At 57.1% G+C, this 115,343-nt stretch carries 108 protein-coding genes (1 of these 108 cut by a window edge); 60 read left to right on the top strand and 48 right to left on the bottom strand.

Annotated features, from left to right (window positions below; translation table 11 throughout):
* Window positions 1–165: 165 nt before the first annotated feature.
* Window positions 166–747, top strand: coding sequence for a DNA-3-methyladenine glycosylase I (gene tag, locus CWM53_RS23905; RefSeq protein ID WP_061153003.1), 582 nt, complete (start codon window positions 166–168; stop codon window positions 745–747).
* Window positions 725–1,165, top strand: a complete 441-nt coding sequence (locus CWM53_RS23910) for an N-acetyltransferase (protein WP_100630994.1) — start codon at window positions 725–727, stop codon at window positions 1,163–1,165. The genes tag and CWM53_RS23910 overlap by 23 nt, the downstream gene beginning before the upstream one ends.
* Here the strand turns inward: CWM53_RS23910 and CWM53_RS23915 are convergent.
* Complete coding sequence (locus CWM53_RS23915) at window positions 1,134–3,464, bottom strand: molybdopterin guanine dinucleotide-containing S/N-oxide reductase (RefSeq protein ID WP_061153001.1); 2,331 nt, start codon at window positions 3,462–3,464, stop codon at window positions 1,134–1,136. The genes CWM53_RS23910 and CWM53_RS23915 overlap by 32 nt on opposite strands.
* A gap of 167 nt (window positions 3,465–3,631) precedes the next feature.
* Between CWM53_RS23915 and CWM53_RS23920 the strand changes: the two genes are divergently transcribed.
* The 6 genes from CWM53_RS23920 to ghrB all read left to right on the top strand — a co-directional run bounded on the left by CWM53_RS23920 (window position 3,632) and on the right by ghrB (window position 9,595).
* Complete coding sequence (locus CWM53_RS23920) at window positions 3,632–4,294, top strand: OmpA family lipoprotein (protein ID WP_032415795.1); 663 nt, start codon at window positions 3,632–3,634, stop codon at window positions 4,292–4,294.
* A gap of 103 nt (window positions 4,295–4,397) precedes the next feature.
* Window positions 4,398–5,414 (top strand): LacI family DNA-binding transcriptional regulator, encoded by a 1,017-nt coding sequence (locus tag CWM53_RS23925; protein WP_061153000.1) that lies wholly within the window; start codon window positions 4,398–4,400, stop codon window positions 5,412–5,414.
* Window positions 5,415–5,525: 111 nt separating this feature from the next.
* The gene (locus CWM53_RS23930; RefSeq protein ID WP_100676320.1) at window positions 5,526–6,275 is read left to right on the top strand and encodes a sugar phosphate isomerase/epimerase family protein; all 750 of its coding nucleotides are present in this window, start codon (window positions 5,526–5,528) and stop codon (window positions 6,273–6,275) included.
* 3 nt (window positions 6,276–6,278) lie between these two features.
* Complete coding sequence (locus CWM53_RS23935; RefSeq protein WP_002921921.1) at window positions 6,279–7,214, top strand: sugar kinase; 936 nt, start codon at window positions 6,279–6,281, stop codon at window positions 7,212–7,214.
* Between the two features lie 104 nt (window positions 7,215–7,318).
* Entirely contained in the window at window positions 7,319–8,599 is a 1,281-nt protein-coding gene (locus tag CWM53_RS23940; protein WP_061152997.1) for an MFS transporter, read from the top strand.
* Window positions 8,600–8,623: 24 nt separating this feature from the next.
* Window positions 8,624–9,595: a glyoxylate/hydroxypyruvate reductase GhrB gene (gene ghrB / locus CWM53_RS23945; protein ID WP_074386982.1), complete on the top strand. Its 972-nt coding sequence runs from the start codon at window positions 8,624–8,626 to the stop codon at window positions 9,593–9,595.
* 108 nt (window positions 9,596–9,703) lie between these two features.
* Here the strand turns inward: ghrB and CWM53_RS23950 are convergent, their stop codons facing one another.
* Complete coding sequence (locus CWM53_RS23950; RefSeq protein WP_061152995.1) at window positions 9,704–10,414, bottom strand: DUF3053 domain-containing protein; 711 nt, start codon at window positions 10,412–10,414, stop codon at window positions 9,704–9,706.
* Window positions 10,415–10,855: 441 nt separating this feature from the next.
* Here CWM53_RS23950 and CWM53_RS23960 point away from each other — a divergent pair, with 441 nt between their 5' ends.
* From CWM53_RS23960 to cspA, 3 genes are all read left to right on the top strand, one after another.
* Window positions 10,856–12,211 carry an MFS transporter gene (locus tag CWM53_RS23960; protein ID WP_061152994.1) on the top strand — a complete coding sequence of 452 codons (1,356 nt, stop codon included), beginning with the start codon at window positions 10,856–10,858 and terminating at the stop codon, window positions 12,209–12,211.
* 245 nt (window positions 12,212–12,456) lie between these two features.
* Window positions 12,457–12,747 (top strand): HTH-type transcriptional regulator, encoded by a 291-nt coding sequence (locus CWM53_RS23965; RefSeq protein ID WP_061152993.1) that lies wholly within the window; start codon window positions 12,457–12,459, stop codon window positions 12,745–12,747.
* 252 nt (window positions 12,748–12,999) lie between these two features.
* Window positions 13,000–13,212: an RNA chaperone/antiterminator CspA gene (gene cspA / locus CWM53_RS23970; protein ID WP_004126446.1), complete on the top strand. Its 213-nt coding sequence runs from the start codon at window positions 13,000–13,002 to the stop codon at window positions 13,210–13,212.
* A gap of 98 nt (window positions 13,213–13,310) precedes the next feature.
* On the opposite strand, the gene CWM53_RS23975 is transcribed toward cspA, so the two are convergent.
* The 5 genes from CWM53_RS23975 to CWM53_RS24000 form a co-directional block, all read right to left on the bottom strand.
* Window positions 13,311–14,930, bottom strand: a complete 1,620-nt coding sequence (locus tag CWM53_RS23975) for an ATP-binding cassette domain-containing protein (protein ID WP_100630988.1) — start codon at window positions 14,928–14,930, stop codon at window positions 13,311–13,313.
* A 301-nt stretch (window positions 14,931–15,231) separates the two neighbouring features.
* Complete coding sequence (hokA, locus tag CWM53_RS23980) at window positions 15,232–15,384, bottom strand: type I toxin-antitoxin system toxin HokA (RefSeq protein ID WP_004205012.1); 153 nt, start codon at window positions 15,382–15,384, stop codon at window positions 15,232–15,234.
* 326 nt (window positions 15,385–15,710) lie between these two features.
* On the bottom strand, window positions 15,711–17,780 hold the full coding sequence (gene glyS / locus CWM53_RS23985) for a glycine--tRNA ligase subunit beta (RefSeq protein WP_074386978.1): 2,070 nt from the start codon (window positions 17,778–17,780) through the stop codon (window positions 15,711–15,713).
* 9 nt (window positions 17,781–17,789) lie between these two features.
* On the bottom strand, window positions 17,790–18,701 hold the full coding sequence (glyQ, locus tag CWM53_RS23990) for a glycine--tRNA ligase subunit alpha (RefSeq protein WP_004205014.1): 912 nt from the start codon (window positions 18,699–18,701) through the stop codon (window positions 17,790–17,792).
* Between the two features lie 127 nt (window positions 18,702–18,828).
* Window positions 18,829–19,128 (bottom strand): YsaB family lipoprotein, encoded by a 300-nt coding sequence (locus tag CWM53_RS24000; protein WP_165784251.1) that lies wholly within the window; start codon window positions 19,126–19,128, stop codon window positions 18,829–18,831.
* A gap of 179 nt (window positions 19,129–19,307) precedes the next feature.
* On the opposite strand from CWM53_RS24000, the gene CWM53_RS24005 reads away from it, so the two are divergent.
* Window positions 19,308–20,303, top strand: coding sequence for an acyltransferase (locus CWM53_RS24005; protein WP_100729722.1), 996 nt, complete (start codon window positions 19,308–19,310; stop codon window positions 20,301–20,303).
* A gap of 26 nt (window positions 20,304–20,329) precedes the next feature.
* On the opposite strand, the gene yiaA is transcribed toward CWM53_RS24005, so the two are convergent.
* From yiaA to xylA, 4 genes are all read right to left on the bottom strand, one after another.
* Complete coding sequence (gene yiaA / locus CWM53_RS24010) at window positions 20,330–20,773, bottom strand: inner membrane protein YiaA (RefSeq protein WP_100729721.1); 444 nt, start codon at window positions 20,771–20,773, stop codon at window positions 20,330–20,332.
* A gap of 34 nt (window positions 20,774–20,807) precedes the next feature.
* Window positions 20,808–21,179: an inner membrane protein YiaB gene (gene yiaB / locus CWM53_RS24015; RefSeq protein WP_100729720.1), complete on the bottom strand. Its 372-nt coding sequence runs from the start codon at window positions 21,177–21,179 to the stop codon at window positions 20,808–20,810.
* A gap of 168 nt (window positions 21,180–21,347) precedes the next feature.
* Window positions 21,348–22,802 (bottom strand): xylulokinase, encoded by a 1,455-nt coding sequence (xylB, locus tag CWM53_RS24020; protein ID WP_100729719.1) that lies wholly within the window; start codon window positions 22,800–22,802, stop codon window positions 21,348–21,350.
* Window positions 22,803–22,894: 92 nt separating this feature from the next.
* Entirely contained in the window at window positions 22,895–24,217 is a 1,323-nt protein-coding gene (gene xylA / locus CWM53_RS24025; RefSeq protein ID WP_008806876.1) for a xylose isomerase, read from the bottom strand.
* A gap of 506 nt (window positions 24,218–24,723) precedes the next feature.
* On the opposite strand from xylA, the gene xylF reads away from it, so the two are divergent.
* The 4 genes from xylF to xylR all read left to right on the top strand — a co-directional run bounded on the left by xylF (window position 24,724) and on the right by xylR (window position 29,884).
* The gene (gene xylF, locus CWM53_RS24035) at window positions 24,724–25,719 is read left to right on the top strand and encodes a D-xylose ABC transporter substrate-binding protein (RefSeq protein ID WP_004210164.1); all 996 of its coding nucleotides are present in this window, start codon (window positions 24,724–24,726) and stop codon (window positions 25,717–25,719) included.
* Between the two features lie 64 nt (window positions 25,720–25,783).
* Complete coding sequence (locus CWM53_RS24040) at window positions 25,784–27,325, top strand: xylose ABC transporter ATP-binding protein (protein WP_100676491.1); 1,542 nt, start codon at window positions 25,784–25,786, stop codon at window positions 27,323–27,325.
* The gene (gene xylH / locus CWM53_RS24045) at window positions 27,303–28,484 is read left to right on the top strand and encodes a xylose ABC transporter permease XylH (protein ID WP_008806873.1); all 1,182 of its coding nucleotides are present in this window, start codon (window positions 27,303–27,305) and stop codon (window positions 28,482–28,484) included. The genes CWM53_RS24040 and xylH overlap by 23 nt, the downstream gene beginning before the upstream one ends.
* A gap of 221 nt (window positions 28,485–28,705) precedes the next feature.
* Window positions 28,706–29,884, top strand: coding sequence for a D-xylose utilization transcriptional activator XylR (xylR, locus tag CWM53_RS24050; protein WP_004145231.1), 1,179 nt, complete (start codon window positions 28,706–28,708; stop codon window positions 29,882–29,884).
* Between the two features lie 38 nt (window positions 29,885–29,922).
* Here the strand turns inward: xylR and CWM53_RS24055 are convergent, their stop codons facing one another.
* On the bottom strand, window positions 29,923–30,741 hold the full coding sequence (locus CWM53_RS24055; RefSeq protein WP_008806871.1) for a protein bax: 819 nt from the start codon (window positions 30,739–30,741) through the stop codon (window positions 29,923–29,925).
* Window positions 30,742–31,055: 314 nt separating this feature from the next.
* Between CWM53_RS24055 and CWM53_RS24065 the strand changes: the two genes are divergently transcribed.
* Entirely contained in the window at window positions 31,056–33,089 is a 2,034-nt protein-coding gene (locus tag CWM53_RS24065) for an alpha-amylase (protein WP_100630985.1), read from the top strand.
* Between the two features lie 168 nt (window positions 33,090–33,257).
* Window positions 33,258–34,514 carry a valine--pyruvate transaminase gene (gene avtA, locus CWM53_RS24070; RefSeq protein ID WP_008806869.1) on the top strand — a complete coding sequence of 419 codons (1,257 nt, stop codon included), beginning with the start codon at window positions 33,258–33,260 and terminating at the stop codon, window positions 34,512–34,514.
* A 42-nt stretch (window positions 34,515–34,556) separates the two neighbouring features.
* Here avtA and CWM53_RS24075 read toward each other — a convergent pair whose 3' ends face one another.
* A complete protein-coding gene (locus CWM53_RS24075) occupies window positions 34,557–35,042 on the bottom strand; it encodes a 4Fe-4S dicluster domain-containing protein (RefSeq protein ID WP_100729718.1) in 486 nt (161 codons plus the stop codon).
* Between the two features lie 110 nt (window positions 35,043–35,152).
* Complete coding sequence (locus CWM53_RS24080; RefSeq protein ID WP_100676488.1) at window positions 35,153–35,968, bottom strand: helix-turn-helix domain-containing protein; 816 nt, start codon at window positions 35,966–35,968, stop codon at window positions 35,153–35,155.
* A gap of 251 nt (window positions 35,969–36,219) precedes the next feature.
* Between CWM53_RS24080 and CWM53_RS24085 the strand changes: the two genes are divergently transcribed.
* Together CWM53_RS24085 and CWM53_RS24090 are read left to right on the top strand one after the other, a co-directional pair.
* Window positions 36,220–37,620: an MFS transporter gene (locus CWM53_RS24085; RefSeq protein ID WP_100676487.1), complete on the top strand. Its 1,401-nt coding sequence runs from the start codon at window positions 36,220–36,222 to the stop codon at window positions 37,618–37,620.
* A gap of 9 nt (window positions 37,621–37,629) precedes the next feature.
* A complete protein-coding gene (locus CWM53_RS24090; RefSeq protein ID WP_100729717.1) occupies window positions 37,630–39,579 on the top strand; it encodes a glycoside hydrolase family 127 protein in 1,950 nt (649 codons plus the stop codon).
* A 74-nt stretch (window positions 39,580–39,653) separates the two neighbouring features.
* Here CWM53_RS24090 and selB read toward each other — a convergent pair whose 3' ends face one another.
* From selB to CWM53_RS24115, 5 genes are all read right to left on the bottom strand, one after another.
* A complete protein-coding gene (gene selB / locus CWM53_RS24095) occupies window positions 39,654–41,495 on the bottom strand; it encodes a selenocysteine-specific translation elongation factor (protein WP_100630979.1) in 1,842 nt (613 codons plus the stop codon).
* Window positions 41,492–42,880: an L-seryl-tRNA(Sec) selenium transferase gene (selA, locus tag CWM53_RS24100; protein WP_100630978.1), complete on the bottom strand. Its 1,389-nt coding sequence runs from the start codon at window positions 42,878–42,880 to the stop codon at window positions 41,492–41,494. Before selA ends, selB begins: the two co-directional genes overlap by 4 nt.
* Window positions 42,881–42,985: 105 nt before the next feature.
* Window positions 42,986–43,594, bottom strand: a complete 609-nt coding sequence (locus tag CWM53_RS24105) for a glutathione S-transferase (protein WP_004145238.1) — start codon at window positions 43,592–43,594, stop codon at window positions 42,986–42,988.
* Between the two features lie 106 nt (window positions 43,595–43,700).
* Entirely contained in the window at window positions 43,701–44,837 is a 1,137-nt protein-coding gene (locus CWM53_RS24110) for an HlyD family secretion protein (protein WP_061152976.1), read from the bottom strand.
* Between the two features lie 3 nt (window positions 44,838–44,840).
* On the bottom strand, window positions 44,841–45,209 hold the full coding sequence (locus tag CWM53_RS24115; RefSeq protein WP_074386963.1) for a DUF3302 domain-containing protein: 369 nt from the start codon (window positions 45,207–45,209) through the stop codon (window positions 44,841–44,843).
* A gap of 538 nt (window positions 45,210–45,747) precedes the next feature.
* Here CWM53_RS24115 and mtlA point away from each other — a divergent pair.
* The 3 genes from mtlA (at window position 45,748) to mtlR (ending at window position 49,502) form a co-directional block, all read left to right on the top strand.
* The gene (gene mtlA / locus CWM53_RS24120) at window positions 45,748–47,655 is read left to right on the top strand and encodes a PTS mannitol transporter subunit IICBA (RefSeq protein WP_061152975.1); all 1,908 of its coding nucleotides are present in this window, start codon (window positions 45,748–45,750) and stop codon (window positions 47,653–47,655) included.
* 102 nt (window positions 47,656–47,757) lie between these two features.
* Complete coding sequence (gene mtlD / locus CWM53_RS24125) at window positions 47,758–48,906, top strand: mannitol-1-phosphate 5-dehydrogenase (protein WP_100630975.1); 1,149 nt, start codon at window positions 47,758–47,760, stop codon at window positions 48,904–48,906.
* On the top strand, window positions 48,906–49,502 hold the full coding sequence (gene mtlR / locus CWM53_RS24130) for a mannitol operon repressor MtlR (RefSeq protein WP_002922401.1): 597 nt from the start codon (window positions 48,906–48,908) through the stop codon (window positions 49,500–49,502). Before mtlD ends, mtlR begins: the two co-directional genes overlap by 1 nt.
* Here mtlR and CWM53_RS24135 read toward each other — a convergent pair.
* On the bottom strand, window positions 49,491–49,715 hold the full coding sequence (locus CWM53_RS24135; protein ID WP_012540317.1) for a hypothetical protein: 225 nt from the start codon (window positions 49,713–49,715) through the stop codon (window positions 49,491–49,493). The genes mtlR and CWM53_RS24135 overlap by 12 nt on opposite strands.
* A 272-nt stretch (window positions 49,716–49,987) precedes the next feature.
* Here CWM53_RS24135 and CWM53_RS24140 point away from each other — a divergent pair, with 272 nt between their 5' ends.
* The 5 genes from CWM53_RS24140 to trmL all read left to right on the top strand — a co-directional run bounded on the left by CWM53_RS24140 (window position 49,988) and on the right by trmL (window position 54,810).
* Window positions 49,988–50,350 (top strand): YibL family ribosome-associated protein, encoded by a 363-nt coding sequence (locus CWM53_RS24140; protein WP_061152973.1) that lies wholly within the window; start codon window positions 49,988–49,990, stop codon window positions 50,348–50,350.
* Window positions 50,351–50,634: 284 nt separating this feature from the next.
* A complete protein-coding gene (lldP, locus tag CWM53_RS24145; RefSeq protein WP_061152972.1) occupies window positions 50,635–52,290 on the top strand; it encodes an L-lactate permease in 1,656 nt (551 codons plus the stop codon).
* Window positions 52,287–53,060: a transcriptional regulator LldR gene (gene lldR / locus CWM53_RS24150; protein ID WP_008806859.1), complete on the top strand. Its 774-nt coding sequence runs from the start codon at window positions 52,287–52,289 to the stop codon at window positions 53,058–53,060. Before lldP ends, lldR begins: the two co-directional genes overlap by 4 nt.
* Window positions 53,060–54,244 carry an FMN-dependent L-lactate dehydrogenase LldD gene (gene lldD, locus CWM53_RS24155; protein WP_008806858.1) on the top strand — a complete coding sequence of 395 codons (1,185 nt, stop codon included), beginning with the start codon at window positions 53,060–53,062 and terminating at the stop codon, window positions 54,242–54,244. Before lldR ends, lldD begins: the two co-directional genes overlap by 1 nt.
* A 92-nt stretch (window positions 54,245–54,336) precedes the next feature.
* A complete protein-coding gene (trmL, locus tag CWM53_RS24160; protein ID WP_074386960.1) occupies window positions 54,337–54,810 on the top strand; it encodes a tRNA (uridine(34)/cytosine(34)/5-carboxymethylaminomethyluridine(34)-2'-O)-methyltransferase TrmL in 474 nt (157 codons plus the stop codon).
* A gap of 81 nt (window positions 54,811–54,891) precedes the next feature.
* Here trmL and cysE read toward each other — a convergent pair whose 3' ends face one another.
* The 5 genes from cysE to CWM53_RS24185 form a co-directional block, all read right to left on the bottom strand.
* A complete protein-coding gene (cysE, locus tag CWM53_RS24165; protein WP_061152969.1) occupies window positions 54,892–55,713 on the bottom strand; it encodes a serine O-acetyltransferase in 822 nt (273 codons plus the stop codon).
* 73 nt (window positions 55,714–55,786) lie between these two features.
* A complete protein-coding gene (gene gpsA, locus CWM53_RS24170) occupies window positions 55,787–56,806 on the bottom strand; it encodes an NAD(P)H-dependent glycerol-3-phosphate dehydrogenase (RefSeq protein WP_008806857.1) in 1,020 nt (339 codons plus the stop codon).
* The gene (secB, locus tag CWM53_RS24175; protein WP_002922428.1) at window positions 56,806–57,273 is read right to left on the bottom strand and encodes a protein-export chaperone SecB; all 468 of its coding nucleotides are present in this window, start codon (window positions 57,271–57,273) and stop codon (window positions 56,806–56,808) included. Before secB ends, gpsA begins: the two co-directional genes overlap by 1 nt.
* 60 nt (window positions 57,274–57,333) lie before the next feature.
* Window positions 57,334–57,585 carry a glutaredoxin 3 gene (gene grxC, locus CWM53_RS24180; protein WP_008806856.1) on the bottom strand — a complete coding sequence of 84 codons (252 nt, stop codon included), beginning with the start codon at window positions 57,583–57,585 and terminating at the stop codon, window positions 57,334–57,336.
* Window positions 57,586–57,691: 106 nt separating this feature from the next.
* Window positions 57,692–58,123: a rhodanese-like domain-containing protein gene (locus CWM53_RS24185; RefSeq protein ID WP_008806855.1), complete on the bottom strand. Its 432-nt coding sequence runs from the start codon at window positions 58,121–58,123 to the stop codon at window positions 57,692–57,694.
* A gap of 245 nt (window positions 58,124–58,368) precedes the next feature.
* Here CWM53_RS24185 and gpmM point away from each other — a divergent pair, with 245 nt between their 5' ends.
* The 3 genes from gpmM to CWM53_RS24200 are packed head-to-tail and all read left to right on the top strand — an operon-like array spanning window position 58,369 to window position 62,154.
* Window positions 58,369–59,913 carry a 2,3-bisphosphoglycerate-independent phosphoglycerate mutase gene (gene gpmM / locus CWM53_RS24190; RefSeq protein ID WP_100729716.1) on the top strand — a complete coding sequence of 515 codons (1,545 nt, stop codon included), beginning with the start codon at window positions 58,369–58,371 and terminating at the stop codon, window positions 59,911–59,913.
* Between the two features lie 9 nt (window positions 59,914–59,922).
* Window positions 59,923–61,194, top strand: a complete 1,272-nt coding sequence (gene envC / locus CWM53_RS24195; RefSeq protein WP_061152967.1) for a murein hydrolase activator EnvC — start codon at window positions 59,923–59,925, stop codon at window positions 61,192–61,194.
* A 3-nt stretch (window positions 61,195–61,197) separates the two neighbouring features.
* Window positions 61,198–62,154 carry a divergent polysaccharide deacetylase family protein gene (locus CWM53_RS24200; RefSeq protein WP_023323385.1) on the top strand — a complete coding sequence of 319 codons (957 nt, stop codon included), beginning with the start codon at window positions 61,198–61,200 and terminating at the stop codon, window positions 62,152–62,154.
* 5 nt (window positions 62,155–62,159) lie between these two features.
* On the opposite strand, the gene CWM53_RS24205 is transcribed toward CWM53_RS24200, so the two are convergent.
* The 3 genes from CWM53_RS24205 to kbl form a co-directional block, all read right to left on the bottom strand.
* Entirely contained in the window at window positions 62,160–62,948 is a 789-nt protein-coding gene (locus CWM53_RS24205) for a glycosyltransferase family 2 protein (protein ID WP_100729715.1), read from the bottom strand.
* Between the two features lie 169 nt (window positions 62,949–63,117).
* The gene (tdh, locus tag CWM53_RS24210; RefSeq protein ID WP_004205051.1) at window positions 63,118–64,143 is read right to left on the bottom strand and encodes an L-threonine 3-dehydrogenase; all 1,026 of its coding nucleotides are present in this window, start codon (window positions 64,141–64,143) and stop codon (window positions 63,118–63,120) included.
* Window positions 64,144–64,155: 12 nt separating this feature from the next.
* Window positions 64,156–65,349 (bottom strand): glycine C-acetyltransferase, encoded by a 1,194-nt coding sequence (gene kbl, locus CWM53_RS24215; protein ID WP_012967063.1) that lies wholly within the window; start codon window positions 65,347–65,349, stop codon window positions 64,156–64,158.
* A gap of 213 nt (window positions 65,350–65,562) precedes the next feature.
* Here kbl and rfaD point away from each other — a divergent pair, with 213 nt between their 5' ends.
* From rfaD to CWM53_RS24240, 5 genes are read left to right on the top strand one after another with little or no spacing between them, the layout of a single operon-like run.
* On the top strand, window positions 65,563–66,495 hold the full coding sequence (gene rfaD / locus CWM53_RS24220; protein WP_074386958.1) for an ADP-glyceromanno-heptose 6-epimerase: 933 nt from the start codon (window positions 65,563–65,565) through the stop codon (window positions 66,493–66,495).
* A 9-nt stretch (window positions 66,496–66,504) separates the two neighbouring features.
* Window positions 66,505–67,563, top strand: a complete 1,059-nt coding sequence (gene rfaF, locus CWM53_RS24225) for an ADP-heptose--LPS heptosyltransferase RfaF (protein ID WP_074386957.1) — start codon at window positions 66,505–66,507, stop codon at window positions 67,561–67,563.
* Between the two features lie 3 nt (window positions 67,564–67,566).
* On the top strand, window positions 67,567–68,538 hold the full coding sequence (gene rfaC, locus CWM53_RS24230; protein ID WP_100729714.1) for a lipopolysaccharide heptosyltransferase RfaC: 972 nt from the start codon (window positions 67,567–67,569) through the stop codon (window positions 68,536–68,538).
* On the top strand, window positions 68,538–69,446 hold the full coding sequence (locus CWM53_RS24235; protein ID WP_088717452.1) for a sugar glycosyltransferase: 909 nt from the start codon (window positions 68,538–68,540) through the stop codon (window positions 69,444–69,446). The genes rfaC and CWM53_RS24235 overlap by 1 nt, the downstream gene beginning before the upstream one ends.
* On the top strand, window positions 69,424–70,593 hold the full coding sequence (locus tag CWM53_RS24240; RefSeq protein ID WP_165784250.1) for an O-antigen ligase family protein: 1,170 nt from the start codon (window positions 69,424–69,426) through the stop codon (window positions 70,591–70,593). The genes CWM53_RS24235 and CWM53_RS24240 overlap by 23 nt, the downstream gene beginning before the upstream one ends.
* A 43-nt stretch (window positions 70,594–70,636) precedes the next feature.
* On the opposite strand, the gene CWM53_RS24245 is transcribed toward CWM53_RS24240, so the two are convergent.
* Window positions 70,637–71,716, bottom strand: a complete 1,080-nt coding sequence (locus CWM53_RS24245; RefSeq protein WP_165784249.1) for a glycosyltransferase family 9 protein — start codon at window positions 71,714–71,716, stop codon at window positions 70,637–70,639.
* Between the two features lie 18 nt (window positions 71,717–71,734).
* Window positions 71,735–72,697, bottom strand: a complete 963-nt coding sequence (locus CWM53_RS24250) for a polysaccharide deacetylase family protein (protein WP_012540311.1) — start codon at window positions 72,695–72,697, stop codon at window positions 71,735–71,737.
* A 111-nt stretch (window positions 72,698–72,808) separates the two neighbouring features.
* On the opposite strand from CWM53_RS24250, the gene rfaQ reads away from it, so the two are divergent.
* From rfaQ to coaD, 7 genes are all read left to right on the top strand, one after another.
* Window positions 72,809–73,885, top strand: a complete 1,077-nt coding sequence (gene rfaQ, locus CWM53_RS24255; protein WP_074386954.1) for a putative lipopolysaccharide heptosyltransferase III — start codon at window positions 72,809–72,811, stop codon at window positions 73,883–73,885.
* Window positions 73,882–75,009, top strand: a complete 1,128-nt coding sequence (locus tag CWM53_RS24260) for a glycosyltransferase family 4 protein (RefSeq protein WP_100729713.1) — start codon at window positions 73,882–73,884, stop codon at window positions 75,007–75,009. The genes rfaQ and CWM53_RS24260 overlap by 4 nt, the downstream gene beginning before the upstream one ends.
* A 2-nt stretch (window positions 75,010–75,011) precedes the next feature.
* Window positions 75,012–76,106 carry a glycosyltransferase gene (locus tag CWM53_RS24265; RefSeq protein ID WP_074386952.1) on the top strand — a complete coding sequence of 365 codons (1,095 nt, stop codon included), beginning with the start codon at window positions 75,012–75,014 and terminating at the stop codon, window positions 76,104–76,106.
* Between the two features lie 29 nt (window positions 76,107–76,135).
* Window positions 76,136–77,125 (top strand): glycosyltransferase, encoded by a 990-nt coding sequence (locus CWM53_RS24270; RefSeq protein ID WP_100676479.1) that lies wholly within the window; start codon window positions 76,136–76,138, stop codon window positions 77,123–77,125.
* A 91-nt stretch (window positions 77,126–77,216) separates the two neighbouring features.
* On the top strand, window positions 77,217–78,491 hold the full coding sequence (gene waaA / locus CWM53_RS24275; protein ID WP_008806838.1) for a lipid IV(A) 3-deoxy-D-manno-octulosonic acid transferase: 1,275 nt from the start codon (window positions 77,217–77,219) through the stop codon (window positions 78,489–78,491).
* On the top strand, window positions 78,491–79,261 hold the full coding sequence (locus tag CWM53_RS24280) for a glycosyltransferase family 2 protein (RefSeq protein WP_008806837.1): 771 nt from the start codon (window positions 78,491–78,493) through the stop codon (window positions 79,259–79,261). Before waaA ends, CWM53_RS24280 begins: the two co-directional genes overlap by 1 nt.
* A 2-nt stretch (window positions 79,262–79,263) precedes the next feature.
* Window positions 79,264–79,743: a pantetheine-phosphate adenylyltransferase gene (gene coaD / locus CWM53_RS24285; RefSeq protein ID WP_008806836.1), complete on the top strand. Its 480-nt coding sequence runs from the start codon at window positions 79,264–79,266 to the stop codon at window positions 79,741–79,743.
* A gap of 192 nt (window positions 79,744–79,935) precedes the next feature.
* Here the strand turns inward: coaD and mutM are convergent, their stop codons facing one another.
* The 4 genes from mutM to radC form a co-directional block, all read right to left on the bottom strand.
* Entirely contained in the window at window positions 79,936–80,745 is an 810-nt protein-coding gene (mutM, locus tag CWM53_RS24290; RefSeq protein WP_061152954.1) for a bifunctional DNA-formamidopyrimidine glycosylase/DNA-(apurinic or apyrimidinic site) lyase, read from the bottom strand.
* A gap of 135 nt (window positions 80,746–80,880) precedes the next feature.
* Window positions 80,881–81,048 carry a 50S ribosomal protein L33 gene (rpmG, locus tag CWM53_RS24295; RefSeq protein WP_002922510.1) on the bottom strand — a complete coding sequence of 56 codons (168 nt, stop codon included), beginning with the start codon at window positions 81,046–81,048 and terminating at the stop codon, window positions 80,881–80,883.
* A gap of 20 nt (window positions 81,049–81,068) precedes the next feature.
* Window positions 81,069–81,305 (bottom strand): 50S ribosomal protein L28, encoded by a 237-nt coding sequence (gene rpmB, locus CWM53_RS24300; protein WP_002436699.1) that lies wholly within the window; start codon window positions 81,303–81,305, stop codon window positions 81,069–81,071.
* 216 nt (window positions 81,306–81,521) lie between these two features.
* On the bottom strand, window positions 81,522–82,187 hold the full coding sequence (gene radC / locus CWM53_RS24305; protein WP_061152949.1) for a RadC family protein: 666 nt from the start codon (window positions 82,185–82,187) through the stop codon (window positions 81,522–81,524).
* Window positions 82,188–82,359: 172 nt separating this feature from the next.
* Between radC and coaBC the strand changes: the two genes are divergently transcribed.
* The 4 genes from coaBC (at window position 82,360) to CWM53_RS24325 (ending at window position 85,923) form a co-directional block, all read left to right on the top strand.
* Entirely contained in the window at window positions 82,360–83,574 is a 1,215-nt protein-coding gene (gene coaBC / locus CWM53_RS24310) for a bifunctional phosphopantothenoylcysteine decarboxylase/phosphopantothenate--cysteine ligase CoaBC (RefSeq protein WP_074387093.1), read from the top strand.
* Window positions 83,552–84,010, top strand: a complete 459-nt coding sequence (gene dut, locus CWM53_RS24315) for a dUTP diphosphatase (protein ID WP_012540306.1) — start codon at window positions 83,552–83,554, stop codon at window positions 84,008–84,010. The genes coaBC and dut overlap by 23 nt, the downstream gene beginning before the upstream one ends.
* A 124-nt stretch (window positions 84,011–84,134) precedes the next feature.
* Window positions 84,135–84,731: a nucleoid occlusion factor SlmA gene (slmA, locus tag CWM53_RS24320; RefSeq protein ID WP_008806831.1), complete on the top strand. Its 597-nt coding sequence runs from the start codon at window positions 84,135–84,137 to the stop codon at window positions 84,729–84,731.
* Between the two features lie 175 nt (window positions 84,732–84,906).
* Complete coding sequence (locus CWM53_RS24325; protein ID WP_077268425.1) at window positions 84,907–85,923, top strand: SMP-30/gluconolactonase/LRE family protein; 1,017 nt, start codon at window positions 84,907–84,909, stop codon at window positions 85,921–85,923.
* A 37-nt stretch (window positions 85,924–85,960) separates the two neighbouring features.
* Here the strand turns inward: CWM53_RS24325 and pyrE are convergent, their stop codons facing one another.
* From pyrE to CWM53_RS24355, 6 genes are all read right to left on the bottom strand, one after another.
* On the bottom strand, window positions 85,961–86,602 hold the full coding sequence (gene pyrE, locus CWM53_RS24330; RefSeq protein ID WP_008806829.1) for an orotate phosphoribosyltransferase: 642 nt from the start codon (window positions 86,600–86,602) through the stop codon (window positions 85,961–85,963).
* 112 nt (window positions 86,603–86,714) lie between these two features.
* Window positions 86,715–87,431: a ribonuclease PH gene (gene rph / locus CWM53_RS24335; RefSeq protein WP_002922602.1), complete on the bottom strand. Its 717-nt coding sequence runs from the start codon at window positions 87,429–87,431 to the stop codon at window positions 86,715–86,717.
* A gap of 95 nt (window positions 87,432–87,526) precedes the next feature.
* Entirely contained in the window at window positions 87,527–88,666 is a 1,140-nt protein-coding gene (locus CWM53_RS24340; protein ID WP_100676478.1) for an ABC transporter permease, read from the bottom strand.
* Window positions 88,653–89,570, bottom strand: coding sequence for an ABC transporter ATP-binding protein (locus tag CWM53_RS24345; RefSeq protein WP_074386950.1), 918 nt, complete (start codon window positions 89,568–89,570; stop codon window positions 88,653–88,655). The genes CWM53_RS24340 and CWM53_RS24345 overlap by 14 nt, the downstream gene beginning before the upstream one ends.
* A complete protein-coding gene (locus tag CWM53_RS24350) occupies window positions 89,563–90,528 on the bottom strand; it encodes an HlyD family secretion protein (RefSeq protein ID WP_012967055.1) in 966 nt (321 codons plus the stop codon). Before CWM53_RS24350 ends, CWM53_RS24345 begins: the two co-directional genes overlap by 8 nt.
* An 86-nt stretch (window positions 90,529–90,614) precedes the next feature.
* Complete coding sequence (locus CWM53_RS24355; RefSeq protein ID WP_100729712.1) at window positions 90,615–92,315, bottom strand: lysophospholipid acyltransferase family protein; 1,701 nt, start codon at window positions 92,313–92,315, stop codon at window positions 90,615–90,617.
* 637 nt (window positions 92,316–92,952) lie between these two features.
* Between CWM53_RS24355 and CWM53_RS24360 the strand changes: the two genes are divergently transcribed.
* The gene (locus CWM53_RS24360) at window positions 92,953–93,816 is read left to right on the top strand and encodes a YicC/YloC family endoribonuclease (RefSeq protein ID WP_100630963.1); all 864 of its coding nucleotides are present in this window, start codon (window positions 92,953–92,955) and stop codon (window positions 93,814–93,816) included.
* A gap of 50 nt (window positions 93,817–93,866) precedes the next feature.
* Here CWM53_RS24360 and CWM53_RS24365 read toward each other — a convergent pair whose 3' ends face one another.
* A complete protein-coding gene (locus CWM53_RS24365) occupies window positions 93,867–95,126 on the bottom strand; it encodes a chloride channel protein (RefSeq protein ID WP_100630962.1) in 1,260 nt (419 codons plus the stop codon).
* Window positions 95,127–95,400: 274 nt separating this feature from the next.
* On the opposite strand from CWM53_RS24365, the gene CWM53_RS24370 reads away from it, so the two are divergent.
* Window positions 95,401–96,018: a trimeric intracellular cation channel family protein gene (locus CWM53_RS24370; RefSeq protein ID WP_074386946.1), complete on the top strand. Its 618-nt coding sequence runs from the start codon at window positions 95,401–95,403 to the stop codon at window positions 96,016–96,018.
* Between the two features lie 5 nt (window positions 96,019–96,023).
* Here CWM53_RS24370 and ligB read toward each other — a convergent pair whose 3' ends face one another.
* The gene (gene ligB / locus CWM53_RS24375; RefSeq protein ID WP_100729711.1) at window positions 96,024–97,700 is read right to left on the bottom strand and encodes an NAD-dependent DNA ligase LigB; all 1,677 of its coding nucleotides are present in this window, start codon (window positions 97,698–97,700) and stop codon (window positions 96,024–96,026) included.
* 258 nt (window positions 97,701–97,958) lie between these two features.
* Between ligB and gmk the strand changes: the two genes are divergently transcribed.
* The 7 genes from gmk (at window position 97,959) to fpr (ending at window position 105,790) form a co-directional block, all read left to right on the top strand.
* A complete protein-coding gene (gene gmk / locus CWM53_RS24380) occupies window positions 97,959–98,582 on the top strand; it encodes a guanylate kinase (protein ID WP_002922664.1) in 624 nt (207 codons plus the stop codon).
* A gap of 54 nt (window positions 98,583–98,636) precedes the next feature.
* The gene (rpoZ, locus tag CWM53_RS24385) at window positions 98,637–98,912 is read left to right on the top strand and encodes a DNA-directed RNA polymerase subunit omega (protein ID WP_000135058.1); all 276 of its coding nucleotides are present in this window, start codon (window positions 98,637–98,639) and stop codon (window positions 98,910–98,912) included.
* A gap of 18 nt (window positions 98,913–98,930) precedes the next feature.
* Entirely contained in the window at window positions 98,931–101,051 is a 2,121-nt protein-coding gene (spoT, locus tag CWM53_RS24390) for a bifunctional GTP diphosphokinase/guanosine-3',5'-bis pyrophosphate 3'-pyrophosphohydrolase (protein ID WP_074386944.1), read from the top strand.
* Window positions 101,052–101,055: 4 nt separating this feature from the next.
* Complete coding sequence (gene trmH, locus CWM53_RS24395; RefSeq protein ID WP_074386943.1) at window positions 101,056–101,745, top strand: tRNA (guanosine(18)-2'-O)-methyltransferase TrmH; 690 nt, start codon at window positions 101,056–101,058, stop codon at window positions 101,743–101,745.
* Between the two features lie 5 nt (window positions 101,746–101,750).
* Window positions 101,751–103,832 carry an ATP-dependent DNA helicase RecG gene (gene recG / locus CWM53_RS24400; RefSeq protein ID WP_008806816.1) on the top strand — a complete coding sequence of 694 codons (2,082 nt, stop codon included), beginning with the start codon at window positions 101,751–101,753 and terminating at the stop codon, window positions 103,830–103,832.
* A 50-nt stretch (window positions 103,833–103,882) separates the two neighbouring features.
* Window positions 103,883–104,893, top strand: a complete 1,011-nt coding sequence (glpX, locus tag CWM53_RS24405; RefSeq protein ID WP_002922903.1) for a class II fructose-bisphosphatase — start codon at window positions 103,883–103,885, stop codon at window positions 104,891–104,893.
* A gap of 150 nt (window positions 104,894–105,043) precedes the next feature.
* Window positions 105,044–105,790, top strand: a complete 747-nt coding sequence (fpr, locus tag CWM53_RS24410) for a ferredoxin--NADP(+) reductase (RefSeq protein WP_023298349.1) — start codon at window positions 105,044–105,046, stop codon at window positions 105,788–105,790.
* On the opposite strand, the gene CWM53_RS24415 is transcribed toward fpr, so the two are convergent.
* A complete protein-coding gene (locus CWM53_RS24415) occupies window positions 105,791–106,219 on the bottom strand; it encodes a DUF805 domain-containing protein (RefSeq protein ID WP_004173894.1) in 429 nt (142 codons plus the stop codon). It lies immediately after the preceding gene.
* Between the two features lie 112 nt (window positions 106,220–106,331).
* On the opposite strand from CWM53_RS24415, the gene CWM53_RS24420 reads away from it, so the two are divergent.
* Entirely contained in the window at window positions 106,332–106,931 is a 600-nt protein-coding gene (locus tag CWM53_RS24420) for a YiiQ family protein (protein WP_100729710.1), read from the top strand.
* A 109-nt stretch (window positions 106,932–107,040) separates the two neighbouring features.
* Window positions 107,041–107,808: a triose-phosphate isomerase gene (gene tpiA, locus CWM53_RS24425; RefSeq protein WP_002922909.1), complete on the top strand. Its 768-nt coding sequence runs from the start codon at window positions 107,041–107,043 to the stop codon at window positions 107,806–107,808.
* Between the two features lie 92 nt (window positions 107,809–107,900).
* Here tpiA and CWM53_RS24430 read toward each other — a convergent pair whose 3' ends face one another.
* The 4 genes from CWM53_RS24430 to zapB all read right to left on the bottom strand — a co-directional run bounded on the left by CWM53_RS24430 (window position 107,901) and on the right by zapB (window position 111,589).
* On the bottom strand, window positions 107,901–109,205 hold the full coding sequence (locus CWM53_RS24430) for an SLC13 family permease (RefSeq protein WP_012540294.1): 1,305 nt from the start codon (window positions 109,203–109,205) through the stop codon (window positions 107,901–107,903).
* A gap of 64 nt (window positions 109,206–109,269) precedes the next feature.
* A complete protein-coding gene (locus CWM53_RS24435; RefSeq protein WP_074386942.1) occupies window positions 109,270–110,034 on the bottom strand; it encodes a CDP-diacylglycerol diphosphatase in 765 nt (254 codons plus the stop codon).
* A 168-nt stretch (window positions 110,035–110,202) separates the two neighbouring features.
* The gene (locus CWM53_RS24440; RefSeq protein WP_061152934.1) at window positions 110,203–111,192 is read right to left on the bottom strand and encodes a sulfate ABC transporter substrate-binding protein; all 990 of its coding nucleotides are present in this window, start codon (window positions 111,190–111,192) and stop codon (window positions 110,203–110,205) included.
* Between the two features lie 151 nt (window positions 111,193–111,343).
* Entirely contained in the window at window positions 111,344–111,589 is a 246-nt protein-coding gene (zapB, locus tag CWM53_RS24445) for a septal ring assembly protein ZapB (RefSeq protein ID WP_008806812.1), read from the bottom strand.
* Window positions 111,590–112,031: 442 nt separating this feature from the next.
* Here zapB and CWM53_RS24450 point away from each other — a divergent pair, with 442 nt between their 5' ends.
* On the top strand, window positions 112,032–112,883 hold the full coding sequence (locus CWM53_RS24450; protein WP_012967047.1) for an MIP/aquaporin family protein: 852 nt from the start codon (window positions 112,032–112,034) through the stop codon (window positions 112,881–112,883).
* Between the two features lie 21 nt (window positions 112,884–112,904).
* Entirely contained in the window at window positions 112,905–114,416 is a 1,512-nt protein-coding gene (gene glpK, locus CWM53_RS24455) for a glycerol kinase GlpK (RefSeq protein WP_061152933.1), read from the top strand.
* Between the two features lie 114 nt (window positions 114,417–114,530).
* Here glpK and gltS read toward each other — a convergent pair whose 3' ends face one another.
* Window positions 114,531–115,343 carry the 3' portion of a sodium/glutamate symporter gene (gltS, locus tag CWM53_RS24460; protein WP_074386941.1) on the bottom strand. 390 nt of this gene lie beyond the right edge of the window, so 813 of the gene's 1,203 nt are visible here — the last part of the coding sequence; its start codon lies off the right edge, out of view — the gene reads right to left on this strand; its stop codon occupies window positions 114,531–114,533.

Here is a 115,343-nt window from a genome sequence, read left to right on the forward strand (position 1 = left end):
CCATTGCATTTCTTTATTATCATTAATGCGACTCCAGAAAAGAGCCGAATCGGCAATATTGCTGTGTTTTTTTTGGGGATACGATTTCCCTGTATTAACTATTATCTTTATCTTTCAGCCGTCAAGCCGGGCGTTCACTTTTTTAGCGTAGAGGGAGAAATATCAATGCAACGTTGCGGATGGGTGAGCCAGGATCCGTTATATATCGAGTATCACGATACCGAATGGGGTGTGGCGCAAAAAGAGGGCCGCCAGCTGTTTGAAATGATCTGCCTCGAGGGCCAGCAGGCCGGTTTGTCATGGATCACCGTGTTAAAAAAACGGCAGAACTACCGCCAGGCTTTTCACCAGTTCGACCCGGTACGCGTGGCAGCGATGGGGGAAGATGATGTCGAGCAGTTGCTACAGAATGCCGGCATCATTCGCCATCGGGGAAAAATTCAGGCCATTATCGGCAACGCCCGCGCTTACCTGGCGATGGAAGAAAATGGCGAGTCGTTCACTGATTTTGTCTGGTCCTTCGTCAACAATGAGCCGCAGGTAACGTGCGCCGCGACGCTGGCGGAAATCCCCACCACGACGCCGGCCTCAGATGCGCTATCGAAGGCATTGAAAAAACGCGGCTTTAAATTTGTCGGCTCGACAATCTGTTATTCCTTTATGCAAGCCTGTGGGCTGGTCAACGACCATGTCACCGGCTGCTTCTGTCACCCTGGAGGTCAGGATGATCCGCAAGTGGGACACTGAAGATACCGCGCCGCTGCTGGCGCTGTGGCTGGACAGCACGATTCATGCTCATCCCTTTATCAGCGAAAGTTACTGGCGCGACAGCATCGCGGTGGTACGGGATGTCTATCTTCCCGCCGCCAGCACCTGGGTCTGGGAGCGCGACGGAGTATTAAAAGGCTTTGTTAGCGTGCTGGACTCCCGCTTCGTCGGCGCATTGTTTGTCGCGCCGGACGCCATCCGCCAGGGCATTGGCCGGGCGCTGCTGGATGAAGTCAAACAGCACTACGCCTGGCTTAGCCTTGAGGTTTACCAGAAGAACGAATCGGCGGTCAGTTTCTACCATGCGCAGGGCTTCCGGATTGAAGACTGCGCATGGCAGGACGATACTCAGCACCCGACGTGGATTATGCGTTGGCCGGCGGATCAAATGCTGTAAGCGGCAGCGCCGGGCCGGTATATTTCTCCAGCCACGCCAGGGCGGTGTTCCCGGCACAGCCGTTGCCGAGCCGGGATGTCGGGATATCTTTGGTTAAGACGTTCACCGCCCCGTTTTTGCAGATGCCCACCAGCGGATCCAAGTCGGGCCATGCCCCTTCATGCAGGCAAATCACCCCCGGGCGGATCCCCTCCGTCACCACCGCGCCGGCCAGCACCTGACCGCGGGCGTTCCACACCCGCACCAAATCGCCATCGGCGATCCCGCGCGCCTGGGCATCCTGCGGATGGATGGTCAACGGTTCACGTCCGGCGACGGCATAGCGTTCGCGCAGCGCGGTATAGTTCAGCTGACTGTGCAGACGGTGTGCCGGATGGGCCGACAGCAGCTGCAGCTGCCCTGCCTCGGCGTTGCCATGCCACTCGTCGGGCTCCAGCCACATCGGGTGCGGCGGGCAATCGGCGTAGCCAAAGGCGGCGATGGTTGGTGAGTGGATCTCAATTTTACCGCTCGCCGTTTTCAGCGGGTTGGCCTGCGGATCGTCGCGGAAGGCGGCGAAGCGGGCAAAACGGGCATTCTCCGGCTCCTCCGGCATCTCAATCAGCTGGTTAGCCTGCCAGAATTCGGCAAACGGCGGCAGCGTCACCTGCTGCTGGGCGCCGCGCCGGGCGGCCATCTGATAGAAGGTCTCCAGCCACTGTAAATCACTCTTCCCTTCGGTGAAGCGCTCGCGGCCGCCCGCTTCCCAGCGTTCGCTGAGGTCGGCAAAGACTGCGAAATCGTCGCGCGCTTCATCTCGCGGGGCGACCACCTGCTTCATCGGCACCAGATGCTGATTGCTGTAATCCCCGGTCATGGTCAGATCGTTGCGCTCAAACGAAGTGGTCGCCGGCAGGACGATATCGGCATGGCGCGCGGCGGCGGTCCAGAAGCATTCGGAGATGACGATCAGCTCCGGTTTCTGCCAGGCCTGGATCAATCGGTTGGTGTCTTGATGATGAGTAAAGTTGGCCCCGCCGGCCCACCAGATAAAGCGAATGTCGGGGAAGCGACGCGCCATGCCGTTGTGCTGATAGTCCGCCCCCGGATTCTCCAGCGCCTCGACGATCCGCGCGACCGGGATCTTCTCCACCGCGTCCACGCCCCCGGCGACGCTTCCCTGCATCGAGCCCAACACCGCCGCGCGGCGCGTCGGGTTGCCGCCGTTGGCGAAATGGTAGGAAAGACCAAACCCGCCTCCCGGGGTGCCAATCTGCCCCAGCATGGCGGCCAGGGTGACCAACATCCAGTGTTTCTGCTCGCCATACTGCTGGCGCTGCATGCCCCAGCCAGACATCAGCATGGTGGTGTTTTCATGGAAAAGTTTCGCCAGTTCGCGGATCTTATCCGCTTCCACGCCGCAGATCGCCGCCGCCCAGTCAGCGGTTTTCGCTACGCCGTCGCTTTCGCCGGTCAGATAGCGGGCAAAAATATCGTAGCCACTGGTGCAGCGGGTAAGAAACGCATCATCCTGCCAGCTATTCTCCACCAGCGTATGGGCGATCCCCAGCATCAGCGCGACATCGGTGCCCATATGCGGGGCGATCCATTCCATCGAATCGCCAAAGAAATCGACGGTTTCCGATCGCATCGGATCGATGCAGATCAGGCGCTTGCCGCTCTGGCGCAGCCGGTCGAACCACGGGATCCCTTGCTCGTCGGAGGCGTTCCAGGCAATTTTCAGCGTGTTCAGCGGGTTGGCGCTCCACAGCACCACCACTTCGCTGTGCTCGAGCACCAGCGGCCAGCTGGTCTGCTGCTGATACACCTCATTGCCGCCCACGACGTAAGGCATGATCGCCTGCGCCGCGCCGGTGGAGTAATCGCCAAGATGGCCGGTATAGCCGCCCGCCAGGCTCATGTAGCGCTGCAGCAGGGTGGCCGCCTTATGCAGGACGCCGTTAGAACGCCAGCCGTAGGAGCCGGCGAAAATCGACTGCGGACCGTAGCTTTCGCGGATCCGCCGATGCTGGGCATCAATCAAATCCAGCGCCTGATCCCAGCTCACCCGAACGAATTCATCCTGACCGCGGACCCCCTGCGGCGTTTCCGGTGAAGCAAGGAAGCCTTTGCGCACCATCGGATAGCGCACGCGGGTTTTGCTGTGGACCTGATCGCGCACCGCCGTTTGCAGCGAGTTGGCAAACGGTGTCGCCAGCGCGCCCCGGGAGGAGAGGACGTTTTCACCGTCCGTTTCCACCAGCATCGGTCCCCAGTGGGCGGCGGTTAAGATGGTTTTGGTTGCAGATGAGGTTGGCAAGGGTGGCTCCTGGTCAGCGAATGCAGGTGTCATGACGGCGTGATGGGCAACCGTTCAATGTTATTTACAAAATGAGATGGTATCCGGGGAATTTTCTACGTAATCACGCGTCATAATCAACCGTCACGTTCGCTGTGACAAAGAATAAAAAGGATTAAGGACATTAAATGAAAAAACGCGTACTTATGATTGCGGCGCTGGTCAGCGGCACTCTGGCCATTTCTGGCTGCACCACCAACCCCTATACCGGTGAACGTGAAGCAGGTAAATCCGGTATTGGCGCAGGTATTGGCTCCTTAGTGGGCGCTGGCGTCGGCGCGCTCTCCTCTTCCAAACATGACCGCGGCAAAGGCGCGCTGATTGGCGCAGCGGCCGGCGCGGCGCTTGGCGGCGGCATTGGTTACTACATGGACGTGCAGGAAGCGAAGCTGCGCGACAAGATGCAGGGAACCGGGGTTAGCGTGACGCGAAATGGCGACAATATCGTGCTGAACATGCCGAATAACGTCACCTTCGACAGCAACAGCGCCAACCTGAAACCGGCCGGCGCCAACACCCTGACCGGCGTGGCCATGGTGCTGAAAGAGTACGAGAAAACCGCTGTTAACGTCGTCGGCTACACCGACAGCACCGGCAGCAAGGAGCTGAATATGCGTCTGTCGCAACAGCGTGCAGACAGCGTCGCCAGCGCGCTGATCACGCAGGGCGTGGCGGCCAATCGCATTCGCACCACCGGCATGGGGCCGGCGAATCCTATCGCCAGCAACAGCACGGCGGAAGGCAAAGCGCAGAACCGTCGCGTGGAAATTACCCTCAGCCCGCTACAGTAAGCGCATCCTCATGTCGCCCGGCAGCCGCTCTGCCGGGCAAAATGCTTGATATCGCTATTTTTCGCGCTAAGGTGTTGGCAGATTTTCAGCAAAGGAAGCCACCATGGCGAAAGCGGCGCGTGCAACTATCAGCGATGTGGCGAAAGCCGCAAAGACCGGCAAAACCAGCATTTCACGTTATCTCAACGGCGAGAAGCATCTGCTTTCCGACGATCTGTTATCACGTATTGAAAAAGCCATTGCCGAACTCGACTACCGCCCCAGCCTGATGGCCCGCGGCCTCAAGCACGGCCGAACCCGCCTTATTGGCCTGATCATCGCCGATATCACCAACCCCTACTCGGTCAATGTTCTGAGCGGCATTGAAGCGGCCTGCCGGGAAAAAGGCTTCACCCTGCTGGTGTGTAATACCAATAACGAGCTGGATCAGGAGCTGCACTACCTGGACCTGCTGCGCAGCTACCAGGTGGAAGGCATCGTGGTCAACGCGGTCGGTATGCGTGAGGATGGCCTGAACCGCTTACAGCAGTCAGCCCTGCCGATGGTGCTGATTGACCGTAAAATTCCCGATTTCGCCTGCGATGTGGTCGGGCTGGATAACACTCAGGCCGCTACCACCGCCACCGAACACCTGGTGGAGAAAGGATTTGAGGCCATCCTGTTTCTCAGCGAACCGCTGGGCTCGGTGAATACCCGCCGTGAGCGTCTGAGCGCTTTTCGCGCCACCCTCACCCGCCACCACGGCGTGGTGGCTGAAAACGCCGAAGTACCGCTCAACGACGGCGCGATGATGGACAACGTCCTGCGCCAGTTCCACGCTCGCCATCGCGGGATGCGTAAAGCGGTGATTTCCGCCAACGGCGCGCTGACGCTGCAGGTGGCCCGCGCCCTGAAGCGCGTCGGCCTGATCTGGGGCAGCGATATCGGCCTGCTGGGCTTCGACGAACTGGAGTGGGCGGAGCTGGCTGGCGTCGGTATTACCACCCTCAAACAGCCGACGTGGCAGATCGGCTACGCCGCGGTCGAACAGGTGATTCGGCGCATTGCCGGCACTAACGACCCCATCCGCGAGCGGGTCTTCTCCGGCGAGCTTATCGTCCGCGGATCAACCTCCCGTTAACGATCCTTCGTGATGCCGATCATAAATTAAACATCTCGCCCTTTCTTATGGAACCGATACCATCTAGCGTATTAAGGAGATTAAGCAACAAACGCCGGGAGTAAGAGCGCGATGGCCAGAAAAATTATTGTCGTTACCGCTGCGTATGGTAATGACCATGTTAAATCCTTAGGCGGCCAGGCCGCCGTCCTGCCGTTTATCGCCGACGCCGGTGCGGACGGCGTCGAAATCCGCCGTGAGCTGTGCAGCGCGGAAGAGCTCAACGCTCTGCCGTCGCTGGCGGCCACCATTGAGCGCCACGGCCTGCTGGCCTGCTACTCCGCGCCGCAGGCGCTGTTCGCCGATAGCGGCGAGCTCAACCCGGCACTCCCGGCGCTGCTCGCGGAAGCGCAAACCCTGAATGCCCTGTGGCTGAAGCTCTCCCTTGGCCATTTCCTCCACAATCAGCAGTTGGATGAGCTGCGCGATATCCTCAGCGACAGCGGCATGGCGTTGGTGGTAGAGAATGACCAGACCGACTGCGGCCAGCTGGCGCCGATGCAGCGCTTCAAAGCCGCCTGCCGGGTCCATCAGTTGCCGGTCACCTTAACGTTTGATATGGGCAACTGGCTGTGGGTTGGCGACTCGCCGGAAGAGGCGGCACGTCACCTTGCGCCGGCGGTCAGCTATATTCATGTGAAAGCCGCGGAACCCCATCATGAGAAATTCCGCGCGGTACCGCCGGATCAGGCCGCCGACCGCTGGCTGGCCCTGCTCGATAATCTTCCCGCCGATGCGCCGCGTGGAATCGAGTTTCCGCTGACTGGCCATGACCTGACGGCCGTGACCCGCCGCTACGTCAACCTGTTACGCGAGGATTAAGCCGTGGAAAATTTAGATGTCATCACCATCGGCGAAGCTATGGCCATGTTTGTCGCCACCGAAACCGGCGATCTGGCCGAGGTGGAGCATTTCATGAAACGCGTTGCCGGCGCCGAACTGAACGTCGCCACCGGCCTGGCGCGCCTGGGTCTGAAGGTCGGCTGGGTCAGCCGCGTCGGCAACGACAGCTTTGGCCGCTTCGTACTGCAATCGCTGGCGAAAGAGGGGATCGATAGCCATGCTGTCGCCATCGACAACCGCTTCGCTACCGGTTTCCAGATGAAATCGAAAGTCGAAAATGGAACCGATCCCATTGTGGAATATTTCCGCAAAGGCTCTGCCGCCAGCCATCTGTCGCCGGACGATTTTCGCGCCGACTACTTCACCAGCGCCCGCCATCTGCACCTGAGCGGCGTGGCCGCCGCGCTCTCTGAAAGCTCATATGCGCTGCTGGAGCATGCGGCGAAGGTGATGAAAGCCGAGGGAAAAACCCTCTCTTTCGACCCCAATCTGCGCCCGGTGCTGTGGAAAAGCGAAGCCGAGATGGTGGAGAAACTCAACCGCCTCGCCTTCCAGGCTGACTGGGTTTTGCCAGGCTTAAAAGAGGGCGTGATTCTCACCGGCCAGCAGACCCCTGAAGGGATCGCCGATTTCTATCTCTCCCGCGGCGTCAAGGCGGTGGTCATTAAAACCGGCTGCGACGGCGCCTGGTTCAAGAGCGCCAGCGGCGAACAGGGAACGGTTGATGCCATTAAAGTCGATAACGTCGTCGATACCGTCGGCGCCGGCGACGGCTTTGCCGTCGGGGTGATTAGCGCCCTGCTGGAAGGCAAAACCCTGCTTCAGGCGGTGAACCGCGGCAATAAAATCGGTTCGCTGGCGATTCAGGTCCAGGGCGACAGCGAGGGGCTGCCCACCCGCGACGCGCTGGGCGAATAACATTTATACGCAACAATAACAGCCGTCCTGTACCCTACCTGCAGCGCGGCACAGCAGCGTCCGTTTCGACGGACGGATGTCACCTCATTGACAGAGGCAAGCCTATGAATAGCTCAACAAATGCAACGAAACGCTGGTGGTATATCATGCCTATCGTGTTTATCACGTATAGCCTGGCGTACCTCGACCGTGCCAACTTCAGCTTCGCCTCCGCGGCAGGCATTACCGAAGACCTGGGCATCACCAAGGGGATCTCCTCCCTGCTGGGAGCCCTGTTCTTCCTTGGCTACTTCTTCTTCCAGATCCCCGGCGCTATCTATGCGGAGCGCCGCAGCGTTCGCAAACTGATCTTTATCTGCCTGATCCTGTGGGGCGGTTGCGCCTCGCTGACCGGTATAGTGCATAATATCCCGGCGCTGGCGGCTATCCGCTTCATCCTCGGCGTCGTTGAAGCCGCGGTGATGCCGGCGATGCTGATCTATATCAGCAACTGGTTCACCAAATCAGAACGCTCTCGCGCCAACACCTTCCTGATCCTCGGTAACCCGGTGACGGTCCTGTGGATGTCGGTGGTTTCTGGCTACCTGATTCAGGCCTTCGGCTGGCGGGAAATGTTCATCATCGAAGGGGTGCCGGCGGTGATCTGGGCCTTCTGCTGGTGGGTGCTGGTGAAAGACAAACCGTCGCAGGTTAACTGGCTGGCGGAGAGTGAAAAAGCTGCGTTGCAGGAACAACTGGATCGTGAGCAGCAGGGCATCAAGGCGGTGCGTAACTATAGCGAGGCTTTCCGCTCCCGCAACGTGGTCCTGCTCTGCGCACAGTACTTTGCCTGGAGTATCGGGGTGTACGGTTTTGTACTGTGGCTGCCGTCGATTATCCGTAGCGGTGGTGAAAATATGGGGATGGTGGAAGTGGGTTGGCTCTCTTCTGTTCCCTATCTGGCGGCCACTATCGCCATGATCGTCGTCTCCTGGGCGTCCGATAAAATGCAGAACCGTAAACTGTTCGTCTGGCCGCTGCTGTTGATTGGCGGACTGGCCTTCATCGGCTCCTGGGCGGTCGGCGCCAATCATTTCTGGGTCTCTTACACCCTGCTGGTGGTGGCCGGTGCGGCAATGTATGCGCCTTACGGTCCCTTCTTCGCCATTATTCCGGAAATGCTGCCGCGTAACGTCGCCGGAGGCGCCATGGCGCTGATCAACAGCATGGGCGCTCTGGGCTCCTTCTGCGGCTCGTGGTTTGTCGGCTACCTGAACGGTGCCACCGGCAGCCCCGCAGCCTCCTATATTTTTATGGGGGTGGCGCTTTTCGCCTCAGTATTGCTGACTTTGATTGTTAAGCCTGCTAATAATCAAAACCTACCGCTTGGCGCTCATCACGCCTGAACTATTTCTACTACGGAGATTCGCATGAAGCCGTCTGTCATTCTCTATAAAACGCTTCCCGACGACCTGTTACAGCGTCTGGAGGAACACTTTTCCGTCACCCAGGTGAAAAACCTGCAGCCGGAGACCGTTTCGCAGCACGCAGAGGCCTTCGCCCAGGCTGAAGGCCTCCTGGGCTCCAGTGAAAAGGTTGACGCCGCGCTGCTGGAGAAGATGCCGAAGCTGCGTGCGACCTCCACCGTTTCCGTTGGCTATGACAACTTCGACGTCGAGGCGTTGAACGCCCGCCGGGTGCTACTGATGCATACTCCGACCGTGCTGACCGAGACCGTCGCCGATACGGTCATGGCGCTGGTGCTGAGCACCGCGCGCCGGGTGGTGGAAGTGGCGGAGCGCGTCAAAGCGGGCGAGTGGACGAAGAGCATTGGGCCAGACTGGTTCGGCAGCGATGTGCACCATAAAACCTTAGGTATCGTCGGCATGGGCCGCATCGGCATGGCGCTGGCGCAGCGCGCCCACTATGGATTCAGCATGCCGATCCTGTATAACGCACGCCGCCAGCATCCGCAGGCAGAAGAGCGCTTCAACGCCCGCTATTGCGATCTCGATACCCTGCTGCAGGAAGCCGATTTTGTCTGCTTGATCCTGCCCCTGAGCGAAGAGACCCACCATCTGTTCGGTCAGGCGCAGTTTGCCAAAATGAAATCTTCCGCCATCTTCATTAACGCCGGGCGTGGCCCGGTGGTGGACGAGCAGGCGCTGATCGCCGCCCTGCAGGCGGGTGAAATTCATGCTGCCGGTCTCGATGTGTTCGAACACGAACCGCTGGCAAAAGACTCGCCGCTGCTGAGGCTACCGAACGTCGTCGCGCTGCCGCATATCGGCTCCGCCACCCATGAGACGCGCTACAACATGGCGGCCTGCGCGGTGGACAACCTGATCGATGCCCTGAACGGTAATGTAGAGAAAAACTGCGTTAATCCGCAGGTAAAATAAGCCATAAAAAAACCCGGGTAACGGCGGCAACCGCCCTCCCCGGGTTCTTTTTGCATCTTTTCCGTCAGCCTGCTCGTTCGCCGCAGCCAACGTCAGCCAGATGAGGCATTAACGCGTGGCGTTCACCGCCGCCGTCCATGCCTGATTAAACGCCTGATGCTGCGCCGCCAGCGGCCCAATCAGCGTATTGTACTGGCTGGCCTGCTGCGAGGTTGGGAACTGAATGCCGTTGGCCACAAAGCTCACCTGAGTCCCCTGCTGAGCGACGAAATCCCCCACCTGAACCAGCTGCTGGGTAAAGATTTGCGCGGCTGGGATCAGCGGCTGCAGCGCGTCGGCTGGCGCCGTTACGACCTTGGCGTAGACCTGATCGAAGACCGGCTTGAGATCGTCAGCCTGCTTCAGAGCGCTATGCGCGGCATCGGCCTGCATTTTCGCATTCTGCAGCTGCTGGCTGAGCACGCCCAGCGCGCCGTTCGCCTGACGCAGCGGCTCACGCTGGGTCATATAGTCCTGTGGGACACGGATAGCATTGACGCTGTCCACCACCGGGCGCAGACCTGCATCCATCGCCTGGCTCACTTGCTGCGAGTAGCCGTAAATTACCGCGTAGTCAGAGACAAAAGGCCCAAACTGTTTTTTCTGATCGGCGGTCAGCGTCGGCAGACGTTCACCGCTACGCATCGCCGTATTCTGCAGGAAGTCGATAAACGCTTTGCGCTGATCGCCTTCTTTATCAAAACACCCACTCAGGCTAACCACCATCAATAAGGCCGCCATAGCCGCAAACCAGCGAGAGCAGGACTTTCCTGTCGCCATTTTTTTACTCCTTTCAGCCAAAAAAAGCGCACAACGACACACACGTGCCAGACGCTGACAAGGATAGTCCAGCTCGGCCTCGCAGGATACCCTTTACTGCTAATCTTACGCAGGAAAAACGCCATTCCGCACGCCATCGTCACGGTGTAGAGCGTCTGTTATGCACATCACAAATATGGTCTTCACATTCCGCAAGCGAATTTGAGATAACCGTTTGATTTTAATGGCACTAAGAAAGTCTCCGTACGGCGTGGCATCCTTAAACGGACGATAATCGCACGCTTTGGCGCGCGCCTGGATTGCCTGCCCCCCACTTCAATGATTTGATGAATGAGCGATTAACGGCGATGCGTTCGATTATCGCACAAATCAAACTCAACGACGCGAGGACGACGATAACAACAGACCTCTGTCCCTCGCTCAGTCTGCCAGGAAAGCCGTATGACTAAGACAACCATCGACATTCAGGCCTTTATCAACGAGCACCCCTTCACCCGCTACCAGTGGATGATCCTTGCGCTCTGCTTTATCACCGTCGCGATGGACGGATTCGACACCGCGATCATCGGATTTATCGCCTCCGACCTGGTACAAGAATGGGGCGTGGAGAAATCGGCGCTCGGCCCGGTGATGAGCGCCGCGCTGGTGGGTCTGGCGGTCGGCGCCTTAACCGCGGGACCGCTGGCTGACCGTATCGGCCGCAAAAAAGTGCTGATTATGTCGATCGTGGTGTTCGGCGGATTCAGCCTGCTTACCGCCTTCGCCACCAGCCTTAATCAGCTGACGCTGCTGCGTTTCCTGACCGGTCTCGGGCTCGGCGCGGCGATGCCGAATGCGGCCACCCTGATGAGCGAATATGCGCCGGAGCGCCGTCGGGCGCTGCTGGTGAACCTGATGTTCGTCGGCTTTCCGATGGGATCATCGCTGGGTGGCTTTTTATCCGCCTGGATGATCCCGCACTATGGCTGGCAGAGTGTGCTGGTGCTGGGCGGCGTGATGCCTCTCCTGCTGGCCGTGGCGTTAATTTTTCTGCTGCCGGAGTCTGCCCGCTATCTGGTGGTGAAGCAGCAGCCAGCGCAGCGCATTGCCGCCATCCTGAAGCGCATCGCGCCGTTACCAGACGTCGTCGACTTTGAGCTGCGCGAAGCAGGCCAGGTAAAAGAGAAATCGTCTATCGGCGTCATTTTCTCCCCTCGCTACGCGGTAGGTACCGTGATGCTGTGTCTGACCTACTTTATGGGGCTGTTGATTTTTTATCTTCTGACCAGCTGGCTGCCGCTGCTGATCCGCGAAACCGGCGCCTCGATGAGTCAGGCCTCCATTATCACCGCCCTGTTCCCGCTTGGCGGAGGAATTGGCGTGCTGATCCTCGGCGCGTTGATGGACAAGATCAATCCCAACAAGGTGGTGGCCGTTGGCTGGCTGCTGACTGGCGTTTGCGTCTGCCTGGTCGGTTTCTCCACCAGCAGCCTGGCGCTGATGGGGGTGATGGTGTTTATCGCCGGTAGTATTATGAATGGCGCGCAGTCGTCGATGCCCGCGCTGGCGGCAGGCTTCTACCCGACGCAGGGGCGCGCCACCGGCGTCGCCTGGATGCTGGGTATCGGCCGCTTCGGCGGGATCCTTGGCGCGTTCAGCGGGGCCTTCCTCATGCAGGCGCAGCTCTCCTTTGAGACCATATTCACCCTGCTGGCCATCCCGGCGTTCCTGTCAGCCATCGCGCTGTTGATCAAATACCGGTTCAGTAAACCCGCACCGGCCAACGCGGACGACGCGAGAGGCCTGCAGAAAGCCTGATCGCTAAGCCGGCGGCACTGCGCCGGCTTATCTGCTTTTTTCTTATCCGTTTACAAAAATTTTCGAAGCCATTTGATACCGTTAATAATCATTCTATTAGGCCCTACTGCCGTTTGGCTGCCGGGCCCGATTCGATTGCCTGTTGGCAAATAATCACGGACGTTACCATCGCGGGTGCCTTTTTCTGACTATTCTTAAAGAGCTTTAGAAAAATCTCTTCCGCTGTGTGATAAAAGGAGTTCTCAATGGAATATAAAGATCCTGTGTTTGAACTGCTGAGCAGCCTGGAACACATCGTTTTTAAGGATGATAATCAGATAATTACCTCAAACCGTAAGTCCACTGTGTTTAGTGAATTTGAACAACTGCGTAAAGGCACTGGACTTAAGATTGACGACTTCGCCAACGCCATGGGCGTGAGCGTCGCCATGGTAAGAGAGTGGGAGTCGAGACGGGTTAGACCGTCCCCCACCGAGCTGAAATTGATGCGCCTGATTCAGGCCAATCCACAGCTTTCACGACAGTTACTCGATTAATCCAGCGCGCAGCGGCATGGGTCAGTAAGGGGGCTTTTGCCGCTGCACCGTAAAAAAAGTTTGCTATCAGGTGCTGAACGTGCGTTAATGCTCGCAGGTTTGATGTACAGACCACAGAGCAGTCGAATAGAGCAGTCCTTCAAAGGTTATCCAAAGATACCCCCGTAGTGAACTTTCCCTTTATCGGTTTAAATCTGTAGTCCAGACCGCTACGCCGCAAGGCTCACTTATTTTTTTTAAAGGTAATTCACTATGTCCGGTAAAATGACTGGTATCGTAAAATGGTTCAACGCTGACAAAGGCTTCGGCTTCATCACTCCTGACGATGGTTCTAAAGACGTGTTCGTACACTTCTCTGCTATCCAGAACGAAGGCTACAAATCCCTGGACGAAGGTCAGAAAGTTTCCTTCACCATCGAAAGCGGCGCTAAAGGCCCGGCAGCTGGCAACGTAACTTCTCTGTAAGTTCAAGCCGCTAAGAATCGAGAATCCCTGCCTGATGGCGGGGATTTTTTTTATCTGTCGCCAACAGCCGCCAGCATACAATGGCGGCTGTTGGGCATTCAGAGCAGGGAAAAGTGCCAGCCCGTCTCCCGCCACGCCAGACTATGGGTCAGCTTCAGACCGTATAAAAATGCCTCGTCATGTGACACCACCAGCATCGCGCCGGGAAACGCCGCCAGCGCGCTTTCAATAGCCTGTGTCGACGCTAAATCGAGATGGTTGGTCGGCTCATCCAGCAAAAGCAGCTGGGCGGGATCGCGTCGCCAGAGCACGCACGCCAGGGCCGCTTTCAGACGCTCGCCGCCGCTGAGCGCCGCCAGCGGTAGAGTGACCTTATCCGCACCCAGCTGGAGCTGCGCCAGACGGGTGCGCAGAAGGCCCTCATCCAGCGGGGTAGCGTCCAGGCTCAGGTGCGCCATGACCGATAACGACAGATCCAGCTGCGTCAGATGTTGATCCAGATAAGCCGCGCTCACCGACAACCGGACATCGCCGGAGAAGGCCTGCTCCAGCCCCAGCAGCGTTTTTAGCAAGGTGGTTTTACCGCAGCCGTTCGGCCCCTTTAGCGCGACGCGCATGGGACCATCCATGCGCCAGTTCAGCGGCGCAGCCGGTGAATGGGCGAGCTGTAATGACTCCACCACCAGAACCTGCTTGCCGGCGGCCACTTCGCTACCCGGCAGCGTGAACATCACCGGATTGTCGTCTTCTACCCGCTCCCGTGCCTGCTGCACGGCGGCATTCAGAGTGCTGTTCTGTTCACGATGCTGACGGCGCAGCGTTCCCGGGCGCTCTTTTGCCGCGCCTTTGTACTTCACGCGTTCGAAAGAGGCGATATTCAGTGTATCAACGGTCCGCAGTGTCTGAGCCGATCGCCGCTGGGCGGCGTCATGCTCCTTTTGCATCCGCGCACGGGTCCGTCGTCGCTCGGTCGCCGCATGTTCCAGCGCCGCGCGCGCAGCCTGCTGCGCCGCCTCGCGCTGTTGCTGATATTCATCATAGTTGCCGCCGTAGCTGCGCAGCGCCGTCGGTGTCAGCTCAATAATCTCAGGCATCAGGGTCAGCAACTCGCGATCGTGGCTGGCGATCAGGGCTCCGCCTTGCCAGCTTTCCAGCTGGTGATAGAGCCACTCCCGCCCCTGGCGGTCCAGATGGTTAGTGGGCTCATCCAGCAGCAGGTAATCGGCACCCGAGACAAAGGCGCCGCACAGCAGGGCCTTCATCCGCTCGCCGCCGCTGAGTGAAAAAGCGGGACGATCGGCAGAGAACGGCGGGAGATGGGCTTCACGGAAAGCTAAACTCAGGCGATCGGATAGATCCCAGTGGCCATCCAACAGCTCGAAATCATCCGCCAGTCCGTTACCTCGCTCAAGGCGAGACAAGGCATCAAATATTGGCGCATAGCCCAGCAGCGCCGCGAGGGTCATCTCTGGCGTGACGTTCGGCTGCTGCGCCACCCAGGCAATAGAAGCCGCGCGCTCGATATAGCCGTCGGCGGGGGAATCCAGACCGGCCAACAGACGTAGCAGACGCGTCTTACCAACGCCGTTACGGCCGACCAGGCCGCAAAGCGACGATTCCAGCGATAAATTCAGCGGACCAAAAAGCGTATCTCCCGTCGCAAACTGACAGGTGACCTGATGTAAAACAAAAGCGGGGATGTGGGCGCAATGAGCCATAAGCACTCCTGAATGAAATCAATACTCCCCTACCCGCAACGTCTGCGAGGTAAGGCGTGAAATTCATCAGTCGTGTTTGTTCATTTGTGGGGCGCGCTCCAGTGAGACGAGGAATTCGTCGGGGCATAGGATAGCCACACTCCGGTATGCGTTGCAAGCCTGTTTTATTCAACGATCGTGTAAAAATAAAAAGGCCTCCTGATATCAGGAGGCAAATGATTTATTTGGTGAACAATGAAAGGGTGCATTGAGAATGCCAGACACCGCAAGCATGGTGGGGATAGTTCCCCACCAGATGCTCTTACTGTTTAATATCACAGGCTAAGAATGCCACCAGCTCAATATTTCCCTGCCTGATCTGTAATTCACATAGCGAATCACGAACCATCCAGGTCAATAATAAAATAGTGAAGCAAATCACTACTAAGCCAAACAACAGATACTTTTGCGGCATTCCTCGCCTCCAGTGTTGATTTTCAACAAGTAAGAGGCTACTCTTATGGTGTTGATGCATAGGGGAGCCTCACTTTGATTACTATCAGGTGGGGCTTTTCTCTGTCTGTCTCCCGCTGAATACCTGAGACACACAGTCTCAAGCACCCGCCGCCATTCTAGCGTAAATACCTCTCGGAATTATGTTTATATATTCCTAAAACATTTCTTATCGATGAATGAAAATAATGAAGATATCAATAACAGAATTATTAACGGTTCACCTATTTATATTTCACGCATAAAAAAACCTGCCCTGAGGCAGGTCTTTTATTATTTCCGATACGCTTACTGCAGCAGAGAAATATCCGCTACCTGCAGGAACAGTTCACGTAGTTTGGACAGCAGCGTCAGACGGTTGATGCGAACATCTTTGTCTTCAGCGTTAACCATCACGTTCTCGAAGAACTCATCCACCGGCTCGCGCAGCGCGGCCAGCTCGATCAGCGCATCCTGATAACGGCCTGCGGCGAAGTACGGCTGCAGCTTATCGCGCAGCACCACCAGATTGCCGGCCAGCTTGATTTCCGCGGCTTCTTTCAGCACCGAGGCATGAACGATGTCGTTCAGCGTCTCGTCGGATTTCGCCAGGATGTTGGAGACACGTTTGTTCGCCGCCGCCAGCGCGGAGGACTCTTCCAGGGTACGGAAGTGCGATACCGCCTTCATGCGTGCATCGAAATCCGCCGGGCGAGTTGGACGACGCGCCAGTACGGCCTGGATGGTGTCCACGCTATAGCCTTCATCCTGATACCAGGCGCGGAAGCGGCCCAGCATGAAGTCGATCACCTCATCAACCACGTTGGCGTTGGTCAGCTTCTCACCGTACAGACGCACCGCTTCTTCGGTCAGCGTTTGCAGATCGAGATTCAGGTTCTTCTCAACGATGATACGCAGCACGCCCAGCGCGGCACGACGCAGCGCAAACGGGTCTTTATCGCCTTTCGGATGCTGACCGATACCAAAGATACCCGCCAGGGTGTCCATCTTATCGGCAATCGCCACCGCGCAGGCCACCGGGTTAGACGGCAGCGCGTCGCCGGCAAAGCGCGGCTGATACTGCTCGTTCAGCGCCACGGCTACATCTTCCGCTTCGCCGTCATGGCGCGCGTAGTGCATCCCCATCACGCCCTGGGTGTCGGTGAACTCGAAGACCATGTTGGTCATCAGGTCGCACTTGGACAGCAGGCCCGCGCGGGTCGCGTGGTTCACATCAGCGCCAATCTGCTCGGCAATCCAACCCGCCAGGGCCTGGATGCGATCGGTCTTGTCGCGCAGGGTCCCAAGTTGCTGTTGGAACAGCACGGTTTCCAGACGCGGCAGGTTATCTTCCAGACGTTTTTTACGGTCGGTGTTGAAGAAGAATTCAGCATCGGCCAGACGCGGACGAACCACCTTCTCGTTACCGGAGATGATCTGCTGCGGATCTTTGGACTCGATGTTGGCCACGAAGATAAAGTTCGGCAGCAGTTTGCCGGCGTTGTCGTAGACCGGGAAGTACTTCTGGTCGCCCTTCATGGTGTAAACCAGCGCTTCGGACGGCACCGCGAGGAATTTTTCTTCGAACTTCGCCGTCAGCACCACCGGCCATTCCACCAGCGAGGTGACTTCTTCCAGCAGGCTTTCGCTCAGATCGGCTTGACCGCCAATCTTACGTGCCGCCTCTTCCGCATCGGCTTTGATTTTGGCTTTACGCTGTTCGTAATCGGCGATGACTTTACCGCGCTCCAGCAGGATCTGGGGATACTGGTCGGCATGGTCGATAGTGAACTCCGGCTCACCCATAAAGCGATGGCCGCGGATAATACGGTCAGAAGCGATACCCAAAATGGTCGCCGGAATAACCCGATCGCCCAACAGCAGGGTGACGGTGTGAACCGGACGCACGAAGTGGACGTCAGACGCGCCCCAGCGCATCAGTTTCGGGATCGGCAGCTTCGCCAGCGAGCTGGCAATCATGTTCGGCAGCAGCGCTTCAGTGCTTTCGCCCTTCACATGGGCGCGATACAGCAGCCACTCGCCTTTATCGGTGGTCAGACGTTCGGCCTGATCAACGGTGATGCCGCAGCCGCGCGCCCAGCCTTCGGCCGCTTTGCTTGGCTTGCCTTCGGCATCGAACGCCTGGGCAATAGCCGGGCCGCGTTTTTCTACTTCGCGATCGGCTTGCGCCGCCGCCAGGTTGGCTACCTTCAACGCCAGACGACGCGGGGCGGCAAACCATTCCACTTTACCGTGCGCGAGGCCGGCGTTATCCAGCTCCGCGGTCACGTTCGCAGCAAAAGATTCCGCCAGGCTGCGCAGCGCTTTTGGTGGCAGCTCTTCAGTGCCGATTTCCACCAGAAAAGTATTCTCAGACATGGCCGCCTCTTATTTATTCTTGTTGCACATCGGGAAGCCGAGCGCTTCACGGGAAGCGTAGTACGCTTCCGCCACTGCTTTAGTCAGGGTGCGAATGCGCAGAATATAGCGCTGACGCTCGGTGACGGAGATGGCTTTACGCGCATCCAGCAGGTTAAAGCTGTGAGCCGCTTTCAGAATACGTTCATAGGCCGGCAGCGGCAGCGGGGTCTCCAGCGCCAGCAGCTGCTGGGCCTCTTTCTCATACTGCTCGAAGCAGGAGAACAGGAAGTCGACGTCGGCGTATTCGAAGTTGTAGGTGGACTGCTCCACTTCATTCTGGTGGAACACGTCGCCGTAAGTGGTTTTACCCAGCGGGCCATCACTCCAGACCAGGTCATAAACGCTGTCCACGCCCTGGATATACATCGCCAGACGCTCCAGACCGTAGGTGATCTCGCCAGTCACCGGCTTACACTCAAGGCCGCCCACCTGCTGGAAGTAGGTGAACTGCGTCACTTCCATGCCGTTGAGCCACACTTCCCAGCCCAGACCCCAGGCACCCAGCGTCGGGTTTTCCCAGTTGTCTTCGACAAAACGAATATCGTGAATGGTCGGGTCCATACCCAGCTCTTTCAGCGATCCGAGGTACAGCTCCTGAATGTTATCCGGAGAGGGCTTAATCACCACCTGGAACTGATAGTAGTGCTGTAAACGGTTCGGGTTTTCGCCATAGCGGCCATCGGTTGGACGACGGGAAGGCTGCACGTAGGCGGTCGCCATTGGCTCCGGCCCTAACGCGCGCAGGCAGGTCATCGGGTGAGAGGTGCCGGCGCCGACTTCCATGTCCAGTGGTTGAACAATGGTGCAGCCCTGACGAGCCCAGTAATCCTGTAAGGTCAGGATCAGGCCCTGGAAGGTCCTGGTATCAAACTTTTGCATATGATTTCGTGCTGGATACGTGTGGATTTAAAGGAAGGAGTCAGTATACCCGCTGGCTGCGAGATATACAGTACGAAACGGCGTTGTTTCAGGAAAACGGACGAAATTTACGCCAGCCGGGGTCGATTCAGCGCATCGAAAGATGCATAAACTGGCCGTCCGGGTCAAAGGAACAGATGAAACGCTCATTCTTGCCGGTCCGGCCCGAAAGCTCGTAGCTCGCCTGGAATTGTTCAAAATGGTTCACGTCAACGAGCTGCGTTTGCGTGTTGTAGCGGATAGCGGCCTGATCCTTGCAAAGCTGCGCCATATTGAGCGTGGTTTGCGGCGTAATGCGCGCACGCTGCGCTTTTTGCGCCGGCGGAGATATGGTCTCGCTACAACCCGCGAGGAGTAGCGCCAGCATAACGGAAACAACACCTTTCACCACGTACTCCTCCACCGCCTTGTTAGCAAGTTGTTATCGTAAAGATTCAGTATTACAGGTATTTTGCGAATATCATGAAACCACGACAAGTCTGTGATCGAAAACTCAGACTAATCTATTGCGACACCGGGGCATAAGGCGGGTCAGACCTTATTTCGCCAGCAGACTTTGAGGGACTGATGCAAGAAAAGATACACTGGATCACCAACCTGCGCGGTATCGCCTGCATGATGGTGGTGATGATCCACAGTACCAGCTGGTATATCACTCATCCGCATGCAATTACCCTTATGGAATGGGACATCGCCAATCTGCTCAATTCCGCCTCCCGCGTCAGCGTGCCGCTGTTTTTTATGATCTCGGGATACCTGTTTTTCGGGGAACGTAGCGCCCAGCCGCGCCATTTCTGGCGGATTGGCCTGTGCATTGCGTTCTATAGCGCGCTGTCTCTGCTGTATATCGCGCTGTTTACCCATATCAACGTCGAGCTATCGTTAAAGAATTTGCTGCAGAAGCCCGTCTTCTACCACCTGTGGTTTTTCTTTGCTATCACCGTCATCTACCTGCTCTCGCCGCTGATTCAGGTTAAGTCCGTCAGCGGTAAAATGCTGCTGGCGCTGATGGCAATCCTCGGTATTCTGGCCAACCCCAATATGGTCAGCGTCAAAGCCGCCGGGATTGAGTGGCTGCCAGTCAATCTCTATATCAACGGCGACACCTTCTACTACGTGCTCTATGGCGTGCTGGGCAGAGCCATTGGCACCCTGGACACCGATAAAAAATGGCTGACCCCGCTCTGCGCCGCGCTGTTCATCGCCGCCGTGTGGGCCATTTCACGCGGAACGTTGCATGAGCTGCGCTGGCGTGGAGACTTCGGCGACACCTGGTATCTCTACTGCGGACCGGCGGTGTTCGTTTGCGCGGTCGCCCTGCTGACGCTGGCCAAAAACTGGCTTAACGCGCGTCCCCTGCCCGGTATCGCCTGCATTGCGCGACATTCGCTGGGGATCTACGGATTCCATGCCCTGATAGTGCATGCGCTGCGCGCCAGCCATCTGGAACTGACCCGCTGGCCGCTGCTGGACATTGTGTGGATTTTTAGCGCCGCTCTGCTTGGCAGCCTGATGCTGTCAGGCCTGGTGCAGCGGGTTGATAGCCGCCGGCTGGTCAGCTAACGGCCCGCCGTCCAGAGGGGCCCGACTTACGACTCTGGCCCCTCTTCCGTCACGCTGAGAGGTTCCCGTAAATGCGTCGGGTCCCAGGCATCACGCACGTTTTTCTGCACCGCAACAGCGCCAAACAGGCTCAAAAAGTACGCCAGCCCATAGAACCCTTTCTCGCTGAGCAGCAAAGTGGCATTCCACAGTCCGATAACCAGCAGGCCAACAGCGATAACGAAGACCACCAAACAGGTGGTGTAGTACAGCGCGGTGGTCGGAATGGCTTCATACTTATCGCGCACCGTCTTTTGATAAGATGCCGCGGCAAACAGCCCCAGTACCAGGACGGCAAAATAATAACCTTTCTCATTCAACTGCATATCGGCATTCCACAGTCCCACCAGATAAGTGACGATGCCGCCGATCAGGGCAATCCAGGAGATCAAATGAAACGCAGGAGAATACGTCGCGTGCTTGTTTTCCATTACTTTTTACCTTTTACGCGCCTCGGGGCGGCGCTTATTCCGTTTTTTGCATCGCGCGGGCGACGCGGGTCCGTTCGGGGGTTGCCGATGCGCCATATAAGCAGACAAACCATGCCGCGATATAGACGGCTTTTTCATACCAGTCTGCCGGTACATACCAGGCGCCGACCAGCAGCAGGCCGACCGATAGCAGCAGCACCAGCCGACATAAGGCAATAAAGCCGTCGTCCTGTTCCTGCCACTGGCTGGCGCGCTGATGGGCGAGGACGGCAAACATCCCCATCACCAGTACGCCGAGAAAATAACCTTTACCGCTAAACAACGGGCAGGTTCGCCAGATACCGAGTAGATAAACCAGCGATCCTGCGGCCATCATCACCCTGGCAATATTGCGTTTTGTGTTCATCTCACCTCCCTGGTCGACACGGGCTGATTATGACCGAGTCACCCGACGATGCCGCAGGTTATGCACGGCAAAGCGGAGATTTCGGAATAAACAAATACGCTTTTTGGGATGGATGTAGTCGGGACATTCAGGGAGGGAATCCGCCCGGCGCTGCCGGACGGACTGAGGCTAAGACATCAGCGGTTTCAGTTGCTGATAAATCTGACGGAAGGTTTCCCGCTGTGGCGCATAGTGGGCCACACGGCGATCGTCCGGGCGATGGGCTTGTTCAAGCGGTAGCGGCTTCAGCAGCCCGGCGCGGTCTGCCTCGTCGTGAACCGCCAGCTGCGCCAGCCGGGCCGCCCCCAGCGCCGGGCCGACATCGCCCCCGGTACGGTAATCGAGCTGCAGGCCGCTAATATCCGCCAGCATTTGCCGCCAGTAAGCGCTGCGCGCCCCGCCGCCGATAAGCGTGATGCTCTGCGGCTTGATGCCGCAGGCGTGTACCACGTCCATGCCATCCGCCAGCGCATAGCCCACCCCTTCCAGCACCGCCCGCGCCAGCTCTGCCGGCCCATGCTGATGTGTCAGGCCAAAAAAGACGCCCTTGGCCTGCGGGTTGTTGTGCGGCGTGCGTTCGCCCGACAGATAGGGCAGGAACCACACCGGACCGACGCTTTCATCCGCCGTCTGTGCCGCCGCGATCAGTGCCGGCACGCTGGCCAGGCCGGTTAATTTCGCCGCCCAGTCGAGACAGGAGGCCGCGCTGAGCATCACCGACATCAGATGCCAGCGGCCCGGCAGCGCGTGGCAGAAGCTGTGCACCGCGCTTTCGGGTTTGCTGAGGAACCCTTCGCTGACCGCGAAATAAACGCCTGAGGTGCCCAGCGACAGCATTGCCTGGCCGGCATCGGCCATTCCGACCCCAACCGCGCCCGCGGCATTGTCGCCACCGCCGCCCACCACCAGCGCCTGCGGCATATTCCACGCCTTCGCCACCTCAGGACGCAGTTGCCCGGTGACATCGCTGCCTTCAAACAGCGCTGGCATCGCGTCCCGACTGAGATCGCAGGCGGCGAGCATCTCATCGCTCCAGTCACGGCGGGCGACGTCCAGCCACATCGTACCAGCGGCGTCAGACATGTCGCTGGCGAGCTCGCCGGTCATGCGCAGGCGCAGATAATCCTTCGGCAGCAGCACTTTATCGACCTGGTTGAACACCGCCGCCTCGTGGCGCTGCACCCACAGTAACTTCGGCGCCGTAAAGCCCGGCATCATCAGGTTGCCGGTGATCTGCCGGGAAGCGCTGACTTTTTCCTCCAGCAGCTGGCACTCTTCGGCGCAGCGGCCGTCATTCCATAAAATGGCCGGACGCAGCACCTGTAACGATTTATCCAGCAACGTGGCGCCGTGCATCTGCCCGGCGATCCCCAGCACCTTCACGTCGCGCAGGCTATGCTGCGCGCCCAGGGCTTTCATCGCCGTGTCTGTCGCCAGCCACCACTGTTCGGGATCTTGCTCCGACCACAGCGGATGCGGACGCGAGACGGTGAGTTTTTCGGTATGCGATGCCACTACCTCACCCTGCTCATTGAGCAGAATGGCTTTGACGCCCGATGTTCCCAGATCGATGCCGATATACATACTACCTCTCCTTAAACGCGCGCCACGGCTGAGCGTGGCGCGAACAGAGCATCCTGGTTGCGACGCCGGTCACGCCGGGCGCCGCCGCATGATTACTTATCAAACAGATAATGGTTGACCAGGTTTTCCAGTTGTTCCTGCTGGCCGCTGCGATGCTGCGGCGCCAGCTGATGCTGAGTGGCATACTGGGCAATGTCGCTCAGGGTCATCTGCCCGTTAAGGATCTGCTGCCCCAGCTCACCGTTCCAGCCGGCGTAGCGTCTGGCCACGCGTTTATCCAGCTCACCGTCCTCAATCATCCGCGCCGCAACTTTCAGCGACAGCGCCATGGTATCCATCGCGCCGATATGGCCATAGAACAGATCGTATTTGTCGGTGCTCTGCCGGCGCACTTTCGCATCAAAGTTGAGACCGCCGGTGGTGAAGCCGCCCGCTTTGAGAATTTCATACATCACCAGCGCGTTCTCTTCGACGCTGTTCGGGAACTGGTCGGTATCCCAACCCAACTGCGGATCGCCGCGGTTGGCGTCGACGGAGCCGAACAGCCCCAGCGCAATGGCCGTCGCGATTTCATGATGGAACGAATGGCCGGCGAGCGTGGCATGGTTAGCTTCAATATTCAGTTTAATCTCTTTTTCCAGACCAAACTGTTTGAGGAAGCCGTAAACGGTAGAGGCATCATAGTCATACTGATGCTTGGTCGGTTCCTGCGGTTTGGGCTCAATCAGCAGCGTGCCTTTAAAACCAATTTTATGCTTATGCTCCACCACCAGTTGCATGAAGCGGCCAATCTGTTCACGCTCCTGACGCAGGTCGGTATTCAGCAGGGTTTCATAGCCCTCGCGACCGCCCCACAGCACATAGTTTTCGCCTCCCAGCTGATGAGTAGCATTCATCGCGGTGACCACCTGGGTGGCCGCCCAGCTAAACACTTCCGGATCCGGGTTGGTGGCCGCGCCGGCGCCGTAGCGCGGGTTGGTAAAGCAGTTTGCGGTCCCCCACAGAAGCTTCACGCCGCTCTGCTGCTGTTTCTCTGCCAGCACCTCGACCATCCGGGCGAAGTTATTGCTGTACTCCTGCAGCGAGGCGCCTTCCGGCGAGACATCGACATCGTGGAAGCAGTAGTAAGGCACATTGAGTTTGTGGAAGAATTCAAACGCCACATCGGCTTTACGTTTGGCCATCTCCAGGGCGTCGCCAGGCTGCTGCCATGGACGGTCAAAGGAGCCCACGCCAAACATATCGGCGCCATTCCAGCAGAAGGTATGCCAGTAACAGGCCGCAAAACGCAGATGATCTTCCATCCGTTTGCCCAGCACCAGTTCATCCGGGTTGTAGTGACGGAAAGCCAACGGGTTAGTGGATTTCGGGCCTTCGTAACGAACGCGATCGAGTTGATCGAAATAGGTCTGCATAGAGAACTCCATATTCAGAGATGCGGCGAATAACCAATCAGATACCCTAAATAATTCGAGTTGCAGGAAGGCGGCAAGAGCGTGAACCTCCAGGCGCTGGCACCAGCAAGAGGTCGGAGCAACGAATGTCACCAACCCACCTACAACTTGAAGTATGACGGGTTTAAGCCAATATAGAATTTCACTTTCCATCTCCTCAATTACGTTATTTCACACCGCCATTGAGAGAATCCACAAACGTGCGCCAGCTCGCAAAAAATAATATACTTCCTCCTTCTCCGCGCCTTGTCGGACAAGTCCAGTGCAATAATAAGAGTGTGCATGAATAAAATACGATCGCCGTCATAATTTGCACATTAAACGAAATTTCATAACGGCAAAATAAGAACCGGTAATTGCCAGCCCTGCTTTCCGCGTTAAGAATCTGTAACGTATCCGCAACCTCATGTATCAAACATTATTTTTCCGTTCGTCTTACCTACCCTTACAAAAAAGGTATCGTTATTATGAAGATAAAGAACCTTTGCCTTACACTTTGCGCCAGCTCCCTCCTCCTCGCCAGCATGGCGGGGATGGCGAAAGAAGTGAAGATTGGCATGGCCATCGACGATCTGCGTCTGGAGCGCTGGCAGAAAGACCGTGATATTTTCGTCAATAAAGCAGAATCCTTAGGCGCCAAAGTTTTTGTCCAGTCCGCCAATGGCAATGAAGAAACGCAGATGTCGCAAATTGAAAATATGATCAACCGCGGCGTCGATGTGTTAGTCATTATTCCTTATAACGGTCAGGTGCTCAGCAACGTCATTAAAGAAGCCAAGCAGGAAGGTATTAAAGTCCTGGCCTATGACCGTATGATTAATAATGCTGACATTGATTTTTATATTTCTTTCGACAATGAAAAAGTTGGTGAAATGCAGGCGCAAAGTCTGGTCGACAAAGTGCCGCAGGGTAATTATTTCCTGATGGGCGGCTCGCCGGTGGATAATAACGCCAAACTTTTCCGCGCCGGGCAAATGAAAGTCCTCAAGCCGTATGTGGATGAAGGAAAAATTAAGATTGTCGGCGATCAGTGGGTTGACGGCTGGCTGCCGGAGAACGCGCTGAAAATAATGGAAAACGCGCTGACGGCGAATAATAACAAGATCGATGCCGTGGTCGCCTCCAATGACGCTACGGCCGGCGGCGCTATCCAGGCCTTAACCGCCCAGGGGCTGGCCGGCAAAGTGGCGATCTCCGGTCAGGATGCTGATCTGGCGGGCGTGAAGCGCATTATTTCCGGTACCCAGACAATGACCGTCTATAAACCGATTACCACCCTGGCCACCAACGCCGCCGAAATCGCCGTTGAGCTGGGCAATGATAAGCAGCCGAAGGCCGATACCACGCTGAATAACGGCTTAAAAGATGTCCCTTCGCGCCTGTTAACGCCCATTGAGGTGAATAAAGAGAATATCGACGCCACGGTTATTAAAGACGGTTTCCATAAAAAGAGTGAACTGTAATGGCTGACGCCCCGCTGCGGGGCGTCATTTTCATCCCGCCGGATATCACTTTTGCGGAGTCTTTATGGCCTGGCTACTCGAAATGAAGAACATCACCAAAACCTTCGGCGCCGTTAAAGCCGTGGATAACGTCAGCCTGCGTCTGAACGCTGGCGAAGTGGTCTCGTTATGCGGTGAAAATGGGTCGGGGAAATCGACGCTGATGAAGGTGCTGTGCGGTATCTATCCGCACGGAAGCTATGAGGGCGAGATTATTTTTGCCGGCGAAACGCTGCAGGCAAACCATATTCGCGATACCGAACGCAAAGGCATCGCCATTATTCACCAGGAGCTGGCGCTGGTGAAACATCTCACCGTGCTGGAGAATATTTTCCTCGGCGCCGAGATCTCCCGCCACGGTCTGCTGGATTATGAAACCATGACGCTGCGCTGTCAGAAGCTGTTGGCGCAGGTCAATCTGCCCATTTCGCCCGACACCCGCGTCGGCGACCTCGGCCTTGGTCAGCAGCAGCTGGTGGAGATCGCCAAGGCGCTGAACAAACAGGTTCGTCTGCTGATCCTCGACGAACCGACCGCTTCCTTAACCGAACAAGAGACCGCGACGCTGCTGACGATCATTCGCGATCTGCAAAACCACGGTATCGCCTGCATTTATATTTCTCACAAGCTCAATGAGGTCAAAGCGATCTCCGACACGATCTGCGTGATCCGCGATGGCCAGCACATCGGCACCCGCGACGCCAGCGGCATGAGCGAAGACGATATCATCACCATGATGGTCGGCCGCGAGCTTACCGCACTCTATCCCAGCGAGCCGCACGCCCACGGCGAGGAGATCCTGCGGGTCGAACATTTAACCGCCTGGCACCCGGTTAACCGTCATATTAAACGCGTCAATGACGTCTCGTTTTCCCTGCGTCGCGGGGAAATCCTCGGCATCGCCGGGCTGGTCGGCGCCGGACGTACCGAGGCGGTACAGTGCCTGTTCGGCGTCTGGCCGGGGCGCTGGCAAGGGGAGATCTTTATTGATGGCCAGCCGGTGAGCATCACTCACTGCCAGCAGGCCATTGCCCACGGCATCGCCATGGTGCCGGAAGACCGCAAAAAAGACGGCATCGTGCCGGTGATGGCGGTGGGCAAAAATATTACCCTGGCGGCGCTCAACCAGTTCACCGGCGCGATGAGCAGCCTGGACGACGCCGCCGAGCAACACTGCATTCAGCAGTCCATTCAGCGTTTGAAAATTAAAACCTCCTCGCCGGAGCTGGCGATTGGCCGCCTGAGCGGCGGCAACCAGCAAAAGGCGATTCTGGCGCGCTGTCTGCTGCTCAATCCGCGCATTCTGATCCTCGACGAACCCACCCGTGGTATCGATATCGGGGCGAAGTATGAAATTTATAAACTGATTAACCAGCTGGTGCAGCAGGGCATCGCGGTCATTGTCATTTCATCAGAACTGCCCGAGGTGCTCGGTCTCAGCGATCGGGTGCTGGTCATGCACGAAGGCAGACTAAAAGCCAATTTGGTTAATCAACATCTGACCCAGGAACAGGTGATGGAAGCCGCGCTGAGGAGCGAACGCCATGTCGAAGAACACGTCGTCTGAAATCAAACTCACCCCAACTGCCCCCGCCGCCTTGCCGGCGCTGAAGGGGCTGAATCTCCAGGTCTTTGTGATGATCGCCGCCATCGTCGTCATTATGCTGTTTTTCACCTGGGTTACCGATGGCGCCTACCTGAGCGCACGCAATATCTCCAACCTGCTGCGCCAGACGGCCATCACCGGCATCCTCGCCGTTGGCATGGTGTTTGTGATTATTTCGGCAGAAATCGACCTGTCCGTCGGCTCGATGATGGGGCTGCTGGGCGGCGCCGCGGCAATCTTTGACGTCTGGCTCGGCTGGCCGCTGCCGCTCACCATCCTGGTAACGCTGGTGATGGGCCTGCTGCTCGGTGCGTGGAACGGATGGTGGGTGGCCTATCGCAAGGTTCCCTCGTTTATCGTCACCCTCGCCGGGATGCTGGCGTTTCGCGGCATTCTGATCGGCATCACCAACGGAACCACCGTCTCGCCCACCAGCCCGGCGATGGCGCAGATCGGCCAAAGCTATCTGCCAGACGGTATTGGATTTGGCATCGGCGTGGTCGGCATGGCGGCGTTTATCGTCTGGCAGTGGCGCGGGCGGATGCGCCGTCAGGCGTTAGGTCTGGCGACCTCGTCCTCCACCGCCGCTGTTGGCCGTCAGGCCATTACCGCGGTGATTGTGCTGGGCGCAATCTGGCTGCTCAATGACTATCGTGGCGTGCCGACCCCGGTGCTGATCCTCGCAGCCCTGCTGCTGGCAGGCCTGTTTATGGCCACCCGCACCGCCTTTGGTCGTCGCATCTATGCCATCGGCGGCAACCTGGAGGCGGCCCGCCTCTCAGGGATCAACGTCGAGCGTACCAAGCTGGCGGTGTTTGCCATTAACGGCCTGATGGTCGCCATTGCCGGGCTGATCCTCAGCTCGCGCCTCGGCGCCGGGTCGCCCTCGGCGGGTAACATCGCCGAACTGGACGCCATCGCCGCCTGCGTCATCGGCGGCACCAGCCTGGCGGGCGGCATCGGCAGCGTCGCCGGAGCGGTAATGGGGGCGTTTATTATGTCAGCCCTGGATAACGGCATGAGCATGATGGACGTCGCCACTTTCTGGCAATATATCGTCAAAGGCGCCATTTTACTGCTGGCGGTGTGGATGGATTCCGCCACCAAGCGGCGCGCGTAAGGAGAGACTCTTTTAAGAATGTCTGAATTCTTTGCGCTACCGCCAAACTTCGCCACAAGGCGCTTGAAATATCTCGGGCATTAGCCGGTAGTGTATACCCAACATCATTCGGGTTGCAGACGGCGCATCCGGGCCGCGTACCGGCGTACGTGGCCGGGGTGAGTGCGCAGCAACATCAAGAATGAAGGGGTATGACCGGGGTTAGAGCAGGAACATTATCTATGTTTGAAAAGCGTCACCGTATTACGCTGTTATTCAATGCCAACAAAGCTTATGACCGCCAGGTGGTTGAGGGCGTCGGCGAGTATCTGCAGGCCTCCCAGCTGGAGTGGGATATCTTTATTGAAGAGGATTTTCGGGCACGAATCGAAAACATCAAAGAGTGGTTGGGCGATGGCGTTATCGCCGACTATGACGATCCCGAAATTGAAAAGCTGCTGGCCGATGTCCACGTGCCCATCGTCGGCGTCGGCGGCTCTTATCATCAGCCAGAGCAGTACCCGCCGGTCCACTATATTGCCACGGACAACGCTGCGCTGGTGGAAAGCGCCTTTCTCCATTTGAAGGAAAAAGGGGTGCACCGCTTCGCGTTTTACGGACTCCCCACCTCCAGCGGTAAACGCTGGGCGGTAGAGCGCGAGTATGCCTTCTGCCAGCTGGTCGCGAAGGAGAAGTATCGCGGCGTGGTCTACCAGGGGCTGGAGACGGCGCCGGAAAACTGGCAGCACGCGCAAAACCGGCTCGCCGACTGGCTGCAAACCCTGCCGCCGCAAACCGGCATTATCGCCGTCACCGACGCCCGCGCCCGCCACGTCCTGCAGGCCTGCGAGCTGCTGCATATCCCGGTGCCAGAAAAACTGTGCGTTATTGGCATCGATAACGAGGAGCTGACCCGCTACCTCTCTCGCGTCGCCCTCTCCTCCGTCGCCCAGGGCACCCGCCAGATGGGTTATCAGGCGGCAAAATTACTCCACCGGCTGCTGAATAACGAGGCGCTCCCGCTGCAGCGCCAGCTGATCCCGCCGATGCGCGTCGTTGAGCGACGCTCTACCGACTACCGGTCCTTAAACGATCCTTCCGTGATTCAGGCGATGCATTACATTCGCAACAACGCCTGCAAAGGCATTAAAGTGGAACAGGTGCTCGACGCCGTGGGCATCTCTCGCTCCAATCTGGAGAAACGCTTCAAAGAGGAGGTCGGAGAGACCATCCACACGGTGATCCACAGCGAGAAACTGGAAAAGGCGCGCAGCCTGCTGGTGTCCACCAGCCTGTCGATCAATGAGATTTCACAAATGTGCGGCTACCCATCGCTGCAATATTTTTATTCGGTGTTTAAGAAGGAGTACGACGTGACGCCGAAGGAGTACCGTGACCGGCACAGCGAGGTCATGCTGTAGGGCAAAAAAATGCCCGGCGACAAGGCCGGGCATCCGGATTACAGATGGGCGGCGATGAGCCGCTGATTGTCCTGATACATCGCGAAGAGATAGTTGTTGTAGCTCGACCCTTTGGTCGAATAACCCTTCAGCTTATGAATCATGGTGCTGGCCGTCACTTCCTGATCCGCCTTGCGCAGCTGCAGGCGCGATTTGCGGAATGAAGAATAGGCCGGGTGGGTGTTCAGGTTTGTGACGTAAGCCTGCACCGACTGCTCCACCGATTCGAACTGCGAGTAGCCTTTCATCGCTCCGCGGCAGCGACCGGCGCCGCATTTCATGCCAAACAGGTTGTTGTTCTCACGCGCCAGCTTGGAGGTACCCCAGCCACTTTCCGCCGCCGCCATGGTTGCCACCATGCTGTTCGGAATAATGTCGACACGCTCAAGCAGCGCGTTCCAGGGCACATGACGCGTATTGCCTGACCACTTCACCTTATAACGGGCAGCGATATCTTTCAGGCGCGCCTTTTCAGTCGGCGACCAGCGAGCATCGTACTGCTTGGAAACAAGCCAGTTACGATCCGCAGTAATCGCCTGATTCTGCTTGGTAATATAAGGCATGACCGTCCGGAGAAACGCTTTTTTCCTTGGTGTTCCGGAAGGGTATTTTCGCAAGTCAGGAAGTGAACTGCTCTTTACACTATTGCGAGAATACTCTTGTTTACTGCTTACCTTAGTACTACTGATCTTCTTAACCGTTGGGGCTTTATGACTCTTTGTTGCTGTGTGCGTTGTTGCCAACACACTACCTGAAAATACACAGGTTAGTAACATAAGTATGGCGGCCCCATATCGTCGTATGGGATTCGATATCATCAGGTCTCCTGGTCGGATATATGCATTCCAACACCTTGTTTTTCACAAAAAAACGATAGCTGAATCGCTAATAGTATCAAAAATACGCAATGAGAGCATCAACAGAAATAGTCCAATTCCGAATTGGTGTCATCTGAAATCGGTTTCTGCGCCGCATCGCCAGTGCGAAAATGCTAGCTTCGTCTCATTTTTAGCCTATTTTTTGAGCGGTGTCACTCACCCCTTTTCATCCTCCTGGTAAAACGCCCGCCAGGAGGAGTTCACCCGTGCGGCAACAAGGCACACTAGATAAAAACCGCTCACAGGATCCCGCAATGAAACTCGCTGCGCTTGCCACGTTATTCGTGCCTGGGATGGCCTTTGCCGCCTGGACTACCACCGACTTCCCTGCCTTTACCGAAGAAGGGACGGGCCGATTCATCAGCCAGAAAGTGGTTGAGAAGGGTACACGTCCTCTGCAGCTAAATTTTGACCAGCAGTGCTGGCAGCCTTCCGGCGGCATTAAGCTCAACCAGATGCTGTCCATGGAGCCCTGCCGTGGCACCCCGCCGCAATGGCGCATCTTCCGCCAGGGGTTGTATACCCTGGAGGTGGATACCCGCTCCGGCACACCGACAATGATGATTTCGCTGGAGGAAAAAGAGGCCAGCGCCGCGGCGCCGCAGATCCGTCAGTGTCCGAAGTGGGATGGAAAACCGCTGTCCATCGACGTCAGCAAAACCTTCGCCGAGGGCAGCAAGGTCCGCGATTTCTACAGCGGCAATGTCGCGACCGTCAGCGGCGGCAAAATCACCCTGCAGCCCGCCTTCGGCAGCAATGGCCTGCTGCTGCTCGAGCGTGCCGAGACCGCCGCCCCGGCGCCGTTTGACTGGCACAACGCCACTGTCTACTTCGTCCTGACCGATCGCTTTGTAAACGGTAACCCGGCCAACGACAACAGCTATGGCCGTCACAAAGATGGCATGCAGGAGATCGGCACCTTCCACGGCGGCGACCTGCAGGGATTAACCAGCAAGCTGGATTATCTGCAGCAGATGGGGGTTAACGCCCTGTGGATCAGCTCCCCGCTTGAGCAAATCCACGGCTGGGTCGGCGGCGGCACGAAGGGCGATTTCCCTCACTACGCCTACCACGGCTATTACACCCAGGACTGGTCGAAACTGGACGCCAACATGGGGACCGAAGCGGATCTCCGCCGGCTGGTGGATGAAGCGCATAAGCGCGGCATTCGCATCCTGTTTGACGTGGTGATGAACCATACCGGTTACGCCACCCTGGCCGACATGCAGGAGTTCCAGTTCGGCGCCCTGTATCTGCAAGGCGATGAGCTGAAAAAAACCCTCGGCGAGCGCTGGACGGACTGGAAACCGGGCGCGGGCCAGACCTGGCACAGCTTTAACGACTACATCAACTTCAGCGACAAAGCCGGCTGGGAGAAATGGTGGGGCAAGAAGTGGATCCGCACCGATATCGGCGATTATGACAACCCAGGCTATGACGATCTCACCATGTCGCTGGCCTTCCTGCCGGACCTGAAAACCGAATCGAAGGAAGCCTCAGGTCTGCCGAACTTCTATAGCCATAAACCAGACACCGCAGCGAAAGCGATCCCGGGCTATACGCCGCGCGACTACCTGACGCACTGGCTGAGCCAGTGGGTACGCGACTACGGCATCGATGGCTTCCGCGTCGATACCGCCAAACATGTGGAGATGGACGCCTGGCAGCAGTTAAAAACCCAGGCCACCGCCGCGCTGGCGGAGTGGAAGAAAGCCAATCCGGATAAAGCGCTGGATGCTTCGCCATTCTGGATGACCGGCGAAGCCTGGGGACATGGGGTGATGCAGAGCGATTATTATCGCCACGGTTTTGATGCGATGATCAATTTCGACTACCAGGACCAGGCGGCGAAAGCGGCTACCTGTATGACCAATATTGACCTCACCTGGCAGCAAATGGCGGACAAGCTGCAGAGCTTTAACGTCCTGAGTTACCTCTCCTCGCACGATACGCGCCTGTTCCGCGAAGGCGGCACCACCGCGGCAGAGCTGTTGCTGCTGGCCCCTGGCGCCGTGCAGATTTTCTATGGTGACGAATCATCACGTCCGTTCGGCCCCACCGGCTCGGACCCGCTGCAGGGCACCCGTTCGGAGATGAACTGGCAGGATGTTAATGGCAAGGCGGCCCGCAGCGTCACTCACTGGCAGAAGATCGGTCAGTTCCGCGCTCGCCATCCGGCTATCGGCATGGGCAAACAGACAACGCTGTCGATGCCACGTGGTTACGGGTTCGTGCGTGAGAGCGGTGAAGACAAAGTGATGGTCATCTGGGCCGGACAGCAGCAGTAATCCACAGGTGGCTCTCCGCCCTGGCGGGGAGCCATTCAGAACAAAACGCTAACAAAATAGCAATTCACAGGATAAAGATAAAAAGCCGCCTCCTCCCGCCGATTTGCACCACGCTAGCGCTGGCGTTATGGTTAGCCACTTTCCAGAACCACCGATAGACTATTCGCGATGACATTTTCCCTTTTCGGCGACAAATTCACCCGTCATTCAGGCATCACCCGCTTGATGGAAGACCTTAATGACGGTCTGCGCACGCCGGGCGCTATTATGCTGGGCGGCGGCAACCCCGCTCAGATCCCGGAAATGAATGACTACTTCCAGCAGCTGCTGTCCGACATGCTGGATAATGGCAAAGCCCTTGATGCGCTTTGTAATTATGATGGGCCGCAGGGCAAAAGCGAGCTGCTGAGCCTGCTGGCGAACATGCTGCGCGACGAGCTGGGCTGGGAGATCGAACCACAGAATATTGCGCTAACAAACGGCAGTCAGAGCGCATTTTTCTACTTATTTAATCTGTTTGCAGGCCGTCGGGCAGATGGCACCACGCGTAAGGTACTGTTCCCACTGACGCCGGAATATATCGGTTACGCCGATGCCGGTCTGGAAGAGGATCTGTTCGTTGCCACCCGGCCGAACATCGAACTGCTGCCGGAAGGCCAGTTTAAGTACCATGTTGATTTTGAACATCTGCAGGTGACGGAAGAGACGGGGATGATCTGCGTCTCGCGTCCCACCAACCCGACTGGCAACGTCATCACTGATGAAGAGCTGATCAAACTGGATGCGCTGGCGAATCAGCACGGGGTCCCGCTGGTGATTGATAACGCCTACGGCGTGCCGTTCCCGGGCATTATCTTTAGCGACGCCCGACCGCTGTGGAATCCAAACATCGTGCTGTGTATGAGCCTGTCCAAACTGGGCCTGCCGGGCAGCCGCTGCGGGATTATCATCGCCAACGAGAAAATCATCACCGCCATCAGCAACATGAACGGCATTATCAGCCTCGCCCCTGGCGGCATCGGGCCGGCAATGATGTGCGAAATGATTAAACGACAGGATCTGCTGCGTCTGTCAGAGACGGTGATCAAGCCCTTCTATTACCAGCGGGTGCAGGAAACCATCGCCATTATTCGCCGATATCTGCCGGAGGAGCGCTGCCTGATCCACAAACCGGAGGGGGCCATTTTCCTCTGGCTGTGGTTTAAGGACCTGCCGGTCTCCACCGAGCTGCTGTATCAGCGGCTGAAAAAGCGCGGCGTGCTGATGGTGCCAGGGGATTACTTCTTCCCGGGTCTGGATAAGCCGTGGCCGCACACCCACCAGTGTATGCGCATGAACTATGTGCCCGATCCGCAAAAAATTGAGGCCGGGGTGAAAATTCTCGCCGAAGAGATTGAATTCGCCTGGCGCGAACAGGAAGCATAGCCTCTGACGCCGCGGGCGGGTAACGCCCGTCAGCGACCCCGCTCACGCCAGCGCCAGTCGCTGGCGTTTTTGCGCGCATAGCGCTTCCAGCTCCGCGGGAACCATCACCCGCAGCGCCTGCGTCGGGCAGGCGGCCACGCAGGCTGGTCCTTCAGCGCGGTGATGGCACAAATCGCATTTCAGCGCCTGCGCCTGCTGATTCACTACCGTAACGGTCATCGCGCCGTACGGGCAGGCCACCATGCAACTTTTGCAGCCGATGCAGCGCCGCTGGTCGACCCACCAGACGTCATTGTCGCGCTGAATCGCCCCTTGCGGGCAAACGCTGGCGCAGGGCGCATCCTCGCATTGCCGGCACGCCGTCGCCGTCGATATGTCACCGCTTTTCACCACCCGGATACGCGGCGCGAAATGGTTCGTCGACAGGGCGGCGACATCTTGCGCCTGCTGGTGCGCCACCGCACAAGCCACTTCACAGGTACGACAGCCAATACACCGCTGGGCATTGGCAATAAGAAACTGGTTCATCCTCTGCTCCCTGGGGATAAAACCGCAAGGTGCCAGAATAGTCCCTGCCCGCGCTTTGATCCTGAATGGAATCAGCGCTATTTTTAGTCACTAGCACAACTGATTTTTCATTACGCTGAATTAATGTGCTCCTTACAGTAGCGGCGCTTCCAGGCTGCAGGCGTAAGGCTGGTGTGCTTACGAAATATCTTGCGAAAATAACCGACGTCATTAAAGCCGCACTGGCTCGCGACTTCGGTCAACGACAGTGAATCACTGATCAATAGCTTTTCCGCCGCTCTGACCCGCTGACGATGCAGCGCTTCGGTCAACGTCACGCGAAAAACGTGACGATACACACGTCCTAAATAGTCTGCATTACAGTGCAGCTCTTTCGCCAGCGTCGATGCTGAAACAGGCAAGTGGTAACGGGTATGGATGATCTGCTGCGCTTTCCAGGCCAGCGCAGCGCCGGGACTGTCGTCCGATTTTTCGCTAGCCGCCGCGGCAATCTGCTGCAGTATCAGCAATAACAGGAGCTCCAGCGCCAGGCTGCGGTGAATATTCTCCTGTTCACGAAGAAACTGGCGAAACAGCGAAATAATGTATTGTGGATCGCTGACGCGGGTATGTTGCGGAACGTTAAGCAGCGCTGGCGGCAGAGACCGGACTCTGTCCGTCAGTACTTCAAAATGCAGCCAATAAAATTTCAGGTCGGCGGGAAATTCCCCCACCCCAACATGAGAACGTTCTGGCCACAGCAGTAAACTATCCCCTGCATTAACGTTAAATATTTTACCCTCCTCGCAAATCGTTAACGTCCCCTTTTCGACAAAAATAATTTCCCAGGATTGCAGTTTACGAGCCGGATGGCTGCCGACGCCACGGGAAATAAATAAGCCGCCATTTTGTACGCAAATCGGAAGAGACATGGATAATTCAAGCATATATATTTAATTTTCCGCTAACGAAACGATAAAACTTCTCTTTCCAACTGATTATTAATCATAAATTAACGTCATTCCGGATCGGAATCACACTTTTATGACTAAGTCGGAATCGTTCTCTTTTTATACCTTTCCCTTCCCTTGTTGCCTCGTTTATTCGGTGCAAAATAATTAATGTATTTGCAAAACACCAAAAATGTCCGCCGGTCAGACAGCGGAATAATTCTGAACATCATCTTCGGGAGTTATTTATGACTACGGCTCCGATTACGACAAGCGACCTCACGAAGCACGTGCAGGACGACAAATTATCTCTCCGTGAAAAAATAGGCTATGGTCTGGGCGACGCCGGTGGAACGGTCATCACCTGCCTGATCATGAACTTTCTCACTTTTTTCTATACTGACGTCTTTGGGCTCACCCCGGCGCTGGTCGGTACTCTGTTCCTTGCGCTACGCGTGTTTGATGCTATTTCCGATCCAATCATGGGCGTTCTCGCCGATCGGACCCAAAGCCGATGGGGGCGTTTTCGCCCCTGGCAGCTATGGATTGCGGTTCCTATAGCAGCGATCGGGGTGCTGACTTTTACCGTGCCTGATGCCGGCATGGGGGTAAAAATCGCCTGGGCCTTCGGCACTTACCTGCTGCTTTCCGTCAGCTATACCGCGATTAACGTCCCTTACTGCGCACTCATTAATACGATGACCTCTCGCCATAGCGAGGTGATATCCTGCCAGGCATGGCGCTTTGTACTGTGCGGCGTGGCAGGATTCCTGGTCTCCGTGGGCCTGCCGTGGCTGGTAAAAGCGCTCGGTCAGGGCAATACCGCCCAAGGTTATCAGTATGGTGTCGGCGTACTGTGCGCCATCGCGGCGGTGATGTTTTTGTGCTGCTTTTTCTGGGTACGTGAGCGTGTTTCCCTGGAGATGCTCGGCAAATTCACCCTGCGCGAACATATCGCCGGTCTGCGTAAAAACGATCAGCTGTTACTCATGCTGGCGATGTCATTCCTGTTGATCAACGTGTTTAACATTCGCGGTGGCGGCTACATGTACTTCATTACCTATGTACTGGGCGGCTCTACTGGCTATACATCACTGTTTTTCACCATGGTCACCTTTTCCTCGATTCTGGGCGCCGCGATCGTCAATTGGCTGTCGCGCCACGTTGATACCGTCAAGCTCTATTACTACACCAATGTGGTATTGGCCTTACTGGCGGTCGGGATGTGGTTCCTGCCAACCGGTCCGTCCTGGCAAACGCTGTGGCTGGCGATCATTCTCGGCAATGGCATCATCCTGGGCTTTACCCTGCCGCTGCATTTTTCGTTGATGGCCTTCTCTGATGATTATGGCGAATGGAAGACGGGTGTCCGTTCGTCGGGGATGAACTTTGCTTTCAACCTGTTCTTTATCAAGCTGGCATGGGCCTCCAGTGCGGGCATTATCAGCCTGGTATTTATCTATGTCGCTTATCAACCCGGCGCCAGCAACCAAACTCCATCCTCACTATTGGGGATCACGGCGATGGAAACCCTGCTGCCCGCGCTGTTCCATCTGTTGCTGGCCTTCGCTATCCGCGCCTGCAAGCTCAACAATCCCATGATGTCGCGCATTGCAGCCGATCTGCGCGCACGTCACGTTCAGTCTTAAGGAGAAATCATGGAAGTCGATCTGCACAAACTGAAAGTTAACGATCCGTTTCTGGGTCAGTATCAGCAACTGGTGCGTGATGTCGTTATTCCCTACCAGTGGGATGCCCTCAATGACCGGATCGCCGAGGCTGAGCCCAGCCATGCGATAGAAAACTTCCGTATCGCCGCAGGTCAGCAGGCAGGGGAATTCTACGGAATGGTGTTCCAGGATAGCGATGTGGCGAAATGGCTGGAGGCAGTCGCCTGGTCATTGTGCCAGAAGCCAGATGCGGAACTGGAAAAAACCGCCGACGAGGTGATTGAGCTGATTGCCGCCGCGCAATGTGAAGATGGTTATCTGAATACCTATTTTACGGTGAAAGCGCCCGGGGAACGCTGGACCAATCTCGCCGAATGCCATGAATTGTACTGTGCCGGTCACCTGATTGAGGCTGGGGTGGCATTCTTCCAGGCAACCAGTAAACGCCGCCTGCTGGAGGTGGTATGTCGCCTCGCCGATCATATCGACAGCGTGTTTGGTCCCGACGACAATCAGCTGCACGGCTATCCGGGACACCCTGAAATAGAGCTGGCGTTAATGCGTTTGTACGATGTGACTCAGGAACAACGCTATATGGCGCTGGCTAGTTACTTCGTTGAACAGCGTGGGACACAGCCGCATTTCTATGACATCGAGTATGAAAAACGCGGTGAAACCTCCTTCTGGAATACCTATGGGCCAGCGTGGATGGTGATGGATAAACCCTACAGCCAGGCGCATTTGCCGCTTGCCGAACAGACCACCGCTGTGGGTCACGCGGTTCGCTTTGTTTATTTAATGGCCGGCGTAGCGCACCTTGCGCGCCTGAGCAAGAATGAAGGCAAACGCCAGGATTGCCTGCGGTTATGGAAAAACATGGTCCAGCGTCAGTTGTATATTACGGGCGGCATTGGCTCACAGAGCAGCGGGGAAGCCTTCAGCAGCGATTACGACCTGCCGAATGATACCGTTTATGCGGAAAGCTGCGCCTCTATCGGATTGATGATGTTCGCGCGCCGCATGCTGGAACTGGAAGCCGACAGCCAATATGCTGATGTGATGGAGCGCGCACTTTACAATACCGTTCTGGGCGGTATGGCGCTGGACGGTAAACATTTCTTTTACGTCAACCCATTGGAAGTGCAGCCTAAGGCTTTAAAATTCAATCATATTTATGACCATGTTAAGCCTGTTCGTCAGCGTTGGTTCGGCTGTGCCTGTTGCCCACCGAATATCGCTCGTCTCCTGACCTCGTTGGGGCATTATATCTACACGCCACGCGAGGAGGCGTTGTATATCAATCTCTATGTCGGCAATCAGGTCGAGATCCCGGTTGGGGAAAAGACCTTACGCCTGCGTATCAGCGGTGACTATCCCTGGCAGGAACAGGTCAAAATTGTCATCGAATCACCGTCAACAGTGAACCATACGCTGGCGCTGCGTCTACCTGACTGGTGCGAGGGTCCGCACATCACCCTGAACGGCGCGCCGGTCACGCAGGATATTCGCCAGGGCTATCTGCATATCCATCATCTCTGGCAGGAAGGCGACACCCTGATGCTTACCTTGCCGATGCCGGTTCGCCGGGTATATGGCAATCCGCTTGTTCGTCACCAGGCAGGCCAGGTCGCGCTGCAGCGCGGTCCACTGGTCTATTGTCTCGAACAAGCTGATAACGGCGAAGCGCTGCATAACCTGCTGCTGCCACGCGATGCCAGGTTCACGGTGTTTGAAGGAAAGGGGCTGTTTGCTCGCAAAATGTTGATTCAGGCCCCAGGCTACAGAAAAAATGCGGAAAACGCCGACACGCAGCGGCTCTGGAGCTACGATCACCCTCTGGCCACCCCCCATTCACAGACGCTGACCTTTATTCCCTGGTTTAGCTGGGCAAACCGCGGAGAAGGCGAAATGCGTATCTGGGTGCGGGAAGCCGAATAAGGCCAGGCACAGCGCGACCTCCTCTTCCCCGGCAACACAGCGTTCGCTGTCCGCCGGGGAGCTGGCGTTAATGATTATAGAAACAACGCCTTATCGCGCAGGATATGATCGTTACCGCGACGGCGGGTGAAGCCAATCCGATCGAAATACTCCAGGATTTGGATCGCCAGCTTCCGCCCGACGTTTAAGGTATCGCGGAAATCCGCGGCGCAGGTTGATCCGCGCAGCTGATCCAGCTCGCGCACCCGCTGGGCGAACTGCACAATGCGATCGTTGCGGTAGTAACGATCCTTGACGATCGCGGTAATCATCCCCTGCTGCGCCGCCTGGCGCAGCACCGCGCGCATCAGGGACTCTTCAACATGGACTTCGCGCGCGAGATCGCGCACCCACCAGGGGTCATCGCCGAACAGGGTTTCCACCTTCTGCCAGACCGCCTGCTGCTCGTCGGTAAACCCGGCTTTATGCTCCGGCAAATGCAGCCAGCCGTGATGGCTGTGGACTATGCCGCTCTCGCGCATCTGCTCAATCAGCAGCAGCACCAGCGCTTCATCTTCCATCGGCAGCGCGATGCGACGCAGGCGCTCCCGGCCCGGACCAGGCTCGTCGCGATGCTGCTCATGGTAGCGCGCCAGGGCCTCCAGCAATTTTCGCTGCCAGCGGGCGGCAAGCGGGGCACTGAGCAGGCGCTGTCCGGCCTGCAGATAGTCCGGTCGCTGGATCAAGGCCGCCATTCCGGCTTCGCTGAGCTGCCGTGCCCAGGCGAAGCGCTCAAGCCGGACGGCATCCCGCTGCAGATGCAGCTCAAGCGCCTGCGCATCGTCAGCGCCGACCGCCGCCAGAGCGTGCAGCCACTGCAGATATTCCGGTTTACGTTTGCCGCGGCGCGGAGGATCCAGCGTCACCACCCGTGCGCCGGCCAGCGTCATACGCGCAGAGATATCGCGGAGCACCAGCCGGTCGTTATCCGCCAGCCACAGCGGGGTATCCAGCACCAGCTCCGCCAGATTGCCCTCGAGGAGCGACACCCGGCCGGTAATGTGGCTGGCAGCGTGGTGAATATGCAGCGGCTGCCACTGGCTGAGCGGCGTATGGCACTGCAGCTCGACAATCACCCGTTCTGCAGGCTCCGGCGGCGGTGAGGACAACAGCCAGTCGCCGCGGTGCACTGCCTCTTTCTGCGCATCGCCGACAATATTCAGCGCAATGCGCTGCCCGGCGTGCGCCTGCTCAACCGCTTGATTCTGGGCATGCAGACCACGCACGCGCATCGGCGTGTTCACGCCGGTGAGCCACAGGGTATCCCCGACCCGTACTTCGCCGGAGAGCGCCGTCCCGGTGACCACCAGCCCCGCGCCTTTGACGGTAAAAGCGCGGTCCAGCGCCAGGCGAAACCGCTGCTGCTGCGGGTGGGGGCGCTCCGCAAGCTGCAGCAGATGGCTGCGCAGTTCGGCAATACCGATGTTTTCCGCCGCCGCGGTGGGAAAGAAAGCGACGGCGTCAAAGCCCAGCTCGCGCAGGGTCTGCTCGACCTCCGCCTGCACCTCCGCCACCCTGTCGGCCGCCACGCGGTCCGTTTTGGTCAGCGCCACGGTCAGCGTCGGCTTTCCGGTCAGCTGCAGGATCGCCAGGTGTTCGCGGGTTTGCGCCATCACCCCGTCATCGCAGGCCACCACCAGCAGCGCATGGTCAATACCCCCCACCCCCGCCAGCATGTTGGACAAAAACTTTTCGTGCCCGGGAACGTCAATAAATCCCAGCACCCGCCCGTCCGGCTGCGGCCAGTAGGCATAGCCGAGATCGATCGTCATTCCCCGCGCTTTCTCTTCCGGCAGACGATCGGCATTCACGCCGGTTATCGCCTGCAGCAGCGTCGTTTTGCCGTGGTCAACATGTCCAGCGGTGGCAATAATCATCGTAACAACATCTCCATAAACCGGGTTTCATCTTCCAGACAGCGCAGGTCCAGCCAGAGCCGACCGTCATCAATGCGGCCAATCACCGGGCACGGCAGTGCGCGCCAGCGGGCCGCCAGTGCCGCCAGCCGGCTGCCGCGGCCGTCATGCGGGGTAAAAGTCAATGCCGCGCTGGGCAGGCGGTCGACGGGTAACGAGCCGCTGCCAATCTGCGACTGGCAGGCTGCCACGCTGACGGCAAAATCAGCATAGTGTGCCGCCAGGTCAGGCTGCAGGCGTTCAGCCAGCCGACGGATCTCTTCCGCCGGACGGGTGAGCAAGCGCAGCGTCGGTAATCTCTCCGTCAGCACCTCCGGGTGCTGATAGAGGCGCAGCGTGGCTTCCAGCGCCGCGAGGGTCATTTTATCCGCGCGCAGGGCCCGCTTCAGCGGATGGCTTTGCAGCCGGGCAATCAGCGCGCGTTTGCCGACGATAATTCCGGCCTGCGGGCCGCCGAGCAGCTTGTCGCCAGAGAAACTGACCAGGCTCACCCCGGCGGCGATCATCTCCTGCGGCATCGGCTCCTTCGGCAGGCCATACTGGCTGAGATCCACCAGCGACCCGCTGCCCAGGTCAGCCACCACCGGGACGTCCAGTTCGCGGCCAATGGCCGCCAGCTCCGCTTCGTCGACGGCTTTGGTAAAGCCCTCAATACTGTAGTTGCTGGTGTGAACCTTCATCAGCAGCGCGGTATTGTCATTCACCGCCTGGCGATAGTCTTTGGCATGGGTGCGGTTGGTGGTACCCACTTCGTGCAGCTGACAACCCGCCTGGCGCATCACGTCGGGAATGCGAAATGCCCCGCCGATCTCCACCAGTTCGCCGCGGGAGACCACCACTTCGCGGCCGCTGGCGGTGGCCGCCAGCATCAACAGAACGGCCGCCGCGTTGTTGTTCACAATGCAGGCATCTTCCGCGCCGGTGATCTGGCACAGCAGATCAGCAATGGCGCGATCGCGATGGCCGCGCCCGGCGTCGTCGAGATCATATTCGAGCGTCACCGGCGCGCGCATCGCGCTGGCGACCGCCTCCACGGCCGACTCCGCCTGAATGGCGCGCCCGAGATTGGTATGCAACACCGTACCAGTGAGATTAAACACCGGACGCAGAGCGCTCTGCTGGCCGGCGGTGAGCCGCTGCGCGCAGGCGTGCAGCCAGTCATGGCTCCAGTCAGGAAGCGTCTGCCGTTGGCTAATCTGTTCCCGTGCCTCATCCAGCATCTGGCGCAGCTGCGCCACCACCTGCGAATGGCCGTGCTGCGCCAGCAGGGGAGAAAAAGCGGGGTCGCGTAGTAAGCGGTCAATGGCCGGAAGCCGGGTATAAAGCGCACGAATATCGGTAGTCATGAATGGGCCTGGCGGTAAGTTATTTTCCCCCCTCCCGACGGGAGAGGGAGTCAACAATCAGTGGCGATTGTAACGCCTCCCTGCGCAAACTGTTACCTGCCTGGGTCAAGTCCGCGGCGGTTCGGTACGCGCAAAGCTGGCGCGCTGGAACAACGCATCCACCAGCTTCACCAGCTGCGGCCGGGTGGCGCACCAGCCGGGCGCTACCCGGCGAAAGTTCAGATAAGCAATGGCGCAGGCCGTGGAAATGGTCGCCAGATTGACCTCGTCGCCGCGCAGCGTTCCATCTGCCGCGCAGGCTTCCAGCCTGTCGAGGCCACGAGCCACTTTCTCCCGCTGGCGGAGCAGCTCTTGTTCTGACTGCTGCGCGCCAGGGCGGGCTTTTTCGCGTACCAGCGCCTGGGCGGCCTCCATGACCCCATCCGCCAGCGCTTCAAGCTGACGCATCCTGAGAGCGGCTCTGGGGTCGGCGGGGATCATCGGCGGCGCCACGCCCAGCAGCTCCAGATACTGGGCGATGACCGGGGAGTCAAACCAGCACTCACCGTCGTCCGTCACCAGCGCCGGCACTTTGCCCAGCGGATTATAGCGCGCCACACCGTTGCTTTCGCTGTAGGGGGATTCGTTGACAAACTCAAAAGGGATGCGCTTTTCCAGCAGGATCACGGAGATTTTGCGCACAAAGGGACTGGTGTAGCTGCCGATCAGTTTCATAGCCTGCTCCTTATCGCCAACAAATTATCGCCAACAAAGATATGAGTATGGCTCAGGGCGGGGCAAAAGGCAGGTGAGCATCCCGCTCAACCTGCCGCCGATCGCATTAATGATCGAGATAGAGGTAGTGCATCCAGCTGGTCATGCGCAGCAGCACTTTACGCATTACCGAGACGTGGGTGAAATGGTCGGAGTAGACTGCCACCTGCGCGTAGATGCCATCGGGTAACGCATCAATTTCGGCATTGGGGTCGAGCTCAATGGTCGCCAGCACGCCATCGCTGCCCGGCGTCACGGTCAGCGACTGTAACGCCCCTTGCGCCTGATAACTTCCCCCCGGCACCACCGGTAAAATGCTCACCAGTTTGCCGTGAAACACCTGCCCGGGCAGAGCATTAAACACCGCTTCCGCATCGTCTCCTTTCTCCAGCCTTAACAGGGAGTTTTGCCTAAACTGGGCGACGATCAGCCGTTTTTGCTCCGGGATAAATACCATTACCGGGCGCAGCGGCAGCGAGGCGGCATAGGTCCCCGGGCGGATCAGCACCTGGGTGATATACCCATCGCTGGGCGCCCGCACAGTGGTCTGGTCGAGATTGTATTTCGCCTCCGCCAGTTGGGCGCGCAGGCTAACCACTTGCGACTGCTCGCCATTGATCATGCTGTCCAGCTGGCTCTGGATCTGCGCCTGCTCCGCTACCGACGCCTTGACCAGCGCATCCTGGGCAAGATAATTCTGCCTGGCGTTATCAATGTCGCTTTCCGAGAACGGGTTCACCCGCGCCTGGCTCCCTTTCAGGTAGCGCTGATAGTCCTTGTATAAGCGATCGCGCTCCGCCGACACGCGGGTGGTGTTGGCCTGGGCTTCAGAGAGCTGCGCCTTGAGGGTGTTAATACTGTGCAGCGCCGTCACCAGGTCGGCCTGCAGGCGGTCGACCCGCGCCTGATAGCGTGCCGGGTCAATAGTAAAAAGCACCTCGCCCTTTTTGACGCGCTGATTCGCTTTGTCGGTAACGCTGTCAACCACTCCGGTAACCTGCGGCGTAATAGGAATAGATATCACTGCCTTTTGCGCCAGAAAGGTGTACGGGTGGTTATAGTTCATTAATAAAATAAGCGCGCTAACAATAAATACCCCCCCCAGCGCCGCGGTAGGTACCGTCCATTTATTTACCGGTATTTTGAAGATTTTAAATATCGACCAGGCGATGGCCACGTAGGTCAAAATTATCAACAGATCCATAGATTATTTCTCCGCCGCAGAGGTGGACTGTGGCCGCTGGATGGCCGCCACCTGGTGTTCAAGGTCGCTCAGTCGTTGGCGAAGCTGTTGTATATCGGTCTCTTTTTCAGGTTCGTCAGGGTCCGTATTCGCCTTATGCTGCATGCCCCAGCCGCGCTCAGGCTGGTACAGCGTGGCCCAAATCCATAAAAACGGCCAGATGACGTGGAGAGTAAAAAGACTGACCCATCCGGCTACATGAATAGCATCGGAATGAGGGTGGTTGCGTTTTTTGGCGATCAAATAAGGAATATCGTGAATAATGATAATTCCATAAAAAATGACCAGAAAAACGAAGATCAGAACGCCCAGCGCAAAATAATTGAGAAACATAATTCCCTCGGCTTTACGCTAATAATTTATATGAATTTTATTCACGACCCACTGACATTCGGGCCGCTATTTTGAGCATAATTCACGCCTTTCATTTTTGCCATCCGGCGTAAAAAAGTTATTCGGCAGTTAAGGTTGCTTAGTTACAGAGTCATCCCGACGTGGAAGCAAAACCGGGCCGAGATCACAGCGGCGAAAATCCCCCGCGAAATTCTTTGTGATCAAAATCACAAACAAACAACAAAACCACGAAACAAAATTGTGACAAATATCACACAAAAAGGCAGATCAGCGGCTAAAAAGGCGCTGTGTTGTTTTTTTACACAGGCGTTATGTGATCAACATCACTACAAAAACCGCTTTGCCCCCTATATTCATGTGATCCGTATCACACAAAAGGGCGCTGGCTGGACAGCTTAACGATTCAGTGCCAGATTTCGCACTATCAATCAGGGTCCGGCTACCTCTGCCGCCACATTAACAACAAACCTCGGGCTTTTAGCCTGCGCGATACGCAAAACAGAAGAAGGGGTGTTTTATGTCATCCGATATCAAGATCAAGGTGCAAAGCTTTGGTCGTTTCCTCAGCAATATGGTGATGCCGAATATCGGCGCGTTTATCGCGTGGGGTATCATCACCGCGCTTTTCATTCCGACAGGGTGGTTGCCAAACGAAACGCTGGCGAAGCTGGTCGGTCCGATGATCACCTACCTGCTGCCCCTGCTGATCGGTTACACCGGCGGTAAATTAGTCGGCGGCGAACGTGGTGGCGTGGTCGGGGCGATCACCACCATGGGCGTTATCGTCGGCGCGGATATGCCGATGTTCCTCGGCTCAATGATTGCCGGCCCGCTGGGCGGCTACTGCATCAAGAAGTTCGATAACTGGGTAGACGGTAAGATCAAATCCGGTTTTGAAATGCTGGTGAATAACTTCTCCGCTGGCATCATCGGGATGATCCTTGCCATCCTGGCCTTCCTCGGCATCGGCCCGGCGGTTGAAGTTCTGTCGAAAATTCTGGCGGCTGGCGTTAACTTTATGGTGGCGCACGACATGCTGCCGCTGGCGTCTATCTTCGTGGAACCGGCAAAAATCCTGTTCCTCAATAACGCCATCAACCACGGTATCTTCTCGCCGCTGGGTATTCAGCAGTCCCACGAGCTGGGTAAATCCATCTTCTTCCTGATTGAAGCTAACCCGGGTCCGGGGATGGGCGTTCTGCTGGCGTACATGTTCTTTGGCCGCGGCAGCGCAAAACAGTCTGCAGGCGGGGCGGCTATCATCCACTTCCTGGGGGGTATCCATGAAATCTACTTCCCGTACGTGCTGATGAACCCGCGTCTGATCCTGGCCGTTATCCTCGGCGGGATGACCGGTGTCTTCACCCTGACCATCCTCAACGGCGGTCTGGTCTCTCCGGCTTCCCCGGGCTCTATCCTGGCAGTGCTGGCGATGACGCCGAAAGGGGCCTACTTCGCTAACATCGCCGCGATTATCGCAGCGATGGCGGTCTCCTTCGTGGTCTCTGCGGTTCTGCTGAAGACCAGCAAGGTAAAAGAAGAAGACGATATCGAAGCCGCGACACGTCGTATGCACGACATGAAAGCGGAATCCAAAGGCGGTAGCCCGCTGGCGGCCGGTAATGTGACCAACGACCTGAGCCATGTGCGTAAAATCATCGTCGCTTGCGACGCCGGAATGGGCTCCAGCGCCATGGGTGCCGGGGTACTGCGCAAGAAAGTGCAGGATGCCGGACTGAGCAACATCTCGGTCACCAACAGCGCGATCAATAACCTGCCGCCGGATGTTGACCTGGTCATCACCCACCGCGACCTGACCGAGCGCGCTATGCGCCAGGTACCGCAGGCGCAGCATATTTCGCTGACCAACTTCCTCGACAGCGGTCTGTACACCAGCCTGACCGAGCGTCTGGTCGCGGCCCAGCGCCACATCGACAACGAAGTCAAAGTCACCGATAGCCTGAAAGACAGCTTTGATGATGGCGACAAAAACCTGTTCCAGCTGGGCGCGGATAACATCTTCCTCGGTCGCAAAGCGGCCACCAAAGAAGAAGCCATTCGCTTCGCCGGCGAGCAGCTGGTGAAAGGCGGCTACGTCGAGCCGGAATATGTGCAGGCGATGCTGGACCGCGAAAAACTGACCTCAACCTATCTCGGCGAGTCCATCGCGGTACCGCACGGCACCATCGAAGCGAAAGACCGTGTGCTGAAAACCGGCGTCGTCTTCTGCCAGTACCCGGAAGGCGTGCGCTTTGGGGAAGATGAAGACGATGTCGCCCGTCTGGTCATCGGCATCGCGGCCCGCAACAACGAGCATATTCAGGTTATCACCAGCCTGACTAACGCCCTGGATGACGAAACCGTGATTGAGCGCCTGGCGAAAACCACCAGCGTCGACGAAGTTCTGGCACTGTTGAATAAATAACCAAAGCGGTCCATTCCCTCTCCCTTTGGGAGAGGGTTTGGGTGAGGGGAAAAGCCTCACCCCAGCCCTCTCAGGTAAAAACATTAATTGAAGGTTAATACTATGAAAGCATTACATTTTGGCGCAGGTAATATCGGACGTGGCTTTATCGGTAAATTGCTGGCCGACGCGGGCATCGAACTGACGTTCGCCGATGTCAATCAGACCGTACTTGATGCCCTGAATGCCCGTCATAGCTATCAGGTTCACGTCGTCGGTGAGAATGAGCAGGTGGATACTGTCTCCGGCGTCAATGCCGTCAGCAGCATCGGCGATGAGGTTGTGGACCTGATCGCTGAGGTGGATCTGGTCACCACCGCCGTCGGTCCCGTCGTACTCGAGCGCATCGCCCCGGCCATCGCCAAAGGGCTGGCGAAGCGCAAAGCGCAGGGCACCGAACGCCCGCTGAACATTATCGCCTGCGAAAATATGGTGCGCGGCACCACGCAGTTAAAAGGCCACGTATTTAACGCGCTGGCCGAAGAAGATAAAGCGTGGGTTGAAGCCCATATCGGCTTCGTCGACTCTGCCGTTGACCGTATTGTGCCGCCATCGGCTTCCGCCACCCATGACCCGCTGGAAGTCACCGTGGAAACCTTCAGCGAGTGGATTGTCGATGAGACTCAGTTCAAGGGCGCGCTGCCGACTATCCCGGGAATGGAATTAACTGATAACCTGATGGCATTTGTCGAACGCAAGCTCTTCACCTTGAACACCGGGCATGCTATAACCGCCTACCTCGGAAAACTGGCGGGCCACCAGACGATTCGCGACGCGATCCTCGACGAGAAAATTCGTGCCGTCGTGCAGGGCGCGATGGAAGAGAGCGGCGCGGTGCTGATCAAACGTTACGCCTTTGACCCGCAGAAACACGCGGCTTATATCCAGAAAATTCTTGGACGTTTCGAGAACCCGTACCTGAAAGACGATGTCGAGCGCGTTGGCCGTCAGCCGCTGCGCAAACTGAGTGCTGGCGACCGTTTAATTAAGCCGCTGCTGGGTACACTGGAATACGGTCTGCCGCACCGCAACCTGGTGAAAGGGATTGCGGCGGCGATGCATTTCCGTAGCGAAGACGATCCGCAGGCGCAGGAGCTGGCGGCACTGATCGCCGACAAGGGGCCGCAGGCTGCGCTGGCGCAGATTTCCGGCCTGGATGCCGCAAGTGATGTCGTCGCGGAGGCCGTTAACGACTACAACGCGGAAAAATGATGCACAACCTGGCGCGACCAACGTCGCGCCCATTACGACTCCTGTCAGATATGCAGGCAATGATGGAAGAAACACAAGCATTTGAAAACCGTGTGCTTGAGCGTCTGAATGCTGGCAAAACCGTACGAAGCTTCCTGATCGCCACCGTCGAACTGTTAACGGAAGCGGTCAATATTCTGGTGCTTCAGGTGTTCCGTAAAGACGACTACGCGGTGAAATACGCCGTCGAGCCTTTGCTGGAGGGCAGCGGGCCGCTCGGCGATCTCTCTGTACGCCTGAAGCTGATTTATGGCCTTGGGGTGATAAGTCGTGCCGAATATGAAGACGCCGAACTGCTGATGGCCCTGCGCGAAGAGCTCAACCACGACGGCAATGAATACAGCTTTACCGACGACGAAATTATCGGTCCGTTCGGCGAGCTGCACTGCGTCGCCGCCCTGCCGCCAACGCCGCAGTTTGATGACAGCGATGCAGAACTGCTGGCAATGCAGAAGCTGCGTTACCAGCAGATGGTGCGCTCAACAATGGTGTTGTCCCTGACTGAGCTGATTTCGCGAATCAGCTTAAAAAAAGCCTTCCAGAAATCAACGCTCTGATTCCGGCTCCGTCTGGTCGCAGGTCGGCCGGTAAAGCTGACGATAATATTCCAGACGCTGCAGAAACAACGCTTCCTTATCCTGGGGAATATCTCGCGGTATATGCTGCAGACGCGGAGATTTTTTCAAATACTCCATAAACGCCTGACTGGAAGCCATAAAATCAACCGCTTTATCGATTAAACGTGGTACGCCGTCGCCGATCTTTGCCATCACGTCCTCCTTTTGGGAATAATCTTAATAAGCATTAGTCAAATCACCGGCGCGGGTTAAGGAAAACGTGCTTATCCGCCGACAGGCTTCACAGAAATGAAATTAGACCAGGTGTTAGGCAGAATATTAATAAAATTCAAATTATTATATAGTATGAGTATCCCATTCTGACGGCGATAAACGGCGAATTTTTGATAAATAACTATCAACAATGGCGGTCACGGCACATACTATAGGCGAATGAAGCCCCTTTATTAACAGATTAAGTCACCATGAAAGAAGTCGAAAAGAATGAAATCAAGCGTCTGAGCGACCGTCTCGACGCCATCCGCCATCAGCAGGCCGAGCTGTCGCTGGTGGAAGCCGCCGACAAATACGCCGAACTGGAAAAAGAAAAAGCCACCCTGGAAGCCGAGATTGAACGTCTGCGTTCCGTCCAGAGCCAGAAGCTGAGCAAAGAGGCGCAGAAGCTGATGAGCCTGCCGTTCCGCCGCGCGATTACCAAAAAAGAGCAGGCCGATATGGGCAAGCTGAAGAAAAGCGTTCGCGGTTTGGTGGTCGTCCATCCGATGACCGCCCTGGGCCGGGAAATGGGTCTGCAAGAGATGACCGGTTTCGCCCGCAGCGAATTCTGATCCCCTGCCCTCTCCGCCCGGAGAGGGTCATTCTGTCTCCACTCCCCCTGTTTTTATCCCCAGCCAGGCCGATTGGTCCAACCAATAATTTCATCTACCCCCCAGCAGTTCACAAATCCATCAAAATACATCACAAACACGTTGCTTAAGAGCAACATCTGATTAACCATTCGTTGTCATCAACCCTGATACCCTTAATTGGCTGGGCCAATTTTACCTACGATGGGATCGGCAATGAGCGCAGACTCAGCCCTCCTCTCCTGGCGGCCCGATGGAGACCCTGCATGAATCTCTGGCAACAAAACTACGATCCCGCCGGTAATATCTGGTTATCCAGTCTTATCGCATCGCTGCCGATACTGTTTTTCTTTTTTGCGCTGATTAAGCTCAAACTGAAAGGCTATATCGCTGCCACCTGGACCGTCGCTATCGCGCTGACCGTCGCCTTGCTGTTCTATAAAATGCCGGTGGACCGCGCCTTAGCCTCGGTGGTCTACGGCTTCTTCTATGGCTTGTGGCCTATCGCGTGGATTATTATCGCCGCGGTCTTCGTCTATAAAATCTCGGTGAAGACCGGGCAGTTCGACATCATCCGCTCATCGATTCTGTCGATTACGCCGGACCAGCGCCTGCAGATGCTGATCGTCGGCTTCTCGTTCGGCGCCTTTCTCGAAGGGGCGGCGGGTTTCGGCGCCCCGGTCGCGATTACCGCCGCGCTGCTGGTCGGCCTTGGGTTTAACCCGCTGTATGCGGCTGGCCTGTGCCTGATCGTCAACACCGCGCCGGTGGCCTTCGGCGCGATGGGCATCCCGATCCTGGTCGCCGGCCAGGTGACCGGTATCGACAGCTTTGCTATCGGCCAGATGGTGGGCCGCCAGCTGCCGTTCCTGACCATTATCGTCCTGTTCTGGATCATGGCCATCATGGATGGCTGGCGGGGCATCAAAGAGACCTGGCCGGCGGTGATGGTTGCAGGTGGTTCGTTCGCCATCGCCCAGTACCTCAGCTCTAACTTCCTTGGCCCGGAGCTGCCGGACATCATCTCGTCGCTGGTCTCCCTGGTCTGTCTGACCCTGTTCCTCAAACGCTGGCAGCCGGTGCGCATCTTCCGCTTCGGCGACATCGGCGCCTCGCAGGTTGATATGACGCTGGCTCGTACCCGCTACACCGCGGGACAAGTGATCCGCGCCTGGTCGCCGTTCCTGTTCCTGACCGCCACCGTGACCCTGTGGAGCGTACCGCCGTTTAAAGCGCTGTTCGCACCGGGCGGCGCAATGTATGACTTCGTCATCAATATTTCGGTGCCGTTCCTCGACAAAATGGTTGCCCGTATGCCGCCGGTGGTTAGCGCCGCGACGCCATACGCCGCGGTGTATAAATTCGACTGGCTGTCGGCCACTGGCACCGCCATTCTGTTCGCCGCCCTGCTGTCCATCGTTTGGCTGCGCATGAAGCCGAAAGACGCGCTGACCACCTTCGCCGGGACGCTGAAGGATCTGGCGCTGCCAATCTACTCTATCGGTATGGTGCTGGCGTTCGCCTTTATCTCTAACTACTCCGGGCTGTCGTCGACCCTGGCTCTGGCGCTGGCCCATACTGGCCACGCGTTTACCTTCTTCTCGCCGTTCCTTGGCTGGCTGGGGGTATTCCTGACCGGTTCGGACACCTCGTCTAACGCCCTGTTTGCCGCGCTGCAGGCGACGGCGGCGCAGCAGATTGGCGTCTCCGATATTCTGCTGGTCGCGGCCAACACCACCGGCGGCGTCACTGGCAAGATGATTTCTCCGCAGTCGATCGCCATCGCCTGCGCCGCGGTAGGCCTGGTGGGTAAAGAGTCGGATCTGTTCCGCTTTACCGTCAAACACAGCCTGATCTTCACCTGCATGGTAGGCCTGATCACCACGCTGCAGGCCTACGTTTTAACCTGGATGATCCCGTGATAGTGATGCCTAAACGCCTGGCCGACGACGTGGCGCGTCGCGTCCGGGCGCTGATTGAAGAACAACAGCTGGAGGCGGGCATGCGACTGCCCGCCGAACGCCAGCTCGCCGCCCAGCTCGGTGTTTCGCGCAATTCCCTGCGCGAAGCGCTGGCGATGCTGGTCAATGAAGGGGTGCTGCTGAGCCGTCGCGGCGGCGGCACCTTCGTCCGCTGGCAGCATGAGCCGTGGTCGGAGCAAAACATCGTCCAGCCGCTGAAGACGCTGCTGGCCGATGACCCGGACTACAGCTTCGACATCCTCGAAGCCCGCCACGCCATTGAGGCCAGCACCGCGTGGCACGCAGCGATGCGGGCGACCGACGCCGATAAAGAAAAAATTCGCCTGTGCTTTGAAGCGACCCAGAGTGAAGACCCGGATATCGCCTCCCAGGCGGACGTCCGCTTCCATCTGGCGATCGCCGAAGCCTCGCATAACGTGGTACTTCTGCAAACCATGCGCGGCTTTTTCGACCTGCTGCACTCCTCCGTTAAGCAGAGCCGCCAGCGGATGTATCTGGTGCCGCCGGTGTTTGCCCGCCTGACTGAGCAGCACCAGGCCGTGATGGAGGCTATTGTTGCCGGTGACGCCGAGGCGGCGCGCCAGGCGATGATGGGCCACTTAGGTTTTGTCCACGCCACGATTAAACGTTTTGATGAAGACCAGGCCCGCCAGGCGCGAATTACCCGCCTGCCCGGTGACCACAATGAAAATTCCAGGGAGAACTCGTGATGATTATTTCCGCCGCCAGCGACTATCGCGCCGCCGCACAGCGTATCCTGCCGCCGTTTCTGTTCCACTATATCGACGGCGGCGCCTACGCCGAACATACCCTGCGCCGCAACGTCGAGGACCTTTCCGATGTGGCCTTGCGCCAGCGTATTTTGCGCAATATGTCGGACCTGAGTCTCGAGACCACTCTGTTCAATGAGAAGCTGGCGATGCCGACGGCGCTGGCGCCGGTCGGGCTGTGCGGCATGTACGCCCGCCGCGGCGAAGTGCAAGCGGCGGGTGCAGCAGACGACAAAGGCATTCCGTTCACCCTCTCTACCGTTTCCGTTTGCCCGATTGAAGAGGTCGCCCCGACCATCAAGCGCCCGATGTGGTTCCAGCTGTACGTTCTGCGCGACCGCGGCTTTATGCGCAATGCGCTGGAGCGCGCTAAAGCCGCAGGCTGCTCGACGCTGGTCTTTACCGTCGATATGCCGACCCCTGGCGCCCGCTACCGCGACGCCCATTCCGGCATGAGCGGCCCGAACGCCGCCCTGCGCCGCTACTGGCAGGCCGTGACTCATCCGCAGTGGGCGTGGGACGTCGGCCTTAACGGTCGCCCGCACGATCTGGGCAATATCTCCGCCTATCTCGGCCAACCAACCGGTCTGGAGGATTACATCGGCTGGCTGGCGAATAACTTCGATCCATCGATTTCATGGAAAGACCTCGAGTGGATCCGCGATTTCTGGGACGGCCCGATGGTGATCAAAGGGATCCTCGATCCGGAAGACGCCCGCGACGCGGTGCGCTTCGGCGCTGACGGCATTGTGGTCTCCAACCACGGCGGCCGCCAGCTCGATGGCGTGCTCTCCTCGGCCCGCGCCCTGCCGGCGATTGCCGACGCGGTGAAAGGCGACATTACTATTCTCGCCGACAGCGGCATCCGCAACGGTCTCGACGTGGTGCGGATGATCGCCCTGGGCGCCGACAGCGTACTGCTGGGCCGCGCGTATCTGTACGCCCTGGCGACCCACGGTAAGCAGGGGGTGGCGAATCTGCTGAACCTGATCGAGAAAGAGATGAAAGTGGCGATGACCCTGACCGGGGCGAAAACCATCCGTGAAATCAGCCGTGATTCGCTGGTGCAGAATGCCGAAGCGCTGCAGACCTTCGATGCGCTCAAGCAGAATAACGCCGCGTAATTCTCCACGTTTTCCCTTACGCCGCCCCTCTCCCTCAGGGTGAGGGTTCGCCAAATATCTGCTATTCTGCCCCCCGCAATTAAGGGGGCAGTATGCTGAACATCGTGTTATTCGAACCAGAGATCCCGCCGAACACCGGGAATATTATCCGCCTGTGCGCCAACACGGGCTTCAGTCTGCATATCATTGAGCCAATGGGCTTCACCTGGGACGATAAGCGCCTGAGACGCGCCGGGCTGGACTATCACGAGTTCACTGCCGTGCAGCGCCATGCGGATTACGCGGCGTTTACCGCCAGCGCGCAGCCGCAGCGTCTGTTCGCTCTGACCACCAAAGGCACGCCGGCGCACAGCGCAGTGAGCTATCAGGATGGCGATTTCTTGATGTTTGGCCCGGAAACCCGCGGTCTGCCGGCCAGCATCCTTGATGCCCTGCCGCCAGAGCAGAAAATCCGTATTCCGATGATGCCGGACAGCCGCAGCATGAACCTGTCCAACGCGGTGTCGGTGGTGGTGTATGAAGCCTGGCGCCAGCTGGGGTATCCGGGCGCCGTGTTGCGCAGCTAACCTGAGCCATTCCCGGATGGCGGCGCACCGCGCCTTATCCGGGTTACATCTCTGAGCTTAACGCCGGCAAATGGCAATACATCAAATCCCGTCGCCGTACTCGAAGGTGTGGTGGATGCCGTTGAAATGCTGATCCATATCCATCGCCGGCTTGTCGCTCTCCGGCTTGCCGACGATGCGCGCCGGTACGCCCGCCGCGGTGGTGTGCGGCGGAACCGGCTGCAATACCACCGAACCGGCGCCAATCTTCGCCCCACGTCCCACTTCGATATTACCGAGGATCTTCGCCCCGGCGCCAATCATCACGCCTTCGCGAATTTTCGGGTGACGGTCGCCGCTGGTTTTACCGGTACCGCCGAGGGTGACCGACTGCAGAATAGAGACGTCATCTTCAATCACCGCCGTTTCGCCGACCACAATGCCGGTGGCGTGGTCGAGCATGATCCCGCGGCCGATTTTCGCCGCCGGGTGAATATCCACCTGGAAGGAGACAGAGACCTGATTTTGCAGGAAAATCGCCAGCGCGCGTCGGCCCTGAGTCCACAGCCAGTGGCCGATACGATAGGCCTGCAGCGCATGGAAACCCTTCAGGTAGAGCAGCGGCGTGGAGTATTTATCCACCGCCGGGTCGCGCGTGCGCACCGCCTGAATATCGCAGGCGGCGGCGGCGATCATTTCCGGATCGGCGGCATAGGCTTCTTCCACCACTTCGCGAATGGCGATCGCCGGCATAATCGGCGAGGCCAGCTTGTTGGCCAGCATATAGCTCAGCGCACTGCCCAGATTTTCATGCTTGAGTAGCGTAGCGTGGTAAAAACTGGCGAGCATCGGCTCACAGTCAGCCAGAGCCCGGGCTTCGGCTTTAATATTATTCCAGACGATATCCAGTTCTTCACACGGCATTGCATACTCCAGACGATATGATAATGACCTGCCAGTTCTGCGCTGGCAGGGTCATTCAGGTGACAAAGGAAAGCTAATTACTGCTGCGCTCGTCCTTGCGGGCGCGACCCAATAAGGTCAATGCTGCCTCGCGCGCAATTTTTCCGCAATACAATACCTGATAAATTTCCTCGGTTATTGGCATTTCGACACCTAAACGCTGTGCCAGAACGCGAACTTCCTTGGTATTGCGGTAGCCTTCGACCACCTGGCCAATCTTGTCCTGGGCGCTCTGCACGTCCATACCCTGGCCGAGCATCATGCCGAAGCGACGGTTACGGGACTGGTTGTCGGTGCAGGTGAGCACCAGGTCACCCAGGCCGGCCATGCCCATAAAGGTTTCCGGATCGGCGCCCAGCGCCGCCCCAAGACGGGACATTTCCACCAGCCCACGGGTAATCAGCGCCGTACGCGCATTGGCGCCGAAGCCGATGCCGTCCGACATACCTGCCCCGATGGCGATGACGTTTTTCACCGCGCCGCCGAGCTGCACGCCGATAAAGTCCGGGTTGATGTAGACGCGGAAGCTCTTGCCGCAGTGCAGCAGGTGCTGCAGATCCTCGGCAAACTGCGGATCCGTCGCTGCCAGAGAAATCGCCGTCGGCAGGCCGGCGGCCAGCTCTTTGGCGAAGGTTGGCCCCGAGATCACCGCCAGCGGGATATCATCGCCCAGCGCTTCACGCGCCACGTCCTGCAGCAGGCGGCCGGTTTCAGCCTCCAGGCCTTTAGTCGCCCACACCAGACGTGCGTCGGGACGCATCAGCGGTTTAATCTGACGTAATACCTGGCCGAACACATGACTTGGCACCACGACCAGGATGTCGCGGCTGGCAGCCAGCGCCGTAGCCAGGTCGCTCTCAAGATGCAGCGTATCCGGGAAAGGAACATCGGGAAGGAACGCGGCGTTGCAGCGATCGTGTTGCAGCGTCGCGATATGTTTCGGGTCATGGCCCCAGAGCACAACGTGGTGGCCATTTCTCGCCAGGGTGATGGCAAGAGCGGTGCCGTAAGAGCCGGCACCGATCACAGTCATTGCAGCATTAAGTGCGTTCATCAGGCATCCTGATGTTGTTCAGCACCTTCGCCAGCCTGCTGCTGCAGATAGTTCATAAACAGCGCGTCGAAGTTCACTGGCGCAAGGTTAAGTTGCGGGAAGGTACCGCGGGAAACCAGGCTGGTGATGCACTCGCGCGCGTACGGGAACAGAATGTTCGGGCAGTATGCGCCGAGGCAGTGCGCCATCTGGGTGCCTTCGATGCCGTCGATGGAGAAAATACCGCCCTGCTGTACTTCACAGAGGAACGCGGTTTCTTCGCCCAGCGCGGCGGTCACGGTCACACGCAGCACCACTTCATAAACGCCTTCAGCCAGCTGGGTGGAGGCGGTATCCAGATCAAGTTTAACTTCCGGCTGCCAGTCTTTCTGGAAAACTTGCGGCGCGTTCGGCGCTTCAAAAGAGATATCTTTGGTATAGATACGCTGGATCTGGAAGGTCATTTCGGTGCTGTTTTGTTCTGACATAGTAAAACCCTTTCGTGTTGTCCTTAAATACGCGCTTCCGCCAGGGAAAGCGCGCAAAAATTAGCGCAAGAGGGGATCAAGTCCACCACGTGAATCAAGCGCATACAAGTCGTCACAGCCGCCAATGTGCTGCGCATCAATAAAAATCTGCGGAACCGTCGTCCGTCCGCTGCGCTGGATCATCTCCTCACGCTTCGCGGCATCGCCATCGATCGGCAACTCATGGAACGTTACGCCTTTGCTGTTCAACAGCGCTTTCGCACGTACGCAGAACGGGCAGGTCGCTTTGGTGTAGATCTCAATATTGGCCATGACTTTACTCCTGTTTTTACCCTGGGGGGTTTTACGCCGCAGCCTGAGCTTCCCCTCACGTCAGGCATGAAGGGGAAAGCGCGGCGGCATTACCACGCGAGGTAAGTTATTTGCCGCGTACCAGAGGAAGGTTTTCGCCGCTCCAGCCAGCGATGCCCTCTTTCAGTACAAAGACTTTTTCAAACCCGGCTTTGTTCAGCGCGCTGGCTGGCTCTTGCGCCTGCATGCCGGAACCGTCTACCACAATAATGGGTTGCGATTTGTGTTTTTCCAACTCGCCGACGTTATTGGCTTTGATATCGGCAGGCAGCAGGTTGATGGCGCCGGCAATATGGCCTTTACGGAAATCGTCACGCTGACGCAGGTCGACCACCACCGCATCTTCTTTATTAATAAGACGCGTCGCTTCACCACGAGTGATGACTTTAACTTTCGACATCAACCCTTTAAAGGTGGTGAACAGTACCGCACCCAGCAGCGCGATCCACGCGATGCTCAGGACCGGGTGACGGCCGATGAATTGCATAATTTCTTGCATGGGGGGTTACAACTCCCGACTAAGTGATAAAAAACCAGGGAAGGAGTATACCTGTGCATTGCGGCAAATACAGCCAGTGAGCGCGATGTAATGTATTTTCTGCGGCCGGTCACGAAAAAAAAACCGCCTTCGCCATCGCCTCTGGCACCGCCCCTTCCCTTTCTTTGATCTTTCACGGGGATTTAAACGATTCAGCTGTAGTAAAATTACGCAAAATTTCTGTCTTTGAGCATGAGGTTGTCGCAATGTCGGTTTCTAAAAAACCTATGGTACTGGTGATTCTGGATGGCTACGGCTATCGCGAAGACCAACAGGATAACGCCATTTACAGTGCTAAAACGCCGGTAATGGATGCCCTGTGGGCCAAACGTCCGCATACCCTGATCGATGCATCCGGCCTGGAAGTCGGCCTGCCGGACCGTCAGATGGGGAACTCTGAAGTAGGCCACGTCAACCTGGGCGCCGGTCGTATCGTCTACCAGGACCTGACCCGTCTCGATGTTGAAATTAAAGAACGCACCTTCTTCGCCAACCCGGTACTCACCGCCGCGGTCGACAAAGCGGTCGCCGCCGGTAAAGCGGTCCACATCATGGGCCTGATGTCTCCGGGCGGCGTCCACAGCCACGAAGATCACATCATGGCGATGGTGGAGCTGGCAGCAGAGCGCGGCGCTGAGAAAATCTACCTGCACGCCTTCCTTGATGGCCGTGATACGCCGCCGCGCAGTGCGGAAAAAACGCTGGCAAAATTCGAAGCCAAATTTGCCGCGCTGGGCAAAGGCCGCATCGCATCTATCATTGGCCGCTACTACGCCATGGACCGCGACAACCGCTGGGATCGCGTGGAACAAGCTTATGACCTGATGACCCTGGCGAAAGGCGAATTCCAGGCGGATACCGCCGTCGCAGGTCTGCAGGCTGCCTACGCCCGTGATGAAAACGACGAATTCGTCAAAGCGACCGTTATCCGCGCCGCCGGCCAGGCCGATGCCGCGATGGAAGACGGCGACGCGCTGATCTTCATGAACTTCCGTGCTGACCGCGCGCGCGAAATCACCCGCGCCTTCGTCAACGCCGACTTCGACGGCTTCGAACGTAAGAAAGTGGTTAACCTCGACTTCGTGATGCTCACCGAATACGCCGCCGACATCAAAGTCGCCTGCGCTTATCCGCCCGCCTCGCTGGCTAACACCTTCGGCGAGTGGATGGCGAAGCACGATAAAACCCAGCTGCGCATCTCCGAAACTGAGAAATACGCTCACGTCACCTTCTTCTTCAACGGCGGCGTAGAAGAGCCGTTTAAAGGCGAAGAGCGTATTCTGATTAACTCGCCAAAAGTGGCGACCTACGATCTGCAGCCGGAAATGAGCTCCGCCGAGCTGACCGAGAAACTGGTCGCCGCCATCAAAGGTGGCAAATACGACACCATCATCTGTAACTACCCGAACGGCGATATGGTTGGCCATACCGGGGTGATGGAAGCGGCAGTGAAAGCGGTTGAAGCGCTGGATCACTGCATCGACCAGGTGACTCAGGCAGTGGAATCCGTTGGCGGCCAGTTGCTGATCACCGCCGACCACGGCAACGCCGAGCAGATGCGCGACCCGGCCACTGGTCAGGCGCACACCGCCCATACCAACCTGCCGGTTCCGCTGATCTACGTCGGTAACAAAGCGGTCAAAGCGGTCAATGGCGGTAAACTTTCCGACATCGCCCCGACCATGCTGTCGCTGATGGGAATGGAAATCCCGCAAGAGATGACTGGCAAGCCGCTGTTCATCGTGGAATAATCCTTCCCCATGAGGGGAAAGGCGACGTATTCAACTACATGGATCGCAACGGCAGTTCGATCCGTCCTTTACGCCAGCGCGCTCAGCGCTGGCGTATTGCTGTGCGCGTCATCTGCTCACGCCGACGATCGCGATCAGCTAAAATCTATTCAGGCCGACATCGCCGCCAAACAGCGGGCGATTAAGCAACAGCAGCAGCAGCGCGAAACCCTGCTCGCCCAGCTCAGGGCGCAGGAAGAGGCGATCGCCGCCGCGACCCGCAAACTCCGCGAAACCCAGGACAGCCTGAACCAGCTCAATAAGCAAATTGACGAGATGAATGCTTCTCTCGCGAAGCTGGAGCGCCAGCGCGCGTCTCAGGAGCGGAACCTCGCCGCGCAGCTTGATGCCGCGTTCCGTCAGGGGCCGCATACCGGCATCCAGATGGTGCTGAGCGGTGAAGAGGGTCAGCGCAACCAGCGGATGCAGGTCTATTTCAGCTATTTCAACCAGGCTCGCCAGGAGACTATCGCGGAACTGAAGAAAACGCGCGAAGAGATGGCGGTGCAAAAGTCGATGCTCGAAGAGAAGCAGAGCCAGCAGCAGACGCTGGTCTACGAGCAAAAAGCCCAGCAGGCGAAGCTGGAGCAGGCACGTAACGAACGGAAAAAGACCCTTTCCGGGCTGGAGTCCTCCATTCAGCAGGGTCAGCAACAGTTAAGTGAAATGCGGGCTAACGAATCGCGCCTACGCGGTCGTATCGCCCAGGCGGAGGCTGCCGCCAAAGCCCGAGCCGATCGGGAAGCTCGCGATGCACAGGCGGTGCGCGACCGCCAGCAGGAAGCGTCGCGCAAAGGCACCACCTATAAACCAACGGAAAGCGAACGTTCGCTGATGTCACGCACCGGCGGGCTGGGCTCGCCGCGCGGTCAGGCGTTCTGGCCGGTTCGCGGTCCGCTCCTTCATCGATATGGCGAACAGCTGCAAGGTGAACTACGTTGGAAAGGGATGGTTATCGCCGCGTCTGAAGGCACCGAAGTCAGAGCCATTGCCGATGGTCGGGTCATTCTGGCCGACTGGCTGCAGGGCTATGGTCTGGTGGTGGTGGTCGAACATGGCAAAGGCGACATGAGCCTGTATGGCTATAACCAAAGCGCGCTGGTCAGCGTCGGTACGCAGGTTCGTGCCGGTCAGCCTATCGCGCTCGTAGGCAGCAGCGGCGGTCAGGGCCGTCCGTCGCTCTATTTCGAAATTCGCCGCCAGGGTCAGGCGGTCAATCCACAGCCGTGGTTGGGAAGATAAGTTTTGCTTCAATTTCGCGCAATTGCTCTTGCCGTAGCCGGTTCGCTGGCTCTGGCGGCGCCAGCGTTCGCTGGCAAACTCTCCATCGTTATTGACGATTTTGGCTACCGCCCGCAGACCGAGAATCAGGTGCTGGCGCTGCCGTCAACTATCTCCGTCGCCGTGCTGCCGAACGCGCCGCACGCCCGGGAAATGGCCACGAAAGCGCATAATCTGGGCCATGAAGTGCTCATCCACCTGCCGATGGCGCCGCTCAGCAAACAGCCGCTGGAAAAAGACACCCTGCGCCCCGAGATGAGCAGCGAGGAGATCGAGCGCATCATTCGCGAGGCTTACGGCAAAGTCCCCTACGCCGTCGGGCTGAATAACCATATGGGCAGTGCGATGACCTCCAACCTGTTTGGCATGCAGAAGGTGATGCAGGCCCTGGAGCGCTACAATCTCTATTTTCTCGACAGCGTCACCATCGGCAACACCCAGGCCATGCGCGCCGCGCAGGGCACCGGGGTGAAGGTGATTAAGCGCAAGGTGTTTCTTGACGATACGCAGAATGAAGCCGATATCCGCACCCAGTTCAATCGCGCCATCGCCCTGGCGCGGCGCAACGGTTCGGCGATAGCCATTGGCCATCCGCATCCGACGACGGTGCGGGTGCTGCAGCAGATGGTCTATAACCTGCCGCCGGATATCACGCTGGTGCGCCCGAGCAGCCTGCTCAACGAGCCACAGGTCGACAACTCGACGCCAAACTATGCTCAGCCGCCTGCGCAACAAACGCTGCCAACGCCGCAGAAACCGCGTAATCCGTTCCACGGCGTGAAGTATTGCAAGCCGAAGCGCCCGCTGGAGCCCGTGAACGCCAGCCGCTTCTTCACTATCCTCAGCGACAGCATCAGCCAGAGCGCGCTGGTCCAGTACTATCGCCTCAAATGGCAGGGCTGGGACAATCCCGGCAACTAGACCACTCAGGGGTCCGTTCGCTTTTGCGCGACGGGCGCCTGGTTATCTTCGTGGGCGTACCACGCCTTAAAATATTTCAGAAAGCTGTAAAACGTGGCGTACAGGCCAGTGACTACGCCGACCTTGCCATAGCGCCATGCCCCGCTAAACAGATACCACTTAAAGAAAGCGCCAATCGCGCTGACGATCCCCCGCGTCAGCGAAGGTTTGACCGGCTGGTGCTTCACCAGCCGGGTGGTATAGCTGTTCAGCTTATTAAACACTTCATGCAGCGAATAAAAGGTGTCATGGCGAACGAAGCCCGGCAGCCTGACGGAGCGTGCGTGTCCAACCACCTGGTCATCCACCGGCCGGTCGTTAAACCGCGCCTGCTGGCGGTTAAAGAGGCGCACCGGGTAATCCGGCGAGGAAATGGGGTAGATCGTCCGCACCTGCGTGCCGAGCACAAACCAGTAGCGCGGCAAACGCCAGGCGCAGGTTGGGTCTGGCTCCTCGCCCGCTTTTAACGCCTGAATGGCCGCCACTACGTCGTTATCAAGAATCTCATCGCTGTCCATGCACAGCACCCAGTCATGGCTGGCCAGCCCAATGGCATAGTTCATCTGGGCGCCGTGGGCTTTATAGGCATGATGATGGACGGTGAGACCAAACTGCTGACAAATAGAGACCGTTTCGTCGGTGCTGCCGGAGTCGACGATGATACATTCATCGGCCACCTTTAGCAGCGGCGGCAGCACCTCCATCAGCAGGCGCGCAGAGTTACAGGTCAGTAAGCATACGGAGAGTTTAAGCATGATAGTTACAAAGTTAAACCGCGACTAAACACACTGTATAAGCGAATAACCGTAAAATCGATGTAGAAATTGTGCGCTTAATATTAAGCAGGCTAAAAATGTTATCCAAATCTAAATTAAGGCGCCCGCAGGCGCCTTTTTTGCTGATTTTTACAACAGACCGGAGGCGTTATTCCCAGCTCAGAACCACTTTACCGGACTGGCCGGAGCGCATCGCGTCAAAACCTTTCTGGAAGTCATCAATGCCGAAGCGGTGGGTGATGATGGGTGAAAGATCCAGACCAGACTGGATCAGCGCCGCCATCTTGTACCAGGTCTCGAACATTTCGCGACCATAGATACCTTTGATAAACAGCCCCTTGAAGATGACCTTGGTCCAGTCGATGGACATATCCGACGGCGGGATACCCAGCATCGCGATGCGGCCGCCGTGGTTCATGGTATCGAGCATGCTGCGAAACGCCGGCGGCGCGCCGGACATCTCCAGACCCACGTCAAAACCTTCGGTCATGCCCAGCTCGGCCATCACGTCATTGAGGTTCTCTTTCGCCACGTTCACCGCGCGGGTCACGCCCATTTTGCGCGCCAGCTCAAGACGGTACTCGTTGACGTCGGTGATCACCACGTTACGCGCGCCGACGTGTTTCGCCACCGCCGCCGCCATCACGCCGATCGGACCGGCGCCGGAAACCAGTACATCTTCCCCGACCAGATCGAAGGAGAGCGCGGTGTGTACCGCGTTGCCGAACGGGTCGAAGATAGACGCCAGGTCATCAGAAATATTGTCCGGGATTTTAAAGGCGTTAAAAGCCGGGATCACCAGATACTCGGCAAAGCAGCCCGGGCGGTTGACGCCCACGCCGATGGTGTTACGGCACAAATGGGTGCGGCCCGCGCGGCAGTTGCGGCAGTGGCCGCAGGTGATATGCCCTTCGCCGGAGACGCGGTCGCCAATCTTAAAGCCGCGCACTTCCTGACCAATCCCCACCACTTCACCGACGTATTCGTGACCGACCACCATCGGCACCGGAATGGTCTTCTGCGACCACTCATCCCAGTTGTAGATGTGCACGTCGGTTCCACAAATGGCGGTCTTGCGGATTTTAATCAGCAGATCGTTATGGCCGACTTCCGGTTCCGGTACGTCGGTCATCCAGATGCCTTCTTCCGCTTTCAGTTTGGATAACGCTTTCATCTCACACCCTTATTAGGCGATGACGCCCAGTTGTTTGCCGATGCGGGTAAAGGCTTCCACCGCACGCTCAATTTGTTCAGGGGTATGCGCCGCCGACATCTGGGTGCGAATACGCGCCTGGCCTTTCGGTACCACCGGATAGAAGAAGCCGGTGACATAGATCCCTTCTTTCTGCAGCTCGCGGGCAAAGTTCTGCGCCACCACCGCTTCACCCAGCATCACCGGAATGATGGCGTGGTCGGCGCCCGCCAGCGTAAAGCCCGCCGCGGTCATTTTTTCGCGGAACAGACGCGCGTTAGCCCACAGGCGATCGCGCAGGTCTGCGCCCTCTTCAACCATCTCCAGCACTTTGATGGAGGCGGCCACGATGGCCGGCGCCAGAGAGTTGGAGAACAGATACGGACGGGAACGCTGGCGCAGCCACTCAACCACCTCTTTACGCGCGGCGGTGTAGCCGCCGGAGGCGCCGCCCAGCGCTTTACCCAGCGTGCCGGTGATGATGTCGACGCGACCCATCACGTCGCAATATTCATGAGAGCCGCGGCCATTTTCGCCGACGAAGCCGACGGCGTGGGAGTCATCGACCATCACCAGCGCATCGTATTTATCCGCCAGGTCGCAAACGCCTTTCAGGTTGGCGATCACGCCATCCATCGAGAAGACGCCATCGGTGGCGATCAGCACGTGACGCGCGCCGGCCTCGCGCGCTTCTTTCAGACGCGCCTCCAGCTCCTGCATGTCGTTGTTGGCGTAGCGGAAACGCTTCGCTTTACACAGACGCACGCCGTCGATGATCGAGGCATGGTTCAGGGCGTCGGAGATAATGGCGTCTTCCGGCCCGAGCAGCGTTTCAAACAGGCCGCCGTTGGCGTCAAAGCAGGAGGAGTAGAGGATCGCGTCTTCCATACCGAGGAAATCGGCCAGCTTCTTCTCCAGCTGCTTATGCGTATCCTGGGTGCCGCAGATGAAACGGACGGAGGCCATCCCGAAGCCGTGGCTGTCCATGCCGGATTTCGCCGCGGCAATCAGTTCCGGGTGGTTCGCCAGACCCAGATAGTTATTGGCGCAGAAGTTAATCACGTGGCTGTCGCCGACGGTAATGTCCGCCTGCTGCGCCGAGGTGATGATCCGCTCTTCTTTGAACAGGCCTTCGGCCCGAGCGGTTTCCAGATTACTCGTTAACTGTTTGTAGAAATCACCACGCATTGCAACTCTCCAGATTCGGCAAAATTTGGCACATATTACCCAAAGCTATACGCTGATACGAGATGATGCAGGCCTGAATGAATTATTTGCAGCATAAATCACGTCAGCCCAGCACCTTATTCTGCGAATGGCTGTAGGCTTGCTCATGTGGTGATATGATATGAGCATTCATGCCCGGATTGTCTTCGGGCTCCCAACTTCAAAGGTACAGTTATGATCATCGTTACCGGCGGCGCAGGCTTTATCGGCAGCAACATCGTTAAAGCGCTGAATGACAAAGGCATCACCGACATTCTGGTTGTTGACAATCTGAAAGACGGCACCAAGTTTGTGAACCTGGTTGACCTGAACATCGCTGACTACATGGATAAAGAAGACTTTCTGATCCAGATTATGGCGGGTGAAGAGTTCGGTGAAATCGAAGCGATCTTCCACGAAGGCGCGTGCTCTTCCACCACAGAGTGGGATGGCAAGTACATGATGGACAACAACTATCAGTACTCTAAAGAAGTGCTGCACTACTGCCTGGAGCGCGAGATTCCGTTCCTGTACGCCTCTTCCGCGGCCACCTACGGCGGGCGCACCAGCGACTTCATCGAGTCCCGCAAGTACGAACAGCCGCTGAACGTCTACGGCTACTCCAAATTCCTGTTCGACGAATACGTCCGCCAGATCCTGCCGGAAGCCAATTCGCAGATCGTCGGCTTCCGCTACTTCAACGTCTACGGGCCACGCGAAGGCCACAAAGGCAGCATGGCGAGCGTGGCTTTCCACCTCAACACCCAGCTGAATAATGGCGAAAGTCCGAAACTGTTTGAAGGCAGCGACGGCTTCAAGCGCGACTTCGTCTACGTGGGCGACGTTGCCGCCGTCAACCTGTGGTTCTGGGAAAACGGCGTTTCCGGGATCTTCAACCTCGGCACTGGCCGCGCGGAATCCTTCCAGGCCGTCGCCGATGCGACCCTGGCGTACCACAAGAAAGGCAGCATCGAGTACATCCCGTTCCCGGACAAACTGAAAGGCCGCTACCAGGCGTTCACCCAGGCGGATCTGACTAACCTGCGCAAAGCGGGCTATGACAAACCGTTCAAAACCGTTGCCGAAGGCGTAACGGAATATATGGCCTGGCTGAATCGCGACGCGTAAGAAACAAGCATGAAAATATTGGTGATAGGCCCGTCTTGGGTGGGCGACATGATGATGTCGCAAAGTCTTTATCGTACGCTCAGGGCGCGCTATCCCCAGGCGATTATCGACGTGATGGCGCCAGCCTGGTGCCGTCCGTTGCTATCGCGCATGCCGGAAGTGAACGAAGCGATCCCGATGCCGCTGGGCCACGGCGCGCTGGCTATCGGCGAACGCCGCAAGCTCGGCCACAGCCTGCGCGAGCGTCGCTACGATCGCGCTTACGTGCTGCCGAACTCGTTTAAATCGGCATTAATCCCCTTCTTTGCCAACATCCCGCTGCGCACCGGCTGGCGCGGTGAGATGCGCTACGGCCTGCTCAACGACGCCCGGGTGCTGGACAAAGACGCCTGGCCGCTGATGGTGGAACGCTACGTGGCGCTGGCCTACGACAACGGCGTGATGCGCTGCGCCAAAGATCTGCCGCAGCCGCTGCTGTGGCCGCAGCTGCAGGTCAACGATGGCGAAAAATCACAGGCCTGCAACGCCTTTAATCTCTCAAACGAGCGGCCGATCATCGGCTTCTGCCCCGGTGCGGAATTCGGACCGGCAAAGCGCTGGCCGCACTATCACTATGCTGCGCTGGCGAAAAAGCTTATCGACGATGGCTATCAGATTGCGCTTTTCGGCTCGGCCAAAGACAACGATGCCGGCAAAGAGATCATCGCCGCCCTCAGCAGCGAGCAGCAGGCCTGGTGCCGTAATCTGGCGGGTGAAACCCAGCTGGAACAGGCCGTGATCCTGATTGCCGCCTGTAAAGCTGTAGTGACTAACGATTCGGGACTGATGCACGTCGCCGCCGCACTGGACCGCCCGCTGGTGGCTCTGTACGGTCCGAGCAGCCCGGACTTCACCCCGCCGCTGTCGCATAAAGCGCGGGTTATCCGCCTGATTAGCGGCTACCACAAAGTGCGCAAAGGCGATGCCGCGGAAGGCTATCATCAAAGCCTGATCGACATCACGCCAGAACGCGTCCTGCAAGAGCTGAACGAATTGTTGACGGAAAAAACCGAGCACGAGGAAGCGTAACGGATGCAGGTATTGATCGTAAAAACCTCGTCCATGGGCGACGTGCTACACACGTTGCCCGCGCTAACCGACGCTGCGCTGGCCATCCCCGGCATCCGTTTCGATTGGGTGGTTGAAGAGGGTTTCGCGCAGATCCCCTCCTGGCATGAAAACGTCGACCGGGTCATTCCAGTGGCGATTCGCCGCTGGCGTAAAGCCTGGTTTTCCGCGCCGATTAAAGCGGAGCGTCAAGCCTTCCGCGAGGCTGTTCAGGCGGTAAAGTATGACGTCATCATCGACGCCCAGGGGCTGGTGAAAAGCGCCGCGCTGGTCACTCGCCTGGCACACGGCGTGAAGCACGGTATGGACTGGCAAACGGCCCGCGAGCCGCTGGCGAGCCTGTTTTACAATCGCCGCCATCATATCGCGAAACAGCAGCACGCGGTGGAGCGTACCCGTGAGCTGTTCGCCAAAAGCCTCGGCTACGCGAAACCCCAGACGCAGGGGGATTACGCCATTGCGCGCCATTTCCTGCAGCACGAGGCTAGCGCTACCGCGCCCTATCTGGTGTTCCTGCACGCCACCACCCGCGACGATAAACACTGGCCGGAAACCCGCTGGCAGGAGCTTCTCGATCTGCTGGCCGACAGTGGCGTCCGCATTAAGCTGCCGTGGGGCGCCCCGCACGAAGAGGCGCGGGCAAAACGACTGGCGGAAGGACGTGAGTATGTTGAAGTGCTGCCGCGCATGAGCCTTGAGCAGGTGGCGCAGGTCCTGGCCAGCGCCCGGGCCGTCCTCTCGGTCGATACCGGACTGAGCCATTTGACCGCTGCGCTGGATAAACCGAACTTCACGCTCTACGGCCCGACCGATCCGGGGTTGATTGGCGGATACGGTAAAAACCAGCATATCGTCAGGCCGGAAAACAGCACCAGCACCAGCGATATTCCGGCCAGTCGGGTTCATCTTCTCCTGCAAAATCAGGGGCTGCTCTGATGGGATCCCTGTTTAAACAGATCTACCGCTATACACGCCCTCGCGCTTATCGTCACAATGAAAATCTGTGGCCTTTTACCCGCATTACGCGCGCGCCGAGCGGCGAAATCAGCGCGTTACGCTATAAAGGGAAAACGGTGCCGCTGGTCAGCCTGAGCGCGCTGAAAAACAGCATGCAGGGCGAAGTCCTGCTGACCGCCACCGGCCCCTCAACCCGTAATATCGACTTTTCCCTGTTATCGAAAACGATCCCGGTGATGGGCGTCAATGGCGCCTGGCATCTTGCCGACCGGCTGCACTTTTCGCTCTATACCATCGTCGACATGGAATTTTTCGATAAGAAGCCTGACATTATCCGCGCCATTGTCAGCCAGCCGGAGATTCTGCTGTTCACCACCATGCACGGAATTGCCAAGATCCTCGATCGCTATGGGGACGCACTACGCTGCCGTTTGGCGTTGATTGAGGACGGTTGCTATAAGATTTACCAGCCGAAAGTCGCCAGCGAAGCGATAAAGCGCACTTACCAGCAGAATGCGGCGATGTGCTTTCATCCCCAGCGCCCGGATATCTGCTTTAGCACCGATATTCGCCAGGGCATCTTCGATGCCGGCACGGTGGTCTACTGGGCGCTGCAAATTCTCGCCTGGCTGGGTTTCAATACTATCCTGGTGAGCGGCCTGGATATGACCAACTTTAACCAGCCGCGATTCTATGAAACACAACAAGAAAAATTGCCTTCGTACCTGGCAACAAAAGTGGATACCCTCGTCATGCCCTCCTTTGCGCATGCCGCTCAGGTACTGCAGCAACGTCAGGTCCGGGTGATTAATTTTTCTCCAGAAAGCGCTGTGCCGGATACTATCTTCGAAAAGGTTGCGTTTAATGAGTACTTTAAAAATGAGTAACTACGCCAGACAGGGTTACTCGATTGTCTTTCCTTTATTTTTATTTTTCAGCGCGATTTTTTGCATGTCCACCCGGACCAATAATCTGCTGCATTTATCGATCCTGCTGCTGTTGCTGTCGCTGGTACGCCAGGAAAACCGCCAGGCGCTGGCCGGGGTGTTACGCGAGCAGTGGCAGACCTGGACGCTGCTGGCGGCTTTCTTTATCTATTACGCCCTCAGTAACCTGTGGGGGCATACGCCGCAGCATATTGACTCGCCGATCACCCACGGCGTGTATCTGACGGGGTATCTGTTGCTGATGGCGATGCTGCTCAGCGACGGACAAACCCGCCGTCTGGCCATGCTGGCGGTGGTTGGCGGGATCACTGTGCTCTCCCTGTGGACGCTGATTATCGACCACACGCTGGTCCTCACTGCACGAGCGGTCTCCCCCGAGAACCCCGGGCCAACGAACGTTATCGACCTTGCCGGTTACTGCGGCATCGGCATTTTAATCTGCGGCATGCTACTGAAAGAAAAAGCCAGCCACTGGCTCTATCTGCCGATCGCCATCATGCTGGTGATGCTGCTGCTCACCCAAAGCCGTGGGCCGATCATCGCCCTGGTACTGGCGGTCGGCTGTACGCTGCACCTGCACGTCTTCACCCGCCGCAACCTGCTGATCGCCGCGGCGCTGGCCGTGCTGGTAGCGCTGCTTTTGGTCATGACGCCGGTGGGTGACATGCTGCTCGCCCGTTTCGAGGAGCTTGGCACCCAAAGCGGGCTGCGCCTGAGCATCTGGCATCATACGCTGTCGGAGATGGCCAGCCAGCCGTGGCTGGGGCGCGGCTTCAGCTATGAACTGGATTTCATCAACTACAGCGGCGAGCACATCACGACCACCCACAGCGTGTATATGGGTGCCCTGCTGAAAGGCGGCATTGTAGGGTTACTGCTGCTGCTGGCGGTCATTGCCTGTGGGCTATGGCAGGCGTGGCGCAAGCGCCGCACCGACAGCCGCTACAGCCTGGCGATCCTGTTTTACGCGCTGGTTTTTATGGCCTCGCAGGGGATGTTTATCATTAGCAACCCACGGGAGACCTGGGTGCTGTTCTGGCTGCCGATGGGCATTGCGCTCAGCAAAGGGTTGGCGGAAAAACGCTAACAAAAAGGGCCGTCAGCGGCCCTTTTTTATATTCACTTTTAAATCAACCGCGGGCGGCGACCAGCCGGTCGGCCTGCTCTTTAATCACGGGCCACACCGACTCAATCGCCACATCGGCGACATTCGCTTCTTCACAAACGATCTGCTTCGCCTTGTCATAGCCCGGCGCCCAGATGTGATAGCCGGGCAGCCCGGTATCCTTGAGTTTGCGCTTGTTATAGACCGCCACCATCGGTTTATCGAAGGCACGGGCGATATGCACAATTGAGGTGTCCGGCGTAATGACTAAATCACAACTGCGGATCACTTCGACGGCGGAGTTGATGGTGCTGTCGGCGATGTACAGCGCCAAATTCAGCCCAAGCTGCCGAATTTTCTCACTGCGCCCCACCATCACGATACAAACCCGGTAAGGCAGAGCATGTAGCCGCTCGACCAGGGCCGCCACCTGATGACGACAGAAGTCTTTATCCTCGGAGGCGGTAAAAGGGTTAATGGCGATGCGCAGTTCGACCTCTCCGGCCTGGGAAAGCAAGCGAGCCACTTTCTCCCGCTCATGGCGACAGCCGGGGAGATGATAGTGATATGGGTGGTCGTCAACGATGCCAAACAGCTTCACCACCTGTTTATAGCGCTGGGAAATATGGCTGTTGCTGTCAAAAAAAGCGATCGAATGATCGTAAAGTTTATAGGGCTCTTTATTAAAACCAATCACGCTGGCCGCCCGTAAATCGGCGAGTAATTTAAAGCGTTCATAGCTGGTCACGTCATCAAAATCGATAACTGCATCAAAACCTACCGCCCGCAACGTATTTAAGGACATACGCGGCCGATATAAATATACTTGCTGAATGAATTCTGAGCCTGCTAATATTTCGCAGCATATTGGTCCGGTTAACACCGAAACCTGATATCCCCGTTCGGCCAGTATTCTGGCGCAGCCGGTCGTGACCACCATATCGCCGACTTTATCGTCCAGGCGCAATAGCAGCACGCGACGGACAGCCGCTGGGTCAAAGGCTTTACGCGCTGGCTTATTTCTGTATCGATAGTTAATTAAATTAAATTTAATGCCGCGGAAAAAAGCATTCTTTTTCCGCGTTAATTGTTTAAGGATACGCATACGGTACCTTGAGCTGTGTTAGCGCTGTGTAATTTTCCGCTGGTAATATTCTGCCAACGTCATGCCCTTCACCTGCGGCGCCAGCCAGCTAAAAAAGGCTTCAAGGTCAGCGTATAAACGCTCAATATCCCGTTCATTCTGGAACGTAGGGCTGCCGCCGGGCATATACTCTGAAGAGTGGAGCATATATTCCACGTAGTCATTGCCCTGCGTCAACGTTTGTTCGACGACTTTTTTCATCGTCTCCACGTTGCCGCCCATCGGACGCAGCCAGTGTACGGAGGGGGAACGCACTTTACCCCGCAGGCGATCGTAGCCCTGCTTCACGCTGTTCATCCACGCTGAGTGCTTGTACTGGATGCTCATCGGCACTTCCAGCAGCGGAGAGTGGCCTTCGCGGCTGATATCATTTTCATCGAGAAAATAGGCATGCTGCGGGAAGCGGCGATAATCGGTCCCGCCATCGCCCTGCGGCGCCCCCTTGGCGGTCTTCCAGTTCACCCGCGGGGTCACCGAGCAATCCACCTGATAACCGTGCTCCACCAGCAGACGCGCATAGCGCTCGTCAAAGGCCCAGCGCCCGGCGCGATGGCTGACCATTTTGGTCTGGAAAGTATCCTCCAGCAGATGCGTCATATAGTCGACTTTCTCACGCATCATGGCATCGCTGTATTCAATGAGATAAGGCTTATGACGCCAGTCATCGGCGGTCAGCGGCTCGGTCGGCGGGCTGTTCCACGCATGCAGATGCATGCCGACTTCCGCGGTGCCGCGGGCAATCACGTCTCTGGCGAATTCGATATAAAAGGGGTCGATGGCCATTTCATAGTTGGTCAAATAGACCGGTTTAAAGCCATACTTTTCGCAAAGCTGCTGAAAACGCGGGAGATAACGCGCATTCTCGGTGGTGATGCTGTCATGTTTTTGCCAGAGGTTATCGCCCTCTGTATCAATCGTGATGAGAAATGCGGGATTGTGCACGAAAACGTCCTCAGGCCATACGTATCGGGTCATGGTAGAGCAATACAACGCTTCTCTCAATCTGTCTGATCCCCTAGAATCGGAACCCTTATCCTGGATGAAGAACAGAGTATGACGCCTGAAACCCTCTCCCGCGGCCCGTTGAACCCGGCGCGGATCCTGGTCATTAAGCTGCGCCATCATGGCGACATGCTGCTGATCACGCCGCTTATTCACGCGCTGAAACAGCAGTATCCCGCCGCCAGCGTGGATGTGCTGCTGTATGAAGAGACCCGGGATATGCTCGCCGCCAACCCCGATATCCATCATATTTATGGTCTCGATCGCCGCTGGAAAAAGCAGGGAAAAAGGCATCAGTTGAAGATGCAATGGCAGCTCATTCAGACGCTGCGTCAGCAGCGATACGATATGGTGCTTAACCTTGCTGACCAGTGGCCGAGCGCGATTATCAGCAAACTGACCGGCGCCGCGACGCGGATTGGTTTTGATTTTCCGAAGCGCCGCCACCCGTTCTGGCGCTATTGCCACACCGCGCTAGCCTCCACCCAACAGCACAACCAGCTGCATACGGTACAGCAGAATCTCTCTATTCTCGCTCCGCTCGGTCTCCCGTTGAACGACGCGCCGGCGCGGATGGGCTACAGCGAAGCAGACTGGGCCACCAGCCGCGCCCTGCTGCCGGAGGAGTTCCGGGAAAACTACATCGTCATCCAGCCAACGTCGCGCTGGTTCTTTAAATGCTGGCGCGAAGATCGTATGAGCGCGCTGATCAACGCGCTGTCCGCCGAGGGGTACGCGGTCGTGCTCACCTCCGGCCCCGACGATAGAGAGAAGAAGATGGTGGACACCATCATCGCCGGCTGCCCGCAGGCGCATCTGCACTCTTTAGCCGGCCAGTTAACGCTGCGCCAGCTGGCGGCGGTGATCGATCACGCCCGCCTGTTTATCGGCGTCGACTCGGTGCCGATGCATATGGCTGCGGCGCTCGGCACTCCGCTGGTCGCTCTGTTCGGCCCCTCGAAGCTAACTTTCTGGCGTCCGTGGCAGGCGAAAGGCGAAGTGATCTGGGCCGGCGACTTCGGTCCGCTGCCCGATCCGGACGCCATCAACACCAACACCGAAGAACGTTATCTCGATTTAATTCCTACCGACGCCGTAATCGCAGCGGCGAAAAAGGTACTGGCATGAGTAAATTCAGGCTGGCTCTGGTGCGGCAGAAGTACCGCCCGGACGGCGGTGCAGAACGGTTTGTATCCCGCGCGCTGGAAGCCCTCGACAGCAGTCATCTGCAGCTGAACGTCATCACCCGCGAATGGCAGGGGCCGGTGAAACCGGACTGGCAGATCCATATCTGTAACCCACGTAAATGGGGGCGCATCAGCCGCGAGCGCGGCTTTGCCAACGCCGCGCGCGCACTCTGGCAGCGTGAGTCCTTCGACCTGGTGCAGAGCCATGAACGTATTCCCGGCTGCGATCTCTACCGCGCTGGCGATGGCGTTCATCACCGCTGGCTGCAGCAGCGCTCGCGCATTTTACCGGCCTGGAAAAGCCGCCTGCTGTTCGCCGACCGTTACCACCGCTACGTCATGCAGGCGGAGCGCGAGATGTATGAAGACTCACACCTGCGCGGGGTGATCTGCAACGCCGAGATGATCAAGCGCGAAATTATCGAAGACTTTGGCCTGCCGGCGGAGAAGATCCACGTTATTTATAACGCCATTGATAACCAGCGCTTCCTGCCGCCGGGCGAAGACACCTTTGCCGCCTTACGCGCCAAATGGCAGCTACCGCTGCAGGCAACCTGCCTGATTTACGTCGGCTCCGGCTTTGAGCGCAAAGGACTGGCGGCGGCAATCCGCGCCATCGCCCCCACCGATCGCTATCTGCTGGTGGTCGGCAAAGATAAGGATCAGCCGCGCTATCAGGCGCTGGCGAAGAGTCTCGGCTGCGAAGCGCGGGTGCGCTTCTTCGGCATGCAGTCGGAGACGCAGCCCTTCTATCAAATGGCCGATGGTCTGCTGCTGCCCACCCTCTACGATCCGTTCCCCAACGTCATTCTCGAGGCAATGGCCTGCGGTCTGCCGGTGATCACCACCACCGGCTGCGGCGGAGCGGAGTTTATCGTCGACGGCCACAACGGTTACGTCTGCGACGCCCTGGATATCCCGGCGCTACAGCAAGCGGTGATGGCTCTGCCGCCGCGTGCGCTGGGCTCTGCGCAAGGCGGCCGCGCCCGCGAGCGCATTATGACCTGCACCAGCGAGCGCCTCTCAACCCAGCTGCTTTCTCTTTATCAGGATCTGGTGAAATAACGATGCGCATCTTATTTGTGATTGACGGTTTACCCGGCGGCGGCGCGGAAAAAGTGGTCCTGACCCTGGCGGCACAGTTCCTGCGCGACGGCGATCGGGTGTCGCTCATTTCGCTGCGCGATGTCTGCGAGTACCCGTTACCCGAGGGGCTCGACTACCAGGTGGTGGCCGATCGTTGCCGCAAACCGTGGCGCAAGCTGACCGAGCTGTCCCGCCGCGCCCGCCAGCTGGACGCCGCGGTCATCCAGGCCGAGCAGCAGGGACAATTTGACCTCGTGCTCTCCAACCTGCACAAAACCGATCGCATCGTCGCCCGCAGCCGGGCGCTGCGCGAGCGTAACGTCTGGTTCTGCCTGCACGGCGTATTCTCTGCCTCCTATCTCGGGCACCGCACCGGCTTTGACCGCTGGATGAAGCAGCAGAAAATTAAGCGAATTTACCAGGGTCGCAACGTGGTGTCGGTTTCCGACGCCGTGGGACGCGATCTGGTGGAAGCCTTCGCCTTGCGTCCGGCACAGCTGAAAACCATCTACAATCCCTTCGATATCACTGCCCTGCGTGCCGAGGCGGAAGCCGAGAGCGAGCGACCGGACGGTGACTATCTGATTCACGTCGGCCGCTTCCATCCGGGCAAACGCCACGACCGCCTGATCGAAGCCTATGCGCAAAGCGGCATTGACGCGCCGCTGGTGCTGTTAGGCCAGGGAAAACCGGAGCAAGAGCAGCGCCTGCGCCAGCTGGCCAAAACGCTGCAGGTTGACGATCGGGTGTGGTTCAAGGGTTTTCAGAAAAACCCCTTACCGTGGATCAAAGGCGCACGGATGCTGGTTTTAAGCTCCGATAGCGAAGGATTCGGCAATGTGGTGGTGGAAGCGCTGCTGTTGAATACGCCGGTTGCCAGCACCCGCTGCCCCGGCGGCGTCACCGAGATCCTCACCGGCGAACTTGCCCGCGGTCTGGCGGATCTGACCAGTCCGGCGCTGGCTCAGACGATGCAAAGCATTTACCATAACCCGCCGACTATCGACGACGCCGCGCTGGAAAAATTCAGCGTCGTGTCCATTTGTCAGCAGTATCGTCAGCTGCAGCGCACCTGACGCCGTTAGTTAACCAGGATCGAAGATTTATGAGTCAAACGCCTTTATTGAGCATCGTGGCTGCCGTCTACAACGGTGAGAAATTTCTTGCGCAATTCTTTGAGTGCCTTGAACAGCAGCAGCTGGAAAGCTATGAACTGATCCTGGTGAACGATGGTTCGACGGACAACAGCCTGGCGGTGATCGCCGAATGGCGGGATCGGCTGCAGAACGTCCAGGTACTGGAGCAGGAAAACCAGGGCGTCTCGGTCGCGCGCAATACCGGCCTCGCCGCCGCCAGCGGCAAATATCTCGCGTTTCCGGATATCGACGACAAACTCTATCCGGGCATGTATCGCACGCTGCTGGAGATGGCGGAGAAAGAACATCTCGATATCGCGACCTGCAACGGTACCTACGTGTACGAAAAGCGCCGTGAGAGTCACCCGATCTTCCCGCTGGATCGCCTGCCCTCGACCAGTGTGCTGCCGGGCCATGTCTGGCTCAAGCAGGCCCTGGACTCGCGGAAGTTTCTGCACGTCACCTGGCTCAACATCTATCGCCACGACTTTATCCGCCAGCACCACTTCCATTTCGAGCCCGGCCTGCGCCATCAGGATATCCCGTGGACGACAGAGGCGCTGCTGGCCGCGGAGCGCGTGCAGTACACCAGCCAGCAGTTCTATGATTACTACATCCACTCTGAGTCGGTGTCGCATAAGCCGGACAACGACGACACGCTGATGCGTTCGGCGCGCCACTATATGAAGATTCTGGAGATGCTGGAGGCGATCAACCAGCGCTACCCGGATAAAGTGCGCCATATCGCCGCCTGTCGCTGGCAGATCGCCAAAGAAGGCCTGGGGATCATCCACACCTTCGACAGCATGAAAGATGAGTCGAAAAAGCATGTTATTATTAAAGAATTCTTCGACCGCGGTATCTGGCGGTTAATCTGGAAAAACGCCTGTACTTTCCGTTTACGCTGGCGCCTGGGACGCCGTTATCTGCGTATTAAGCGTTATCGCCACGCGGTATAGACCAAAAACCCGCTGTTTCCGCCAAAGAGATAGCTTTACGCGGGCTAAATGCTTAGAATTTGCCCGCCAAAACAGAGAACGGATAAATAGTTTGGAATTGCTTTATACCACCCTACTTTACCTTATTCAGCCGCTGGTGTGGCTGCGGCTGCTGCTGCGCAGTCGTAAGGCTCCTGCCTATCGTAAACGCTGGGCGGAACGCTATGGCTTCTGTCAGAACAAGGTAGAGCCGGATGGCATTCTGCTGCACTCCGTTTCCGTCGGAGAAACCCTGGCCGCCATTCCGCTGGTTCGCGCTCTGCGCCACCGCTACCCGTCGATGCCGATCACCGTCACCACCATGACGCCGACCGGCTCCGAGCGCGCCATGTCGGCGTTCGGCAAAGATGTCCATCACGTCTATCTGCCCTACGATCTGCCCGGCGCCATGAACCGCTTCCTGAATACCGTTCAGCCGAAGCTGGTTATCGTTATGGAAACCGAGCTATGGCCGAATATGGTGGCCGCGCTGCATAAGCGTAAGATCCCGCTGGTGATCGCCAACGCCCGCCTCTCTGAACGTTCCGCTAAAGGCTATGCCAAACTGGGCGGTTTTATGCGCCGTCTGTTAAGCCGTATTACGCTTATCGCCGCGCAGAATGAAGAGGATGGCAACCGCTTCCTCGCTCTGGGGCTGAAGCGCAACCAGCTGGCGGTCACCGGTAGTCTGAAATTCGATATCTCCGTCACCCCGGAGCTGGCGGCCCGCGCGATTACGCTGCGCCGCCAATGGGCGCCGCACCGCAAGGTATGGATTGCCACCAGCACTCACGACGGCGAAGAACAAATCATCCTGCAGGCGCATAAAAAACTGCTGGAGACCTTCCCGAACCTGCTGCTGATCCTCGTTCCTCGGCATCCGGAGCGCTTCCCCGATGCGCGTGAGATGGTGCAAAAGGCCGGAATGAGCTTTACTCTGCGCAGCACCGGCGAGATCCCCTCCTCCAGTACCCAGGTGGTGATTGGCGATACCATGGGTGAACTGATGCTGCTCTACGGCATTGCCGACCTCGCCTTCGTTGGCGGCAGCCTGGTGGAACGCGGCGGTCATAACCCGCTCGAGCCGGCGGCGCATGCCATTCCGGTGCTGATGGGGCCGCATACCTTCAACTTCAAAGATATCTGCGCCAAGCTGCAGCAGGATGATGGCCTGATCACGGTCACCGACGCCGACTCGCTGGTCAGGGAAGTGTCCACGCTCCTGACCGATGAAGACTACCGCCTGTGGTATGGCCGTCACGCGGTGGAAGTGCTGCACCAGAACCAGGGCGCGCTGTCGCGTCTGCTCAAGTTACTGCAACCTTACATGCCGCAACGGAGTCATTAATGTCGAACCGGCTTTCCGTGGTGATGATCGCCAAAGATGCAGCGGACCTGCTGCCGGATTGTCTGGACTCCGTTAGCTGGGCAGATGAAATCATCGTCCTCGACTCTGGCAGTACCGACAACACCGTCGAGCTGGCCCGCCGCCTCGGCGCCCAGGTCTATACCCATACCGACTGGCGAGGCTATGGTATTCAGCGCCAGCGCGCGCAGGACTATGCCACCGGCGACTGGGTGTTGATGATCGATACCGATGAGCGCGTCACGCCAGAACTCAGGCAGGCTATTCTTAAGGTGCTGGCAGCGCCGCAGCGCGGCGCTATCTACAGCATCGCTCGTCGCAACTACTTTCTCGGACGCTTTATGCGCCACAGCGGTTGGTATCCCGATCGCGTGCTGCGCCTGTACGAACGCGCCCGTTACCGCTATAACGATAATCTGGTCCATGAATCGCTGGATAGCCTGGGCGCAGAGGTCATTCCGCTAACCGGCGATCTCTTGCATCTGACCTGCCGCGACTTCGCTGGCTTCCAGCAAAAACAGCTGGCGTATGCTGCCGCGTGGGCGCTTGAGCGCCACCGCAAGGGCAAGAAGACCTCGATGGCGGGAATTTTCAGCCATACCCTGGGCGCGTTCCTGAAAACGCTGCTGCTGCGCGGTGGGGTGCTGGACGGTAAGCAGGGCTGGTTACTGGCGATGGTCAACGCGCAGTATACGTTTACGAAATATACCGAGCTGTGGGCGCTGAGCCACGGCTACTCGGAGAAAGGGTAATCATGAGCACAAAAGCGATCTATCCGGGTACCTTTGATCCCATCACCAACGGTCATATCGACATTGTCACCCGCGCGGCGAGCATGTTCGATAAAGTGGTGCTGGCTATCGCCGCGAGCCCGAGCAAAAAGCCGATGTTTACCCTCGACGAGCGTATCGCGCTGGCCACTCAGGCAACAGCGCATCTGGTTAACGTGGAGGTTATCGGCTTTAGCGACCTGATGGCCAGTTTCGCCCGCGCGCAGCAGGCCAATATTTTAATTCGCGGCCTGCGGGCGGTGGCGGATTTCGAGTATGAGATGCAGCTGGCCCACATGAACCGCCACCTGATGCCAACGCTGGAGAGCGTGTTCCTGATGCCGTGCAAAGAGTGGTCGTTTATCTCTTCCTCACTGGTGAAGGAAGTGGCGCGTCACCAGGGCGACGTTTCTCATTTCCTGCCAGCTAACGTCCACCAGGCGCTGTTGAATAAGCTGAAGTAACGCATCTATCTTCTGGGGCATGAGCTACGCAGGCTGGCGCTGCACTGCGCCGCCAGCCCATCCACACCGGCTCTGTCCCGGTCTTTGTGCCAGGTGGCGCTACGCTGACCTGGCCTACAAACATCCCCGGCCCACCAGATGCGCACCCGCAGGCTCGCTGACCGGGCCTACAAACGTTCCTGTTCCTGAGAACTACTTCTGGCACTGACGGCAATAAAAGGTCGCGCGCTGGGCATGTTTGGTCCCGACAACCGGCGTGCCGCAGATCCGGCACGGTTCGCCCTTGCGGCCATAGACCTGCAGCTCCTGGGCAAAATAGCCCGGCTTGCCATCGCTTTGCAGGAAATCCTTCAGCGTCGTGCCTCCCTGCTCTATCGAACGCAGCAGGACCAGCTTAATCACTTTCACCAGTTGCTCACACTCTTCCCGCGATAGTGAAGAAGCCAACCTGTCGGGATGGATCCCGGCCGAGAACAGCGATTCGCTGGCGTAGATATTGCCGACCCCTACCACCAGCTTGTTATCCATCAGCCAGGGTTTGATCGCAGTTTTTTTCTTCGCGCATTTCTGCTGAAGATAGTCGGCGTTAAATTCATCGCTGAGCGGCTCCGGGCCAAGATGCGCCAGTACCGGATGGCCTTCCAGCGTATTGGTCCACAGCCAGGCGCCAAAGCGGCGCGGATCGGTATAGCGCAGCACCTTGCCATTACTCATGACCAGGTCAACGTGATCGTGTTTTTCGGCCGGTAGCTCTTCGCTCAGGATACGCAAACTCCCCGACATCCCGAGATGGACGATGATCCAGCCGTCCGGCAGTTCCAGAAGCAGGTATTTGGCACGACGCCGCACGCTGAGCACGGGTACATCGCTCAGGCGATAAATCTCTTCGGAAACCGGCCAGCGCAGCCGTCCATTGCGCACAACGGCGTGCAGAATGGTTGCGCCAACCAGGTGCGGCTCGATGCCGCGGCGGCTGGTTTCAACCTCTGGTAATTCAGGCATGATTTTCCTCCATTTACCCGACGTATTGTGCTTCACGGGCAGGGGACTGAAAAGGGAGTATGTGAAAGCAATATGGGGAAGTTTTAAAAACAAAAAACCCCGCCGAAGCGGGGTTTTTATACAAGGAGGCTAAAATTATTTGATTTTAGCTTCTTTGTAGATAACGTGCTGACGTACAACCGGATCGTACTTTTTCAGTTCCATTTTTTCCGGTTTGGTACGCTTGTTCTTCGTGGTGGTGTAGAAGTGACCAGTACCAGCGGAAGAAACCAGCTTGATTTTCTCACGAATACCTTTAGCCATGATTTATTTCCTCTAAGTACTTAGTACTTTTCGCCACGGGCACGCAGTTCAGACAGAACTGTATCGATGCCTTTCTTATCGATTACACGCATACCTTTAGCAGATACGCGCAGGGTGACAAAACGCTTCTCGCTCTCAACCCAGAAACGGTGAGAGTGCAGGTTCGGCAGGAAACGGCGTTTAGTCGCGTTCAGTGCGTGGGAACGGTTGTTACCGGTCACCGGACGCTTGCCAGTAACTTGGCAGACTCGGGACATGTCTATTCTCCAAAAATCAAATTAGCTCGAGCTTCGTATGGGGTATTGGCGCCTCGTCAGGCTTTACAGCCTGGTCATCGCAGTTCAATGTGAACTCTCGACTGCCAGGCCCAAATGCCAAACCCGAGATTCTCAAAGGTGGCGTAGTATACGCTGACTCGGCGATGTGCTCAAGTCCCGAACAGACAAAGATCCCGAAGGATCGCCAGTTCGGGGCTAAATCCAGCCACGTTCGGCAAAAGATACATACGCACCGCGGCCGATGACCAGATGGTCAAGCACGCGTATCTCCATGAATCGACAACATTTTACCACCCTTTCGGTAATCAGCCTGTCAGCCTGGCTCGGCTCCGGACTACCGGAGGGATGATTATGCGCAAGGATCACGGCGGCAGCGTTCACTTTGATGGCTTCGCGTACAATTTCTCGCGGATGCACCTCAACGTGGCTAAGAGTACCAGAAAAAAGGCGACTATGTTTCAACACGCGGTTCTGATTATCTAAAAAGATCACCATAAAGATCTCGCGCTCCTCTTCCGTGAGCTGGCTTTGTAAAAATTCCCGCGTCATTGAGGGGCTGACCAGCGCAGCCTCCTCAACCAGCTGCGAGCTAAAATAGCGTCGCGCCAGCTCGGCAATGCCCTTCAGTTGCGCATATTTCGCCAGCCCCAGTCCATCCACGGCTATCAGTTGCGCTTTATCCGCGGAAAGCAGAGCGTAGAGCGAGCCAAAACGCTGCAGTAACGCCTGCGCATAGCTGAGCACATCCTGACGACGCGTGCCGACACGCAGAAACAGCGCCAGCAGCTCAACATCCGTTAGCGCTTCGATGCCGTATTGCAGCATCTTCTCCCGTGGCATCAGATTTTCCGTTCCGTCCATGCGCCCTCCTGCGTTAATCAGGCTATCCTGGCACAGCCTGACGGCGCTGCCGACCCGCGGCTTTTCACCCTGCGTAGCCGCTCGCAAAGTGAATGCCCACCAGAGGCACGACGGCGACAGGATTGTGATAAGATGCGCGGATTCTGGTCTACGGCAACAGGAATACATCATGATGACTCTGGCGGGTAAAAAAATCGTCCTGGGCGTCAGCGGCGGTATCGCGGCGTATAAAACCCCGGAACTGGTGCGCCGACTGCGTGAACGCGGCGCGGAAGTGCGTGTCGCAATGACGGAGGCGGCAAAAGCATTCATCACCCCACTCAGCCTGCAGGCGGTATCCGGCTATCCGGTTTCCGACAGCCTGCTCGATCCGGCGGCGGAAGCGGCCATGGGCCATATTGAGCTCGGAAAATGGGCCGACCTGGTGATCCTCGCCCCGGCAACCGCCGATTTAATTGCCCGCGTGGCGGCCGGCATGGCCAACGATCTGGTGTCGACGATCTGCCTCGCCACCCCTTCCCCGGTTGCCGTGGTGCCCGCCATGAATCAGCAGATGTATCGCGCGCAAGCCACCCAGCACAATCTGCAGACGCTCGCTTCCCGCGGCCTGCTGCTGTGGGGACCGGACAGCGGTAGCCAGGCCTGCGGCGACGTCGGCCCGGGGAGAATGCTCGATCCGTTAACCATCGTGGAGATGGCCGCGCAGCATTTCGCCTCCCCTGTCAAAGATTTGCAACATCTCAACCTCATGATTACCGCGGGCCCGACCCGTGAGCCGTTGGATCCGGTGCGTTACATCAGCAACCACAGCTCAGGCAAGATGGGCTTCGCGATTGCTGCCGCTGCCGCGCAGCGTGGTGCGAAGGTCACTCTCGTCAGCGGCCCGGTATCGCTACCGACACCGCCGTTTGTGCAGCGCATTGATGTCACTACCGCACTGGAAATGGAAGCGGCCGTCCAGGCCAGCGCACAACAGCAGCATATTTTTATTGGCTGCGCCGCGGTGGCGGATTACCGCGCTGCCGCCATCGCCGAAGATAAAATTAAAAAACAAGGTGATGAATTAACAATAAAAATGATTAAAAACCCCGATATTGTCGCTGGGGTTGCGGCGCTAAAAGCGCATCGCCCTTACGTCGTTGGGTTTGCCGCCGAAACGAATAATGTGGAAGAATATGCGCGGCAAAAACGTGCCCGCAAAAACCTCGACCTGATTTGCGCCAACGATGTTTCTCAGCCTAATCAGGGCTTTAATAGCGATAGCAACGCATTACACCTTTTCTGGCAGGATGGGGAAAAGCGCTTACCACTTGAGCGCAAGGAACTCCTGGGCCAATTATTACTCGACGAGATCGTGACCCGTTATGATGAAAAAAATCGACGTTAAGATTCTGGACCCGCGTGTCGGCCAGCAATTTCCGCTGCCGACCTATGCCACCTCCGGTTCCGCCGGACTTGACCTGCGAGCCTGTCTCGACGACGCCGTAGAGCTGGCGCCGGGTGCAACCACGCTGTTGCCGACGGGCCTTGCGATTCATATCGCCGATCCCTCTCTGGCGGCGGTGATCCTGCCGCGCTCCGGCCTGGGTCATAAGCATGGCGTGGTGCTGGGCAACCTGGTGGGGCTCATCGACTCCGATTACCAGGGGCAACTGATGGTGTCCGTCTGGAACCGCGGTCAGCAGAGCTTCATCATCGAGCCGGGCGAACGTATCGCACAGATGGTCTTTGTGCCGGTCGTGCAGGCGGAATTTAACCTGGTGGAAGAGTTTGACGCCACCGACCGCGGCGAAGGCGGCTTCGGTCACTCAGGGCGTAAATAAGCCCAGCAACACGGAACCTGCATCCCAACGCGCATAATGCAATAACATCACCGCAAACTCAGGTTTGCGGTCGCATTGTGGATGTCTGCCTGACAAGTGCTTATTTTCAGGGGTATTTTAAAACATGGCAGAAAAGCAAACTGCGAAACGGAATCGTCGCGAAGAAATACTTCAATCTCTGGCGCTGATGCTGGAATCCAGCGATGGTAGTCAACGTATTACCACCGCGAAACTGGCGGCTTCCGTCGGCGTCTCTGAAGCCGCGCTGTATCGCCATTTTCCCAGCAAAACCCGCATGTTTGACAGTCTGATCGAGTTCATTGAAGACAGTCTGATTACGCGCATCAATTTGATTTTGAAAGATGAAAAGGACACGACCGCGCGCCTGCGCCTGATCGTTCTGTTGATTCTTGGGTTTGGCGAGCGTAATCCTGGGCTGACGCGTATCCTCACCGGGCACGCGCTGATGTTCGAACAGGACCGGCTACAGGGCCGCATCAACCAGCTTTTTGAACGCATCGAAGTACAGCTGCGTCAGGTGATGCGCGAGAAAAAAATGCGTGAAGGCGAAGGCTACACCCTCGACGAAACCCTGCTGGCCAGCCAGCTGCTGGCCTTCTGCGAGGGCATGCTGTCGCGCTTTGTGCGCAGCGAGTTCAAATATCGTCCGACGGATGATTTCGAGGCCCGCTGGCCGCTGGTCGCCGCACAGCTGCAGTAAATCCTCACATGCAGCCGCCAGGCTGCATGATTCTCCTCGCAATCTGCGTAAGTTTGTTGCAAATCCCAGGGCCATTGGTTGAATTGCCCAATGCGCGTTTCCGCTTTCCTTTCCTACTATCCAGCTTGCTGATCGTTTCACCCTCCCCCAACACCACCCGACAAGGAGAGATTTGATGGCGACGTCACGGCGGGATTTATTGAAGATAGGCGGGTTGGCAACCGCATCACTACTAGTCAGTCAAAAAAGCTTCGCAGCATGGGCCCCTTCGGAACGCTATCCTGACCCACGCATCGTGGCCGTCGATGACAGCTTTCGTCGCTATATGCTTGCCAGCGCAAAGGTTGAACGCATCGCCAGCGGCTTCCGTTGGGCGGAAGGCCCAGTCTGGTTCGGCGACATGCGAATGCTGCTGTGGAGCGACATTCCGAATAACGCCATCATACGCTGGGATGAAATCAGTGGAGAAACCAGCGTCTTTCGCTACCCGGCCAATTATAGCAATGGCCACGCCCGCGACAGACAGGGGCGCTTAATCAGTTGCGAGCACGACACCCGCCGCATTACGCGTACCGAATACGATGGATCTGTCACCGTACTGGCCGATAGCTACCAAGGTAAGCGCCTCAATTCCCCAAACGATATCGTTGTGAAGTCAGACGGTACCATCTGGTTTACCGACCCGCCATTTGGCATCAGCGGCTTTTACGAAGGCCACAAAGCAACGCCAGAATTGCCGCAAAACGTCTATTGCCTGGAGCCGGAAAGCCGCAAACTAAGCGTGGTATTGGGCGACATAAAAGGGCCAAATGGTTTGTGTTTCTCGCCGGACGAAAAGACCCTGTACGTGGTGGAAAGCCGGGCGACACCGAACCGCTTAATTCTGGCGTGGGACGTGGAAGGCAATACGCTGAAAAATAAACGGGTGTATCTCGACTGTGGCAAAGGTACCGCCGATGGGATCGCCTGCGACGCAGACGGCAATCTGTGGTGCGGATGGGGAAGCGGAAACGAAGAACTCGACGGCGTGCGGATCTTTAACCCTCAGGGTAAGCATATCGGCACCATTCAACTGCCGGAGCGCTGCGCGAACTTGTGTTTTGGCGGCGAACAGCGCAATCGGCTGTTTATGGCGTCCAGTACGTCAATCTATTCGCTGTACGTCAATGCGCAGGGCGCTAAGCTGGTATAGAGGAAATATCCGGCAGCCGAGGCTGCCGGATGCATCATCAGATGCCGTAGGCTTCACGATAGGCGCGAACTGACGCCAGATATTCCGCCATCTCGGGTTTCTCTTCCAGATAAGCGATCAGCTCTTTCAGAGTGATGATTGAGATCACCTGGCAGCCGTAATCACGCTCCACTTCCTGAATGGCGGAGATCTCGCCACGGCCGCGCTCCTGACGATCCAGGGAGATCAGTACACCCGCCAGCTGCGCGCCCTGGGCCTGGATAATCTCCATGGATTCGCGGATCGCCGTACCGGCGGTGATCACGTCATCCACCAGCATCACACGCCCCTGCAGCGGGCTGCCAACCAGATTGCCACCTTCACCGTGAGTTTTTGCCTCTTTGCGGTTAAAGCAGTAAGGCAGATCGCGGTCATGATGTTCGGCTAACGCCACCGCGGTGGTGGTGGCGATCGGAATACCTTTATAGGCCGGGCCAAACAGCAGGTCGAACTCAATCCCGGAATCCACCAGCGCCTCGGCATAAAAACGGCCCAGCAGTGCCAGATCGCGCCCGGTGTTAAACAGGCCGGCGTTGAAGAAATAGGGGCTCTTGCGCCCGGATTTCAGCGTGAACTCGCCAAACTTAAGAACCTGCTTGCTAAGCGCAAACTCAATAAACTGGCGCTGATACGGCTTCATGGATTCGCTCCTTTTGGTACTTTCATCATTGTCAGACTACGCGTTCATCCTTCGCAGGTGTAATGAAGGATGAAGCGCAAAAAAAAAGGCGACTTCTCAGTCGCCTTAATCATTAATTTTCTAACGCCGCCTTCTGCGTCGTGATAATGGATTCGATCCCCCCTCGGGCTAACGCCAGGAGAGTGAGGAGCTCTTCATGGGTGAACGGCTCGCCTTCTGCCGTGCCCTGCACCTCAATAATGCGGCCATCTTCGGTCATCACCACGTTCATATCGGTTTCCGCGGCGGAATCTTCGATGTACTCCAGATCGCAAATGGCTTCGCCATTAACGATACCAACGGACACCGCGGCCACCATCCCCTTCATCGGGTTGGTTTTCAGCTTGCCGGCTGCCACCAGCTTGTTCAGCGCATCGGCCAGCGCCACGCAGGCCCCGGTAATAGACGCGGTCCGGGTGCCGCCGTCTGCCTGCAGCACATCGCAGTCGAGGGTGATGGTGAATTCGCCCAGCGCTTTCAGGTCAACCGCCGCGCGCAGCGCGCGAGCGATCAGACGCTGAATTTCCATCGTCCGGCCGCCCTGCTTGCCTTTTGCCGCTTCACGCGCGTTACGCGTGTGCGTTGAGCGCGGCAGCATGCCATATTCGGCAGTGATCCAACCCTGTCCCTGTCCTTTCAGAAAACGCGGAACGCCTTCGTCAATGGAAGCGGTGCACAGCACTTTGGTATCACCGAATTCGACCAGCACGGAGCCTTCAGCGTGTTTTGTGTAATTACGGGTCAGGGTGACGGGACGCACCTGATTAGCGCTACGGCCTGCTGGACGCATGATAGAAATCTCCGGCTTGAAACGAATGTGGGGCGCATTATACGAATTTCATGGCGAAAAGCCTATGCCAACACGTGCCGGGCGCACACATAATGTCAGTCCAGCGTTTTACGATAAGATTTCAACCCCACGCCAATCACAATCACCGCCAGGCCGATCAACGGCAAAAGATCGGGTAATAATGCCATCGCAGAATATCCTTTCAACATGATGCCCTTAACCAGTCGGATGAAATAGGTCAGCGGTAAACAGGAGCCAATGGCTTTCGCCCAGTCAGGCATACTAATAAAGGGGCTGATAAAACCGGAAAGCATAATGGAAGGAATAAAGTAAAATGACGACATTTGCAGCGCCTGCAGTTGGTTTTGTGCCAGGCCAGAAATACCAATCCCGATTGACAGGCAAAGAAAGACATAAATTAACAACACAAAAAATAGCAGGAAGACGCTACCGTGAAGGGGAATATCGAACAACAGAACGGCGGCAATCAGAATCAAGGTCGCCTGAAACAAACCAATGATAACAAAAGGTGTTATTTTCCCAATGATGACCTCAAGTCCGGATAACGGAGAGACCAGTAAATTTTCTAACGCCCCGTTTTCTCGCTCACGGGTAATAGACAGGGCGGTCATCAGGATCAAGGTTGTACTGAGTATCGATCCCATAATACCTGGAATAGTATTAAACTGGGTAATCCCCTCCGGGTTAAACATGCGATGGATAATAAGCTCAAAATCATCCTCGTTTTGCTCTACACGCATGTCGCCCGGCAAATCGTGTTGAAACATCGATTTCGCAACCTGCACAAGGGCGCTGAGCGCATTCCCCGTGGTTATCGGATCGATGGCATCCCCCTGAATTAACAGCTGAGGCTTTTCTCCACGCAACATCTTGCGCGTGAATCCCTCAGGAATCGTCACGATAAAAGTGACATCTCCTCGAACAAACGCTTTCTGAGCTGCTTCTTCTGAATCGACAGGAATCATCGAAAAATACCCTGTATTTTGCGCTTCCGTCACAAAAATCTGACTCATGCGTTCGGTATCATAATTTAATAAAGCGGTAGGAAGATTATGGGGATCCATATTGATGGCATAGCCAAGAATGATCAGCTGAAAAATAGGTGTCAGGAGCACCATACTGATGCTGACTTTATCACGACGTAATTCATGGATTTCCTTAATAACCACACCGATCCAGCGAGTAAAGGAGAAGCTTAAATTAATTTTTTTCACAATCGTTTTTCATCAAATAGGTAAATGCATCTTCCAGATTGGTATCCACCTGGCAGAACTCATAGCCCTGTTGTGTAAATGCAAAAAGCGTGGACTTTAACTTCGCTTCATCTCTGGAAGTAATATAAAGCTGATTGCCAAAAATGACCGTTTGCTCAATATCCGGCAAGCGCTGTAGCTGGTTTTCAAGCATCGTCAGACCGGCGCCGCTCGTTCGCATGGTGATCAGATTCTGGGACGCGATAATCGACGCAATAGTGCCATTTGCCAACAGGCGGCCATAAGACAGATAGGCAACCTTATGGCAACGCTCGGCCTCATCCATATAATGCGTGCTCACCAGTATCGAAATACCTCGGTCCGATAGCTGGTGCAGCATTTGCCAGAACTCGCGCCGCGCTTTTGGATCCACGCCAGCGGTTGGTTCGTCCAGAAACAGCAAAACAGGTTCATGCAACATGCAGGCGGCAAGGGCCATTCTTTGCTTCCAACCGCCAGAAAGCTCCTTAGCCAGCTGGTGCTGTCGGGTTGTGAGACCTAACTCTGAAAGCGCGTGTTCAACCCGGGCCTTACGCTGATCGAGGCTATACAACCGCGCGATAAAAAGTAAGTTTTCCCGGATGGTTAAATTTCCCCACATCGAGAAATACTGGGTCATATAACCTATCTTTTTTTTTATTTTTTCCCGCTGTGTAAAGATGTCCATGCCCAGACAAGAGCCTTCACCTGAATCCGGGGTAATCAAACCACACATCATCCGAATCGATGTTGTTTTCCCGCTACCGTTCGGCCCAAGAAAACCATAAATTTCGCCTTTTGCCACCTGCAAAGAGAAATCCTTTACGACGTGATGCTCACCAAAATACTTATTGAGATTTTTTACATCAATACAAAGATTATTCATTACCAATAACCTCCACATCAAACGGCTGGCCGATTTTCATCCGCTCAGCCTGCTTCCGGGCAGGAACAGCCTCAGCCATAAAAATGAGTTTCTCCCGGCGTTTCGTACTATAAATAACCGGAGGCGTAAATTCCGCTTCAGGACTGATGTAGTTAATCACGCCAGCAATGGGCTCAGCGCAACCATCGCATATCAGTTTTACCTTAGTTCCGATTTTAAATTTACCAAGCATCGCCTCGGGTATAAAAAAGCGTACTTTTATATTCTCAGGAGGTAACAGACTAATTATTGGTCTGCCGGCAGTGGGCCGTTCCCCGGCACGATAAATAATATCGAAGACTTTAGCATTGACCGGAGAAACAATCGTCGTTTGCTGGACATCCCAAAGCGCCTTGTCACGTTCGAGTTTTGCCGCGGCCACCATCGAGAGCTGTTTGCTAATCTCATCCTGACGGGCAGGCAGTTGCCGCGCTTTGAGTTGATTAATTAACTCTTCAACCTGCGCGCCTTTTTGCGTTAACTCATCCCGGATATCCTCCCATTCTGCGAGCGAGATGGCGCGACTGGCGTAAAGATTACGATACCGCTCAAGCTGACGCTTTACCTGGGATTCCGCCGATCGTGCTTTTTTAATCTGGGCACGAATAATATCCAGCTCTTCAGGCCGCTCTCCCGACTCCAGATTTCGCAATAATGCGCTCTCTGCAGAAAGTTTTTCCTCAGCTCGCAGGAAAATATTTTGCGCATCAAAGGACTCAATCTTCACTAACTCTTGCCCAGGCGTGACATTATCTCCTTTCTTAATGAATAGCTGTTCAATTTTTGCAGTGGAAGAATAAGAAAGATAGACAAATTCGCCATGTGAATAACCAGATAACCTGTTCTCCGGTTTGTTATCACACCCCGTTATCATCAGCATCGCTATCACAACAATAAATATATTTACTGGCTTTTGCATTAAAACGCATCCGTACGCATAGAGTTTTTCATTACTGATGTCTGGATTGAATTATTCTCATTCCAAACCCTAACGTTATCGTCAGTTTAATCCTTTAAATAATGCTTAAAGTATATTTCATTCAATTTATCGAGAGCACTCAGGTTTAAACCAGCGATCGAGTGAAAAGCATCATCTTTTGTGAATGCAAGAATCGACGATCCGCCTGGAGAAAACCATTTAGCGCTCTGTTTAAAAGGCCATGGTAGTTCATAACCTTTTTCTCTCAGTAAATCGTTAAGCACACGCCAGTCGTCTCTAAAATCATTTCCGGAAAATGGGCTATCACTTTGTGCACCTTCTGCAGTGAATAATTGAATTGGCGTACAAAAGTTAACCGAACTGGGAAAGTACATATTATAAAAGCTTACAATGAGTTTCTGCACCTCTTCAGGAAAAGAGCCGGGGATCGTCAACACACCTAACAAATATTTATAGTCTGGATATCTTTTTATAAAATCAAATATCCCGCGCCATAAATAATCAAGAACATTACTTTTTTGATAAGGCTTCTGGATAAATCCACGGCCGATTTCCACACACTGGCTTAAACAGGAATAGGCATTATTATGGTACTTGAACAGGCTGTTGCTGTAGAGGCCTGTTATTCCGTGTTGCGCTAACTGCTCACCAACGGGTATTAGACGATAGGCGCCCAGAATTTCTTCATCAGATGGATCCCATAAAATGACATGGTAATAAGTTTCATCAAAAATATCGTTATCTCTGTCTTTACCAGAGCCTGCGCCAATATCGCGATAACAGCGTTCGCGTAAGCGCCCTAACTCATCGATAATGGGTGAGGCTCCGTGAGTCTTGCTGCGATATATCAATAGTTTTCTACCATCATCAAATTGTCTTAATACTTCACACTCTTCTATGGCGCTTATTAAACTCTCTCGACTGCCTGTTAATTCGTGTGGAGAAACCGTATCTACAAGCGCCGGGCCATTCTCTCCGATGCTCTGGAGATGCATCAAACATACATTTGCCGCGACCGACAGTTCTTTATTAAATCGATTAAACGAAGATAAGGCTATTTGCTGCCCCACTTTGATTTTCATGGTCTTACCACGATGGCGTAGCGCTTCACGAATAATCATTATATTTGACAGTTGCCGCCAGACCGTCGCAGCAAAATAATAAGTTTTGCTGTTTGATCCCGAAATATGAACAGGTACCAGCGCCGCGTTGTTTCTCATCGCCAGTTGTAAAAAACCGGGATTCCATTGATGTTCCTGTAAACCTGAGAGAGACCAGCTAGCCAGCTTACCTGCAGGGCAAATAATCAACACACCACCGTTCTTCAGATGATCGTTCATCTCCCTGAATTTCTTATGGCTCATTTTACCAGCCATATTCTCAATACCAATGGTAAGTTCTGCTACCTGTGGGAATATCATTGGCAAAATGTGGTTAGCCACGATTTTTATATCTTTTCTAACCTGAGAGACAGTATGTATTAAAGCAATACCATCCATCACCGTCGGATGATTTGAAATAACAACCGTAGCACCGTGTCGGGGTATATTATTAAATTCAGAGTATTCCGTCTCACATCGAACGTTAAAAAAATCAACGACAGAAGTAACCCAGTCTACGCCATTTCTATTAATTAACCGTTCATCATTTATTAAACGAGAGAATACCTTACTGCCAAACGCGGCGCTGAAAACCCATTTTTTCCAGCATGGTATATTAGCATCAGGAAAAAACTCTCTAATGACCCTGTCAAAGATAGCGTTCATATTAAAATCCTTTTCATAGAACTAATCTAAAACGACTATACTCGTGATCTTTCTGTCGGACAATACCGTCCAAAATTAAAATACGCCAATACAAAATTAATGGATATAGTTGAAGCACTAATATTCATGACAGCAATACAAACAATGACAGGTTAAATATTTTCATCGTAATGAATTCAAAAAAAACATATATAACGCTTAAAGATAATACACCATGTCATTTCGTGTATTTATATTTTGCACACGCCCCCCTGAGCAGTTTTTCTGGCAAGAAACTAACCCGTATCGCACCATCTGGATTTTATGCCCACTTTAAATAACATCAAAATTATTAACTACAGACAAACGTTATTAGTCTATGCTGTCAGAATAACTCGAAATCATTTATTCAGGAAGCCTAAATAATTAAATCAAAATAACTTAACTACATAATTGACGTAAAGTTGCTAATACAAAAAGTCTTATTTCTACCCACAACAGAAGCATACCGTTCACTTAACTTAGTAATTGCATGAAATACATTGCGGTTATGCCCTTCAAAACAATCGCCATCCAGGTATTTCATCACTATTCCTGTTAAGTCACCGCCCGCATAGCTATAATCCTTGCATTCATTATTACGAAAACAGGAACGTCTATGATCCGCAGTATGACCGCCTATGCCCGCCGTGAAATCAAGGGTGACTGGGGTAGCGCCGCATGGGAGCTGCGCTCGGTAAACCAGCGCTATCTGGAAACGTACTTCCGCCTGCCGGAGCAGTTCCGTAGTCTGGAGCCCGTGGTACGCGAGCGCATTCGCGCCCGCCTGACTCGCGGTAAAGTCGAATGCACCCTGCGTTTTGAACAAGATCCCAGCGCGCAGGGTGAACTCATCCTCAACGAAAACCTGGCGAAGCAGCTGGTCAACGCTGCCAACTGGGTGAAAATGCAGAGCGATGAAGGGGAAATCAATCCGGTTGATATCCTGCGCTGGCCGGGCGTGATGGCTGCCAAAGAGCAGGATCTCGACGCCATCGCAGCCGACATTCTGTCAGCCCTGGACGGCGCGCTGGACGACTTCATCGTCGCCCGCGAAACGGAAGGCCAGGCCCTGAAAGCGCTTATCGAGCAGCGGCTTGAAGGCGTGAGCGGCGAAGTGGCGAAAGTTCGCGCTCATATGCCGGAAATTCTTCAGTGGCAGCGCGAGCGTCTGGTTGCCAAACTGGAAGACGCGGAAGTGCAGCTGGAAAATAACCGTCTTGAGCAAGAACTGGTGCTGATGGCGCAGCGTATCGACGTTGCCGAAGAGCTGGACCGCCTCGAAGCGCACGTTAAAGAGACCTACAACATTCTGAAAAAGAAAGAGGCTGTGGGTCGCCGTCTCGACTTTATGATGCAGGAGTTCAACCGTGAGTCGAACACCCTGGCGTCAAAATCGATTAACGCCGAGGTCACCAACTCCGCGATTGAGCTGAAAGTGCTGATCGAGCAAATGCGCGAGCAAATCCAGAATATCGAGTAAGCTCAGGCACACTACTAAAGGCCGGTTTTCCGGCCTTTTTTTCATTTATTTCAGAAGAAATATTTTTTATCCAGGATCCTGCAGGTTAAAAACGCTCCTGCCGCGCACAGCAGCATCGGGGCCAGATAGCTGTGATCCATGTGGGTAAATTCCATCACCAGCGCCACCGCCGTGAGCGGCATCTGCATGGAGGCGGCGAGAAACGCGGCCGCCCCCACCAGAGCGAAGCTGCTTTTATCTCCGCCAGGGAAGCCGAGCTGCCAGAGTGCGCAGAGCAGCAGACTGACCAGTCCGCCTACCGCCAGCCCCGGGGTTAACAATCCGCCTTCCGCACCGCCGCGCAGCACCGCCAGGATCACCACCATCTTCAACACTAACAGGATAGCGACGGTATAAAGAGGCAGCCCGTCGCTGAGCGCCAGCTGCATTGGTCCCTTGCCATTGCCCGGAAGCTCGGGGAAATAAAGGCTCAGAATGGCAAGAAGGGAAAAACCCAGCAGACAGAACACCGGCATCTGCCAGTTACTTCGGACGCGTGAACGCGCCGCGCTGGTCGCTTTGCGAAAAAGCCAGGCGCCGGTGCCAAGAATCGGGCCCGCCAGAATCGCCCACCAGAGAAAGGTGTACGGGAGTGCGCTGGAAACAAAATGGTATTGCGATTCATCCCCTAACCCCAGGGTGGCCGTCCAGGCGGCAATCGCCGAGGTGACCATCGCCGCCAGCGTTTTTTCCCAGCTAAACGACAGCAGCATGACCTCAAGGCTGAACAACGCCCCTGCCAGCGGGACGTTATACACCGCCGCCAGACCCGCGCCCGCCCCACAGGCAATCAGTGTCCGGGTTTCATCTTCCAGCAGGCCCAGCTTACGCGCCACCATCCCCGCCCCCAGCGCGCCCATTTCCCGGGGCGCCACTTCGCGGCCAAGCGGGGAACCCAGCGCCACGGTGACGATCTGCAGCAGGGCATGGATCGTTGTGGTGCCCGCAGGCATGGGTGCGGAAGGGTTGGCCACCGCCGCCGCAATGGAAACCCGCTTCTGCCCATAGCGACCAAGCAGCCACCAGCCAAATCCGGCGACGACGCCGCCAGCCACGATTGCCGCGATGCGATGTGGCCAGGACGACTCCGTGACGCCCTGTAAAAATGACACCGAACCGACGATCTGCCCGGCACTGTAGCCAAAAGCCAGGTGCTGTATCGCATGTAAAATCAGCGCCAGCACCATGCCGGACAGGCCAGCCAGAATCCCGGTTAATACCACGGCTATCAGACGAGTCAGATAATTTTTATTCCCGGCGGCTACACTCATTTCTCAGGCCTTGAAGAAGAAAAATAAAAGAATAAAGGTCGAGACTTAAACATTAGGTATTCATAGTGTTTTCAATATAGATGCCTATCTTTCCATTTATCATTACTTTTTCTAATCAATAAAAATTAATACAAAATCAACAAACCTTTAAACAAAGCCATCACAGGCACTATTGTCATTAATTTTTCCTGGCGTAAATGATTCGCTTTAGAAAATCTCAATCGTGATCCTGCGCACAAATCGTTAACCTGCCCGCCATTACCTGGGGGGATCTATGCTGCTTCATGTTCTGTATTTAATCGGTATTACCGCGGAAGCCATGACCGGCGCGCTGGCTGCCGGGCGCCGGCGAATGGATACGTTTGGCGTCATTATTATCGCCACCGCGACCGCGCTGGGCGGGGGTTCCGTTCGCGATATCCTGCTGGGACATTATCCTCTCGGCTGGGTGAAACATCCGGAATATGTCATTATTGTCGCTGTCGCCGCCGTCCTTACCACCATTGCCGCTCCGGTGATGCCGCACCTTCGTCGGCTGTTTCTGGTGCTGGACGCGCTGGGACTGATCGTGTTTTCCATCATCGGCGCGCAGATCGCCCTGGATATGGGCGAAGGTCCGATCATCGCCTCTATCGCGGCGGTCATTACCGGCGTTTTTGGCGGCGTACTGCGCGATATGTTCTGCAAACGCATTCCGCTGGTCTTCCAGAAAGAGCTGTATGCCGGGATCTCGTTTGCCGCAGCCGTACTCTATATTGCCCTGCAACATTATGTCAGCAGCCACGATGTGGTGGTGCTAGCCACGCTGCTGTTCGGCTTTACCGCCCGCATGCTGGCGCTGCGCTGGAAACTGGGGCTACCGGTCTTCCACTACACCCATGATACCCACTAACCGCCTCAAAACCCGGAGATGCGCTGCCCGCTAAGCCATTGCGCCAGCGCCACCACTTCCGGATGGTGCAGGAAGGCCACCAGCTGGCGGGCTCTGATCTCCCCCACACCCGGCAGCGCGCGCCATTGCGCTTCACTTTTTGCCGCCAGCAGATGCCAGTTCTCGCTTTCGAGCTGCGCCAGCGCCCCCTGAGGCACCGGGAGCCCCATCGCCAGCACCCAGCGGATAAAAGGCCGTTTGCGAACGAGATCAAATTGATGCCAGAGGTGCTGCCCGCGGGCGGCGGAGATCCCTGGCACCGCCTGCAGCTGCTCCACCGTAAGCGCCAGCCAGGAAAAAATATGCGTCATCGGGTTTTGCTGCTGAATGGCGCGCCATAAATGTTCCCCCACGCCATCGACATCCAGCGCGGACTTTGATGACAGCCAGATCAGCCGGGAAAGAAACTGTTCGCTGCACTCAGGGGTGGCGAAATAGCAGGTTAGCGCATTGAATTTCGCCGCCGGCGGCGTCGGTTTATGGCGCTCGGCCGTCCGCCAGACGACGGCGTCGATCCGAGGAATCCCCTGCCCTGCCAGACTGATCTGCAGCTGATCGCCAACCCCAATATCCAGCATCTGCCAGCGGGCCACAGAGCCAACATTAACCCGCTGCACGCGTTTATCATCCAGCCGCTGGGGCTCAAGCTGGACCACGACGTTGAGCCTGCCGCTGCGGCCGGTGCTGAAATGGATCGCCCGTACCTCCATCACCTGCGAGGCCGGAGGATACTTCCAGGCCGCCAGCCACTCTCCCTTTCCGGGAGACCAGTCACGCCCAGGAGGCTCACGACTTTCACGTACAATCACACCATCACTTACGAAGGGAAGCGGCGAGCGATACCAGCGCTGACGCCATTGCGCCACCTGTTCGACGCGTGTCACCGGGTGGGTATATTGCCCGCTGTACTTAAACCCCGCCTGCGTCAGCAGCTGCTGTCGACGGCGCATATCCGACGGGCCGTCTGGCCAGGCCCAGATAAAAACGTCCAGTTGACCGAGCGCTGCCGCCGCGTCGGCTCGCATCATCAACCCGGCGACTTTCGCCCGCGCGTTCATCCCCCCAGCCTGCTGCTGAACATGGTCGTCCCGGCGCAGAAACAGCTCCCCCTGCAGCACGCTGTTGGCCAGTTCTCCGGTCGTCACTTTTACCAGCGCCGGGATCTGCCGCGCTCGGGCGGTCCATGCCTCACCGCGCAGACCATCGCCGCGGCTAATGGCCTGAACCAAACTCCCCTGGCGATAGACCAGGGTCACCGCCACACCGTCCACTTTAGGTTGTACCCACAGGTCGTTTTTATTTTTCATCCAGCGGGCAACGCTGGCGCCATCGGCCAGTTTGCGCACGCCGGTATGCGCCACCGGATGACGCGTATCGCCCGTCGGCGGAGGCAGATCGTCATCCTCAGGCGTCTCGTCCGGAAAACATTGCCGCCACTGCGCCAGCCGCAGAGTGAGCTGGTCATAAACGTCATCGCTTACCTCACTGGCGCCTTGTCGCCAGTAGGCCTCTTTCCAGGCGACAATTTGCTGATGAAGGCGTGAAATCTCCTGCCTTCCTTTGGCCGGCGGCCAGTCCGGACACGTCGCCAGCGCGCTGGCAGAGAACATCCCCATCGCCAGCCACCACCCTCCTTTTCGCATAGCATTCCTCTCCTTCGTCACCTGGCGGAGAGTCTGCTGTAGAACACCGCGAACCGCGATGGGTACTTTTGCGCCTTGCGAAGCGCCTTCCAGGATTTACGCCTCATTGCAGCAACGGCTGGCGAATTCAGGAAAACGGCAGGCAAAATGAAAGAAACCGCGGCAAAAAGTGTGACAATGACTGCGTCACGCCGCGGCGACGTGTATAATAGGCTCGTATGTAGGACCTCTTTCGATAACCACATACAAAAGACACTCATGGCTCAAGGCACGCTTTATATTGTTTCCGCCCCTAGCGGCGCGGGTAAATCCAGCCTGATTCAGGCTTTATTAAAAACCCAACCGTTGTATGACACCCAGGTATCGGTTTCCCATACCACGCGGGCGCCGCGTCCGGGTGAAGTGCACGGCGAACACTATTTCTTCGTGAATCACGACGAATTCCGCTCGATGATTGGCGAAAACGCGTTTCTGGAACATGCAGAGGTCTTTGGCAACTATTACGGCACGTCGCGTAAAGCGATCGAGCAGGTGCTGGCGACCGGCGTCGATGTCTTCCTCGATATCGACTGGCAAGGTGCGCAGCAGATCCGTAAAAGCATGCCCGGCGCACGCAGCATTTTTATTCTGCCGCCGTCAAAAGATGAACTGGACCGTCGCCTGCGCGGCCGCGGCCAGGACAGCGAAGAGGTAATCGCGAAACGGATGGCCCAGGCCGTTGCGGAAATGAGCCATTACGCGGAATATGATTACCTGATTGTGAACGATGATTTTGACACCGCCCTGAGCGACCTGAAAAATATCATCCGCGCTGAACGTCTGCGCATGAGCCGCCAAAAGCAGCGACATGGCGCTTTAATCACCAAACTATTGGCAGACTGAACCCACATTCAGTATCATGCCCAGTCATTTCTTCACCTGTGGAGCATTTTAAGTATGGCACGCGTAACTGTTCAGGACGCTGTAGAGAAAATTGGTAACCGTTTTGACCTGGTACTGGTCGCCGCGCGTCGCGCTCGTCAGATGCAGGTAGGCGGAAAGGATCCGCTGGTACCGGAAGAAAACGATAAAACCACCGTTATCGCACTGCGCGAAATCGAAGAAGGTCTGATCAACAACCAGATCCTCGACGTACGTGAGCGCCAGGAACAGCAAGAGCAGGAAGCCGCTGAATTACAAGCCGTTACCGCGATTGCTGAAGGTCGTCGTTAATCACACAGCGGGTCGCCCTTGTATCTGTTTGAAAGCCTGAATCAGCTGATTCAAAACTACCTGCCGGAAGAGCAAATCAAGCGCCTTCGGCAGGCGTATCTCGTTGCACGTGACGCTCACGAGGGTCAGACACGTTCAAGCGGTGAACCCTATATCACGCACCCTGTCGCGGTAGCCTGCATTCTGGCCGAGATGAAGCTCGACTATGAAACGCTGATGGCCGCGCTGCTGCATGATGTGATTGAAGATACCCCCGCCACCTACCAGGACATGGAACAGCTTTTTGGTAAAAGCGTTGCCGAACTGGTAGAGGGGGTGTCGAAACTTGATAAGCTCAAGTTTCGCGATAAGAAAGAGGCGCAGGCCGAAAACTTTCGCAAAATGATCATGGCGATGGTGCAGGACATCCGCGTCATCCTCATCAAGCTTGCCGACCGCACCCACAACATGCGTACTCTGGGCTCGTTACGCCCGGATAAACGCCGCCGCATCGCCCGCGAAACGCTGGAAATTTACAGCCCGCTGGCGCACCGTTTAGGTATCCATCACATCAAGACCGAGCTCGAAGAGCTGGGCTTTGAAGCGCTGTACCCTAACCGCTACCGCGTCATTAAAGAGGTGGTCAAAGCGGCGCGCGGCAACCGTAAAGAGATGATCCAAAAGATCCTCTCCGAAATCGAAGGACGGTTGCAGGAAGCGGGCATCCCCTGCCGCGTCAGCGGTCGCGAAAAGCATCTGTACTCCATCTACTGCAAAATGGTGCTCAAAGAGCAGCGTTTTCACTCGATCATGGATATCTACGCCTTCCGCGTCATCGTCCATGATGCCGATGTCTGCTACCGCGTGCTCGGCCAGATGCACAGCCTCTACAAACCGCGTCCAGGTCGTTTCAAAGACTACATTGCCATTCCGAAAGCGAACGGCTATCAGTCTTTGCACACCTCGATGATCGGCCCCCACGGCGTCCCGGTTGAGGTACAAATTCGTACCGAAGACATGGACCAGATGGCGGAGATGGGGGTTGCGGCGCACTGGGCTTATAAAGAGCACGGCGGCGAAAGCAGCACCACCGCGCAAATCCGCGCTCAGCGCTGGATGCAAAGCCTGCTGGAGCTGCAGCAGAGCGCCGGTAGCTCGTTTGAATTTATCGAGAGCGTAAAATCCGATCTGTTCCCGGATGAGATTTACGTTTTCACCCCGGAAGGTCGCATTGTCGAACTGCCCGCTGGCGCCACGCCAGTGGACTTCGCCTACGCGGTGCATACTGATATCGGCCATGCCTGCGTTGGCGCACGCGTCGACCGCCAGCCTTATCCGTTGTCGCAGCCGCTCTCCAGCGGCCAGACTGTCGAAATTATCACCGCGCCGGGCGCACGCCCGAATGCCGCCTGGCTGAACTTTGTCGTCAGCTCGAAAGCGCGCGCCAAGATCCGTCAGCTGCTGAAAAACCTTAAGCGCGACGATTCGGTCAGCCTTGGCCGTCGTCTCCTCAATCACGCACTGGGCGGTAGCCGCAAACTCGCCGAGATCCCGCCGGAAAATATCCAGCGCGAACTTGACCGCATGAAGCTGGCCTCGCTTGACGATCTGCTGGCGGAAATCGGTCTGGGCAATGCCATGAGCGTCGTGGTCGCCAAAAATCTGCAGCAGGGCGAAGCCTCTGCCGCACCGGTACCGGCTAACGCCTCGAACCACGGACATCTGCCGATCAAAGGCGCCGATGGCGTGCTGATTACCTTCGCCAAGTGCTGTCGTCCGATTCCTGGTGACCCGATCATCGCCCACGTCAGCCCGGGTAAGGGGCTGGTTATCCACCATGAATCCTGTCGTAACATTCGCGGCTATCAGAAAGAGCCGGAGAAATTTATGGCGGTTGAGTGGGATAAAGAGACCGCTCAGGAGTTCATCACCGAAATCAAGGTGGACATGTTTAACCACCAGGGCGCGCTGGCTAACCTGACGGCGGCGATCAACACCGCGTCTTCCAATATCCAGAGCCTGAATACGGAAGAGAAAGATGGCCGCGTATACAGCGCCTTTATCCGCCTGACCGCGCGCGACCGCGTGCATCTGGCGAATATCATGCGCAAAATCCGCGTCATGCCGGACGTGATTAAAGTCACCCGTAACCGAAACTAGCTTTATGAACTCAAAGCGCTACGAGCGTATCTGCGAGATGCTCGCCAGGCGTCAGCCTGACCTGACGGTCTGTATGGAGCAGGTCCATAAGCCTCATAACGTCTCTGCGGTCATTCGGACCGCAGACGCCGTTGGCGTACACGAAGTGCATGCCGTCTGGCCAAGCAGCCGGATGCGTACCATGGCCTCCGCCGCCGCGGGCAGCAACAGCTGGGTGCAGGTGAAAACCCACCGCACCATCGCAGATGCCGTCGGCCACCTGAAAGGCCAGGGCATGCAAATTCTCGCCACTCACCTTTCCGACAAAGCCATCGATTTTCGTGAAATCGACTATACGCGCCCAACCTGTATCCTGATGGGTCAGGAGAAAACCGGCATCACCCAGGAAGCGCTGACGCTGGCAGACCAGGACATCATTATCCCAATGATCGGCATGGTACAGTCGCTGAACGTCTCCGTCGCCTCGGCGCTGATCCTTTACGAGGCGCAGCGCCAGCGGCAAAACGCCGGGATGTACCAACGCGCCAACAGCATGCTGCCGCCGGAAGAGCAGCAGCGCCTGCTGTTCGAAGGCGGTTATCCGGTGCTGGCCCGCGTCGCCCGACAAAAAGGTCTGCCTTACCCCCACGTCAACGAGCAGGGCGAAGTGGAAGCCGATGACGCATGGTGGGCTACCATGCAGGCAACGAGGTAAACCTGATGTCAGGCCGCCTGCTCGATGCCGTTCCGCTCAGCTCACTCACCGGTGTGGGCGCTGCGCAAAGCAGTAAACTGGCGAAGATCGGCCTGCATACGGTTCAGGACCTGCTGCTGCACCTGCCGCTGCGTTACGAAGATCGCACCCATCTTTACCCGATAGCCGAGCTGCTTCCCGGGGTTTATGCCACCGTGGAAGGCGAAGTGCTCAACAGCAATATCACCTTCGGCGGCCGGCGGATGTTGACCTGCCAGATCAGCGACGGCACCGGCATCCTCACCATGCGCTTTTTCAACTTTAACGCGGCGATGAAAAACAGCCTCGCGACTGGTCGTCGGGTGCTGGCCTACGGTGAAGCCAAACGCGGGAAGTACGGCGCCGAGATGATCCACCCGGAATACCGCGTCCAGGGCGATATGAGCACCCCGGAGCTTCAGGAAACGTTAACTCCGGTCTATCCGACCACCGAAGGCATCAAGCAGGCGACCCTGCGCAAGCTCACCGACCAGGCGCTTGAGCTCCTGGAAACCTGCGCGATTAGCGAACTCCTCCCACCGGAGCTGGCGCAGGGGATGATGAGCCTGCCGGAAGCGCTGCGTACGCTGCACCGTCCGCCTCCCTCCTTGCAACTTAGCGAGCTGGAAAGCGGCAAGCACCCGGCGCAGCAGCGTCTGATTCTGGAAGAGCTGCTGGCGCATAACCTCAGCATGCTGGCGCTGCGGGCAGGCGCCCAGCGCTATCACGCCCTGCCGCTCGGCGCCAACGATACCCTGAAAAACCAGTTGCTGGCCTCCCTGCCCTTTAAGCCCACCGGCGCGCAGGCGCGGGTTACCGCCGAGATCGAACACGATATGGCGCTGGACGTGCCGATGATGCGCCTGGTGCAGGGCGATGTTGGCTCCGGTAAAACGCTGGTCGCCGCGCTGGCCGCCGTGCGCGCTATCGCCCACGGCAAACAGGTGGCGCTGATGGCGCCCACCGAACTACTTGCCGAACAGCACGCCAATAACTTCCGCAGCTGGTTTGAACCGCTGGGCATAGAAGTCGGCTGGCTGGCGGGCAAACAGAAAGGCAAAGCCCGTCAGGCGCAGCAGGAGGCTATCGCCAGCGGCGAAGTGCAGATGATTGTCGGCACTCACGCCATCTTCCAGGAGCAGGTGCAGTTTAACGGCCTGGCGCTGGTGATTATCGACGAACAGCACCGCTTCGGCGTGCATCAGCGGCTGGCGCTGTGGGAAAAAGGTCAGCAGCAGGGGTTCCACCCGCATCAGCTGATCATGACCGCCACGCCTATCCCCCGCACCCTGGCGATGACCGCCTACGCCGATCTGGACACCTCGATTATCGACGAGCTGCCGCCGGGCCGAACCCCGGTGACTACCGTCGCCATCCCGGACACCCGGCGCAGCGATATTATCGACCGCGTACGCAACGCCTGCACCCACGAAGGGCGCCAGGCCTATTGGGTTTGTACGCTAATTGAAGAGTCCGATCTGCTGGAAGCCCAGGCGGCGGAAGCGACCTGGGAAGAGCTCAAACTGGCGCTGCCGGAACTGAATATCGGCCTCGTCCACGGGCGGATGAAACCGGCCGAGAAGCAGGCGGTAATGCAGGCCTTCAAGCAGGGCGAGATGCATCTGCTGGTGGCCACCACGGTGATTGAAGTCGGTGTTGACGTGCCTAACTCAAGCCTGATGATTATCGAAAACCCGGAACGTCTGGGTCTGGCGCAGCTGCACCAGCTCAGAGGGCGCGTCGGGCGCGGCGCGGTCGCTTCCCACTGCGTGCTACTCTATAAATCGCCGCTCTCCAAAACGGCTCAGAAACGCCTGCAGGTCCTGCGCGACAGCAACGACGGTTTCGTCATCGCCCAGAAAGACCTCGAAATCCGCGGTCCCGGCGAGCTGCTCGGCACCCGCCAGACTGGCAACGCCGAATTTAAAGTGGCGGACTTGCTGCGCGATCAGGCGATGATCCCCGACGTTCAACGCATTGCTCGCCATATTCATGAACGCTATCCGCTGCAGGCCCAGGCGCTTATCGAGCGCTGGATGCCGGAAACCGAACGCTATTCCAACGCGTAGCGCGCGCTTTTGCCGCGCTGCGGGCAATTTTTCTACACAACGAGTGGATTATGAAACGAGAACTGGCCATCGAATTTTCGCGTGTCACCGAAGCCGCCGCGCTGGCGGGCTATAAATGGCTGGGCCGCGGCGATAAGAATACCGCCGACGGCGCAGCGGTTAACGCCATGCGCATTATGCTTAACCTCGTCAATATCGACGGCACCATCGTCATCGGCGAGGGCGAAATCGATGAAGCGCCGATGCTCTATATCGGCGAAAAAGTGGGTACCGGCAAGGGCGATGCGGTAGATATCGCTGTCGATCCCATCGAAGGCACCCGCATGACGGCGATGGGCCAGGCCAACGCCCTGGCGGTGATGGCGGTCGGCGATAAGGGCTGCTTCCTCAACGCGCCGGATATGTATATGGAAAAGCTGATCGTCGGCCCAGGTGCTAAAGGCGCCATCGATCTCAATCTGCCGCTGGAAGAGAACCTGCACAATATCGCCCGCGCCCTGAACAAGCCGCTGGGCGAGCTGACCGTCACCGTGCTGGCGAAACCGCGCCACGACGCGGTCATTGCCCAGCTGCAGCAGCTGGGCGTGCGTGTATTCGCGATTCCCGATGGCGACGTCGCGGCCTCTATTCTCACCTGCATGCCGGATAGCGAAGTCGACGTACTGTACGGCATCGGCGGCGCGCCGGAAGGGGTGGTTTCCGCCGCGGTGATCCGCGCCCTCGACGGTGATATGCAGGGGCGTCTACTGGCTCGCCACCACGTGAAGGGCGATAACGAAGAGAACCGCCGCATCGGTGAAAACGAGCTGGCGCGCTGCAAAACCATGGGCATTGAAGCCGGCAAGGTGCTGCGTCTGGATGAAATGGCGCGCAGCGATAACGTCGTCTTCTCCGCCACCGGGATCACCAAAGGCGATCTGCTGGACGGCATCACCCGCAAGGGCAACATGGCCACCACCGAGACGCTGCTGATCCGCGGCAAGTCGCGCACTATCCGCCGTATTCAGTCGATTCATTACCTCGACCGTAAAGATCCGGACATCCAGCAGCACATCCTGTAATACCGCTTTTTCTCCTCCAGGCAACCGTCCGCAGGCGGTTGCCCTGTTCTTCGTTTATATTTGATCAATAGAGCTTTCTTGTGCCTTCGGGGTGGAAATCTTGCTCGTCTGGACCGAAGATAAGGCATCGCTTGGCAACAGGAGAAGACGATGGCGGACTGGGTTAGCGGCAAAGTGACAAAAGTGGAGTACTGGACGGATGCCTTGTTCAGTTTGTACGTGCGGGCGCCTGTTCATCCGTTTACCGCCGGGCAGTTTACCAAGCTCGGGCTGGAAATCGACGGAGAACGCGTGCAGCGCGCCTACTCCTACGTCAACGCCCCCGGCAATCCCGATCTCGAGTTCTATCTGGTCACCGTCCCGGAAGGCAAGCTGAGCCCGCGTCTGGCGGCGCTGAAGCCGGGCGATGAAGTCCTGGTGGTGAGTGAAGCGGCAGGTTTCTTCGTCCTCGATGAAGTACCGGATTGCGATACGCTGTGGATGCTGGCGACCGGCACTGCCCTCGGGCCATACCTGTCAATTTTGCAGGAAGGCAAAGATCTTGAACGCTTTAACAACCTGGTGCTGGTCCACGCCGTCCGCTACGCCGCGGACCTGAGCTATCTGCCGCTGATGCGCGAACTCGAGCAGCGCTACGCCGGTAAATTACGCATCCAGACCGTGGTCAGCCGCGAAACTGTGGAAGGCTCGCTGACCGGCCGGGTACCGTTCCTGATTGAAACCGGCGCGCTGGAAGAGGCGGTCGGGCTGGCGATGAACACCGACACCAGCCACGTCATGCTGTGCGGCAACCCGCAAATGGTGCGCGATACCCAACAGCTGTTAAAAGAGACCCGGCAGATGACCAAGCATCTGCGTCGCCGGCCAGGCCATATGACGGCAGAGCACTACTGGTAATCAGGCGTCCGCTTTCCAGCGTACGTCCTGGGTCTCTTTGCCGAACTTATTCTCGCCCTGGGTGCCGACAAACGCCCCCAGGTCGATCAACATCATGACGATAATCAGCGTCGGCACAAAGCGCCCGACGCCCCACTGCCAGACCTGCGGCAGCATCGCCCAGTTCCCCGCCAGCAGCATCCACGCCAGAATCATCAGCAGCGCCCACAGCCCGGATTTGCCGCGATCGTGCAGCCGCTTGACCACCACCGCCGCCGTCGGCCACAGCAGGCAGACGATAATAAACGCCGCCGTCTGCAGGTTGAGAAGATTGCTGCCTGCCAGGGTAAACAGGGCGCTCATGGTCACCAGCCAGATGGCAATCCAGATCCAGAAATCGCGGCGGCCAATGCGCCCTTTAATTGAGAATAACCACTGCTGTAGGGTCATGCGTTTTTCCTTATCATCATCGTCTGCGTAGTTTACCCTGGCGTCGTGACTTTTTGACAAGCGCCGCGCTTCCCGATTTAATCGTCAGCAGGCAAAAAAAGGAACGACGGGCATGAAGAAGTGGACAATCTTGTATTTAAGTGGGCTGATGGGCCTGACCGTCAGCCCGCACGCGTTGTCCGCAGAAAGCGAATCGGCGACAGCGGCGCCCTACCTGCTCTCTGGCGCACCGAGTTTTGACCTGTCGATCAGCCAGTTCCGGGAAAAATTTAACGCCGATAACCCGAAGCTGCCCCTGAACGAATTCCGTTCCATCGCCACCAGCCGGGATCAGGCTAACCTGACCCGCGCCGCCAGCAAAATTAACGAAAATCTTTATGCCTCGACCGCGCTGGAGCGCGGCACGCTGAAGATCAAATCTATGCAGATCACCTGGCTGCCGATCCAGGGGCCGGAGCAAAAAGCGGCGAAGGCCAAAGCGCTGGAGTATATGAGCGCCATGATCCGCGCCTTCGTGCCCACTCTTAGCCCAGCGCAAAGCCAGCAAAAGCTGCAAAAACTGCTGACTGCCGGCAAGGGCAAACGCTATTTCGCCGATACCGAAGGCGCCGTTCGCTATGTGGTGGCAGATCATGGCGAAAAGGGTCTGACCTTCGCCATTGAACCGATTAAGCTGGCGTTATCTGAAACGCTGGAAGGCAACAATAAATGACAAAAAGCAAAGCCTTTCCAGTGACGAGTCTCTATACTGTTTCACAGACCATGCTGCCCTCTGGGGCGGCTATATTCCTTAATTCGCTTAAGTAGCGTGGAGAATTAAAATGCGACATCCTTTAGTGATGGGTAACTGGAAACTGAACGGCAGCCGCCACATGGTAAACGAACTGGTTGCGAACCTGCGTACCGAACTGGCTGGCGTAAGCGGCTGTGCAGTTGCCATCGCCCCGCCGGAAATGTATCTGGACCTGGCTAAACGTGCGGCAGAAGGCAGCCACATTCACCTGGGCGCGCAGAACGTTGACGTGAACCTGTCCGGCGCATTCACCGGTGAAACCTCCGCCGAAATGCTGAAAGATATCGGTGCACAGTACATCATCATCGGCCACTCCGAGCGTCGTACCTACCACAAAGAATCCGACGAGCTGATCGCGAAGAAATTCGCTGTGCTGAAAGAGCAGGGTCTGACCCCGGTACTGTGCATCGGTGAAACCGAAGCCGAAAACGAAGCGGGCAAAACCGAAGAAGTTTGCGCACGTCAGATCGACGCCGTGCTGAAAACGCAGGGCGCTGCCGCTTTCGAAGGCGTGGTTATCGCTTACGAACCGGTATGGGCTATCGGTACCGGCAAATCCGCGACCCCGGCTCAGGCTCAGGCGGTGCACAAATTCATCCGTGACCACATTGCTAAAGCTGACGCGAAAATCGCTGAGCAAGTGATCATCCAGTACGGTGGTTCCGTTAACGCTGGCAACGCAGCAGAGCTGTTCACCCAGCCGGACATCGACGGCGCGCTGGTTGGCGGCGCCTCCCTGAAAGCTGACGCTTTCGCGGTGATCGTTAAAGCAGCAGAAGCAGCGAAAAAAGCGTAATTCGCTTTTCCCGGTAGCGAAACGCGACCGGGGTGACTGACAAAACGTGGGAGCCCGGCTTAGCACAGCGCAAGCCGGGCTTTCTTTTGCCGTTACAGTTTCCCCAACAGCTGATACCACGCGTAGTCCAGCGGCAGTAAAATCAGATAACTCACCGCCGCCAGCGCCAGACACAGTTGCATCCCCGCCCTCGCCGGGACCTTGCCTAACCCCATCGCCACCACGATCGGCGACGCCTGATAGGGCAGCAGCGGCGTGGAATACCCCAGCACCTGAATCATGATCACGCTGAGCAGCGGAAAGCCGGTCGCGTCGGCAAAGCTCTGCGCAAAAGTGGTATACAGCGCCGGCACGCCGTTGGCGGTCATAATAAAGTTCAGCGCGCTGGTTATCCCGGTCAGGGCGAGGAAGCTGGTGAACGGATTGTCTTTATCCAGCGGCATCACCTGCAGCAGCGCATTGCCCACCGCACCGCCAATTCCGGTTTGGGTAACGGCGATCGCCAGTCCCAGAATCCCGGCAACATAAATGCAGGTGCGCATATTCACCCCGCTGGCAAACTCCTCACCGTTGATAAAGCCCACCCGCGGCAGCAGCGTGACCACTGCCGCCGCCAGGCCGGTCCACGCCGGGCCGACGCCGTGCCAGCTCTCGGTCACCCATAGCGTGAGGACGACCGCCAGCAGCCACGCCAGACGTTTCTCGTCGCGGCTCATCGGCGGCAGCGGCGCCAGGTCACGCGGTGGATGCGGCTTACCGGGAAACAGCCAGCAAATCAGCGCCACCAGCACCGCCCCTTTCAGCCAGCCAAGCACCGGCGTATGCAGCAGTAAATAGGGAACATAATTCAGATGGATACCGTACGAGCCTTCCGCCGCCCCGCTCATCACCAGATTTGGCACGTTAGCGGGCAAAATCGTCGCCGAAAGCTGAAAGGTGCCGAACCCCACCGCCAGCGCCAGGCCGAACCAGCCGCGGCTGCCATCGACAATGCCCGCGCGGCGGGCCATCGCCGCCACGATCGGCATCAGCAGCGCGATACGCCCCATGTTGGAAGGCATCACAAACGCCAGCGCGTAGCTCAGCAACACCACGCTGCCGACCATCCGCGGCCAGGAGTCAGTGAGCCGCGCAGACAGCGCCTGCGCCGCCCGGTCCGCCAGCCCGGTTTTACGGATCGCGATACCGAGCACAAAGCCGCTGAACACCAGCCAGAACGCCGAAGAGGCAAAGCCGCCGAAGATCACCTCCGGTGGAGCGATTTTCGCCATCATCGCCGCCGCGAAGAACAGCAGCGCGGTGATAAACTCCGGCAGCAGCGACGTCGCCCAGAGCACAATGGTGACGCCGACAATCAATGAAGGAAGGAACAGCGGGTGGGTAAGCCAGAGCGACATGTCTGTCTCCTGTCGTTTTTTTCAGCAAGAATACGACGACAGGTAAGACAGGTAAACGCCAGAACTAGTGGCTTGCGTTAAGAATGGCGCAGCGATGATCCTGAATTTCTTCCGCTGAAGCCCGGTTCAGGGTCAGCAGGTTACGCTCCGTCGCCAGCAGCACCAGCGAGCCGTCGCTCTGCTGTGCCATCGCCAGCGCGAAGCGTCCCATATGTTCGCGCGCTTCCGGCACCTCTTCCGCCAGCATCAGGAACGGGCTGCGCTGGGCCAGTTCGGCCTCCGTCACCCGGCGCGCCAGGTATTCATGACCCTGAAGCCCGCCCGGCAGCGGCAGCCAGCGGCTGCTGACCGCGGCCGCATCCTTATCTAACTGCGCGCGTACATCGGGGCGCAGGCAGGATATATGAATATGGAAATGGTTTTGCGTGCGTCCGCTGCGCGAGTTGATCGCCAGCGATACCGCGTTATCAGGAACTGGCGCGCCGTGACGCTGACTCATGATTTCTCGTCCCTGCCAGGCCTGCCAGAAGAAGTTCGGCGTCAGCGGATCCAGCAGCAGCGGGCTTTCGGTGCCGTTAATGCGGTAGGTCGGCATCAGCAGATATTGCAGCGGGCCATTGCGGTCTTTAAACAGCACGTAGCCGCCCTTGAGGTTCACTTCCGCACACGGCGACGGGTTTTGCTGCTGTTGCTGATGGGGTACGCACTGCTGCAGAACAATCTTGCGTAATGCGTCCGGGTTGCCGGAGTACAGCCAGTAGTAGCCGCCCGCCAGTGCCGCGAGGATCGCCACCAGCAGCGCCAGCAAAAAATATCTTACTCTTCTCATTATCGTTCCCTGTTAAGCCTGAAGCGGAAGAGTAACGTAATTTGATGACTAAATGAAAACAGATGGTGGGCGGGGAGTTATCCCGGGTAGCGGCTGACGCCTTACCCGGGATATGCACGGCGCAGAACTGTAGCCCTGCTAAGCGTAGCGCAAGCAGGGCCAAGAGGATTAACGCTGGCTAATCTGGTCGAAGGTGCCGCCGTTAGAGAAGTGCTCTTTCTGCGCTTTCGTCCAACCACCAAACTCCTGATCGATGGTAAACAGCTTCAGTTTCGGGAACTCATTGGCGTATTTTTTCGCGACATCAGGATCGCGAGGACGGTAGAAATTCTTCGCCGCAATCTCCTGGCCTTCCGGTGAGTAGAGATACTTCAGGTACGCTTCCGCCACCTGGCGCGTGCCTTTCTTATCCACCACTTTATCGACCACAGAGACGGTCGGCTCAGCCAGAATCGACTCACTCGGGGTCACGATTTCAAACTTGTCTTTGCCCAGTTCGTTGGTCGCCAGCAGCGCTTCGTTTTCCCAGGCGATCAGTACGTCGCCGATGCCGCGTTCTACGAAGGTATTGGTCGAACCGCGCGCGCCGGAGTCCAGCACTTCAACGTTTTTATACAGTGCTTTGACGAATTCCTGGGCTTTGGCCTGGTCGCCGTGATTCTGATGCAGGGCATAGCCCCAGGCAGCCAGGTAGTTCCAGCGGGCGCCACCGGAGCTTTTCGGGTTCGGGGTAATGACCGACACGCCCGGTTTGATCAGGTCGTTCCAGTCATGGATCTGTTTCGGGTTGCCCTTGCGGACGAGGAACACGATGGTTGAGGTATACGGTGCGGAGTTATCCGGCAGGCGTTTCAGCCAGTTTTTATCGATACGGCCGCGTTCAGCAATGGCGTCTACGTCGTAGGCCAGCGCCAGCGTGACCACATCCGCTTCAATACCGTTAATCACCGAGGTCGCCTGTTTGCCAGAGCCACCGTGCGACTGGCGGATCACCACGTTGTCGCCGGTCTCCTGCTTCCAGTGCGCGCTAAACGCTTTGTTGTACTGTTCGTACAGCTCGCGCGTTGGATCATAAGAAACGTTTAAAAGCTGAATGTCTTTTGCCAGAACGCTGGCGGATGCCAGCAACAGAGTTAACCCTACGCCCCACTTATTCATCGCACCGCTCTCTTTATGTGTGTTGTGATGGGCTAAGCGTGCCAGAAAGCGATTCAATGATTAAAGAATAAAAAAAGATTGGCTATAACTTGCGGATATAAAGAAATGAGTAAGGATAGCCCCCTCCCGGACGGGAGAGGGCGCGAAGCGATTAGACTTCTTCCATGCGGCCCAGCAGCGCCTGCAGGCGATCCTGCCAGCCCTGCTGTTGCTCTTTCAGCTGGCTGTTTTCGCGCTCCAGCTCTTCACGACCATGCTGCGCGCTCTGAACTTCCTGAACCAGGGTGTTGTTCTTTTCTTTCAGCTCTTCGATTTCCATCTGCAACAGAGTGATGGTATCAATCGCCTGCTGAACTTTAGATTCTAATTTCTCAAACACTTCTAATGACATCGTCATACCTCTCCTGAACTTGCAAGGCGTTGATAGAAACTCGTGTTTCGTATACGCGGTCCCGCCTTAACGAAAATTAGCGCACATAGCGGTGTTATCGTCGATTGTATGAATCCCCGCCGCCCCTGTCCAGCGGCAAGCCGCGCAGATTGCGGTTTGCAACACTTTTCAGCCTTTACCTGGTGCTTTCAGCGCAGTTCGCTCGTACTTCATGGGTCATTGTTAATTTTATGGTTAACAAAATGCGAGGTGAAACGCTCCGGCACCGGTCTCAATGCGCGCGGATGGCGCGAAAACGCTCATTTTCTTGACGTGGTACACACATTTGAAGTTCGATATTTCTCGTTTTTGCTCGTTAACGATAAATTAACACTATGCCTACATGGCAATATGGTCGTCTGTGACCACCCTACATACAATAATCATCACAACGCTTCAGGATTCGATTATGAGCCAAACATCAACCTTAAAAGGCCAGTGCATCGCAGAGTTCCTCGGTACCGGGTTGTTGATCTTTTTCGGCGTTGGGTGCGTGGCTGCGCTCAAGGTCGCGGGAGCCAGCTTCGGGCAATGGGAAATCAGCATCATCTGGGGTCTGGGCGTCGCCATGGCGATCTACCTGACCGCTGGGGTCTCCGGTGCGCACCTTAACCCTGCGGTGACTATCGCACTCTGGCTGTTCGCCTGCTTCGATGGCCGCAAAGTGGTCCCTTTTATTATTTCGCAATTCGCTGGCGCCTTTTGCGCTGCGGCATTAGTTTACGGGCTTTATTACAATCTTTTCCTCGATTATGAAACCACCCACCATATGGTCCGCGGCAGCGTAGAAAGCCTCGATCTGGCCGGCATCTTCTCCACCTATCCGAACCCGCATATCAATTTTGTGCAGGCCTTCGCGGTAGAGATGGTGATTACCGCTATCCTGATGGGCGTCATCCTGGCGCTGACCGACGATGGCAATGGCGTACCGCGCGGTCCGCTTGCTCCGCTGCTGATCGGCCTGCTGATTGCGGTGATTGGCGCCTCCATGGGACCGCTGACCGGTTTCGCCATGAACCCGGCGCGTGATATCGGCCCGAAAGCCTTCGCCTGGCTGGCTGGCTGGGGTGACGTCGCCTTCACCGGCGGCAAAGATATTCCTTATTTCCTGGTGCCGCTGTGCGCACCGGTGGTCGGCGCGGCACTGGGCGCGTTCAGCTATCGTAAGCTGATTGGCCGCCATCTGCCTTGCGACACCTGCGTGGACGAAGAGCAACAGAGCCCTTCCTCTTCGACCACTCAACATAAAGCTTCGCTGTAATCTGACTACGGGACACCGACTATGACCGACAAAAAATATATCGTTGCGCTTGACCAGGGCACTACCAGCTCCCGGGCCGTTGTGATGGATCATGATGCCAATATCGTCAGCGTCTCCCAGCGAGAATTTGAACAAATTTATCCTAAGCCAGGCTGGGTTGAGCACGACCCGATGGAGATTTGGGCTTCGCAAAGCTCTACGCTGGTAGAAGTGCTGGCGAAAGCTGACATCAACTCCGACGAAATTGCCGCCATCGGCATCACTAACCAGCGTGAAACCGCCATCGTATGGGAGCGTGAGACCGGTAAGCCCATCTACAACGCCATCGTCTGGCAGTGCCGCCGTACCGCGGAGATCTGCGAACAGCTCAAGCGTGACGGGATGGAAGAGTATATCCGCAAGGCCACAGGCCTGGTGGTGGACCCCTACTTCTCCGGCACCAAAGTGAAATGGATCCTCGACCATGTCGAAGGTTCCCGTGAACGTGCGAAACGCGGCGAGCTGCTGTTCGGCACCGTTGACACCTGGCTTATCTGGAAGATGACCCAGGGCCGCGTGCACGTTACCGACTACACCAACGCCTCACGTACCATGCTGTTCAACATCCACGAGTTGGACTGGGACGACAAAATGCTCGACGCGCTGGACATTCCGCGCGCGATGCTGCCGGAAGTGCGTAAGTCATCCGAAGTGTACGGCCAGACCAACATCGGTGGTAAAGGTGGGACCCGTATCCCTATCGCCGGGATCGCCGGTGACCAGCAGGCGGCCCTGTTCGGCCAGCTGTGCGTCAAAGAAGGGATGGCGAAAAACACCTATGGCACCGGCTGCTTTATGCTGATGAACACCGGTGAAAAAGCGGTAGCCTCAACGCATGGCCTGCTGACTACCATTGCCTGCGGCCCGCGCGGCGAGGTGAACTATGCCCTGGAAGGTGCGGTGTTTATGGCCGGCGCGTCTATTCAGTGGCTGCGTGACGAGATGAAGCTCATCAGCGATGCGTTCGACTCCGAGTACTTCGCCACCAAAGTGAAGGATACCAACGGCGTATACGTGGTACCCGCGTTCACTGGTCTTGGCGCACCATACTGGGACCCGTATGCCCGCGGCGCGATTTTCGGCCTCACCCGCGGCGTAAACTCGAACCACATTATCCGTGCGACGCTGGAGTCCATCGCCTATCAGACCCGCGATGTGCTGGAGGCGATGCAGGCTGACTCCGGTATTCGTCTGCACGCCCTGCGCGTGGACGGTGGCGCGGTGGCCAACAACTTCCTGATGCAGTTCCAGTCCGATATCCTCGGCACCCGCGTGGAGCGGCCGGAAGTACGCGAAGTGACGGCGCTGGGCGCGGCCTATCTGGCGGGTCTGGCAGTCGGCTTCTGGCAAAATCTGGATGAGCTGCAGGAAAAAGCGGTCATTGAGCGCGAGTTCCGCCCGGGTATTGAAACCACCGAGCGCAACTTCCGCTACAGCGGCTGGAAGAAAGCGGTGAAACGCGCGTTAGCGTGGGAAGAGCACGACGAAGCGTAAGATTGTGGAGGTATTCCCGGCTTGCGGCGTAAACGCCTTAGCCGGGCTACAAAACCCCAAACAGCACGATCTTGTAGCCCGGACAGGTGCGCAGCACCGCCTCCGGGTTTTTTATCAGCCAAACATCGGCAGCAGCAGGTATAGCTTAATCACCAGCGCGTTAACGATATCGATAAAGAACGCTCCCACCATCGGCACCACCAGGAAGGCCATATGTGACGGGCCAAAACGGTCGGTGATCGCCTGCATATTAGCAATCGCCGTCGGCGTTGCACCCAGACCGAAGCCACAGTGGCCCGCCGCCAGCACCGCGGCATCGTAATTCTTACCCATCATCCGATAAGTGACGAACACCGCATACAGCGCCATCGCCAGCGATTGCACCGCCAGGATAATAATCATCGGCAGCGCCAGCGAGGCCAGTTCCCACAGCTTGAGGCTCATCAGGGCCATGGCGAGGAACAGCGACAGGCTGACGTTGCCCAGCACCGATACCGCCCTATCGAACACCCGATACAACCCCGCCAGCGCCAGGCTGTTGCTAAGGATCACACCGATAAACAGCACGCAGACGAAAGTCGGCAGCTCGAAGACGCTGCCCGCCAGCAGTTGCGCAACCACCTTGCCTACCGTCAGACAGATGGCAATCAGGGCGATACTTTCGATCAGTACCAGCGAGGTGATCACCCGCCCCACGTCCGGTTTTTCAAAGGCGGTTGGCGCCACCTGATCGTCCGGTGTGCCGTCCGGAGAGGAAGAGTGCTTCACCAGATAGCGTGCCACCGGGCCGCCGATCAGGCCGCCCAGCACCAGGCCGAAAGTCGCGCAGGCCATCGCCACTTCGGTGGCGTTGGCAAAACCGTAGCGTTCAACGAACAGCTTGCTCCACGCCGCCCCGGTGCCGTGGCCGCCGGATAAGGTAATCGA

This window comes from Klebsiella sp. A-Nf5 (assembly GCF_002810545.1).
GTDB classification, from domain to species: Bacteria; Pseudomonadota; Gammaproteobacteria; order Enterobacterales; family Enterobacteriaceae; genus Klebsiella; species Klebsiella variicola.

Bases quoted from the DNA above. Each gene is read 5' to 3' on its own strand.
- tag (WP_061153003.1), top strand. From the start codon at position 166: ATGCAACGTTGCGGATGGGTGAGCCAGGATCCGTTATATATCGAGTAT.
- CWM53_RS23910 (WP_100630994.1), top strand. From the start codon at position 725: ATGATCCGCAAGTGGGACACTGAAGATACCGCGCCGCTGCTGGCGCTG.
- CWM53_RS23920 (WP_032415795.1), top strand. From the start codon at position 3,632: ATGAAAAAACGCGTACTTATGATTGCGGCGCTGGTCAGCGGCACTCTG.
- CWM53_RS23925 (WP_061153000.1), top strand. From the start codon at position 4,398: ATGGCGAAAGCGGCGCGTGCAACTATCAGCGATGTGGCGAAAGCCGCA.
- CWM53_RS23930 (WP_100676320.1), top strand. From the start codon at position 5,526: ATGGCCAGAAAAATTATTGTCGTTACCGCTGCGTATGGTAATGACCAT.
- CWM53_RS23940 (WP_061152997.1), top strand. From the start codon at position 7,319: ATGAATAGCTCAACAAATGCAACGAAACGCTGGTGGTATATCATGCCT.
- ghrB (WP_074386982.1), top strand. From the start codon at position 8,624: ATGAAGCCGTCTGTCATTCTCTATAAAACGCTTCCCGACGACCTGTTA.
- CWM53_RS23950 (WP_061152995.1), bottom strand. From the start codon at position 10,414: ATGGCGACAGGAAAGTCCTGCTCTCGCTGGTTTGCGGCTATGGCGGCC.
- CWM53_RS23960 (WP_061152994.1), top strand. From the start codon at position 10,856: ATGACTAAGACAACCATCGACATTCAGGCCTTTATCAACGAGCACCCC.
- CWM53_RS23965 (WP_061152993.1), top strand. From the start codon at position 12,457: ATGGAATATAAAGATCCTGTGTTTGAACTGCTGAGCAGCCTGGAACAC.
- cspA (WP_004126446.1), top strand. From the start codon at position 13,000: ATGTCCGGTAAAATGACTGGTATCGTAAAATGGTTCAACGCTGACAAA.
- CWM53_RS23975 (WP_100630988.1), bottom strand. From the start codon at position 14,930: ATGGCTCATTGCGCCCACATCCCCGCTTTTGTTTTACATCAGGTCACC.
- hokA (WP_004205012.1), bottom strand. From the start codon at position 15,384: ATGCCGCAAAAGTATCTGTTGTTTGGCTTAGTAGTGATTTGCTTCACT.
- glyS (WP_074386978.1), bottom strand. From the start codon at position 17,780: ATGTCTGAGAATACTTTTCTGGTGGAAATCGGCACTGAAGAGCTGCCA.
- glyQ (WP_004205014.1), bottom strand. From the start codon at position 18,701: ATGCAAAAGTTTGATACCAGGACCTTCCAGGGCCTGATCCTGACCTTA.
- CWM53_RS24005 (WP_100729722.1), top strand. From the start codon at position 19,308: ATGCAAGAAAAGATACACTGGATCACCAACCTGCGCGGTATCGCCTGC.
- yiaA (WP_100729721.1), bottom strand. From the start codon at position 20,773: ATGGAAAACAAGCACGCGACGTATTCTCCTGCGTTTCATTTGATCTCC.
- yiaB (WP_100729720.1), bottom strand. From the start codon at position 21,179: ATGAACACAAAACGCAATATTGCCAGGGTGATGATGGCCGCAGGATCG.
- xylB (WP_100729719.1), bottom strand. From the start codon at position 22,802: ATGTATATCGGCATCGATCTGGGAACATCGGGCGTCAAAGCCATTCTG.
- xylA (WP_008806876.1), bottom strand. From the start codon at position 24,217: ATGCAGACCTATTTCGATCAACTCGATCGCGTTCGTTACGAAGGCCCG.
- xylF (WP_004210164.1), top strand. From the start codon at position 24,724: ATGAAGATAAAGAACCTTTGCCTTACACTTTGCGCCAGCTCCCTCCTC.
- CWM53_RS24040 (WP_100676491.1), top strand. From the start codon at position 25,784: ATGGCCTGGCTACTCGAAATGAAGAACATCACCAAAACCTTCGGCGCC.
- xylH (WP_008806873.1), top strand. From the start codon at position 27,303: ATGTCGAAGAACACGTCGTCTGAAATCAAACTCACCCCAACTGCCCCC.
- xylR (WP_004145231.1), top strand. From the start codon at position 28,706: ATGTTTGAAAAGCGTCACCGTATTACGCTGTTATTCAATGCCAACAAA.
- CWM53_RS24055 (WP_008806871.1), bottom strand. From the start codon at position 30,741: ATGATATCGAATCCCATACGACGATATGGGGCCGCCATACTTATGTTA.
- CWM53_RS24065 (WP_100630985.1), top strand. From the start codon at position 31,056: ATGAAACTCGCTGCGCTTGCCACGTTATTCGTGCCTGGGATGGCCTTT.
- avtA (WP_008806869.1), top strand. From the start codon at position 33,258: ATGACATTTTCCCTTTTCGGCGACAAATTCACCCGTCATTCAGGCATC.
- CWM53_RS24075 (WP_100729718.1), bottom strand. From the start codon at position 35,042: ATGAACCAGTTTCTTATTGCCAATGCCCAGCGGTGTATTGGCTGTCGT.
- CWM53_RS24080 (WP_100676488.1), bottom strand. From the start codon at position 35,968: ATGCTTGAATTATCCATGTCTCTTCCGATTTGCGTACAAAATGGCGGC.
- CWM53_RS24085 (WP_100676487.1), top strand. From the start codon at position 36,220: ATGACTACGGCTCCGATTACGACAAGCGACCTCACGAAGCACGTGCAG.
- CWM53_RS24090 (WP_100729717.1), top strand. From the start codon at position 37,630: ATGGAAGTCGATCTGCACAAACTGAAAGTTAACGATCCGTTTCTGGGT.
- selB (WP_100630979.1), bottom strand. From the start codon at position 41,495: ATGATTATTGCCACCGCTGGACATGTTGACCACGGCAAAACGACGCTG.
- selA (WP_100630978.1), bottom strand. From the start codon at position 42,880: ATGACTACCGATATTCGTGCGCTTTATACCCGGCTTCCGGCCATTGAC.
- CWM53_RS24105 (WP_004145238.1), bottom strand. From the start codon at position 43,594: ATGAAACTGATCGGCAGCTACACCAGTCCCTTTGTGCGCAAAATCTCC.
- CWM53_RS24110 (WP_061152976.1), bottom strand. From the start codon at position 44,837: ATGGATCTGTTGATAATTTTGACCTACGTGGCCATCGCCTGGTCGATA.
- CWM53_RS24115 (WP_074386963.1), bottom strand. From the start codon at position 45,209: ATGTTTCTCAATTATTTTGCGCTGGGCGTTCTGATCTTCGTTTTTCTG.
- mtlA (WP_061152975.1), top strand. From the start codon at position 45,748: ATGTCATCCGATATCAAGATCAAGGTGCAAAGCTTTGGTCGTTTCCTC.
- mtlD (WP_100630975.1), top strand. From the start codon at position 47,758: ATGAAAGCATTACATTTTGGCGCAGGTAATATCGGACGTGGCTTTATC.
- mtlR (WP_002922401.1), top strand. From the start codon at position 48,906: ATGCACAACCTGGCGCGACCAACGTCGCGCCCATTACGACTCCTGTCA.
- CWM53_RS24135 (WP_012540317.1), bottom strand. From the start codon at position 49,715: ATGGCAAAGATCGGCGACGGCGTACCACGTTTAATCGATAAAGCGGTT.
- CWM53_RS24140 (WP_061152973.1), top strand. From the start codon at position 49,988: ATGAAAGAAGTCGAAAAGAATGAAATCAAGCGTCTGAGCGACCGTCTC.
- lldP (WP_061152972.1), top strand. From the start codon at position 50,635: ATGAATCTCTGGCAACAAAACTACGATCCCGCCGGTAATATCTGGTTA.
- lldD (WP_008806858.1), top strand. From the start codon at position 53,060: ATGATTATTTCCGCCGCCAGCGACTATCGCGCCGCCGCACAGCGTATC.
- trmL (WP_074386960.1), top strand. From the start codon at position 54,337: ATGCTGAACATCGTGTTATTCGAACCAGAGATCCCGCCGAACACCGGG.
- cysE (WP_061152969.1), bottom strand. From the start codon at position 55,713: ATGCCGTGTGAAGAACTGGATATCGTCTGGAATAATATTAAAGCCGAA.
- gpsA (WP_008806857.1), bottom strand. From the start codon at position 56,806: ATGAACGCACTTAATGCTGCAATGACTGTGATCGGTGCCGGCTCTTAC.
- secB (WP_002922428.1), bottom strand. From the start codon at position 57,273: ATGTCAGAACAAAACAGCACCGAAATGACCTTCCAGATCCAGCGTATC.
- grxC (WP_008806856.1), bottom strand. From the start codon at position 57,585: ATGGCCAATATTGAGATCTACACCAAAGCGACCTGCCCGTTCTGCGTA.
- CWM53_RS24185 (WP_008806855.1), bottom strand. From the start codon at position 58,123: ATGCAAGAAATTATGCAATTCATCGGCCGTCACCCGGTCCTGAGCATC.
- gpmM (WP_100729716.1), top strand. From the start codon at position 58,369: ATGTCGGTTTCTAAAAAACCTATGGTACTGGTGATTCTGGATGGCTAC.
- envC (WP_061152967.1), top strand. From the start codon at position 59,923: ATGAGGGGAAAGGCGACGTATTCAACTACATGGATCGCAACGGCAGTT.
- CWM53_RS24205 (WP_100729715.1), bottom strand. From the start codon at position 62,948: ATGCTTAAACTCTCCGTATGCTTACTGACCTGTAACTCTGCGCGCCTG.
- tdh (WP_004205051.1), bottom strand. From the start codon at position 64,143: ATGAAAGCGTTATCCAAACTGAAAGCGGAAGAAGGCATCTGGATGACC.
- kbl (WP_012967063.1), bottom strand. From the start codon at position 65,349: ATGCGTGGTGATTTCTACAAACAGTTAACGAGTAATCTGGAAACCGCT.
- rfaD (WP_074386958.1), top strand. From the start codon at position 65,563: ATGATCATCGTTACCGGCGGCGCAGGCTTTATCGGCAGCAACATCGTT.
- rfaF (WP_074386957.1), top strand. From the start codon at position 66,505: ATGAAAATATTGGTGATAGGCCCGTCTTGGGTGGGCGACATGATGATG.
- rfaC (WP_100729714.1), top strand. From the start codon at position 67,567: ATGCAGGTATTGATCGTAAAAACCTCGTCCATGGGCGACGTGCTACAC.
- CWM53_RS24235 (WP_088717452.1), top strand. From the start codon at position 68,538: ATGGGATCCCTGTTTAAACAGATCTACCGCTATACACGCCCTCGCGCT.
- CWM53_RS24240 (WP_165784250.1), top strand. From the start codon at position 69,424: ATGAGTACTTTAAAAATGAGTAACTACGCCAGACAGGGTTACTCGATT.
- CWM53_RS24245 (WP_165784249.1), bottom strand. From the start codon at position 71,716: ATGCGTATCCTTAAACAATTAACGCGGAAAAAGAATGCTTTTTTCCGC.
- rfaQ (WP_074386954.1), top strand. From the start codon at position 72,809: ATGACGCCTGAAACCCTCTCCCGCGGCCCGTTGAACCCGGCGCGGATC.
- CWM53_RS24260 (WP_100729713.1), top strand. From the start codon at position 73,882: ATGAGTAAATTCAGGCTGGCTCTGGTGCGGCAGAAGTACCGCCCGGAC.
- CWM53_RS24265 (WP_074386952.1), top strand. From the start codon at position 75,012: ATGCGCATCTTATTTGTGATTGACGGTTTACCCGGCGGCGGCGCGGAA.
- CWM53_RS24270 (WP_100676479.1), top strand. From the start codon at position 76,136: ATGAGTCAAACGCCTTTATTGAGCATCGTGGCTGCCGTCTACAACGGT.
- CWM53_RS24280 (WP_008806837.1), top strand. From the start codon at position 78,491: ATGTCGAACCGGCTTTCCGTGGTGATGATCGCCAAAGATGCAGCGGAC.
- coaD (WP_008806836.1), top strand. From the start codon at position 79,264: ATGAGCACAAAAGCGATCTATCCGGGTACCTTTGATCCCATCACCAAC.
- mutM (WP_061152954.1), bottom strand. From the start codon at position 80,745: ATGCCTGAATTACCAGAGGTTGAAACCAGCCGCCGCGGCATCGAGCCG.
- rpmG (WP_002922510.1), bottom strand. From the start codon at position 81,048: ATGGCTAAAGGTATTCGTGAGAAAATCAAGCTGGTTTCTTCCGCTGGT.
- rpmB (WP_002436699.1), bottom strand. From the start codon at position 81,305: ATGTCCCGAGTCTGCCAAGTTACTGGCAAGCGTCCGGTGACCGGTAAC.
- radC (WP_061152949.1), bottom strand. From the start codon at position 82,187: ATGGACGGAACGGAAAATCTGATGCCACGGGAGAAGATGCTGCAATAC.
- coaBC (WP_074387093.1), top strand. From the start codon at position 82,360: ATGACTCTGGCGGGTAAAAAAATCGTCCTGGGCGTCAGCGGCGGTATC.
- dut (WP_012540306.1), top strand. From the start codon at position 83,552: ATGATGAAAAAAATCGACGTTAAGATTCTGGACCCGCGTGTCGGCCAG.
- slmA (WP_008806831.1), top strand. From the start codon at position 84,135: ATGGCAGAAAAGCAAACTGCGAAACGGAATCGTCGCGAAGAAATACTT.
- CWM53_RS24325 (WP_077268425.1), top strand. From the start codon at position 84,907: ATGGCGACGTCACGGCGGGATTTATTGAAGATAGGCGGGTTGGCAACC.
- pyrE (WP_008806829.1), bottom strand. From the start codon at position 86,602: ATGAAGCCGTATCAGCGCCAGTTTATTGAGTTTGCGCTTAGCAAGCAG.
- rph (WP_002922602.1), bottom strand. From the start codon at position 87,431: ATGCGTCCAGCAGGCCGTAGCGCTAATCAGGTGCGTCCCGTCACCCTG.
- CWM53_RS24345 (WP_074386950.1), bottom strand. From the start codon at position 89,570: ATGAATAATCTTTGTATTGATGTAAAAAATCTCAATAAGTATTTTGGT.
- CWM53_RS24350 (WP_012967055.1), bottom strand. From the start codon at position 90,528: ATGCAAAAGCCAGTAAATATATTTATTGTTGTGATAGCGATGCTGATG.
- CWM53_RS24355 (WP_100729712.1), bottom strand. From the start codon at position 92,315: ATGAACGCTATCTTTGACAGGGTCATTAGAGAGTTTTTTCCTGATGCT.
- CWM53_RS24360 (WP_100630963.1), top strand. From the start codon at position 92,953: ATGATCCGCAGTATGACCGCCTATGCCCGCCGTGAAATCAAGGGTGAC.
- CWM53_RS24365 (WP_100630962.1), bottom strand. From the start codon at position 95,126: ATGAGTGTAGCCGCCGGGAATAAAAATTATCTGACTCGTCTGATAGCC.
- CWM53_RS24370 (WP_074386946.1), top strand. From the start codon at position 95,401: ATGCTGCTTCATGTTCTGTATTTAATCGGTATTACCGCGGAAGCCATG.
- ligB (WP_100729711.1), bottom strand. From the start codon at position 97,700: ATGCGAAAAGGAGGGTGGTGGCTGGCGATGGGGATGTTCTCTGCCAGC.
- gmk (WP_002922664.1), top strand. From the start codon at position 97,959: ATGGCTCAAGGCACGCTTTATATTGTTTCCGCCCCTAGCGGCGCGGGT.
- rpoZ (WP_000135058.1), top strand. From the start codon at position 98,637: ATGGCACGCGTAACTGTTCAGGACGCTGTAGAGAAAATTGGTAACCGT.
- trmH (WP_074386943.1), top strand. From the start codon at position 101,056: ATGAACTCAAAGCGCTACGAGCGTATCTGCGAGATGCTCGCCAGGCGT.
- recG (WP_008806816.1), top strand. From the start codon at position 101,751: ATGTCAGGCCGCCTGCTCGATGCCGTTCCGCTCAGCTCACTCACCGGT.
- glpX (WP_002922903.1), top strand. From the start codon at position 103,883: ATGAAACGAGAACTGGCCATCGAATTTTCGCGTGTCACCGAAGCCGCC.
- fpr (WP_023298349.1), top strand. From the start codon at position 105,044: ATGGCGGACTGGGTTAGCGGCAAAGTGACAAAAGTGGAGTACTGGACG.
- CWM53_RS24415 (WP_004173894.1), bottom strand. From the start codon at position 106,219: ATGACCCTACAGCAGTGGTTATTCTCAATTAAAGGGCGCATTGGCCGC.
- CWM53_RS24420 (WP_100729710.1), top strand. From the start codon at position 106,332: ATGAAGAAGTGGACAATCTTGTATTTAAGTGGGCTGATGGGCCTGACC.
- tpiA (WP_002922909.1), top strand. From the start codon at position 107,041: ATGCGACATCCTTTAGTGATGGGTAACTGGAAACTGAACGGCAGCCGC.
- CWM53_RS24430 (WP_012540294.1), bottom strand. From the start codon at position 109,205: ATGTCGCTCTGGCTTACCCACCCGCTGTTCCTTCCTTCATTGATTGTC.
- CWM53_RS24435 (WP_074386942.1), bottom strand. From the start codon at position 110,034: ATGAGAAGAGTAAGATATTTTTTGCTGGCGCTGCTGGTGGCGATCCTC.
- CWM53_RS24440 (WP_061152934.1), bottom strand. From the start codon at position 111,192: ATGAATAAGTGGGGCGTAGGGTTAACTCTGTTGCTGGCATCCGCCAGC.
- zapB (WP_008806812.1), bottom strand. From the start codon at position 111,589: ATGACGATGTCATTAGAAGTGTTTGAGAAATTAGAATCTAAAGTTCAG.
- CWM53_RS24450 (WP_012967047.1), top strand. From the start codon at position 112,032: ATGAGCCAAACATCAACCTTAAAAGGCCAGTGCATCGCAGAGTTCCTC.
- glpK (WP_061152933.1), top strand. From the start codon at position 112,905: ATGACCGACAAAAAATATATCGTTGCGCTTGACCAGGGCACTACCAGC.